The 110610-nt window shown below is 67.3% G+C and carries 119 protein-coding genes, 5 tRNA genes, 1 other RNA gene and 1 pseudogene (2 of these 126 cut by a window edge); 64 read left to right on the forward strand and 62 right to left on the reverse strand.

All coding sequences use genetic code 11. The features are described 5' to 3' along the window. On the reverse strand, positions 1–718 hold the 5' portion of the coding sequence (locus tag EH231_RS21020; protein WP_090430121.1) for a DEDDh family exonuclease. The gene continues 272 nt to the left of window position 1, outside the view; the window shows 718 of its 990 coding nt (coding positions 1–718); it begins with the start codon at positions 716–718; the stop codon falls past the left edge of the window. A 74-nt stretch (positions 719–792) separates the two neighbouring features. Here EH231_RS21020 and EH231_RS21025 point away from each other — a divergent pair, with 74 nt between their 5' ends. Then, positions 793–2013: a Mur ligase family protein gene (locus EH231_RS21025; RefSeq protein ID WP_124713249.1), complete on the forward strand. Its 1221-nt coding sequence runs from the start codon at positions 793–795 to the stop codon at positions 2011–2013. A 35-nt stretch (positions 2014–2048) separates the two neighbouring features. Continuing rightward, positions 2049–2720: a type 1 glutamine amidotransferase gene (locus EH231_RS21030; protein ID WP_234940830.1), complete on the forward strand. Its 672-nt coding sequence runs from the start codon at positions 2049–2051 to the stop codon at positions 2718–2720. Between the two features lie 8 nt (positions 2721–2728). Here the strand turns inward: EH231_RS21030 and EH231_RS21035 are convergent, their stop codons facing one another. The 3 genes from EH231_RS21035 to EH231_RS21045 all read right to left on the reverse strand — a co-directional run bounded on the left by EH231_RS21035 (position 2729) and on the right by EH231_RS21045 (position 4484). After that, complete coding sequence (locus tag EH231_RS21035; protein ID WP_090430117.1) at positions 2729–3442, reverse strand: MBL fold metallo-hydrolase; 714 nt, start codon at positions 3440–3442, stop codon at positions 2729–2731. 97 nt (positions 3443–3539) lie between these two features. Continuing rightward, positions 3540–4151: a recombination mediator RecR gene (recR, locus tag EH231_RS21040; RefSeq protein ID WP_003883644.1), complete on the reverse strand. Its 612-nt coding sequence runs from the start codon at positions 4149–4151 to the stop codon at positions 3540–3542. Beyond that, positions 4152–4484, reverse strand: coding sequence for a YbaB/EbfC family nucleoid-associated protein (locus EH231_RS21045; RefSeq protein WP_044521368.1), 333 nt, complete (start codon positions 4482–4484; stop codon positions 4152–4154). It abuts the gene before it with no gap. A 148-nt stretch (positions 4485–4632) separates the two neighbouring features. On the opposite strand from EH231_RS21045, the gene EH231_RS21050 reads away from it, so the two are divergent. Then, a complete protein-coding gene (locus EH231_RS21050; RefSeq protein ID WP_044521370.1) occupies positions 4633–5361 on the forward strand; it encodes an Rv3717 family N-acetylmuramoyl-L-alanine amidase in 729 nt (242 codons plus the stop codon). Here the strand turns inward: EH231_RS21050 and EH231_RS21055 are convergent. Continuing rightward, positions 5358–5795, reverse strand: coding sequence for an SRPBCC family protein (locus EH231_RS21055; RefSeq protein WP_090430116.1), 438 nt, complete (start codon positions 5793–5795; stop codon positions 5358–5360). The two genes, EH231_RS21050 and EH231_RS21055, sit on opposite strands and share 4 nt — an antisense overlap. A 65-nt stretch (positions 5796–5860) precedes the next feature. Here EH231_RS21055 and EH231_RS21060 point away from each other — a divergent pair, with 65 nt between their 5' ends. From EH231_RS21060 to EH231_RS21075, 4 genes are all read left to right on the forward strand, one after another. Next, positions 5861–7252: an FAD-binding oxidoreductase gene (locus EH231_RS21060; protein ID WP_124713250.1), complete on the forward strand. Its 1392-nt coding sequence runs from the start codon at positions 5861–5863 to the stop codon at positions 7250–7252. 13 nt (positions 7253–7265) lie between these two features. Then, on the forward strand, positions 7266–8579 hold the full coding sequence (locus EH231_RS21065) for a class I SAM-dependent methyltransferase (RefSeq protein WP_090430112.1): 1314 nt from the start codon (positions 7266–7268) through the stop codon (positions 8577–8579). Between the two features lie 87 nt (positions 8580–8666). Then, entirely contained in the window at positions 8667–9407 is a 741-nt protein-coding gene (locus tag EH231_RS21070) for an SDR family oxidoreductase (RefSeq protein WP_090430110.1), read from the forward strand. A 31-nt stretch (positions 9408–9438) separates the two neighbouring features. Continuing rightward, entirely contained in the window at positions 9439–10371 is a 933-nt protein-coding gene (locus EH231_RS21075) for an AraC family transcriptional regulator (RefSeq protein ID WP_124713251.1), read from the forward strand. A 6-nt stretch (positions 10372–10377) separates the two neighbouring features. Here the strand turns inward: EH231_RS21075 and EH231_RS21080 are convergent, their stop codons facing one another. After that, positions 10378–12393 carry a DNA polymerase III subunits gamma/tau gene (locus tag EH231_RS21080; RefSeq protein WP_090430106.1) on the reverse strand — a complete coding sequence of 672 codons (2016 nt, stop codon included), beginning with the start codon at positions 12391–12393 and terminating at the stop codon, positions 10378–10380. Between the two features lie 199 nt (positions 12394–12592). On the opposite strand from EH231_RS21080, the gene EH231_RS21085 reads away from it, so the two are divergent. Beyond that, positions 12593–13489, forward strand: a complete 897-nt coding sequence (locus tag EH231_RS21085; RefSeq protein WP_090430104.1) for a DUF559 domain-containing protein — start codon at positions 12593–12595, stop codon at positions 13487–13489. Between the two features lie 51 nt (positions 13490–13540). Here EH231_RS21085 and EH231_RS21090 read toward each other — a convergent pair whose 3' ends face one another. Both EH231_RS21090 and ffs read right to left on the reverse strand, forming a co-directional pair. Then, positions 13541–14821, reverse strand: a complete 1281-nt coding sequence (locus EH231_RS21090; RefSeq protein WP_090430813.1) for an aspartate aminotransferase type Ic — start codon at positions 14819–14821, stop codon at positions 13541–13543. 35 nt (positions 14822–14856) lie between these two features. Beyond that, positions 14857–14951: signal recognition particle sRNA small type (ffs, locus tag EH231_RS21095), an RNA gene on the reverse strand. 69 nt (positions 14952–15020) lie between these two features. On the opposite strand from ffs, the gene EH231_RS21100 reads away from it, so the two are divergent. From EH231_RS21100 to EH231_RS21130, 7 genes are all read left to right on the forward strand, one after another. Then, positions 15021–15106 (forward strand) — tRNA-Ser (locus EH231_RS21100). Between the two features lie 83 nt (positions 15107–15189). Continuing rightward, entirely contained in the window at positions 15190–15912 is a 723-nt protein-coding gene (gene lucA, locus EH231_RS21105; protein ID WP_124713252.1) for a lipid uptake coordinator LucA, read from the forward strand. A gap of 51 nt (positions 15913–15963) precedes the next feature. Further along, complete coding sequence (locus tag EH231_RS21110) at positions 15964–16986, forward strand: S1C family serine protease (protein WP_124713253.1); 1023 nt, start codon at positions 15964–15966, stop codon at positions 16984–16986. Positions 16987–16989: 3 nt separating this feature from the next. After that, positions 16990–18546 (forward strand): PucR family transcriptional regulator, encoded by a 1557-nt coding sequence (locus EH231_RS21115; protein ID WP_124713254.1) that lies wholly within the window; start codon positions 16990–16992, stop codon positions 18544–18546. A 75-nt stretch (positions 18547–18621) separates the two neighbouring features. After that, positions 18622–19872: an NAD(P)/FAD-dependent oxidoreductase gene (locus EH231_RS21120; RefSeq protein ID WP_124713255.1), complete on the forward strand. Its 1251-nt coding sequence runs from the start codon at positions 18622–18624 to the stop codon at positions 19870–19872. Positions 19873–19969: 97 nt separating this feature from the next. Continuing rightward, positions 19970–20434, forward strand: coding sequence for a GreA/GreB family elongation factor (locus EH231_RS21125; RefSeq protein ID WP_090430094.1), 465 nt, complete (start codon positions 19970–19972; stop codon positions 20432–20434). A 25-nt stretch (positions 20435–20459) separates the two neighbouring features. After that, positions 20460–21026, forward strand: coding sequence for a TetR/AcrR family transcriptional regulator (locus EH231_RS21130; RefSeq protein WP_124713256.1), 567 nt, complete (start codon positions 20460–20462; stop codon positions 21024–21026). Here EH231_RS21130 and EH231_RS21135 read toward each other — a convergent pair. Then, a complete protein-coding gene (locus tag EH231_RS21135) occupies positions 21010–21576 on the reverse strand; it encodes a TetR/AcrR family transcriptional regulator (protein ID WP_124713257.1) in 567 nt (188 codons plus the stop codon). The two genes, EH231_RS21130 and EH231_RS21135, sit on opposite strands and share 17 nt — an antisense overlap. 86 nt (positions 21577–21662) lie before the next feature. On the opposite strand from EH231_RS21135, the gene EH231_RS21140 reads away from it, so the two are divergent. From EH231_RS21140 to EH231_RS21150, 3 genes are read left to right on the forward strand one after another with little or no spacing between them, the layout of a single operon-like run. Next, the gene (locus EH231_RS21140; protein ID WP_124713258.1) at positions 21663–22409 is read left to right on the forward strand and encodes an SDR family NAD(P)-dependent oxidoreductase; all 747 of its coding nucleotides are present in this window, start codon (positions 21663–21665) and stop codon (positions 22407–22409) included. A 45-nt stretch (positions 22410–22454) separates the two neighbouring features. Then, positions 22455–23321 (forward strand): SDR family NAD(P)-dependent oxidoreductase, encoded by an 867-nt coding sequence (locus EH231_RS21145; protein WP_124713259.1) that lies wholly within the window; start codon positions 22455–22457, stop codon positions 23319–23321. Continuing rightward, the gene (locus EH231_RS21150; RefSeq protein WP_124713260.1) at positions 23318–24334 is read left to right on the forward strand and encodes an aldo/keto reductase; all 1017 of its coding nucleotides are present in this window, start codon (positions 23318–23320) and stop codon (positions 24332–24334) included. Before EH231_RS21145 ends, EH231_RS21150 begins: the two co-directional genes overlap by 4 nt. A 13-nt stretch (positions 24335–24347) precedes the next feature. Here EH231_RS21150 and ligD read toward each other — a convergent pair whose 3' ends face one another. Then, a complete protein-coding gene (gene ligD, locus EH231_RS21155; RefSeq protein WP_124713261.1) occupies positions 24348–25397 on the reverse strand; it encodes a non-homologous end-joining DNA ligase in 1050 nt (349 codons plus the stop codon). Position 25398: 1 nt separating this feature from the next. Then, positions 25399–26457 (reverse strand): ATP-dependent DNA ligase, encoded by a 1059-nt coding sequence (locus EH231_RS21160; RefSeq protein ID WP_164480970.1) that lies wholly within the window; start codon positions 26455–26457, stop codon positions 25399–25401. Between the two features lie 230 nt (positions 26458–26687). On the opposite strand from EH231_RS21160, the gene EH231_RS21165 reads away from it, so the two are divergent. Beyond that, positions 26688–27761, forward strand: coding sequence for an ATP-dependent DNA ligase (locus tag EH231_RS21165; RefSeq protein ID WP_124713262.1), 1074 nt, complete (start codon positions 26688–26690; stop codon positions 27759–27761). On the opposite strand, the gene EH231_RS21170 is transcribed toward EH231_RS21165, so the two are convergent. The 3 genes from EH231_RS21170 to EH231_RS21180 are packed head-to-tail and all read right to left on the reverse strand — an operon-like array spanning position 27758 to position 32823. Continuing rightward, complete coding sequence (locus EH231_RS21170; RefSeq protein ID WP_090430081.1) at positions 27758–28612, reverse strand: hypothetical protein; 855 nt, start codon at positions 28610–28612, stop codon at positions 27758–27760. The two genes, EH231_RS21165 and EH231_RS21170, sit on opposite strands and share 4 nt — an antisense overlap. 52 nt (positions 28613–28664) lie before the next feature. Next, positions 28665–31466, reverse strand: coding sequence for a helix-turn-helix transcriptional regulator (locus tag EH231_RS21175; RefSeq protein ID WP_124713263.1), 2802 nt, complete (start codon positions 31464–31466; stop codon positions 28665–28667). Between the two features lie 55 nt (positions 31467–31521). After that, positions 31522–32823: a carboxylesterase family protein gene (locus EH231_RS21180; RefSeq protein ID WP_124713264.1), complete on the reverse strand. Its 1302-nt coding sequence runs from the start codon at positions 32821–32823 to the stop codon at positions 31522–31524. Positions 32824–32893: 70 nt separating this feature from the next. Between EH231_RS21180 and EH231_RS21185 the strand changes: the two genes are divergently transcribed. The 7 genes and pseudogenes from EH231_RS21185 (at position 32894) to EH231_RS21210 (ending at position 39380) form a co-directional block, all read left to right on the forward strand. Continuing rightward, on the forward strand, positions 32894–34066 hold the full coding sequence (locus EH231_RS21185; protein ID WP_124713265.1) for a peptidase MATCAP family protein: 1173 nt from the start codon (positions 32894–32896) through the stop codon (positions 34064–34066). Next, positions 34063–35055, forward strand: coding sequence for an ATP-grasp domain-containing protein (locus EH231_RS21190; protein ID WP_090430076.1), 993 nt, complete (start codon positions 34063–34065; stop codon positions 35053–35055). The genes EH231_RS21185 and EH231_RS21190 overlap by 4 nt, the downstream gene beginning before the upstream one ends. Positions 35056–35097: 42 nt before the next feature. Further along, positions 35098–35466 carry a hypothetical protein gene (locus EH231_RS21195; protein WP_124713266.1) on the forward strand — a complete coding sequence of 123 codons (369 nt, stop codon included), beginning with the start codon at positions 35098–35100 and terminating at the stop codon, positions 35464–35466. Between the two features lie 13 nt (positions 35467–35479). Then, positions 35480–36361 (forward strand): tRNA glutamyl-Q(34) synthetase GluQRS, encoded by an 882-nt coding sequence (gene gluQRS / locus EH231_RS21200; protein WP_124713267.1) that lies wholly within the window; start codon positions 35480–35482, stop codon positions 36359–36361. 155 nt (positions 36362–36516) lie between these two features. Continuing rightward, positions 36517–37110: pseudogene (locus EH231_RS34910) on the forward strand (transporter substrate-binding domain-containing protein); the annotation flags it as partial. A gap of 93 nt (positions 37111–37203) precedes the next feature. Continuing rightward, positions 37204–38607, forward strand: a complete 1404-nt coding sequence (locus EH231_RS21205; protein ID WP_241178191.1) for an ABC transporter permease subunit — start codon at positions 37204–37206, stop codon at positions 38605–38607. Next, positions 38604–39380 (forward strand): amino acid ABC transporter ATP-binding protein, encoded by a 777-nt coding sequence (locus EH231_RS21210; protein ID WP_090430069.1) that lies wholly within the window; start codon positions 38604–38606, stop codon positions 39378–39380. Before EH231_RS21205 ends, EH231_RS21210 begins: the two co-directional genes overlap by 4 nt. Here EH231_RS21210 and EH231_RS21215 read toward each other — a convergent pair. Then, positions 39377–40690: an acetyl-CoA hydrolase/transferase family protein gene (locus tag EH231_RS21215; protein WP_124713269.1), complete on the reverse strand. Its 1314-nt coding sequence runs from the start codon at positions 40688–40690 to the stop codon at positions 39377–39379. The two genes, EH231_RS21210 and EH231_RS21215, sit on opposite strands and share 4 nt — an antisense overlap. Before the next feature lie 73 nt (positions 40691–40763). Here EH231_RS21215 and EH231_RS21220 point away from each other — a divergent pair, with 73 nt between their 5' ends. Continuing rightward, the gene (locus EH231_RS21220; RefSeq protein WP_124713270.1) at positions 40764–41960 is read left to right on the forward strand and encodes an MFS transporter; all 1197 of its coding nucleotides are present in this window, start codon (positions 40764–40766) and stop codon (positions 41958–41960) included. On the opposite strand, the gene EH231_RS21225 is transcribed toward EH231_RS21220, so the two are convergent. The 3 genes from EH231_RS21225 to tgt all read right to left on the reverse strand — a co-directional run bounded on the left by EH231_RS21225 (position 41941) and on the right by tgt (position 45749). Beyond that, on the reverse strand, positions 41941–43152 hold the full coding sequence (locus EH231_RS21225; RefSeq protein WP_124713271.1) for a saccharopine dehydrogenase family protein: 1212 nt from the start codon (positions 43150–43152) through the stop codon (positions 41941–41943). The two genes, EH231_RS21220 and EH231_RS21225, sit on opposite strands and share 20 nt — an antisense overlap. A 76-nt stretch (positions 43153–43228) precedes the next feature. Further along, positions 43229–44470 carry a cytochrome P450 gene (locus tag EH231_RS21230; protein ID WP_090430802.1) on the reverse strand — a complete coding sequence of 414 codons (1242 nt, stop codon included), beginning with the start codon at positions 44468–44470 and terminating at the stop codon, positions 43229–43231. Between the two features lie 34 nt (positions 44471–44504). Next, entirely contained in the window at positions 44505–45749 is a 1245-nt protein-coding gene (tgt, locus tag EH231_RS21235) for a tRNA guanosine(34) transglycosylase Tgt (protein WP_124713272.1), read from the reverse strand. 66 nt (positions 45750–45815) lie between these two features. Between tgt and EH231_RS21240 the strand changes: the two genes are divergently transcribed. Continuing rightward, positions 45816–46265, forward strand: coding sequence for a lipoprotein LpqH (locus tag EH231_RS21240; protein ID WP_090430061.1), 450 nt, complete (start codon positions 45816–45818; stop codon positions 46263–46265). Here the strand turns inward: EH231_RS21240 and EH231_RS21245 are convergent. Then, positions 46252–47175, reverse strand: a complete 924-nt coding sequence (locus EH231_RS21245; RefSeq protein WP_124713273.1) for a haloalkane dehalogenase — start codon at positions 47173–47175, stop codon at positions 46252–46254. The genes EH231_RS21240 and EH231_RS21245 overlap by 14 nt on opposite strands. A 138-nt stretch (positions 47176–47313) precedes the next feature. Between EH231_RS21245 and EH231_RS21250 the strand changes: the two genes are divergently transcribed. The 4 genes from EH231_RS21250 (at position 47314) to EH231_RS21265 (ending at position 51352) form a co-directional block, all read left to right on the forward strand. Next, positions 47314–47814, forward strand: a complete 501-nt coding sequence (locus EH231_RS21250) for a lipoprotein LpqH (RefSeq protein ID WP_090430057.1) — start codon at positions 47314–47316, stop codon at positions 47812–47814. A 105-nt stretch (positions 47815–47919) separates the two neighbouring features. Further along, positions 47920–49260, forward strand: a complete 1341-nt coding sequence (locus tag EH231_RS21255) for a PE-PPE domain-containing protein (protein WP_124713274.1) — start codon at positions 47920–47922, stop codon at positions 49258–49260. Positions 49261–49283: 23 nt separating this feature from the next. Continuing rightward, positions 49284–51050 (forward strand): penicillin-binding transpeptidase domain-containing protein, encoded by a 1767-nt coding sequence (locus tag EH231_RS21260; protein WP_090430052.1) that lies wholly within the window; start codon positions 49284–49286, stop codon positions 51048–51050. 65 nt (positions 51051–51115) lie between these two features. Next, on the forward strand, positions 51116–51352 hold the full coding sequence (locus tag EH231_RS21265; protein WP_090430050.1) for a hypothetical protein: 237 nt from the start codon (positions 51116–51118) through the stop codon (positions 51350–51352). 10 nt (positions 51353–51362) lie between these two features. Here EH231_RS21265 and EH231_RS21270 read toward each other — a convergent pair whose 3' ends face one another. The 4 genes from EH231_RS21270 to EH231_RS21285 form a co-directional block, all read right to left on the reverse strand. Further along, a complete protein-coding gene (locus tag EH231_RS21270) occupies positions 51363–53081 on the reverse strand; it encodes a diol dehydratase reactivase ATPase-like domain-containing protein (protein WP_124713275.1) in 1719 nt (572 codons plus the stop codon). Next, positions 53078–53410 carry a diol dehydratase small subunit gene (locus EH231_RS21275; RefSeq protein WP_090430046.1) on the reverse strand — a complete coding sequence of 111 codons (333 nt, stop codon included), beginning with the start codon at positions 53408–53410 and terminating at the stop codon, positions 53078–53080. The genes EH231_RS21270 and EH231_RS21275 overlap by 4 nt, the downstream gene beginning before the upstream one ends. Next, positions 53407–55626, reverse strand: coding sequence for a propanediol/glycerol family dehydratase large subunit (locus EH231_RS21280; RefSeq protein WP_090430800.1), 2220 nt, complete (start codon positions 55624–55626; stop codon positions 53407–53409). The genes EH231_RS21275 and EH231_RS21280 overlap by 4 nt, the downstream gene beginning before the upstream one ends. 88 nt (positions 55627–55714) lie before the next feature. Beyond that, positions 55715–57070 carry a WS/DGAT/MGAT family O-acyltransferase gene (locus EH231_RS21285; protein ID WP_164480971.1) on the reverse strand — a complete coding sequence of 452 codons (1356 nt, stop codon included), beginning with the start codon at positions 57068–57070 and terminating at the stop codon, positions 55715–55717. 110 nt (positions 57071–57180) lie between these two features. Between EH231_RS21285 and EH231_RS21290 the strand changes: the two genes are divergently transcribed. Genes EH231_RS21290 through EH231_RS21320 form a run of 7 tightly spaced genes read left to right on the forward strand, consistent with a single transcriptional unit; the run spans position 57181 to position 63526 of the window. After that, positions 57181–57576, forward strand: coding sequence for a hypothetical protein (locus tag EH231_RS21290; protein ID WP_241177783.1), 396 nt, complete (start codon positions 57181–57183; stop codon positions 57574–57576). Next, positions 57536–59329 (forward strand): peroxidase family protein, encoded by a 1794-nt coding sequence (locus EH231_RS21295; RefSeq protein WP_124713276.1) that lies wholly within the window; start codon positions 57536–57538, stop codon positions 59327–59329. Before EH231_RS21290 ends, EH231_RS21295 begins: the two co-directional genes overlap by 41 nt. Next, a complete protein-coding gene (locus EH231_RS21300) occupies positions 59326–59796 on the forward strand; it encodes a hypothetical protein (protein ID WP_206429604.1) in 471 nt (156 codons plus the stop codon). The genes EH231_RS21295 and EH231_RS21300 overlap by 4 nt, the downstream gene beginning before the upstream one ends. Positions 59797–59801: 5 nt before the next feature. Then, entirely contained in the window at positions 59802–61163 is a 1362-nt protein-coding gene (locus EH231_RS21305) for a hypothetical protein (RefSeq protein ID WP_124713277.1), read from the forward strand. Next, a complete protein-coding gene (locus tag EH231_RS21310) occupies positions 61148–62563 on the forward strand; it encodes a Dyp-type peroxidase (RefSeq protein ID WP_124713278.1) in 1416 nt (471 codons plus the stop codon). The genes EH231_RS21305 and EH231_RS21310 overlap by 16 nt, the downstream gene beginning before the upstream one ends. Beyond that, entirely contained in the window at positions 62560–63024 is a 465-nt protein-coding gene (locus EH231_RS21315; protein ID WP_124713279.1) for a DoxX family membrane protein, read from the forward strand. The genes EH231_RS21310 and EH231_RS21315 overlap by 4 nt, the downstream gene beginning before the upstream one ends. After that, entirely contained in the window at positions 62981–63526 is a 546-nt protein-coding gene (locus tag EH231_RS21320) for a nitroreductase family deazaflavin-dependent oxidoreductase (protein ID WP_124713280.1), read from the forward strand. The genes EH231_RS21315 and EH231_RS21320 overlap by 44 nt, the downstream gene beginning before the upstream one ends. A gap of 44 nt (positions 63527–63570) precedes the next feature. Here EH231_RS21320 and EH231_RS21325 read toward each other — a convergent pair. From EH231_RS21325 to EH231_RS21335, 3 genes are all read right to left on the reverse strand, one after another. Next, a tRNA-Ser gene (locus EH231_RS21325) sits at positions 63571–63661 on the reverse strand. Positions 63662–63702: 41 nt separating this feature from the next. Then, positions 63703–64155: a nucleoside deaminase gene (locus EH231_RS21330; protein ID WP_090430029.1), complete on the reverse strand. Its 453-nt coding sequence runs from the start codon at positions 64153–64155 to the stop codon at positions 63703–63705. Continuing rightward, complete coding sequence (locus EH231_RS21335) at positions 64152–64658, reverse strand: tRNA adenosine deaminase-associated protein (RefSeq protein WP_090430027.1); 507 nt, start codon at positions 64656–64658, stop codon at positions 64152–64154. Before EH231_RS21335 ends, EH231_RS21330 begins: the two co-directional genes overlap by 4 nt. Positions 64659–64756: 98 nt before the next feature. Between EH231_RS21335 and EH231_RS21340 the strand changes: the two genes are divergently transcribed. Then, complete coding sequence (locus EH231_RS21340) at positions 64757–65701, forward strand: prephenate dehydrogenase (protein WP_090430794.1); 945 nt, start codon at positions 64757–64759, stop codon at positions 65699–65701. Here EH231_RS21340 and EH231_RS21345 read toward each other — a convergent pair. From EH231_RS21345 to EH231_RS21365, 5 genes are read right to left on the reverse strand one after another with little or no spacing between them, the layout of a single operon-like run. Beyond that, positions 65664–66251 (reverse strand): putative glycolipid-binding domain-containing protein, encoded by a 588-nt coding sequence (locus tag EH231_RS21345; RefSeq protein ID WP_090430025.1) that lies wholly within the window; start codon positions 66249–66251, stop codon positions 65664–65666. The genes EH231_RS21340 and EH231_RS21345 overlap by 38 nt on opposite strands. Further along, positions 66248–67042, reverse strand: coding sequence for an ABC transporter permease (locus tag EH231_RS21350; RefSeq protein ID WP_124713281.1), 795 nt, complete (start codon positions 67040–67042; stop codon positions 66248–66250). Before EH231_RS21350 ends, EH231_RS21345 begins: the two co-directional genes overlap by 4 nt. Then, positions 67039–67710 (reverse strand): ABC transporter permease, encoded by a 672-nt coding sequence (locus EH231_RS21355; RefSeq protein ID WP_124713282.1) that lies wholly within the window; start codon positions 67708–67710, stop codon positions 67039–67041. The genes EH231_RS21350 and EH231_RS21355 overlap by 4 nt, the downstream gene beginning before the upstream one ends. A gap of 3 nt (positions 67711–67713) precedes the next feature. After that, complete coding sequence (locus tag EH231_RS21360) at positions 67714–68820, reverse strand: ABC transporter ATP-binding protein (RefSeq protein ID WP_124713283.1); 1107 nt, start codon at positions 68818–68820, stop codon at positions 67714–67716. 28 nt (positions 68821–68848) lie between these two features. Then, complete coding sequence (locus tag EH231_RS21365) at positions 68849–69763, reverse strand: ABC transporter substrate-binding protein (protein WP_090430790.1); 915 nt, start codon at positions 69761–69763, stop codon at positions 68849–68851. A gap of 154 nt (positions 69764–69917) precedes the next feature. On the opposite strand from EH231_RS21365, the gene EH231_RS21370 reads away from it, so the two are divergent. Then, positions 69918–70322, forward strand: a complete 405-nt coding sequence (locus tag EH231_RS21370) for a LapA family protein (RefSeq protein ID WP_124713284.1) — start codon at positions 69918–69920, stop codon at positions 70320–70322. 4 nt (positions 70323–70326) lie between these two features. Here EH231_RS21370 and EH231_RS21375 read toward each other — a convergent pair whose 3' ends face one another. Together EH231_RS21375 and EH231_RS21380 are read right to left on the reverse strand one after the other, a co-directional pair. Continuing rightward, a complete protein-coding gene (locus EH231_RS21375) occupies positions 70327–71355 on the reverse strand; it encodes a phosphotransferase family protein (RefSeq protein ID WP_164480972.1) in 1029 nt (342 codons plus the stop codon). Positions 71356–71358: 3 nt separating this feature from the next. Next, entirely contained in the window at positions 71359–71967 is a 609-nt protein-coding gene (locus EH231_RS21380) for a histidine phosphatase family protein (protein ID WP_124713285.1), read from the reverse strand. A 49-nt stretch (positions 71968–72016) separates the two neighbouring features. Between EH231_RS21380 and EH231_RS21385 the strand changes: the two genes are divergently transcribed. Both EH231_RS21385 and EH231_RS21390 read left to right on the forward strand, forming a co-directional pair. Then, entirely contained in the window at positions 72017–72772 is a 756-nt protein-coding gene (locus tag EH231_RS21385) for an SDR family NAD(P)-dependent oxidoreductase (protein WP_124713286.1), read from the forward strand. Positions 72773–72835: 63 nt separating this feature from the next. Continuing rightward, positions 72836–73576, forward strand: a complete 741-nt coding sequence (locus tag EH231_RS21390; protein ID WP_090430784.1) for a GntR family transcriptional regulator — start codon at positions 72836–72838, stop codon at positions 73574–73576. A gap of 50 nt (positions 73577–73626) precedes the next feature. Here EH231_RS21390 and EH231_RS21395 read toward each other — a convergent pair whose 3' ends face one another. The 6 genes from EH231_RS21395 to EH231_RS21420 form a co-directional block, all read right to left on the reverse strand. After that, on the reverse strand, positions 73627–74961 hold the full coding sequence (locus EH231_RS21395; RefSeq protein WP_124713287.1) for an MFS transporter: 1335 nt from the start codon (positions 74959–74961) through the stop codon (positions 73627–73629). Positions 74962–75149: 188 nt separating this feature from the next. Next, the gene (locus tag EH231_RS21400) at positions 75150–75848 is read right to left on the reverse strand and encodes a phosphonatase-like hydrolase (protein WP_124713288.1); all 699 of its coding nucleotides are present in this window, start codon (positions 75846–75848) and stop codon (positions 75150–75152) included. 26 nt (positions 75849–75874) lie between these two features. After that, positions 75875–77014 (reverse strand): TIGR03364 family FAD-dependent oxidoreductase, encoded by a 1140-nt coding sequence (locus tag EH231_RS21405; RefSeq protein WP_124713289.1) that lies wholly within the window; start codon positions 77012–77014, stop codon positions 75875–75877. 88 nt (positions 77015–77102) lie between these two features. After that, positions 77103–78980: an alkyl/aryl-sulfatase gene (locus EH231_RS21410; RefSeq protein WP_124713290.1), complete on the reverse strand. Its 1878-nt coding sequence runs from the start codon at positions 78978–78980 to the stop codon at positions 77103–77105. Positions 78981–78998: 18 nt separating this feature from the next. After that, positions 78999–79871 carry an NAD(P)-dependent oxidoreductase gene (locus EH231_RS21415; protein WP_090430009.1) on the reverse strand — a complete coding sequence of 291 codons (873 nt, stop codon included), beginning with the start codon at positions 79869–79871 and terminating at the stop codon, positions 78999–79001. Beyond that, positions 79868–80743: an NAD(P)-dependent oxidoreductase gene (locus EH231_RS21420; protein WP_124713291.1), complete on the reverse strand. Its 876-nt coding sequence runs from the start codon at positions 80741–80743 to the stop codon at positions 79868–79870. Before EH231_RS21420 ends, EH231_RS21415 begins: the two co-directional genes overlap by 4 nt. A 103-nt stretch (positions 80744–80846) precedes the next feature. Between EH231_RS21420 and EH231_RS21425 the strand changes: the two genes are divergently transcribed. Next, positions 80847–81185: a winged helix-turn-helix transcriptional regulator gene (locus tag EH231_RS21425; protein WP_164480973.1), complete on the forward strand. Its 339-nt coding sequence runs from the start codon at positions 80847–80849 to the stop codon at positions 81183–81185. On the opposite strand, the gene EH231_RS21430 is transcribed toward EH231_RS21425, so the two are convergent. After that, entirely contained in the window at positions 81182–81679 is a 498-nt protein-coding gene (locus EH231_RS21430; RefSeq protein ID WP_090430004.1) for a metallophosphoesterase family protein, read from the reverse strand. The genes EH231_RS21425 and EH231_RS21430 overlap by 4 nt on opposite strands. A 63-nt stretch (positions 81680–81742) precedes the next feature. Here EH231_RS21430 and EH231_RS21435 point away from each other — a divergent pair, with 63 nt between their 5' ends. Together EH231_RS21435 and EH231_RS21440 are read left to right on the forward strand one after the other, a co-directional pair. Beyond that, a complete protein-coding gene (locus EH231_RS21435; protein ID WP_090430002.1) occupies positions 81743–82099 on the forward strand; it encodes a Fe-S protein in 357 nt (118 codons plus the stop codon). Positions 82100–82200: 101 nt separating this feature from the next. Then, a complete protein-coding gene (locus EH231_RS21440; RefSeq protein ID WP_090430000.1) occupies positions 82201–82614 on the forward strand; it encodes a hypothetical protein in 414 nt (137 codons plus the stop codon). 60 nt (positions 82615–82674) lie between these two features. Here EH231_RS21440 and EH231_RS21445 read toward each other — a convergent pair. Continuing rightward, positions 82675–82747 (reverse strand) — tRNA-Arg (locus tag EH231_RS21445). A gap of 37 nt (positions 82748–82784) precedes the next feature. Beyond that, positions 82785–82876 (reverse strand) — tRNA-Ser (locus tag EH231_RS21450). Between the two features lie 88 nt (positions 82877–82964). Between EH231_RS21450 and hisC the strand changes: the two genes are divergently transcribed. Then, complete coding sequence (hisC, locus tag EH231_RS21455) at positions 82965–84047, forward strand: histidinol-phosphate transaminase (protein WP_090429998.1); 1083 nt, start codon at positions 82965–82967, stop codon at positions 84045–84047. Continuing rightward, the gene (locus EH231_RS21460; protein ID WP_124713292.1) at positions 84044–84505 is read left to right on the forward strand and encodes a DUF4334 domain-containing protein; all 462 of its coding nucleotides are present in this window, start codon (positions 84044–84046) and stop codon (positions 84503–84505) included. The genes hisC and EH231_RS21460 overlap by 4 nt, the downstream gene beginning before the upstream one ends. On the opposite strand, the gene EH231_RS21465 is transcribed toward EH231_RS21460, so the two are convergent. Then, entirely contained in the window at positions 84502–85047 is a 546-nt protein-coding gene (locus EH231_RS21465; RefSeq protein WP_124713293.1) for a TIGR03086 family metal-binding protein, read from the reverse strand. The genes EH231_RS21460 and EH231_RS21465 overlap by 4 nt on opposite strands. Before the next feature lie 19 nt (positions 85048–85066). On the opposite strand from EH231_RS21465, the gene EH231_RS21470 reads away from it, so the two are divergent. After that, a complete protein-coding gene (locus tag EH231_RS21470) occupies positions 85067–85882 on the forward strand; it encodes a crotonase/enoyl-CoA hydratase family protein (protein WP_124713294.1) in 816 nt (271 codons plus the stop codon). Here the strand turns inward: EH231_RS21470 and EH231_RS21475 are convergent. Both EH231_RS21475 and EH231_RS21480 read right to left on the reverse strand, forming a co-directional pair. Further along, positions 85869–86777, reverse strand: a complete 909-nt coding sequence (locus tag EH231_RS21475; RefSeq protein WP_090429990.1) for an NAD-dependent epimerase/dehydratase family protein — start codon at positions 86775–86777, stop codon at positions 85869–85871. The genes EH231_RS21470 and EH231_RS21475 overlap by 14 nt on opposite strands. After that, positions 86778–87200 (reverse strand): hypothetical protein, encoded by a 423-nt coding sequence (locus EH231_RS21480; protein ID WP_090429988.1) that lies wholly within the window; start codon positions 87198–87200, stop codon positions 86778–86780. 46 nt (positions 87201–87246) lie between these two features. Here EH231_RS21480 and pdxR point away from each other — a divergent pair, with 46 nt between their 5' ends. Further along, entirely contained in the window at positions 87247–88650 is a 1404-nt protein-coding gene (gene pdxR, locus EH231_RS21485; RefSeq protein WP_124713295.1) for a MocR-like pyridoxine biosynthesis transcription factor PdxR, read from the forward strand. Positions 88651–88657: 7 nt separating this feature from the next. On the opposite strand, the gene EH231_RS33965 is transcribed toward pdxR, so the two are convergent. From EH231_RS33965 to EH231_RS21495, 3 genes are all read right to left on the reverse strand, one after another. After that, positions 88658–88807 (reverse strand): hypothetical protein, encoded by a 150-nt coding sequence (locus EH231_RS33965; protein ID WP_162563056.1) that lies wholly within the window; start codon positions 88805–88807, stop codon positions 88658–88660. Between the two features lie 60 nt (positions 88808–88867). Beyond that, positions 88868–89593, reverse strand: coding sequence for a cutinase family protein (locus tag EH231_RS21490; RefSeq protein ID WP_090429984.1), 726 nt, complete (start codon positions 89591–89593; stop codon positions 88868–88870). Positions 89594–89730: 137 nt separating this feature from the next. After that, positions 89731–90648, reverse strand: coding sequence for an acyl-ACP desaturase (locus EH231_RS21495; RefSeq protein WP_090429982.1), 918 nt, complete (start codon positions 90646–90648; stop codon positions 89731–89733). Positions 90649–90878: 230 nt separating this feature from the next. Here EH231_RS21495 and EH231_RS21500 point away from each other — a divergent pair, with 230 nt between their 5' ends. Beyond that, positions 90879–91913: a bile salt hydrolase gene (locus EH231_RS21500; protein WP_090429980.1), complete on the forward strand. Its 1035-nt coding sequence runs from the start codon at positions 90879–90881 to the stop codon at positions 91911–91913. On the opposite strand, the gene EH231_RS21505 is transcribed toward EH231_RS21500, so the two are convergent. From EH231_RS21505 to EH231_RS21515, 3 genes are all read right to left on the reverse strand, one after another. Continuing rightward, positions 91895–92728, reverse strand: a complete 834-nt coding sequence (locus tag EH231_RS21505) for a MerR family transcriptional regulator (protein WP_124713296.1) — start codon at positions 92726–92728, stop codon at positions 91895–91897. The genes EH231_RS21500 and EH231_RS21505 overlap by 19 nt on opposite strands. 130 nt (positions 92729–92858) lie before the next feature. Next, complete coding sequence (locus EH231_RS21510) at positions 92859–93449, reverse strand: hypothetical protein (protein ID WP_124713297.1); 591 nt, start codon at positions 93447–93449, stop codon at positions 92859–92861. A gap of 153 nt (positions 93450–93602) precedes the next feature. Beyond that, positions 93603–94619, reverse strand: a complete 1017-nt coding sequence (locus EH231_RS21515; RefSeq protein ID WP_124713298.1) for an AraC family transcriptional regulator — start codon at positions 94617–94619, stop codon at positions 93603–93605. 179 nt (positions 94620–94798) lie between these two features. Here EH231_RS21515 and EH231_RS21520 point away from each other — a divergent pair, with 179 nt between their 5' ends. The 3 genes from EH231_RS21520 (at position 94799) to EH231_RS21530 (ending at position 96333) form a co-directional block, all read left to right on the forward strand. Then, entirely contained in the window at positions 94799–95056 is a 258-nt protein-coding gene (locus tag EH231_RS21520) for a hypothetical protein (RefSeq protein ID WP_090430780.1), read from the forward strand. Positions 95057–95153: 97 nt separating this feature from the next. Next, a complete protein-coding gene (locus EH231_RS21525) occupies positions 95154–95930 on the forward strand; it encodes an SDR family oxidoreductase (protein WP_090430778.1) in 777 nt (258 codons plus the stop codon). Next, on the forward strand, positions 95923–96333 hold the full coding sequence (locus tag EH231_RS21530; protein ID WP_090429973.1) for a GlcG/HbpS family heme-binding protein: 411 nt from the start codon (positions 95923–95925) through the stop codon (positions 96331–96333). Before EH231_RS21525 ends, EH231_RS21530 begins: the two co-directional genes overlap by 8 nt. A gap of 186 nt (positions 96334–96519) precedes the next feature. Here the strand turns inward: EH231_RS21530 and EH231_RS21535 are convergent, their stop codons facing one another. Further along, entirely contained in the window at positions 96520–97089 is a 570-nt protein-coding gene (locus tag EH231_RS21535; protein WP_124713299.1) for a metallophosphoesterase family protein, read from the reverse strand. Between the two features lie 200 nt (positions 97090–97289). Between EH231_RS21535 and EH231_RS21540 the strand changes: the two genes are divergently transcribed. From EH231_RS21540 to EH231_RS21575, 8 genes are all read left to right on the forward strand, one after another. Further along, positions 97290–97598, forward strand: a complete 309-nt coding sequence (locus EH231_RS21540; protein WP_124713300.1) for a hypothetical protein — start codon at positions 97290–97292, stop codon at positions 97596–97598. Positions 97599–97791: 193 nt separating this feature from the next. Beyond that, a complete protein-coding gene (locus EH231_RS21545) occupies positions 97792–98070 on the forward strand; it encodes a hypothetical protein (RefSeq protein ID WP_090429969.1) in 279 nt (92 codons plus the stop codon). Between the two features lie 330 nt (positions 98071–98400). Further along, a complete protein-coding gene (locus EH231_RS21550; RefSeq protein WP_124713301.1) occupies positions 98401–98937 on the forward strand; it encodes a hypothetical protein in 537 nt (178 codons plus the stop codon). Next, positions 98907–99488: a hypothetical protein gene (locus tag EH231_RS21555; protein ID WP_124713302.1), complete on the forward strand. Its 582-nt coding sequence runs from the start codon at positions 98907–98909 to the stop codon at positions 99486–99488. Before EH231_RS21550 ends, EH231_RS21555 begins: the two co-directional genes overlap by 31 nt. A gap of 328 nt (positions 99489–99816) precedes the next feature. Continuing rightward, entirely contained in the window at positions 99817–100089 is a 273-nt protein-coding gene (locus tag EH231_RS21560) for a hypothetical protein (protein ID WP_124713303.1), read from the forward strand. Between the two features lie 176 nt (positions 100090–100265). Further along, positions 100266–100715, forward strand: coding sequence for a hypothetical protein (locus EH231_RS21565; protein ID WP_124713304.1), 450 nt, complete (start codon positions 100266–100268; stop codon positions 100713–100715). Between the two features lie 313 nt (positions 100716–101028). Beyond that, complete coding sequence (locus EH231_RS21570) at positions 101029–101223, forward strand: DUF8686 domain-containing protein (RefSeq protein WP_241177784.1); 195 nt, start codon at positions 101029–101031, stop codon at positions 101221–101223. 520 nt (positions 101224–101743) lie between these two features. After that, positions 101744–102409, forward strand: a complete 666-nt coding sequence (locus EH231_RS21575; RefSeq protein ID WP_234940049.1) for a helix-turn-helix transcriptional regulator — start codon at positions 101744–101746, stop codon at positions 102407–102409. Between the two features lie 355 nt (positions 102410–102764). On the opposite strand, the gene EH231_RS21580 is transcribed toward EH231_RS21575, so the two are convergent. From EH231_RS21580 to EH231_RS21595, 4 genes are read right to left on the reverse strand one after another with little or no spacing between them, the layout of a single operon-like run. Beyond that, a complete protein-coding gene (locus tag EH231_RS21580; RefSeq protein WP_124713307.1) occupies positions 102765–103991 on the reverse strand; it encodes an oxidoreductase in 1227 nt (408 codons plus the stop codon). Positions 103992–103993: 2 nt separating this feature from the next. After that, entirely contained in the window at positions 103994–104758 is a 765-nt protein-coding gene (locus EH231_RS21585; protein ID WP_124713308.1) for an acetoacetate decarboxylase family protein, read from the reverse strand. Further along, complete coding sequence (locus tag EH231_RS21590; RefSeq protein WP_124713309.1) at positions 104755–105555, reverse strand: SDR family NAD(P)-dependent oxidoreductase; 801 nt, start codon at positions 105553–105555, stop codon at positions 104755–104757. The genes EH231_RS21585 and EH231_RS21590 overlap by 4 nt, the downstream gene beginning before the upstream one ends. After that, complete coding sequence (locus tag EH231_RS21595) at positions 105552–106877, reverse strand: flavin-containing monooxygenase (protein ID WP_164480975.1); 1326 nt, start codon at positions 106875–106877, stop codon at positions 105552–105554. The genes EH231_RS21590 and EH231_RS21595 overlap by 4 nt, the downstream gene beginning before the upstream one ends. A gap of 110 nt (positions 106878–106987) precedes the next feature. On the opposite strand from EH231_RS21595, the gene EH231_RS21600 reads away from it, so the two are divergent. Beyond that, complete coding sequence (locus tag EH231_RS21600; RefSeq protein WP_124713310.1) at positions 106988–107626, forward strand: TetR/AcrR family transcriptional regulator; 639 nt, start codon at positions 106988–106990, stop codon at positions 107624–107626. Positions 107627–107977: 351 nt separating this feature from the next. Here the strand turns inward: EH231_RS21600 and EH231_RS21605 are convergent, their stop codons facing one another. From EH231_RS21605 to EH231_RS21620, 4 genes are all read right to left on the reverse strand, one after another. Further along, on the reverse strand, positions 107978–108154 hold the full coding sequence (locus EH231_RS21605; protein WP_241177785.1) for a three-helix bundle dimerization domain-containing protein: 177 nt from the start codon (positions 108152–108154) through the stop codon (positions 107978–107980). A gap of 158 nt (positions 108155–108312) precedes the next feature. Continuing rightward, a complete protein-coding gene (locus EH231_RS21610; protein ID WP_338134342.1) occupies positions 108313–108621 on the reverse strand; it encodes a hypothetical protein in 309 nt (102 codons plus the stop codon). 272 nt (positions 108622–108893) lie between these two features. Next, a complete protein-coding gene (locus EH231_RS21615) occupies positions 108894–109226 on the reverse strand; it encodes a hypothetical protein (protein WP_124713312.1) in 333 nt (110 codons plus the stop codon). Positions 109227–109306: 80 nt separating this feature from the next. Next, the gene (locus tag EH231_RS21620; RefSeq protein WP_124713313.1) at positions 109307–109798 is read right to left on the reverse strand and encodes a hypothetical protein; all 492 of its coding nucleotides are present in this window, start codon (positions 109796–109798) and stop codon (positions 109307–109309) included. Between the two features lie 53 nt (positions 109799–109851). Between EH231_RS21620 and EH231_RS21625 the strand changes: the two genes are divergently transcribed. After that, the gene (locus EH231_RS21625; RefSeq protein WP_124713314.1) at positions 109852–110199 is read left to right on the forward strand and encodes a DUF2200 domain-containing protein; all 348 of its coding nucleotides are present in this window, start codon (positions 109852–109854) and stop codon (positions 110197–110199) included. A gap of 262 nt (positions 110200–110461) precedes the next feature. On the opposite strand, the gene EH231_RS21630 is transcribed toward EH231_RS21625, so the two are convergent. Further along, positions 110462–110551 (reverse strand) — tRNA-Ser (locus EH231_RS21630). 19 nt (positions 110552–110570) lie between these two features. Further along, on the reverse strand, positions 110571–110610 hold the end of the coding sequence (locus EH231_RS21635; RefSeq protein WP_064957336.1) for a MarR family winged helix-turn-helix transcriptional regulator. 473 nt of this gene lie beyond the right edge of the window; the window shows 40 of its 513 coding nt (coding positions 474–513); its start codon lies beyond the right edge, outside the window; it ends in the stop codon at positions 110571–110573.

Consider the following 110610-nt stretch of genomic DNA (forward strand, 5'->3'; position numbering starts at 1 on the left):
ACAGCGCCACCCGCATGCCCTGCACCAACGGCCGTCCCGGCACGAAGGCGCCCGGGTTGGCGTACTCGCACGGCAGGCGCGAGGCCAGCACCTTCAACGGCCGCAGCTCTTCATGGGTGATGTGGCCGTTGGGCCAGCGCCGTCGGGTCACCTCCCGCAGCGGCAGCCAGACCTTGCGGTCGCGGGCCCGGGCCAGGGTCGGCTTCAGGATCTGGGCCAGCACCAACGCGTCGTCGAGAGCATCGTGTGGCTTCATCTGGCTCACGCCCCAGTGCGCTGCCAGCGTCTCCAGGCGCAGGTTCTCGGTGCCCAGCGCCAGCCGGCGGGCCAGCTCGACGGTGCACATGACGCTGTCGATCGGCAGCTCGGCGCCGACCAACTCGGCCTCGGCGGTCAGGAAGCTGTAGTCGAAGCCCACGTTGTGGGCGACCAGCGTGCGTCCGCGCAGGATGTCGCTCAATTCGTCGACGACGTCCCCGAAGGTCGGCTGGCCTTCCAGCATCTCGGTCGTCAGCCCGTGCACATGGGTGGGCCCGGGATCCACACCCGGGTTCAGCAGGGTCGCGACACTGCGCTCGACGTTTCCGTCATCCCCGACCGCGAGGGCGGCCACGCTGACGATGCGTGCCTGCCCCGGCCGGAACCCCGTGGTCTCCACGTCGACGACGGCCCAGCCCGCGCCCGGCTCATCCGCCGGTCTGCCCCACGCGCTGCTCATATTCGCCAGGATGGCACGCGAGTCCGACAACCTCGGGCGGCACGGCAGCGTGTCGTGCCCCTAAAATCGCCGGAATGCTGACCCTTCGCGGGCGCGCCGCCCTGGCCGCCGGATCAACCGCGCGCTGGGCGTCGCGGGTCACCGGCCGCGGCGCCGGTGCGATGATCGGCGGCCTGGTGGCGATGACGCTGGACCGCTCGATCCTGGGCCAACTGGGCCAGGGCCGCCGCAGCGTCGTCGTGACCGGCACCAATGGCAAGTCGACCACCACCCGGATGACCGCGGCCGCCCTGGCCACGCTCGGCCCGGTGGCCAGTAACTCCGAGGGCGCCAACATGGACGCCGGTCTGGTGGCGGCGCTGGCCGGGGCCCGCGATGCCACGCTGGCCGCCCTGGAAGTCGACGAGATGCACGTCCCGCACGTCAGCGATGCGGTGTCGCCGTCGGTCATCGTCTTGCTGAATCTGTCCCGGGACCAGCTGGACCGGGTCGGTGAGATCAACCACATCGAACGCACGCTGCGAGGCGGGCTGGCCCGTCATCCCGACGCGGTGATCGTGGCCAACTGCGACGACGTCTTGATGACCTCGGCCGCATATGACAGCCCCAACGTGGTGTGGGTGGCCGCCGGCGGCAGCTGGGCGGGTGATTCGGTGAGCTGTCCGCGATCCGGCGAGATCATCGAGCGCAACGGGCGCGACTGGTACTCGACCGGCAGCGACTTCAAACGTCCCAGCCCACAGTGGTGGTTCGACGACACCCACATCTACGGTCCGGACGGCCTGGTGCTGCCGATGACCCTGGCCCTGCCCGGCGCGGTCAACCGCGGTAACGCCACCCAAGCCGTCGCGGCCGCCGTGGCGCTGGGTGCCGACCCCGCTGCCGCGGTGGCGGCGGTCTCTGGCGTCGACGAGGTCGCCGGGCGATACCGCACGGTGCGGATCGGCGCACACACCGCGCGGATCCTGCTGGCCAAGAACCCGGCCGGATGGCAGGAGGCCCTGTCCATGGTCGACAAGCACGGCGCCGGAGTCGTCATCTCGGTCAACGGGCAGGTGCCCGACGGCGAGGACCTGTCCTGGCTGTGGGACGTCCGGTTCGAGCACTTCGACGACACCGTCGTCGTCGCCGCAGGCGAACGGGGCACCGATCTCGCGGTGCGCCTCGGCTACGCCGGCGTCGAGCATTCACTGGTGCACGACACCATCGCCGCGATCGACTCCTGCCCGCCCGGGCATGTCGAGGTGATCGCCAATTACACGGCCTTCCTGCAACTGAATCGGCGGATCTCGTGAGTGCGGTGCGGATCGGGCTCGTGCTGCCCGACGTGATGGGAACCTACGGCGACAGCGGCAATGCGGTGGTGCTGCAACAGCGGTTGCGGCTGCGCGGTATCGACGCCGAGATCGTGGAGATCACCCTGGCCGACCCGGTGCCCGACTCGCTGGACCTGTACACCCTCGGTGGCGCGGAGGACTACGCGCAGCGGCTGGCCACCAAGCACCTGATCCGGTACCCCGGTCTGCAGCAAGCGGTTTCGCGTGGCGCACCCGTGCTCGCGATCTGTGCGGCGATCCAGGTCCTCGGCCACTGGTACGAGACCTCGGCCGGTGAGCGGGTGGACGGCGTCGGGCTGCTCGACGTCACCACCTCGCCGCAGGAGGCCCGCACCATCGGCGAGGTGGCGTCCACTCCCCTGCTCGACGGGCTCACCCAGCCGCTGACGGGCTTCGAAAACCACCGTGGCGGAACGGTTCTGGGTCCTGATGCCAGGCCACTGGCCGCGGTCACCAAAGGGGCGGGCAACCGCTTGGGCGACGGCTATGACGGTGCGGTTCAAGGCAGTGTGGTGGCGACCTATCTGCACGGCCCGTGCCTGGCCCGCAATCCGGAACTGGCCGACCATCTGCTGACGCAGGTGGTGGGTGAGCTGCCGCCGCTGGAGCTCCCGGAAGTCGAGCTGCTGCGCCGGGAACGGCTGGCGGCCCCGCGCCGGGTGTAGCCCGCACGTCAGGATGCGAAAACGTCGACCGCCTTTGCGATCTGCGCCGCGGCATCGGTGAGAATGGGCTCACCGTGCCCGAATCCGGCGCGCTGCGCGCCCGTGGCAGCGAGCTTGGACACAGAGTCGGCGAGCTCGGCGCGGTCGGTGTTGAAAACCCCCACGATCACCTGACCGTTGAACTCGGCGACCACATCACCGGTCAGCACGGCGTCGGCGGCCGGCAGATAGAGGGCGATGCCGCCCGGGGTGTGGCCGGGCACGCCGATCACCCGCGCCCCGCCTGCGAAGTCGAGCACGTCACCGTCGCCGACCACCCGGTCCACCCGGCAGGCCGGGCCGTGCGGTGATGCGTCGAAGTCGGGCCGCAGCGTCCGCTCCGAGTCGGTCAGTACGGGCAGTGGCCCGGATTCGTCGCCGCGGATGAACTCGGCGTCACCTTTGCCTGCGATGACCTCCACATCGGACCAGTCCGCGATCTCGGCGGCCGCACCGCAATGGTCCTCGTGGAAATGCGTGAGGACGACGCGCTTGACGTGCAGGCGTCGCATACCGAGCGCGGCCAGCGCCTCGGCGATCAGGCCGGAGCTGTCCGGCCAACCGGTGTCGATGAGCGTGACACCTTCACCGTCCAGCCACAGGTAACTGTTGAGCAGGTGCGCCCGTTCACCGGGGATGCGCAGCCGGTACAACGAGGGCGCCAGCTGTTGGAGATCCGCCATAGACCTGACCGTAGTGACCTTGGCCATTGCGGGTCGAGGTGTTTCGCTGTGGCCGAAATCTGAGCCGCGAATCAGGCCACCGCGGCGGAGCCGCGAATCAGGCCATCGCGCGGCGGCCGGCCAGTGCCCGGCCCAGGGTGAGTTCGTCGGCGAACTCCAAGTCGCCGCCCATCGGAAGGCCCGAGGCGATGCGCGTGACCGTCAGCCCGGGGATGTCGCGCAGCATCCGGACCAGATAGGTGGCCGTGGCCTCACCCTCGGTGTTGGGGTCGGTCGCGATGATCACCTCGGCCACGTCGACGCCGTCGACGCGTTCACCGATCCGGTTGAGCAGCTCACGAATGCGCAGCTGGTCGGGCCCGACGCCCGACAACGGATCCAGCGCCCCGCCCAGCACGTGGTAGCGGCCGCGGAATTCGCGGGTGCGCTCGACGGCCTGCACGTCCTTGGGTTCCTCGACCACGCACACCAGTGAGGCGTCGCGGCGGGGGTCCTTGCAGATCCGGCAGCGTTCCTCGTCGGAGACGTTGCCGCAGACCGCACAGAAGGTGACGCCGTCGCGGATGCGGCCCAGCACCGCGGTCAGCCGATCGATGTCCGGCGGCTCGACGCTCAGCAGGTGAAACGCGATCCGCTGCGCGCTCTTGGGCCCGATGCCGGGCAGCTTGCCCAGCTCGTCGATCAGATCCTGTACTGGGCCTTCGAACACTTACAGCCCCGGAAGTCCGAACCCGCCAAGCCCGCCGGCCAGCGGGCCCAGGCGGCTCTGCGCCAGGGCGGTCACCTGATTGGAGGCATCGGCGAGGGCGCCGACGATGAGGTCCTGCAGGGTCTCGACGTCCTCGGGGTCAACGACCTTGGGATCGATCGCCACCGCGATCACCTCACCGCTGCCCTTGACCGTGACCTGCACCAGCCCGCCGCCGGCCTGGCCGTGCACCTCGGAGTTGGCCAGCGCCTCCTGCGCCTCCATGAGCTGCTGCTGTACCTGCTGCGCCTGCGCCAGCAGGGCCGACATGTCGGGCGTGCCTCCGGGTTGCATGCGTGGTCCCCTTGCCGTGTTGATTGCGTCTTGGTCTCGACTTGGTTGCTCTCGCCTGTCGGCGGCGATTCGGACTTTCAGCCTAGTCGGCGTGCGGGCTAGCGTGGCGCCCGTGCGAGTCCCAGCCTGCGTGCGTGTCGGCACCGCGATGGTCAGCAGCGTCATAGTCGCCGCGGCCGTCCCGGCCGTCATCGATGCTCCCCACGCCAACGCCGCTCCCTCGAACATCGCCGGCATGATCGTTTTCCTCGATCCCGGCCACAACGGCGCGAACGACGCATCGATCAGCCGCCAGGTACCCACCGGCCGCGGCGGCACCAAGGACTGCCAGGCCAGCGGCACCTCCACTACCGACGGCTACCCCGAACACACCTTCACCTGGGACACCACCCTGCGCGTACGCGCCATCCTGAACCAGATGGGTGTGCGCACCGCGATGTCACGCGGCAACGACAACGCGCTGGGACCGTGTGTCGACGAACGGGCCTCGATGGCCAATGCGCTGCGACCGAACGCCATCGTGTCCATCCACGCCGACGGCGGCCCGCCCAACGGCCGCGGCTTCCACGTGCTCTACTCGTCGCCGCCGTTGAACAATGTGCAGGCCGGGCCGTCTGTGCAGTTCGCCCAGACCATGCGCGATCAGCTGTCCGCGTCGGGCATCCCGCCGGCCACCTACATCGGTTCCGGTGGCCTGGACGCCCGCTCGGACATCGCCGGGCTCAACCTGGCGCAGTTCCCGTCGATCCTCGTCGAGTGCGGCAACATGAAGAACCCGGTCGACTCAGCGCTGATGAAAACCCCGGACGGCCAGCAGAAGTATGCCGAGGCGATCGCCCGGGGTGTCGCCGCCTACCTGGGTTCGCAGGCGCGCTAGCTTTCCACTTCCTTCTTCAGGTTGGCCAGCACCTCGTCCTGGATCTTGCGCAGGCCCAGCGGCGCGAATGTCTTCTCGAAGAAGCCCTTGACCCCGCCGGCACCGGTCCAGGTGGTCTTGAGATTGACCGACGATCCGGCGCCCGCCGGGGCGACGGTCCAGTTGGTCACCAGGCTGGAGTTCGCGTCCTTCTCGATCACCGTGTGGCCGGCAGCGTCCACCGACGCCTTGATGTCACGCACCCGGGACTCGGTCGCCTGCAGCTTCCAGCTGGCCACCGTGCCCGCTCCCTGACCACCCTCGAGGACCTGGTAGTCGCGGTAGTGCGAGGAGAGGATCTTCGGGCGGACGGTCTGGTAGTCCGCGATCGCGGCGAACACAGCGGCCGGCTCGGCGTTGATCAGAACCGTGCTGACCGCACTGACCTGTCCCATGACTGAAACTCCTTTTACTCGTGTCTGCGGTCGCATCGTTGGCAACCTCCGACTAGCGTATATGTGTGTCTGTTGTTACGACTGACGCACAAGCTGCCCATGCCCTCGGCGTGCAGCGCCTCATGGACAGTTACCGCGCCATACCGCCGAATTCGACGATCCGGCTTGCCAAACCCACGTCGAACCTATTTCGCGCGCGAGATCGCAGCGAAGTCAAAGGTTTGGACGTATCGGGGCTGACCGATGTGATCGCCGTGGACGCCGAAGCCCGCACCGCCGACGTGGCCGGCATGTGCACCTACGAGCATCTGGTGGCCGCGACGCTGCCCCACGGCCTGGCGCCGCTGGTGGTGCCGCAGCTCAAGACCATCACGCTGGGCGGCGCTGTCACCGGTCTGGGCATCGAGTCGACGTCATTCCGCAACGGACTGCCGCACGAATCGGTGCTGGAGATGGACATTCTCACCGGGGCAGGCGAAATCGTCACCGCATCACCCGAACAGCATCCCGACCTGTTTCGGACGTTCCCCAATTCATATGGCACGCTCGGATATTCGACCCGGCTTCGAATCGAGCTGGAACCCGTCAGCCCCTTTGTCGCATTGCGCCACCTTCGGTTTCACTCGCTGGCCGACCTCGTCGCGGCGATGGACCGGATCATCGAGACCGGCGGGCTGGACGGCGAACCGGTCGATTACCTCGACGGCGTGGTGTTCAGTGCCGACGAGAGCTACCTGTGCGTCGGTTTCAAGACGACGACACCCGGCCCGGTCAGCGACTACACCGGCCAGGACATCTACTACCGCTCGATCCAGCACGCGCAAGATGAGAAGCACGACCGGCTGACGATTCATGACTACCTGTGGCGGTGGGACACCGACTGGTTCTGGTGCTCACGGGCATTCGGCGCGCAGAACCCCACGATCCGGCGGTTCTGGCCGCGCCGGCTGCGGCGCAGCAGCTTCTACTGGAAACTGATCGGCTACGACCAGCGGTTCAACATCGCCGACCGCATCGAGAAGCGCAACGGGCGCCCGCCCCGCGAGCGGGTGGTGCAGGACATCGAGGTGCCCATAGAGAACTGTGAGCGGTTCCTCTCGTGGTTCCTGGAGAACGTGCCGATCGAACCGATCTGGCTGTGCCCACTGCGGTTGCGCGATGACGACCGCCATGGGGCGGGCTGGCCCCTGTATCCCCTGCGCGCCCACCACACCTACGTCAACGTCGGGTTCTGGTCCTCGGTACCGGTCGGCCCCGTGGAAGGCCACACCAACAAGCTGATCGAGACCAAGGTCAGCGAGCTCGACGGACACAAGTCCCTGTATTCCGATTCCTACTATCCGCGTGAGGATTTCGACGAGCTCTACGGCGGTGAGACCTACAAGGCCGTCAAGAAGTCCTACGACCCCGATTCACGCCTGTTTGACCTGTACTCGAAAGCCGTCTTGCGCCGATGAACGGAGAACAGCGATGACCACCTTCAAAGAACACTCGACGCACGCAACCGATCACAAGCTCAGCCTTGCCGAGATCCTGGAGATCTTCGCATCCGGCTCGCAGCCACTGAAGTTCACCGCGTACGACGGAAGCACCTCGGGGCCCACGGACGCCACGCTCGGCCTGGACCTCAAGACTCCGCGCGGCACCACCTATCTCGCGACCGCTCCCGGGGATCTGGGTCTGGCCCGCGCCTACGTGTCCGGCGACCTGGAGCTGTACGGAGTCCATCCCGGCGACCCGTACCCGCTGTTGTGCGCGCTGGCCGAGAAGATGGCGTTCAAGCGCCCGCCCGCCCGGGTGCTGGCCAACATCGTGCGGTCCATCGGCATCGAGCACCTCAAGCCCATCGCGCCGCCTCCACAGGAGGCACTGCCGCGGTGGCGCCGGGTGGTAGAGGGGTTGCGACACAGCAAGACCCGCGACGCCGAGGCGATCCACCACCACTACGACGTGTCGAACACGTTCTACGAGTGGGTGCTCGGGCCGTCGATGACCTACACCTGCGCGTGCTACCCGGATGCCGATGCCGGCCTGGAGGAGGCGCAGGACAACAAGTACCGCCTGGTGTTCGAGAAGCTACGGCTGCAGCCCGGTGACCGCTTGCTCGACGTCGGCTGCGGCTGGGGCGGCATGGTGCGTTACGCCGCACGCCACGGGGTCAAGGCGCTCGGGGTGACGCTGTCCAAGGAACAGGCACGGTGGGCGCAGGAGGCCATCGCCAAGGAGGGTCTCGGGGACCTTGCCGAGGTGCGCCACGGCGACTACCGCGACATCACCGAGACCGGGTTCGACGCCGTCTCCTCGATCGGCCTGACCGAGCACATCGGCGTGCACAACTATCCGGCGTACTTCGGCTTCCTCAAGTCGAAGATGCGTACCGGTGCGCTGCTGCTCAACCACTGCATCACCCGCCACGACAACCGAAGCGGAGCGGCCGCCGGAGGTTTCATCGACCGCTACGTGTTCCCGGACGGCGAGCTGACCGGCTCGGGACGCATCATCACCGAGGTGCAGGACGTCGGCCTGGAGGTCATGCACGAGGAGAACCTTCGCAACCACTACGCGATGACGCTGCGCGACTGGTGTGCCAACCTCGTCGAACACTGGGACGAGGCCGTCGCCGAGGTCGGGCTGCCCACCGCCAAGGTGTGGGGCCTGTACATGGCGGGCTCCCGGCTCGGCTTCGAGACGAATGTCGTCCAGCTTCACCAGGTTCTGGCCGTCAAGCTCGATGACCGCGGCAACGACGGCGGCCTGCCGCTGCGGCCGTGGTGGACGCCCTAGAACCCCAACGATAGGCAAGACGATCGGTAACGTTTTCCAGACCGTTCGTTATTGATCGTCTTGAGTGAGCCTCATACCGTTTGAGCCATGAAAACGGTTCTCATCACGGGTTGTTCATCTGGGTACGGACTCGAAACCGCCCGCCACTTCCACGCCAACGGTTGGAACGTGATCGCCACCATGCGCACGCCGCGCACCGGGCTGCTGCCGGATTCGGACCGAATCCAATTGGTGGCGTTGGACGTCACCGACCTCGACAGCATCTCGGCGGCGATCGAGGCCACTGGCCCGATCGACGTGCTGGTCAACAATGCGGGCATCGGCGTCGTCGGCGCCTTCGAGCCCATGGCGATGGACACGATCCGGGAAGTGTTCGAGACCAACACATTCGGCGTGATGGCCATGACCCAGGCTGTGCTGCCGCAGATGCGAACACGCGGATCCGGGGTGGTGGTCAACGTGACATCGAGCGTGACTCTGACGGCGATGCCGTTGGCCGCGGTGTACACCGCCAGCAAGATGGCGATCGAAGGATTCACCGCGTCGCTGGCACTCGAACTCGAGGCGGTGAACGTGACGGCGAAACTTGTCGAACCGGGCTACGGGCCGACCACGAGCTTCACCAGTAACGGCGCGACGCGGATGGACGGACTGATTCCCGAGCCGTATCAGGCGTTCGCCGGACCGATCCTGGCATCGTTCGGCCAGGCCACCGTCTTCACGACCGAGGCCGACGTCGCCGAGACCGTCTACCAGGCCGCGACCGACACGTCCGGCCGGCTGCGGTTCCCGGCCGGCGCAGACGCGGTGGCGCTCGCAGGCCAGTAGACCGGCATGGCGGAGGCGCTATCTTGTCGGCATGCCCCCGGCAGGTGTCGCCTCCGTGGCCGATCCGCTCGAAACGGTCATTCCGTTGCTGCGTCCCCAGGTCGTGCTGTCGAAGGTCGTCAGTGGAGCCGGCGACTGGAGTATCCGCAAGCCGCGCTACGCCGACCCCTCGTTCTGTTTGATGCTGGCGGGCAACTGCTGGCTCAGCCCGGACGGTATCGATCCCGTCGAACTCTTCGCGGGCGACTTCCTGTTACTGCCCGAGACACCGAGTTTCGTGATGGCCAGCGACCCCTCGTTGGCGCCGACCGACGTAGAGCTCCATCCGTCCGCCGATTCCCACTACGGACCGGTGGACGGACCGGAGCCGATGCGGATGCTCGGTGGATACTTCCGCTTCGACCGTGCCAACGCCAGGCTGCTGGTGAAGCTGCTTCCGCCAACGATTCTCATCCGCCACGACGAATCCGGCTCGGCCCGCCTGAACCGGATCGTCGAGCTCATCACCGACGAGGCGATCGCGCAACGTCCGTGCCGCGAACCGATTCTCGAGCGGCTCGTCGAGGTGCTGCTGATCGAGGCCTGCCGGTTCCGAACCGAACGCCCGACCGTAGGCGAGAACGGCCTGATCGCCGGGCTTTCCGACCCGCAGCTCGCCGGTGCCCTGCGAGAGATTCACGACGGCGTCGCCGAGCACTGGACGGTCGAGAAGCTGGCCCGCACCGCGAACATGTCCCGCGCCGTGTTCGCGGAACGCTTCGCGAACACGATCGGGATGCCACCGATGCAGTACGTGCTGGAGTGGCGGGTAGCGCTGGCCAAGGACATGCTGCAATCCGAGCAACTCTCGATAGGCGAGATCGCGGCCAGGACCGGCTACCAGTCGGCCAGTGCGTTCACCACCGCGTTCACCCGAGTGACCGGACGCTCGCCACGCGCATACGCCCGCGGCAGCGGGGACTGAACAGCGTCAGCTCTCGATCTTTCGCGCACCCAGTTCGTTCTGAAGCAGTTCCAGCGCGACCTCTTCGGGGTCGCGACGCGGCCCGGCCTCGCTCTGCGAAGCCTCGGCGAGCATTTCTGCCTCCTCCTCCTCAGGGGACGATGGCGGTTCGGGATCCGGCACCGGCTCGGGTTCGGGAATGACACGGCCCGGCCGGGCCGGGACCCGCGGCGGGGGTTTGGCGGCCTTCGGTGGAGGCGGCGGGGCTGCCTCCGCAGTCCCGACCTCGCAGCGGATCTGCCAGTCCACCCCGAGCGCATCCTTGAGCGCATCCCGGATCACATCGGCATTGCGCGACTCGGTGAGCCGCTTCGCCAGCGGCGGTGATTCATGCGACAGCACAAGGGTTTTGTCCTCGACCGCCCGCACGATCGCCCCCGACAGCATGACCTCGGTGGTGCGGCTGCGTTCACGCACCTTCTCCCGCACCGTCGTCCACATCGAACGCACGGCGGCTGCGTTGGGCTCGCCACCGGGGGTCACCGCTGCCGGCGCCGGCGGGGCTTCTGGCTCCGGTTCGGGGGCGGGCTCGGGCTCGAAGTCGGGCTCCGGCGGGAGCGGCGGCTCGGGCTCGGGTTCCGGAGCAGGTGCTGGCGGCGGTGGTGGCGGTGCCGAGACCGGTTCGGGGGCGGCAACCGGTTCCGGAGCCGCGACCGGTTCGGGGGCGGCGATCGGTTCGGGAGCGGGCGGCGGCGTCGGGGCGGGAGCGTCGGCAGGGGCCTCGACCGGCGCCGCCTGGCTGCGCCGGGTGAAGGTCTTGGTGGGCTCGGCGGCGGGACGGGCGGCCGATGCCGCGGCCTCACCAGCAGGGATCGACAGGTCCAGCCGGGTCTCGATGCGTTCGATGCGCTGCAGCAGCGCCGACTCGGTGTCATGCGCCGAGGGCAGCAGGAGCCGGGCACACACCACCTCCAGCAGCAGCCGCGGCGCGGTCGCGCCACGCATCTCCCCGAGGCCCGCGTGCACCACCTCGGCATAACGGGCCAGCGTGGCCGCACCCAGCTTGTCGGCCTGCTCCCGCATCCGCTCCAGCACGTCGGCCGGTGCGTCCACGACACCGCGGGTGACCGCGTCGGGCACGGCCTGCAGCACGATCAGATCCCGGAAGCGTTCCAGCAGATCGGTGGCAAAGCGCCGTGGATCGTGTCCGGCGTCGATCACCGCCTCCACGGCACCGAACAATGCGGCCGCATCGCCGGCGGCCAGGGCCTCGACCGCTTCGTCGATGAGCGCCATGTCCGTGGCACCGAGTAGGGCCAGCGCCCGCTGATAGGTGATGTGGTTGCCGGTGGCGCCCTGCTCGGAGCCCGCCAGCAACTGATCGAGCACCGAGAGCGTGTCGCGCGGGGAGCCGCCGCCGGCGCGGATGACCAGCGGGTACACCGCGTCGTCGACGTTGACGTTCTCCTCGGCGCAGATGCGCTCGAGTAACGGGCGCATGGTGCGCGGGGCCAGCAGCCGGAACGGGTAGTGGTGGGTACGCGACCGGATGGTCGGCAGCACCTTCTCCGGTTCGGTGGTGGCGAACACGAAGATCAGGTGCTCCGGCGGCTCCTCGACGATCTTGAGGAGCGCGTTGAAACCGGCCGTGGTGACCATGTGCGCTTCGTCGATGATGAAGATGCGGTAGCGGGATTGTGCAGGGGTGAAGAATGCGCGATCACGCAGTTCTCGGGTGTCGTCGACGCCACCGTGGCTGGCCGCGTCGAGTTCGGTGACGTCGAGGTTGCCCGGGCCGTTGGGGGCCAGCGCGACGCACGAATCGCAGACCCCGCAGGGTGTGGGCGTGGGGCCCTGCTCGCAGTTGAGCGAGCGGGCCAGGATGCGCGCCGAGGACGTCTTGCCGCAGCCGCGCGGCCCGGAGAACAGGTAGGCGTGGTTGATCCGGCCCGCGGTCAGTGCAGTAGATAGCGGCTCGGTGACATGTTCCTGGCCAACGACTTCCGCGAAGGTTGCCGGCCGGTATTTGCGGTAGAGAGCCACGGAAGAAGGCTACCGACTGCGTCCGACGCCGCGCCGGTGCCCGTTGACTTTGCAACCGCGCACACGGCTATCCGCACAAATGCAGCGTCAACTCCAAGTCAACACAGAGTTCTGCACACAGCGCCATTCATCCACAGGACGGCGACGCCGAGACCGGCACACACCCATCTTTGTCCCCGCCACCGGCGACTCTCGCCGAATGAGTGAGCCCTTCATCGGCACCGAAGCCCTGGCGGCCGGCGTCGTCAACCGCTACCAGCTCAGCCGCTACCACCGCACGGTCTTGCCGAACATCTACGTGGACAAGCGAACTGCTTTGTCGCTGCGACAACGCAGTGCGGCGGCATGGTTGTGGTCGGGTCGCAACGCAGTGATCGCGGGTGCCGCCGCATCGGCGCTCCATGGCGCGAAGTGGGTGACCGACGACGTTCCGATCGAGTTGATCAGCGCCAAGACCAAGCCGCCCGAGAAGGTGATCACCCGACAGGACCTGATCTGCGACGGGGAGGTCGCGCGCATCGGCGGTCTGTCGGTCACGAGCGTCGAGCGCACTGCTTTTGACCTTGGGCGCCGCGGGTTGATCGGTGCGGCCGTCGCACGGCTCGACGCACTTGCTCGAGCCACCGGATTGAAGGCGGACGACGTGCTGACGCTGGCCGCAGGCCACCGGCATGCCCGTGGCCTGCGGCAACTCGAACGGGCGCTGAACCTGTTCGACCCCGGCGGCCAGTCCCCGAAAGAAACCTGGCTGCGGTTGATGCTCATCGACGCAGGTTTTCCGCGGCCGCAAACACAGATACCGGTGCTGGGGCCCGACGGCTACCCGAGGTACTTCCTCGACATGGGTTGGGAGGAACTGATGCTGGCGGTCGAATACGAGGGTGTGCAGCACGCCGATCAGCTCGGCTATGACATCACGCGTGCCGACTACATCACGCGAGCCGGCTGGACCCACGTGAGAGTGGCCTCGGGACACCGACGGCCCGCCATCATCGCCCGGGTGGAACGCGAATGGGATCGGCTTTGGCGACCAGAGCTCGGGATCACGCCGCGCCGGCCGCCGCTGGCCGGTCCCCCACTGGAACTCGGCTGTTGACTTTGACACCACGCACACCGCTACTCGCACCGATGCGGCGTCAGTTCTAGGTCAACGCAAAAGATGCTCGGTCGCCGCGAGCAGGGCGCAGGTGGCCAGGCCGTCGATCGCCTCACGCACATCGGACAGCGACGGGAACGTCGGCGCGATGCGGATGTTCTTGTCCTCGGGGTCCTTGCGGTACGGGAACGACGCACCCGCCTCGGTCACCGCGATCCCGGCGTCCTTGGCCAGGGAAACGGTGCGTTTGGCGGTGCCGGGCCACACGTCGAGGCTGACGAAGTAGCCGCCCTTGGGATCGGTCCACGACGCGATCTTCGACTCCCCCAGCCGGTCCTCGAGGATCTCGGCGACCAAGGCGAACTTGGGAGCGATCAGCTGCCGGTGGCGCTGCATCTGCAGCCGCACGCCGTCGGCGTCGCCGAAGTAGCGACTGTGGCGCAGCTGGTTGATCTTGTCCGGCCCGATCGTCTTCTTGCCCGCGTGCTGCAGGTACCAGGCGATGTTTCCCAGCGAGCCGCCCAGGAAGCTCACCCCTGCCCCGGCGAAGGTGATCTTGGAGGTCGAGGCGAACACCAGCGGACGGTTCGGGTTACCTGCGGCCTCGGCCAGACCCAGCACGTCGACCTGGCGGATGAACTCGTCGGTCAGGGTGTGGACCGCGTAGGCGTTGTCCCACATCAACCGGAAATCGTTTGCCGCCGTGCGCATCTGGACGAGACGTCGGACGACTTCCCAGGAGTAGGTGACGCCGGTCGGGTTGCCGTACACCGGAACGCACCACATGCCCTTGATCGCCGGATCGGCCGCGACGAGTTCCTCGATCAGGTCGACGTCCGGCCCGTCCTCGCGCATCGGCACCGCGATCATCTCGATTCCGAACGACTCGGTGATGGCGAAGTGCCGGTCATAGCCGGGCGCGGGGCAGAGGAACTTTACGACAGGCTCTTGGCCCCAGGGCCGCACCGAGTCCACACCGCCGTGCAGCAGCGAGAACACGATGACGTCGTGCATCATCTCCAGGCTCGCGTTGTTGCCCGCGATCAGGTTCTGCACCGGGATGCCGAGCAGCTCGCCGAAGATCTCCCGCAGTTCGGGCAGCCCGTGCAGGCCGCCGTAGTTGCGGGTGTCGGTGCCTTCGCGGTCGCGGAAGGAGTCTTTTTCGGAACCGGGGAGCGACAGCAGCGCGTTGGAAAGATCCAACTGCTCGGGAGCGGGCTTACCCCGGGTCAGGTCCAGGCTCAGCTTCTTGGCCTGCAGCTCTGCGTAGTTGCGCTGTTGGACTTCGTGCTGCGCGAGCAGATCGTCGCGGCCGAGAGACTGGAACGACACCGCGCGCCTTTCACAGATGGTGAATGAGCTGAACATAAAGGGGACCCCGCGCACCCGCCAGAGCCCGTTGACCCTTGCTGCCTTCCGGCCCTGGGGGAGTTCACAGGATGGACGCCGCGCGGGGTCCACAGCGAGTGTAATACCCGCCCCTTCCCCGGCGTTTACGGGACTGGTTCGAGCGTCGGCTACGATTGCCGACGGAGGATTCGCCTAGTGGCCTATGGCGCTCGCCTGGAACGCGGGTTGGGTTAACAGCCCTCAGGGGTTCAAATCCCCTATCCTCCGCGCTCGGGTCCGGGGTGCGACCTGCTGAATCAACCCTGATCAGCAGTTCGCACCCCGGCCCAATTAGGTACCCGAGGAGGAGTATGGGCCGCACCGTCGCGGTGATCTGGCACGTGTCGTTTTCGATCGTGGCCGCCGGCCTCTTCTTCTTTTTCGTTCTTCCTCGATGGCCCGAACTCATGGGCCAGACCTCGCCGACGCTCGGGCTGATCCTGCGCATCGTCACCGGTGTGCTGATCGGTCTGGCGGCCCTGCCGGTGGTGTTCACCCTGCAGCGGACCAAGCGTCCCGAGCTGGCCACCCCGGAGCTGGCGCTGCGGTTGCGGACCGCCTCGATCTCCCTGCACGTGCTGGCAGCGGTGCTGATCGTCGTCACCGCGGTCTCCGAGATCTGGTTGTCACTGGACAGCTTGGGGCCGTGGCTGTTCGGGATCTACGGCGCCGCCGCCGCAATCGCACTCCTCGGCATCTTCGCCTTCTACCTGGCCTTTGTCGCCGAACTGCCGCCCCCGCCGCCGAAGCCGGTCAAGACCCGCGAGAAGGCCGAGCGCCGCGGACGCAAGAAGGCCGACGCGGAAGAGACCGCGGAGACCGACGCGGAAGAGACCGAGGTCGAGGAGACCGAAGCCGAGGCCGAGGCCGAGGCCGAGAAGGCTGACGAAGACGAGGCTTCCGAAGAGTCCGAAGAGGCCACCGAGGACGAGGAACCGGCCGGCGCGTCTCTGCGTAACCGGCGGCCGTCCAGCAAGACCGGCACCAAGCGCAGGGGCCGGCGTGCGCGCGGCGACGTCGCCACCGAAGACTGACGCAACGCCGATCGCGTCGACATCGGGTTCTTGCCCAGCCAAGATGGGTACATGAGCAAAGTGGGCTCACATCCGTTCAAAGTGATTCTCGCGGCGGTACTGACCGCCGCGGCTGCCGTCGTCGTCCCGTCGGCACCTGCCGGCGCCGCACCTGGTGACCCGGAGGCGGTGGCAACCCAGGTCGAACCATCGGTGGCGCGCATCGACACCCGGGTGGATTACCAGCAGGCCTATGGCATCGGCACCGGCATCGTGCTCTCCCCGAGCGGTGAGGTGCTGACCAACTATCACGTCGTCCAAGGGGCCAACTCGATCAGTGCCACCGTCGGCGGCCAGAGATTCCCCGCCGACCTGGTCGGATACGACCGTCAAAACGACATCGCGGTGCTGCAACTGCACGGTGCAGCCGGCCTGCCGCCGGCACCGATCGGCGATTCGGCGGCGCTGGCACCGGGTCAGCCGGTGGTCGCGCTGGGCAATGCCGGAGGCAGCGGTGCACCGCTGACCCGCGAGATCGGCACCGTCAGCGCCTTCAACCGCACCGTAAACGCCGAAGACGAACTGACCGGCACCAGCGATGAGATCAACGGCCTGTTCGAGTTCGCCGCGCCGGTCCGTGCCGGCGATTCCGGGGGGCCGGTGGTCAACGATGCGGGCCAGGTCGTCGGGATGACGACAGCAGCGTCGGTGAACTTCCGGATGGGCCCCGGCGGCAAGGGATTCGCGATCCCGATCAACGACGCGATGGGCATCGCCGGCCAGATCCGCGCCCGCACCCCGTCACCCTCGGTGCACATCGGACCGCCGACCATGCTCGGCGTCGGAGTGCGCACCGCGCAGCGCCAGAACGGCGGCGTGATCGTCCAGGACGTCATTTCCGGCGGACCGGCAGAAGCGGCCGGCCTGATTCCGGGCGATCTGCTCACGAGCATCGAGGGCACCCGACTGGATTCGGCCCGCACCCTGACGCTGGTTCTGGATCAGCATTACCCCGGCGATGTCGTGGGCCTGACCTGGCTGGACCAGGGGGGCCAACAACGCACCGGCAAGGCCACGCTGGCTGCCGGGCCGTAACTCGTGGTCACGCTGGACCGCCTGATCAACGTCCTGGGCGGCTACGGGGTGCGGCTGCGCACCCCGGCGAATGGACCCTGTCCGGCGCCACGCTCGACCGAGCTGCGCAGCGTCGTGATGCACGAACCCGGGCAGGTCATCGGTGACGTCCTGCTGGCAGTCGGGGCCACCTCGGTCGCCGAGGCTGTTCAGTGGGCGGCCGCCGCGCGTGCCGTGGTGGTGCTGGTCCGCGGCCCCGACAGGCCCGCCGGCGATGACGAGCCAGTGGCCGACGACCGTATCGCGGTGATGACCGTCGACCCCGAAGTCTCCTGGAGCGAGCTGGCGGCCGTGGTCTACGGCGTCGTGCTGGAGGGGCGGGAAACCGAATCCGGGCGTGGCCCAACCGATTTGTTCGCCCTGGCCGACAGTCTGGCCGACGCCGTGGGCGGCTCGGTCACGATCGAGGACCGGCGCAGTTCGGTGCTGGCCTACTCGCGGCTGCAGCAGCATGCGGACCCGGCCCGCGCCGAGACGATCTTGAGCCGCCGGGCACCGCAACAGCTGCGGGCCTTGTTCGAAGCCCGCGGGGTGTTCCGGCATCTGGCCGAATCCGACGAGCCGATGTTCGTCGGCGGTGACGACGAACGCGGCCTCACCGGGCGGATGGTGGTGGCCGCCCGGGCCGGGCGCGAACTGCTCGGGTCGATCTGGGTGACATGTGCCGAGCCATTGCCCGACGCGCGCCGGGCCGCGCTGGCCGACGGCGCCCGCATGGTCGCCCTGCACCTGCTGCGCTCACGCGCCAGCGCCGATCTGGAACGCCAGGTGGAGTCCGAGCTCGTCATCCGTCTGCTCGAGGGCGCTGCCGACGCCACCACGGCGGCCAGCCGGCTCGGGCTCCCGCAGACGCCGCTGCGGGTGATCGCGCTGCGGGCCCAGACCGCCGACGAGCGGCACGCCGCTCTGCTGTTGGCGTTCGAGCGGGCGACGGCAGGCTTCGGCTGGTCGCGACCCGGACGCAGCGCCCTGGCCGGCAACACCGTCTACACCGTGCTGCCCGGCGCCGAGGCCCAGGCCGCGAGCGGCTGGGTGGCGGGGTTGCGCGCCGCGCTGCCCGAGCCAGTGACCGTGCTGGCCGGGATCAGCGGCCCGGCCACCGCCGCCGAACTGGCGCTGGCTCGCAGTGAGGCCGACGAGTGCCTGGCCCTGCACGAGGTGCGCCACGGCGACGCCAAGAACCTGGACGAGCAGGTGCCCGTCTACGACGAGGCCTGGGACGAGATCCTGCTGCAACGCCTGCGCATCGCGGCCCGTGCCGGGCGTGCCCCGCAGCGCGGACCGGTCGCCGAACTACGCGCCCATGATCAGGCCCACGGCACGCAGTACGCGGGGACGCTACGGGCCTGGTTGGAGGCCCAGGGCGATCTGGCCGGGGCCGGGCGGGCGCTGGGCGTGCACGAGAACACCGTGCGCTACCGGCTGCGCAAGATGGTCGAGTTGACCCAGCTCGACCTGGACGATGCGCGCAAGCGGGTGGCGATGATGATCGAGCTCGCGGCGACAGAAGAGTTGTCGTAACTCGACAATCTCGCGCCTCCTGCTTGTCGAGATCCTGCAAACAAAGTACGCCTGGTCAGCCCCACCATGGGGAGCATGAATGGGGTCGAGCGCATTGACGGCGGACCGCGGTCAGCGGTGGTCGTGGGTGCAGGCATTGTCGGCCTGTCCACGGCATGGTTTCTCCAAGAGCGCGGGGTCGAGGTCACTGTCGTCGACCGCCGCGGAGTGGCCGCGGGTGCGTCCTGGGGCAACGCCGGCTGGATCTCGCCGACGCTGACGATCCCGCTCAACGACCCCGCGGTGCTGCGCTACGGGCTGCGGTCGCTGTTCGACCCGGCCGCTCCCCTGCACATCCCACTGAACTCGGGACCCCGCGTACTGGCGTTCCTGACCCGGTTCGCCATGAACTGCAGGCTCTCGACGTGGACCCGGGCTGCCAAGGCCAACGTCCCGTTCAACGAGGAATGCCTCGAGGCCTACGACGTCCTGACCGCCAACGGAGTGTCGGTACCCACCACCGACGGACCGATCACGGCGCTGTTCGAAACGCAGCGGCAGGCCGAACATCTGATGACCGAACTGCGCCGGATGGCCGCGGTCGGTCAGACCGTGACGGTGACCGGCCTGTCCGGTGAAACACTGCGCGACCATGTGCCGCTGGCGTCGGCGGCGATCACCGCGGGCATCAGCGTGGAGGGTCAACGATTCGTGGATCCGGGCCGGTTCGTCCAGGCGCTCGGTGATGCCGTCATGGCCAGAGGCGCGGAGCTGGTCATCGGTGAGGTCACCGACGTTCGGGCCGAGGGTGCCACCGTCACCGTGGATCTGGCGGACGGCTCGCTGAGCGCCGACACCGCGGTGATCGCCACCGGGGCGTGGCTGTCGAAGCTCGCCAAGCCGTGGGTCCGCACGCCGGTGCAGGCCGGACGCGGTTACTCGTTCACCGTGCCGGTGCACCGACCGATTCTCGGCCCCATCTACCTGCCCGATGCCCGCGTCGCCTGCACGCCGTACCAGGGCGGGCTGCGGGTGGCCGGGACCATGGAGTTCCGCTCCCCCGACGATCCGCTGCAACCCCGGCGAGTCGACGCGATCATCGCCTCGGCCGCCCCACTGCTCGACGGTGTCGACTGGGATGCCCGCACCGACGTGTGGGTGGGCGGCCGTCCGGTCACGCCGGACGGGCGCCCACTGATCGGTGAAGTGGCACAAGGCATCTACATGGCAGGCGGCCACGGCATGTGGGGCCTGGCCCACGGCCCCGTCACTGGGCGGCTGCTCGCCGAGTACATCACCACCGGAAAGCAACCCGAAGTCCTGAGGGAATTCGACCCGCGCCGCTGACGATTCACGACTTTGCCCTAACGGGCCAACAAGCCGTCAGGGGCGGCGCGCGAACCCGCCCCTGACGGCATCTCCGCATCATCGGAAGGAAACCACAATGACTGTCAGCCAACGCATTTGGTTGTCACCACAGGCGTACGACCGACTCCAGACCGAGTTGTCGACTCTGCGCGACCTGATCTCGGGCGAAGCCGCATCGGATTCCGACGAGAACGAGGTGGCGATCCAGCGGGCCCGCCAGACCCGCATCCAGCAGATCCACGACCTGCTGCTCAACGCCGTCGTCGGTGAAGATCCGCCCGACGACGGGGTGGCCGAGCCGGGCATGGTGCTGACCGTGCGCTACGACCAGACCGGCGAGGTCGAGACGTTCCTGCTGGGCATCCGCGGCGCCGAATACGGCGACCTGGAGGTCTATTCGGTGAACTCCCCGCTGGGCGAGGCCATCGTCGGCGCGCGTCCCGGCGAACAGCGGCAGTATCCGGTGCCCAGCGGAGAGGCCGTGCCCGTCACCTTGATCAGCGCGGTGCCGTTCGGGATGCACCTGCCAACCGCGGGATAGGGCGCGCGCGTCTTACTCTGTCCGAATGGCAGGCGAACGCAAGGGCACGCCCGGCAGCTTGACCGCCGATGACTGGGTGCAGGCCGGGTACACCCTGCTGGCCTCCGACGGGATGCGGGCGCTGAAAATCGAGCGGCTCTGCGAACAGATCGGCGCCACCCGGGGCAGCTTCTACTGGCACTTCACCGACATGAAGGGCTACCGGGCCGCCCTGGTGGCGTCGTGGAATGCCTTCCTGGAACAGGACCGCCGCGCGCTGGCCGAACTCGAGGACCTGCCGCCACGCGAACGGCTGTCGCAGATGATGAGGCAGCTGCTGAGCCCGCGGCACTGGACGCTGGAGCGCGCGATGCGGGAGTGGGCCAGATCCGACGACATCGCCGCGGCCAACGTGCGGGCGGCCGATCACCGGGTGCTGGTCGCCGTCACCAAGGCCTACCTCGACTACGGGTTCAGCCCCGAGGACGCGGGCCTGCGCGGCCAGGCCACCTTCGCCACCGGTATCGGGGCCCTGCACCTCATGGACTCGGCCGACGCGCTCACCGCCGCCGACCGCTATGAGCGCTTTCTGGACCTCATGCTGGCTCGATGATCGCGGAGAACACGCGCTCGAACAGGTCGGTCAGCTGATCGGTGTCCGCGTCGGTCAAGCCCGGGCTCCTGATCACCCGGCGCATCAGTAGGACACCGCTCATCACCGACAGCATGGCATCGGTGCGGAGCTGCCGGCCGGCCTCCGGGAGCTGCCGGGCCAACCGCTGACCGACGTGGCGCGCGATCGCGTCGCGGACGATGTTCACCGCAGCCGGATTCGAGATGGACCGGAGCATGATCAGGAACGGCTCCAGCGGGTCGGCGTCCGGGTCGGAGCGTTCGACCAGTGCAGTGGCGGCATCGCGGGCCAGGGCGTCTGGTTCCTCGGCGACGATCGTCGGAGGCGCGAACGAGGTCTCGACCGCCTCGGCGAACAGCTGCTCCTTGGACCCGAAGTAGCGGTTCACCAGCATCGCGGTGACCCCGGCGTCTCGCGCGATCTCACGAACGCCGACACCGTCGTACCCGGACAGCGCAAAGTGGCGGATCGCCGATTGCAGGATCGCCTCGCGGGTGGCAGCGGCATTGCGTGGTCGGGAGGAACCCATACCGAGAACGCTAGGGAATATTGCGCCGCAAGTCTACGTATGTATACCTACCGGATGTATACGAGCGTAGACATAGGAGCGTGGTCATGGATCTGGGTCTGTCCGGCAAGCGCGCACTGGTCACCGGATCGAGCACCGGACTCGGTCAGGCCATCGCTGAAACGCTTGCCGCGGAGGGTGCTTCCGTCGTGGTCCACGGGCGCGACGCATCACGCGCGAAGGCCGTCGCCGAGCACATTCGTGCCGGCGGCGGCGACGCGGTATCCGTCACCGGCGACCTGACCACCGACGCAGGTGCCGACGCCGTAGCCGCGACCGCGGGCGACATCGACATCCTCGTCAACAATGCCGGGCAGTACGACGGGCTCGGTTGGTCAGAACTCACGGCCGAGCGATGGGCGCAGATCTATCAGGTCAATGTCGTATCCGGGGTGCGAATGATCGAGCGCCTCGTACCGGGGATGCGGCGGCGCGGCTGGGGCCGTGTCATTCAGATCGGCGGCGGGCTGGCGATCCAACCGGTCGCCATGCAGCCGCACTACAACGCAACCCTCGCCGCCCGACACAACCTCACCGTGTCGCTGGCCCGGGAGCTCGCCGGTACGGGCATCACATCCAACACCGTCGCGCCAGGGGTCATCCTGACCGAACCCGTGCGCGACATGGCCATCAGCGCCGCAGCAGCGACCGAGTGGTTTCCCAACGACATCGGCCGCTTCGGCAGGCCAGACGAAATCGCCTACGCGGTCGCATTTTTGGCCAGCACGCAGGCCGGCTACATCAGCGGTGCCGATCTGCGCGTCGACGGCGGAACCGTCCGCAGCGTCGCCTGAATCGCTACTCCACCCAGATATGTCAACCGAAAGCAGGTAACCGCAATGTCGTACGTATTTCTGGTGTCTGGCGCATCCCGTGGTCTGGGCCGCGCCATCGTAGAAGCCGCATTGGGCGCGGGACACCGCGTCGTCGCCGGTGTCCGCTCCCCTGACGCCCTGGCCGACCTTGCCGCCGGGGAACCGGACCGCCTCGCCGTTGTCCAACTCGACGTGACCGATGACGACCAGGTGCGCGCGGCAGTGGCCACCGCGGTCGAGCGGTTCGGCCGGCTCGATGTGTTGGTCAACAACGCGGGCTACGCGAACATGGCCGCCATCGAAGACTTCGACTTCGACGACTTCCGCACCCAGATCGACGCCAACTTCCTCGGCGTCGTACGGCTCTCCCAAGCCGCACTCCCCGTCATGCGTGCCCAGCGGGCCGGTCACATCGTCCAGATCTCGTCGGTGGGCGGGCGACTCGTGCGCGCCGGCCTGGGTGCATACCAGTCGGCCAAGTGGGCTGTCACCGGATTCTCCGGCGTGCTCGCCAAGGAGGTCGCACCTCTCGGAATCAAGGTCACGGTCCTGGAACCCGGTGGTATGCGCACTGATTGGGCAGGGTCGTCGATGCGGGTCGACACTGTCCGCGAGGAGTACGCCACCACCGTCGGCGCGTCGATCGCCCAAAGCACTCCGGAGAACCTCGGGGCCAGCGACCCCACCAAGGTGGCCGAACTCGTCGTCACCATCGCCGAGATGGGCGATCCCCCGGCGAGGTTGCTCGTGGGCCCCGATGCCTACTGCTACGCGACCGCCGCCGGGCGCGACCTGCTGGCCGACGACGAGAAGTGGGAGGCCCTCAGCCTTTCCACCGCGGCCGATGACGTCACCGCCGATCAGGTCGACCCGCTGGGAGCCGCCAAATGAGGACAACCCTCGGGCACTCGGAGTTGACGGTGCGCCCGATCGGTCTGGGCTGCATGGGAATGTCGCAGTCCTACGGCGACGCCGACGACAGCGAGTCGGCGGCCACCATCCGCACCGCACTCGAACTCGGGGTGGACTTCCTCGACACCTCCGATGTCTACGGCGCGTCCGACATCACCTTCGGTGTGCCGATCCGCGGCTTCGGCCACAACGAGCGACTGATCGGCGGCGCGATCGCCGGACGCCGGGACGAGATCGTGCTGGCGACCAAGTTCGCGGCGAAGATCAACGACTCCGAGAACGGAATCGCGATCGACGGCAGGCCCGAGTACGTGCGAACCGCATGTGAGGCAAGCCTGCGGCGCTTGGGAACCGACGTCATCGACTTGTACTACTACCACCGCCTCGACCCGAGCGTGCCGATCGAGGAAACCGTGGGAGCGATGGCCGAACTGGTCGCGGCAGGCAAAGTCCGTGCCATCGGGCTCAGCGAGGTCGGCCCGGACCAACTCCGCCGCGCACACGCCACGCACCCGATCACCGCACTGCAATCCGAGTACTCACTGTGGGAACGGCACGTCGAGGAGGGCATCACATCGACGTGCCGGGAATTGGGCATCACCCTCGTGCCCTACAGCCCGCTGGGCCGCTCGGCGCTCACCGGATCAGTGACGGCCGGTAGCACCTTCGCCGCGGGCGACTTCCGGGCCACGAACCCGAGGTTCTCGGCGGAGAACCTCGCGGTCAACCTCGAGCCGGTAGAGCAACTTCGAGCCATCGCGGCGGAGAAGGGTTGCAGCCCAGGACAGCTGGCGTTGGCCTGGTTGCTCGCGCAGCCGCTCGATGTGGTGCCGATTCCCGGGACCAAGCGGATCCCGTTCGTCCGGGAGAACATCGCAGCCACCGACGTTGCGATCAGTGCCGATGAAGTGGCCCTTCTGGCCGGGATATTCGCACCGGGCCGCGTCGCGGGCGAGCGCTACGCCCCGGTTCACGCCCGGACAATCCGGTGAGGCGCGGTGGCGGCTAATCCTGGCGGCGGTTGCCTTCCTCGTCCCAATTGGCCGCCACCTTCTTGCTCGGCTGCACCCGGGGCGGCTCTCCCGGCATCTTCGGATAGCTCGGCGGGTACGGCAGATCCCCCAGGCCGCGTTCCTCATCGGCGGCTACCAGGTCCAGCAGCGGCTGCAGGGACTGCTTCTTCTCGTCGATGCCGGCCCATGGATCTTCCCGTCCGGCAAGGAAATCCGGCACGGTGGCGATCGTGTAGTCGTCGGGGTTGGCGTCGCGGAGCTCGGCCCAGGACAACGGTGTCGACACGGTCGCGATCGGGGTCTTGCGGGCCGAGTAGGCCGAGGCGAACGTGCGGTCGCGGGCGTTCTGGTTGTAGTCGATGAACAGCCGCTCTCCCCGCTCCTCCTTCCACCACGACGTGGTCACCGCATCGGGGGCGCGCCGCTCCACCTCGCGGGCCAGGGCGATCCCGGCCCGGCGCACCGCGATGAAATCCCAGTCGGTCAAGATCGGCAGGAAGATGTGCACGCCGCGGCCGCCGGAGGTTTTCGGATAGCCGACCAGGCCCAGCTCGTCGAGAAGCGGCTTGAGCACATCGCAGGCGACCGCCGCGGCCTCAGCGAACCCGGTGCCCGGCTGCGGGTCCAGGTCGATACGCAGCTCGTCGGGGTGTTCGGTGTCCGGGCACCGAACCTGCCAGGGGTGCAAGGTGATCGTGCCCATCTGCGCGGCCCAAGCGATGGCCGCCGGGTGCGTCACCTTGAGGGCGTCCGCGGTTCGGCCGGACGGGAAGGTGACGACGCAGGTCTCCAGGTAGTCGGGATGCTTCTGTGGGACCCGCTTCTGGTAGATCTCCTCACCCTCGATGCCGTCGGGGAACCGCTGCAGATGGGTGGGCCGATCTTTCAACAGCGCGACCATGCGGTCGGCGACGCTGAGGTAGTACTCCATCAGCTTGCCCTTGGTGCCGTCCTTGCCGAGCTTCGGGTAGTACACCTTATCCGGGTTGGTGAACCGGACCTTGATCCCGTCGACATCGAGTTCGGTTGCCGGGGTTGCCATTTCAGCTGTCTCCCTCGAGAACGTCGTACAGGTCGTAGTTCAGCGGGACGTCGAGCTGGTCGAACGTGCAGCTCGACGGTTCCCGGTCCGGGCGCCAACGCATGAACTTCACGGCGTGCCGGAAGCGTTGCCCGTGAACGGTGTTGCCTTCCATCTGGTCATAGGCCACCTCGCACACACGCTCGGGGCGCACCGGAATCCAGCGCTTGTCCGCGGCCGAATTCCAGCGGCTGGGGTCACCCTCGCGGACTTCATCGCCCTCCCGCAGCGGCTCCAGATCGGCCAGCAGCTTGACTCGGTCCTTGACGCTGAACGAGGCTGCACCACCGACCATCTGCAGTTCACCGTCGGGGCGGTAGAGGCCGAGCAGGATCGAGCCGACACCCTCGCCGCTCTTGTGGATGCGGTAACCGATAGCCACGCAATCGGCGTCGCGGTGGTGCTTGACCTTCACCATCTCCCGCTTGCCCGGCAGGTAGGGCCCGTCGAGCTTCTTGGCGATCACCCCGTCGAGCCCGGCCCCCTCGAAGGTCTGCAACCACTGAGCACCGAGTTCGGGATCGGTGGTGGTCCGGGTGACATGACACCACTGCTTGGCGTTGACGGCGTCGATCAGCGCCTCACGGCGCACCCGGAACGGCTCGGCGAGCAGCGACCGGTCACCGGTGGCCAGAGCGTCGAATCCGATGAAATGCGCCGGGGTCTGTTCGGCGAGCATCCGCACCCTCGACTCGGCCGGATGGATGCGCTGCGACAACGACTCCCAGTCCAGACGGACCCGGCCGTCGATCTCTCGGGGCACCACCACCTCACCATCGAGGACACAGCGCTCGGCGAGTTCGGCACGCAGCGCGTCGAGCAGTTCGGGGAAGTAGCGGCCGAGTTCCTTCCCGCTGCGGGACTGCAGCACCACCTCGTCGCCGTCCCGGAAGGCCAGCGCACGGAAGCCGTCCCATTTCGGCTCGTAGGACCACACCCCGCCCTCGTCGGGCACCTTCACCTGGGCTTTGGCGAGCATCGGTTCGATCGGCGGCACTACGGGTAGGTCCACGGGCTCCATCCTGGTTCATCGGGGTGTCCTGGATCTAGACCGCCGCGCCGCCGCCAACTCATCGCACGGATTCGAGGAACAGCCCGGCGGCGGTTGGGACCAGTCACGCTCTGCTTGACGCATACCCGAAGGGGCCGCCTGAAACCCGGTACTCCCGCTCTTGCCTCGCGACTTGGCCGGACTGCGTAGCGCATACTGAGTAACCGCAAACTGAGAACTTCACACCCAGATCCGGATCCATGCTGCTTCCCGTGATGCCGCCCGTCTCGCCGATGCTGGCCAAGCCGGCAACAGTGATTCCACCGGATGCGTCCTACGAACCGAAGTGGGACGGCTTCCGGGCGTTGGTGTTCCGAGACGGTGACGAAGTCGAGTTGGGCAGCCGCAACGAGCGGCCGATGACCCGGTATTTCCCCGAACTCGTCGAGGCAGCCAAGGCCGAACTCCCGCCGCGATGTGTTGTCGACGGCGAGATCGTCCTACCCACCGACGGCGGCCTGGACTTCGAGGCATTGCAACTGCGTCTGCACCCGGCTGCCTCCCGGGTACGCCTGCTGGCCGAACAGACACCGGCCCGCTTCATCGCCTTCGACCTGCTCGCGCTGGGTGACGACGACCTCACGGGCCGGCCGTTCGTGCAACGTCGCGCCGCCCTGGTCGACGCGCTGGGTTCGGGTCCGTCATTCCATGTCACCCCGGCCACCACCGATCTGCCGACCGCGCGGCGCTGGTTCGACGAGTTCGAGGGAGCCGGGCTCGACGGGCTGATCGCCAAACCGCTCACGCTCACCTATCAGCCCGACAAACGGGTCATGGTGAAGATCAAGCATCAGCGGACCGCCGACTGCGTGGTCGCCGGCTATCGGCTCCACAAATCGGGCCCGGATGCGGTCGGCTCGCTGCTGCTCGGGCTCTACACCGATGACGGCGAGCTGGCATCCGTCGGCGTCATCGGCGCCTTCCCGATGGAACGACGCCGGGCCCTCTTCACCGAATTGCAGTCCCTGGTCACCGACTTCGAGAATCACCCCTGGAACTGGGCCGCTCAGGTGGCCGCCGACCCGGACCTCGCGCGCAGGTACGGCGGCGGCTCACGCTGGAACGCCGGCAAGGACCTGTCCTTCGTGCCGTTGCGACCCGACCGCGTCGTCGAGGTCCGCTATGACCACATGGAGGGCAGGCGGTTTCGTCACACCGCCCAGTTCAACCGCTGGCGACCCGACCGCGACCCGCGGTCGTGCACCTACGCCCAGCTGGACCAGCCCGTCACCTTCCGGCTCAACGACATCGTCCCGGGCCTGCTTCCCCACTAGTGGTGATCCGGTGGCTGCAGCCAGGTCGCGAGGTTGCGGACGTAATCCTTGAACACCCCGAGAAGCGACGGATCGGCCCTGATCTGCGAGCCGGGCCGATCGGTGACGAACGACGGCGCCCCGCGGTCCAGATCCCAGTTGTAATCGGCGAAATGGTGGAAGGTCGACTCCGCCACAGCCCGGCCCATCGGCCTGCCCTCCGGCGTGCGCTCACCGTCGAGTGCCACCGCGAGGTTGAACTGTCTGCCGGTCGCGGTGCTGCGTCCCCGGGCCACCACCGTCGCGAACGGCACGTGGGCCGAGACCGAACCCTCATGGGGGTGGGCCGGGAACCACTCGATGCGGCCGCTGGCGGTCCGGGCGGTGCGCAGCAGCTGGTGCACCGGCTGCTCGGCCAGCACCGGCTGATAGTCACCGTTGGAGCCCGAGTGGTAGTTGGGCCACGAGATGTCCGGGTTGTCCTGGTCGTCGCAGCGGGACGCCGGGTCCAGGCTGGCGTCGTGGAATTCGTTGACCTGCCCCAACGACCCCAGCCCCCGCAGGCAGCTGCCGAGGTTCTGGTGATCGCGCGCGGTCAGCACCGCGCCGCCGAGTCCGCGGAACCTGCCGATCGCCGCGCATTCGTCGGGCGTGAGACCGTTGCCGACGTCGACGGCCATCAGCCACAGCTGGTCGAACCCGAGCTCGTCGAGGTTGCGGAGCACCGGATCCTGCGCGACGTGATCGGCCCGATTGCGGGCCAGCACATCGTGCCCGTCGGCACGTAGCTCGGCGGCCAGCATCGAGAATCGGCTGACATCCCAGTCGTCGGGATTCGCTGTGATCGTGGTTTGCAGCAGGATCGTCGCCATTCGATGAGCCTGGCTGCTGCAATGGCGCTTGGGACCCTTGAAAACCCGTGGTTCAACCGGTCCAAGACACGGATCGCAGCTGCCTGCGTGACCGGACACCGAGCTTGACGAAGACCTTGCGCAGGTGCCATTCGACGGTGTGGGTGCTGATGAACAGCTGCGCCCCGATCTCCTGATTGGTCAGCCCGTCGCGGGCCAACTGCGCGATCTGCGCCTCCTGCGCGGTCAACTCGTCGCCCGAGAGCAACGGCTGTTTGCGCACTTTCTCCCCGGTGGCGGTCAGCTCGCGGCGGGCTCGTTCGGCGAAGCCCGTGGCGCCCATCTTGGTGAACATGTCGTACGCGGCGTTGAGGTGTTCACGTGCGCTGGTGCGCCGCTTCTGGCGACGCAGCCACTCCCCGTAGCGCAGGTGGGTCCGGGCCAACTGCACCCCGATCCGGGTGCGGCGGAGCCGTTCGACGGCCTCGTTGAACAACGCATCGGCTTCAGCGTCACCAGCTACCAGGGCCCGCGCACCGGCCAAGGCTCCTATGCCCCAGTCGGTTTCACTGGCACCCGCACAACGCTCCAGCCGGCGCACCGCGTCCTCGGCGACCTCCCGCTCACCTACGCGCACAGCGGCCTCGGCCAGCTCGAGCAGGGTCCAACTGTAGAACCCGAGGTTGTTGTACTCGCAGGCTTTCTGGGCCGCCGCCAACGCCTCCTGGTACCGGCCCAGCCCGTTGTAGAGCACCGCGGCCGCATACCCGGCGACGCCCAGCAGCCGACCCTCACCCTTGGCGATTCCCTCCGCCGTGCCCGCCTCGATCAGGGCGCCGGCCTCGGTGAGGTCTCCACGCCAGGCCGCCAGCTCCACCTTGTGGTACTTCATCGGGTGATGGCCGATGGCCGCCGAGATCGAATCAGCCTCCTCCATAAGCCGTGCCGCCGTGACGAATTCGCCATGGTGCACGTGCGCTCCGGCTTGGTAGGCGATCGCCGCAGGCAAAATGGCCAGCGCTCCCGTAGCGCGGGCGTAGCCGACCATGTCAGTGGCGAGTCGGTCGATCAACTCGTCGTCCCATATCTCGTGAGCGGCCGATTCCTGGACGATCGGGAAGGCCAAAGTCAACCAGCCCAGGGCCCGGCCATCGTGCCGTCGGGCGTGTTCGCACCACAGCTCCAGTGCGGAACGCAGGTCATCGGCTGCTGCCTGCAGACCTTCGGTGACCAACTTCGCCATGCCGATGAGCAGGACGTCGATGGGCCGAGACGGCGCCACGACGCCCTCGACCGCCGCACGCGCCGCCTCTGCGGCCGAGATCAGCGCCTCGGGCTGACTGCGCGAGGCGAACATCGCGGCGGCCATCGCCTCGATATACGTCTCCCGGGCCAGCTCGTCGTCGAGGTGCTCCAGCTGCCTGGCGGCATCCAGCAGCAGCGCGGCCGCATGGCGGACCGCTGGCGCCCCCGGCAGACCGCCCCGGCTGCGGGTGAACTCCATCTGTGCGCGCAGCCGTCCCACCTGGGCTCGCTGCAGGTCGGTCAGCGGATTCAGTTCAGCCAGGGACAGCAGTTCATAGGCGGCTTCAGGAGCCGCTGCCTCACGTTTGGCTCCGGCCGCCGCGATCGCGCGGGCGGCGCGCAGGGCCGGATCGGCGGACAGGATCGCCGCCCGCTCAAGAAATGTGGCCGCGGCGGCGATCCCGCCTCGGCTCTGGGCGCGCCATGCCGAGGCTTCCAGTTCGGCGGCCACGACGTCGTCGGGACCGGTCGCGGCGTTGGCGGCGTGCCAGGCCCGGCGATCGGGATCCTGCTCGGGATCGGAGGCACTCGCCAGCGCCCGGTGCACCGCCCGGCGGTCGGCCACGTCTGCCGCCCGGTAGGCCGCCGACCGGACCAGCGGGTGGTGAAACCGCATGCGGGGGCCGAACTCGATCACCCCGGCGGCCTCGGCCGGCGCCAGCGCTTCCAAGCCGATCCCCAAATACTCTGCGGCACGCGAGAACACCACCGGATCACCGACCGGATCCGCCGCCGCGAGCAGCGCCAACTGACGAGTATCCGCGGGCAGTGACTGGATTCGGCGGACAAAGGCCTCCTCGACCTGCCCGACCGACGGCCGCGTCCCCGCGATCCAAAAGCCACCGGCACGCTCCGCAGCCGGGACATTACGCGGCACTTCCAGCAGGGCCAGCGGATTACCGCGGCTTTCGGCGATGAGCCGGTCACGGACCCGCTCGTCGAGCCGCCCCAGAACCACCGAGTCCAGCAGGTCCCTGGCATCGCTGTCCGACAGACCTTCGAGCCGCAGCTCGGGCAGGCCAGGCAGGACGTCGACGGCGGCGCCGTCGCGATCGTCGCGGACCCCGAACACCAGTACCACCGGCTCGGCCAGCAGCCGCCGCGCGACGAACCCAAGGGTCTGAACCGACACCTGATCGAGCCACTGGGCGTCGTCGATCACACACAGCAGCGGCTGATCGTCGGCGGCGGCAGCCAGCAGGCTCAGCACCGCCAGGCCGACCAGAAAGCGATCGGGCACTGTGCCTACGCCACGACCGAAAGCCACCGAGAGCGCATCGCGCTGCGGTTCGGGGAGCTCGTCGAGGTGATCCAGCAGCGGTGCGCACAGCTGATGCAATCCGGCGAAGGCCAGCTCCATGTCGGACTCGACCCCGGCCACCTGGGTCACCCGGAACCCCGGCGCGTGTTCGATGGCGTAGTCGAGCAGCGCCGTCTTGCCGACGCCGGCCTCGCCGCGCACCACCAGCACCGCGCTGCCGCCCGAACGGCTACGCGATACCAGGTCTCGAAGTGCCGCGCATTCGCTGACGCGGCCACGCAGAGACGGGACTGCGCCCATAATCGCCATCACACCACCGCGTCCGAATTTTGCCGAAACCCTACCAAGGGAGGTCTGTTCTGGCTCAGCCGAACCGCAGTGCCGGCGCGGGCAGCGATTCGACGCCGCGGTGGGCGAATTGTGTCCAGCGAGTGCGCATCTCGGCCGAGAGCTGACTGTCGATGGCCCGCTGCGGGCCGAGCATCGGGGCATCCGCCCAGGTCTGCGGTGTGCCGAACAGGAACGGCAACTCCATGCAGTGGCAGGCGCCCAACGGAGCGTTGACCGGTGTCCAGTCGAAGCGATAGGTGCCCACCCGGCCGCCGTGGGTGCGCCAGGCCGCGGCCAGGCGTTCGGCCGGGCCGGCGAACGCCTGTTTGGTGATCGTCGCCGACCCGGCCCGGACGGCGAGCCGCCCGAGGACGGGCACCCGGTTGAGCCTGGCCACCCGAGGGTCCATCGCCACGAACGGCGCGGCGTCGTCCTTGGTGTATCCGATCAGCAGCTCGATGCGCCCCGCCGCGTCGGCGATGGCATCGGGTACGTCCGCGGGTGCCGGCAGCGGCGCCCGGCCGAGCCGGGGCGCGAACGCGAGTCCGCCGAGGAGACCGAAACCCTGCGCGGCGGCCACCGCGGCGCCTTCCGCTGCGAGCAGCTGGTCGACACTCGCCTCGGCCGGATCGGAGCCGGCGAGGGTGGTGGCCATCGCCGAGCCCATGACCTGCGCCATCTCGTCGCGCCCGTCGTCCAACTCGAGCGGAGCGCTCTGCAGGATCGCGCGGTGGAACAGCCCGACCGCGTCCTGGCACAGCATCAGCGACATGACCGAATGCGCACCGGCCGATTGGCCGAATGCGGTGACATTGGCCGCGTCGCCACCGAACGCGGCGATGTTGTCGTGCACCCAGCGCAGCGCCAGGATTTGGTCACGCAGTCCCAGGTTGTCCTCGCCGGTCCCGGGTGGCGCCAGATACCCGAAGATGCCGAGCCGGTAGCTCACGTTGACCACCACCACGTTGCCTGCCCGGGCCAGGGCACTCGGGTCGTACTTGGCAGACTCCCCGCTGCCCGCGACGTACGCACCGCCGTGGAACCACACCATGACCGGAAGCCGGCGCGCATCGACGGGGGCCGTGACGGTCAGCACGAGGCAGTCCTCGTTCGTCGACAAGCCGGCCAGTGCGTCGCCGGTGACCCAGCCCAGACGTGACGGCCGCTGCGGGCAGGCGGGACCTGATTGGGTCGCATCGCGAACACCCGACCAGGCCGCGGGCGGTTCGGCAGCCCCGAATCGCCTGGCGGTGCCGTAGCGCACACCTCGCGCCTGCACCAGTCCGTCTCGATGGTCAACCCGGATCGTGCCGCCGGCGATTCTCCGCTCTGCCATTTCCTGAACGTTAGCGGGCACAACTTCGAACAACGGATTGACCACGTCGACAATTGGGTATCGATAGCAAGTGGGTCGAACTTCGCCCCTTGCGCAGGAATCCTTGGACGTCGATGCGCGTCTGACGGAGATCGAGCGCGAGCTCAACCTCCTGCTCTACGTCACTCCGACCAATGGAGCCGAGGCGTGGCGGGATTTCGCGCGCTCGGGGTTCGAGTCAGTACCCACCCTGCAGTCGAGACCGCTGGACTTCGACCCGGATATGGTCAGGCGCGACCTCTACGACGTCGAGATCGAGCGAGTGGAGAACCCTGCGCTCAACTCTCTCTTCCGCGGAAAACGCGACGAGATCGCCCGGCAGATCACGTTGCTCGAGGACCGAGGCACATCGCGGTTCAGGTATGGCGCGCTGCAACTCTATGGAGATCCGGGCCACTCGCTGTGCGCAACGGCCCGCTCACTGCTCGATCTCATCGACCCGCAACCGATCAGCCCGACCAGCGTCACCGCCATGGAATTCGCGGAGGCGGCACGCGCGGAGCTGGAGTCGGCCTACCCGGATTTTCCCGTAGCGGTCGAGGTGCGCGACGACGTCGCCGATCTGATGGTGCTGTTCGGCAGGCTCTACATCCCTGCCACCGCCGTCTTCCGCAAGGATCGAGTGCAGCCACTGATCCAGCACGAGGTCGGAACCCACGTGCTGACCTATCGCAACGGCGAGGCGCAGCCGTTGAGCCTGCTGGCCGTCGGGCTGCCGTCTTACGAGGAGACGCAGGAAGGTCTGGCGGTGCTGGCCGAGTACGTCGTTGGGGGGCTCGATCCCCGGCGCATACGCGTGCTCGCCGCGCGGGTCGTTGCCGCATCGATGATGTTGGCCCACGCGGAGTTCGTCGAGATCTTCAATCACCTGACCGACGCCCATGGCTTCGCGCCGCGCACCGCGTGGTCGGTGACGAGCCGCGCAACATTCGGCGGAGGTTCGACCAAGGACATCATCTATCTGCGCGGTATCGAACGAGTCCTCGGGTACTTCGCCGAAGGACGCAGCATCGAACCCCTTCTCGCCGGCAAGCTCGCCCTCGACCATGCGCCGCTCGTGGAGGAGTTGATCCAGCAAGGGGTTCTCGAACCGCCGCGAGCGCGCCCACGCTGGCTGTCAGCGCCCGGGGCGCAAGTGCGGATCGACCGTATGCGCGGCGGCATGAGCCCCGCAGACCTACTTGAAATGGATGTGGCCGCATGAGGATTGCATTTCTGGTCAATCGCGCGGAGACCGAGGTCGACGAGTACGCGACCACCCGCCTCGCGAAGGCGGCTGCCCTGATGGGCCACGAGGTCTGGTACGTCGGGCTGAGCGACGTCAGTATCGGCGAGCCCGACGGTCAGATCGGGGCGCACGCACGTCCCGGCATCGCCCGGGGTGAGGACACGCTGACCTCGTTCGTCGATCGCATGAAGGAGAGTTCGCCCGAGCGCATACGCATGGACGAGCTCGACGCCGTGTTTCTGAGGAACGACTCGGTCGAGGATCGGCAGGATCGGCCGTGGGCCAGCAGCTTGGGTTCCATGTTCGGTCAGCTGCTCGTGGCGCACGGCGTCACCGTGGTCAACGACCCCGCGGTGCTCATGCGTGCGGCGTTGAAGGTATACCTCGACGAGTTTCCGGCGCAGATCCGCCAGCGATCCCTGGTGACGCAAAACGTGGACGACGTCCGGAGCTTCATCTCGTCCGTGGGACGCTCCATCATCAAACCGCTGTGCGGCGCGCAGGGCCGCAACGTGTTCATGATCGTCAGCGATGACGAGCCCAACTTGAATCAGATGATGGAGTCTGTGCTGGAAGACGGCTACATCTACGCCCAGGCATACGTCGAGGGCGCCGAGGACGGCGACATGCGGATCTTCCTGCTCGACGGAGAGCTCATCGAGGTCGACGGACATCCCGCAGCTTTCCGGCGGGTACCAGAGGGGAACGACCCGCGAGCCAACATCTGCAAGGGCGGCACAGTTCAACCCGAAGAGGTCACCGAGAAGCAGCGCGCGGTGATCGAGGCGATGCACGACAAACTCGCGCAAGATGGGATGTTCTTCGTCGGCATCGACATGATCGGCGACAAAGTCATCGAGATCAACGCCGAGAGTCCGGGCGGTCTGCAGGCGATGGAGCATCTGTACGGAGTCGACATCTGCCCGGCCGTGATCGAAGCGCTGGAGCGCCGGACTAGTGCGTGAGTGGCGGGTTTACCGCCGGCCCGGTTCGGGCACGTCATCAATATGTCCGTAACAGCATTCCAGGACCTGCCACTGGCTGACCGGGACCGCGAGTGGGACGGCGACGCCGCCGAAAAGCGCGTCCGCAAGTGGGCCGATGCGCAGGACGAACCCAACCAGAAATACCGCGATGCCCACGTCTGGTACGACAAGGACGAGAAGGACAACTTCACCGCCTACAAGCTGCTGATCGCCGATGTGATCGGCGGCAAGCTCGAAGCGGTGCCGCGCGGCGTGATGGCTGCGGGCGCGGTCATGAACGGCGCACGAGGCGGTGTCGACCTGCCCGAGGACGACATCGACCGGGTGAAGAGCCACCTGGCCAAGTACTACAAGAAGATGGGCGAGACAGCGCCCTGGGAGCGTCGTTAGCTAGATTGCGGGCGTGAGCCTCACCCCCGCCGGGCGGTTCGCGCCGAGTCCGTCGGCCGACCTGCACATCGGCAACCTGCGCACCGCGGTGCTGGCCTGGTTGTTCGCCCGGTCCACCGGGCGGCGGTTCCTGCTGCGGGTCGAAGATCTCGATGACCGCACATTCGCCGAGATCGGCACGCGTCAAGTCTCCGACCTGGCTGCGATCGGATTGACCTGGGATGAGCCGGTGGAATGGCAGACGGGTCACCAGGACCGCTACGACGCCGTGATCGAGCAATTGAGTTCCGACGGCGGGTTGTACGAATGCTATTGCAGCCGAAGGGATATCGCCCAGGCACCGCGGGCTCCACATGCCCCGGAAGGCGCGTACCCGGGCACGTGCCGGGACCTGACCGAGGCCGAGCGTGCACAGCGCCGCGCCGAAACCGGCCGCCCGCCCGCGCTGCGGCTGCGCACGGACACCTTCGTCGGCACAGTCACCGACCTGCTGCACGGCAGCTATACGGGGATCATCGACGACTTCGTGGTGCGCCGCGGTGACGGTGTGCCCGCCTACAACCTGGCCGTCGTGGTCGACGATGCCGCCTCCGGTGTCGACCAGGTGGTGCGCGGCGACGACCTGTTGAGCTCGTCCCCGCGCCAGGCGTATCTGGCCCGGGTGCTGGACTATCCGGAACCCATCTACGCCCACGTTCCGCTGGTGCTCAACGAGGACGGTGCCCGGCTGGCCAAACGCGACGGCGTGGTCACCCTGACCGAGATCGGCGTCGAGCGGGCGCTGGAGCAGATCAGCGCGTCGCTGGGCTGGCCGGCACTGGATCTCGACGGCATGCTGGACCGGTTCGACCCGGCGGCGCTGCCCAGGCACCCGTGGATATACCTGCCGTCCTGAGCAGAACCCTTCGCGGCGGGCCGACTCGTTGCTAGGTTGCGCCGGTGCACTACTACCTGAGACGGGCTGTGCTCGCCGTCATACTGCTCGCAGCGTTGCTGGCCACCGCATGCGGTACTTCCGGTAAGAGTGAAGACCCGATCAAGTCTGCCGGCGTGCTCCGTGTCGGCACCGAGGGCGTCTACTCGCCATTCAGCTACCACGACCCGAAGACCGGTGAACTCGTCGGCTACGACGTCGACGTCGCCAAGGCGGTCGGCGAAAAGCTGGGCGTGAAGGTCGAATTCGTCGAGACCCCGTGGGACTCCATCTTCGCCGCGCTCGAGGCGGATCGGTTCGACGTGGTGGCCAACCAGGTGACCATCAATCCGGAACGCCAGGGCAAGTACGACCTGTCACAGCCCTACACGGTCGGCGAAGGTGTCATCGTCACCCGGGCGAACGACAACTCGATCAAGTCGCTGGCCGACATCAGGGGCAAGACCGCAGCGGAGAACGCCACCAGCAACTGGTCGGAGGTCGCACGCAAGGCCGGCGCCAAGGTCGAGTCCGTCGAGGGTTTCACCCAGGCCATCACCCTGCTCAACCAGGGCCGGGTCGACGTCGTCGTCAATGACAGCATCGCCGTCTACGCCTACCTCGCGGAGACCGGCGACACGAGCGTCAAGATCGCCGGCACCGTCGGCGAGAAGAGTGAGCAGGGTTTCGCGGCCCGCAAGGACAGCGGGTACCTGCCCGAGCTCGACAAGGCACTGAGCGAGCTGCGTGCCGACGGCACGCTGTCCCAGATCTCGCAGAAGTACCTCAAGGCCGACGCCACCGGTGCACCAGCGGACACCCCGATCCGGGCCGCGGGGGTGCTACGGGTCGGCACCGAGGGCACCTACTCGCCATTCAGCTATCACGACCCTGCGACGGGCCAGCTCGCCGGGTATGACGTCGATGTCGCCAGGGCCGTTGGCGAGAAGCTCGGTGTGCCGGTCGAATTCGTCGAGACCCCATGGGACTCCATCTTCGCCGCGCTCGAGGCGAATCGCTTCGACGTCGTCGCCAACCAGGTGACCATAACCCCGGAGCGCCAGGCCAAATACGATCTGTCCCAACCGTATTCCGTCGGCGAAGGTGTGATCGTCACCAGGGCCGACGATGACTCGATCAAGTCGCTGGCCGACCTGAAGGGCAAGACCACCGCGCAGTCGATCACCAGTAACTGGGCGCAGGTGGCCCGGGATGCCGGCGCCACCGTCCAATCGGTGGAGGGTTTCGCGCAGGCGATCACGCTGCTCAACCAGGGCCGCATCGATGCCACCGTGAACGACAGCATCGCCGTCTACGCCTACCTCGCCGAAACCGGTGACACCTCGGTGAAGATCGCCGCCCAGACCGGAGAGCGGAGCGATCAGGGTTTCGCCGCACGGAAGAACAGCGGCCTGCTGCCCGAGCTCAACGGTGCGCTCCAGGAACTGCACGCCAACGGGACACTCGCCAGGATCTCGCAGAAGTATCTCAAGGCCGACGCCACCGGTGCCGCGCCGGAGGGCACTCAGGGTGCGCCGGGATCGCAGCAGGAACCGCCCCAGGTTCGTTCGGCGTTCCAGTTGGTCCTCGACAACCTGTGGCCGCTCGCGAAAGCCGCGCTCACGATGACGATCCCGCTGACCATCATCAGCTTCATCATCGGATTGGTGATCGCGCTGGGCGTGGCATTGGCCCGGCTGTCGTCCAACGTGGTGCTGAGCAACATTGCGCGCTTCTACATTTCGATCATCCGCGGTACGCCACTGCTGGTGCAGTTGTTCATCGTGTTCTACGCACTGCCGGAGTTCGGGGTGAAGATCGACCCGTTCCCCGCCGCGGTGATCGCCTTCAGCCTCAACGTCGGTGGCTATGCGGCCGAGATCATCCGCTCGGCGATTCAGAGTGTCCCGAAAGGCCAGTGGGAAGCCGCCGAGACCATCGGCTACAACTACGCGGGCGCGCTGCGGCGGATCATCCTGCCGCAGGCCACCCGCGTTGCGGTACCGCCGCTGTCGAATACCTTGATCTCGCTGGTCAAGGACACGTCATTGGCGTCAACGATTCTGGTCACCGAACTGCTGCGGCAGGCGCAGATCGTCGCGGCGCCGACGTTCGAGTTCTTTGCGCTGTACGGCACGGCGGCCATCTACTACTGGGTCATCTGCCTGGTGCTGTCGTTCGGGCAGGCCCGGGTGGAACGCCGATTGGAAAGGTATGTGGCGCGATGAACGAACCGAACGGAAGCGCGATCGAGTACCGCGTCGAAGCCGAGGGTGTCGAGAAGGCCTTCGGTGACAACAAGGTGCTCAGAGGCGTGTCCTTCAAGGTGGCTCGTGGGACTGCCACCACCATCATCGGTCCGTCGGGATCGGGTAAGACGACACTGCTGCGCACGTTGAACGCGCTCGACCGGGCCGATGCCGGCGTGATCCGGGTGGACGATGTCGAGATCGACTTCTCCACGCCGACAACGAAACCCGAGGTGCGCCGGTTCCAGTCGCGCAGCGGTTTCGTGTTCCAGAGCCACAACCTGTTCCCGCACAAGACGGTGCTGGAGAACGTGATCGAGGGCCCGGTGATCGTGCAGAAGCGACCGAAGGAGGAGGTCGTCGCCGAGGCCACAGAGTTGCTGGAGCAGGTCGGGCTGTCCGACAAACGCGACCAGTACCCGTTCCAGCTGTCGGGCGGGCAGCAGCAGCGGGTGGGCATCGCGCGGGCGTTGGCGCTGAAACCCAAGCTGGTCCTGTTCGACGAGCCGACGTCGGCCCTCGACCCGGAGCTGGTCGGCGAAGTGCTGTCGGTCATCAAGGACCTTGCCGTCGAGGGCTGGACGCTGGTGATCGTCACACACGAAATCCAGTTCGCCCGACAGGTTTCCAACCAGGTGCTGTTCACCGACCAGGGCATCATCCTGGAACGTGGCACTCCCGACGAGGTCATCGGCGATCCCAAGGAGGAGCGCACCCGCCAGTTCCTCCAGCGGATCCTCAACCCGCTCTAGCCGGCGGGCGGACGTCCCTGCGCCGCCCGCTGCGCGGCCGCCAGAAGCGCGTCGCGGAACTGCGGATGTGCGATCGCGGCCAGTGCCTCGCCGCGCTCACGAACCGTCCGTCCCTCCAATTCGGCTGCGCCGTACTCGGTGACGATCACGTCGACCTGGTGGCGCGGCGTCGTGATCACGGCGCCGGGGCCGAACCACGGCACGATCCGCGACTGGAGCACGCCGTCCTTCTCGAACGTCGAAGGCAGGCAGATCAACGAGCGGTCCGACAGCTCAAGGCCTGCGCCGGCCACGAAATCCTCGGCACCGCCGATTCCGCTGAACTGGTCGCCGGCGATGGTGTCGGCGACGACCTGGCCGTGGACGTCGACCCCGAGCGCGCCGTTGATCGTGACCATGTCGTTGTTGGCACCGATCACCTCCGGCGCGTTGACGATCTCGACCGGGAGGAACGCGACGTCGGAGTTGCCGTCCAGCCACGCGTAGAGCTCGGCCGAGCCGAACGCGAAGGTCGTCACGCTCACCCCGTCGTACAGCCCCTTGCCTGCGTTGGTGACCTTGCCGGCACGGTGCAACTGCATGCACCCATCGGTGAACATCTCGCTGTGCAGGCCGTACCCATGCCCATCGCCCTCGGCGAGCAGCGCGGCGATCTGGCTGGGAATCGACCCGATGCCCGTCTGCAGCGTCGCGCCGGACGGTATGTACTCGACGGCGTGCTTCGCGATCGCCCTGTCGACGTCGGTGGGCGACGCCGCGGGCAGCGCGAGCGGTGCGTCGGACGAGGGCACGAGGATGTCGATCTCGTCGACATGCAACGCATGGCGGTAGTCGTCCAGCCCGAATGTTCGCGGAAAGGCATCCGATGCCTCGACGACGAGCAGCCGCTGCGGATCGGCGCCCGCGCGGCGCAATTCCCCGACTGTGGCACCCGCGTGCAGGGACAGGGAGCACCAGCCGTCCGCGTCGGGTGCCGCCGCGACGGTCGTCATCACGCGCGGGGCCTGGCGCTCGAGCAACGGGGCGAACCGACGGAAGTCCGCTGGCGCGAACTCGACGTCGGCGCCCATGTCCCGCAACATCCGCTCGAAGGGACCGTAGAAGCCGGAGCGATAGCGGACGCCCTGCCGGGTGAACAGTTCGGTGCCGACCGCGAGTAGCGCGCCGTAGACGCGCAGGTCCGTCCAATCCGTGCGATCGCCCAGCGCTCGCAGGAACGCCGGAGGCTGGCCGGGTCCCAGCGGAATCCCGAGCGTGTCGGCGGTCGCCAGGCGCGCAGCGGCCTGTTGGGCGGTGAGCTCTTCCGGCATGGCGTCACTCTTCCACACCGCATGGTCCGATTTCCGCCAGCACGCCGGCGCGGGCGCTCATACCGTCACACACATGACACCGCAGCCTGAAATGCGCCGAATCACCGTGTGGTTCATGGCGATTGCCGCAGCCCTCGGCACCGCCGCCATCTACCCACTGCAACCGGCCATATCCGATGTCGCTGACAGTCTTGACATCTCGGTTGCCCACGTCGGATTGGCACTGGCATGCGGACCCGTCGGCTACCTGCTGGGGCTCGCGATACTGGTACCGCTCGTCGACCGGTTTCCGCCGAATCACGTCCTCGCAGGGCAGTTCGGCGCGTTGGCGGTGGCCTTGGCGGCCAATGCCGCCGCCGGCTCGCTGTGGATCCTGGGGCTCACCGTCGGAGTGATCGGCGCCTGTTCCACCGTCGGCGCGCAGTTGAGTTCGGCCACCGCGCGCTTCGTCCCGGACGGCCGCCGGGCAACCGCGCTGGGAATGGTGACAGCGGGCATTTCCGCCGGGATCATCGGCGGCCGGACCGCCGGTGGCTGGCTGACGGACGTGGCGGGATGGCGGGGCGGCTTGCTCGTGTTCGCCCTCGCCTGCGCCATCGCCGCGCTCGTCTCACTACGGGCCCTGCCCGCCACACCCGGATCGGCCACCAGCGGCTATCTGGCGACACTCCGCGGTCTGCCCGGCCTGTACCTGCGATTCCCGACGTTGCGCATCGCATCGCTCCGCGGCGCGCTCTGGTTCTTCGCGTTCTGCGCGGTGTGGGCCGGCCTCGCCGTCGCGCTGGCACAGCCGCCGTTCTCGTACTCAGCCGAGCGGATCGGCCTGTACGCCCTCGCCGGTCTCCTTGGCATCGTCGCCACCCGCATCGCCGGGGTATGGACCGACCGCGTGGGCGCACGACGAGTCATGATGATCGGACTGGTGATCGCCGCCTTGGGCGCGGTCACCCTCGGCGGGTCTCTGTCCAATCCCGCGGCCACCCTCGTCTGCCTGGCTGTGTTCGACGCGGGGCTGTTCGCTGCCCAAGTAGCCAATCAGAGCACGGTTTTGGCGATCGACCCGGCCGCGCCCGCGCGGTTCAACAGCGCCTACATGGTGGTGTACTTCGTGGGCGGCAGCCTGGGAACCGCGTTCGGCGCGGCCGCCGTCGGATGGCTGGGCTGGCCGGTGACCGCCGCCGTCACCGCCGCGGCGATCGTTCTTGCGATACTGCTCACCGCCACCGACCGTCACGAAGTGAGCCGGCAGGCTACGGTGCGAGTTCCTTGATGCCCCACGGCGAACCGTAGTCCTTCAACAGATCCAGGAACGGCACCGCGTCGAACGCCTCAGGGCCCAGCACGCCGGCGCCGCTCCAGGTTCCGTTGGCCAGAAGTTCCAGCGCCACAACAGGATTGATCGCCGTCTGCCACACCACGCACTGATGGCCGTACTCGGCCATCGACCATTGGTTGTCGACGACGTGGTACAGGTACGTCGAACGCGGGTTACCGTCCTTGCCGGTACCGGTCACCCACAACCCCGCGCAGGTCTTGCCGTGCATCTGTGGGCCGAGCGTCGCCGGGTTGGGCAGGCACGCCGCGACCACATCGCGGGGGCTGACCTGGACCGGGCCGACCGTGACCTTGTCGGTGCGGTCCAGCCCCACCTTGTGCAGGGCCTTGAGCACATCGATGAACTCGGCGCCGAGACCGTACTTGAACGTCGCACGCTTGCAGTCCACCCAGCGCGGCATCAACAGCACCTCCTCGTGCTCGACGTTGACGCATTCGACCGGGCCGATGCCCTCGGGGAAGTCGAAAACCTCTGGCTCACTGAATGGTTCGGTGACGAACCAGCCGCGCCCGGCCTCCCAGATCACCGGCGGGTTCAGGCATTCCTCGATCGTGGTCCAGATCGAGAACGACGGCGCGAAGTCGTATCCGTCGACGGTGAGGTTGGACCCGTCGCGGGTGCCGAGTTCGTCGATCTCGGAGAACAGGTGATCGGCGGCGTAGCGCGCGAACACATCCGAGAGGCCGGGCTCCACTCCGATGCCGACCAGGGCCAGCCTGCCTGCGGCCTGCCAATCGCCCTCGACCGCGAACTGCTCGTCACCGAGCTTGACCCCGGTGAGCTCGTAGGGCTTGTCGGGATGACGATGCGACAGGCTCATCGCCATGTCGAGATAGTCGGCTCCACCGGCCAGGGCACCGTTGAAGATCGGCATCACGAATCGGGGATCGACGGCGTTCATCACGTGGGTGATGCCGTGTTGCCGCACCAGTTCGGCGACGGCGGCGGCCGACCCGGCGTCGACCTGGGCGGCGCTGAACCGGGGGTCGCCGACCTCCGCGACCGCCGCGGCGGCCCGAGCCTCGTCGTAGTCGCACACCACGATCTGCTCGAAGAAATCACGTCGTGCCGCGATCGCACAGAACGCCGAGCCGACGCCGCCCGCGCCCACCAACAGAATCCGCATGCGGAAGAACCGTACCTGCAGATTGCGATTTTCGTCGAGGTTAGCGGCTATTGATGCTGATTCCGCAACAGATGGCCTAAATCGCCACGGATAGCGTCGACATCCCTCGCAGGGTCAGGTTCGCCTTGTACACCGGGTCGGCAGCCAGACGGGCGTTCGGGAACCGTGCGGTGACCGCCGACAGCGCCACCGAGGCCTCCAACCGGGCCAACGGTGCGCCGAGGCAGAAATGTGCACCCTTGCCGAACCCGATGTGCCGGATGCTCTCGCGGGCCGGGTCGAACTCCTCGGGCCGCTCATTGGCCGCCGGGTCGCGGTGTGCGGCGGCCAGCAGCAACAGCATGGTGTCCCCGGCGGGGATCGTGATGTCACCAATGGTCATGTCTTCACCGGCAATTCGGCCCACCAATTGCACCGGCGGGTCGTACCGCATGGTCTCTTCGATGATGGCGGCGACCCGCGAGGCGTCCGCACCGAGCCTGGCCCACTGGGACGGATGGCGCAGCATCGCCAGCGTCGCGTTGGCGATCAGGTTGACCGTCGTCTCGTGTCCGGCGATGAGCAGCAGATTGCAGGTCGCGACGATCTCGTCCTCGGTGAGCTGGTCCCCGGATTCCTCGACCGCGATCAGCGCCGACATCAGGTCCGCACCGGGGGCAGTGCGGCGGGCGTCGATCAGGTCGCGCAAGTAGTCGTTCAGCCATATCCCGGCCTTCATCTGCTCATCGAACAGATCCGAGGTGTGGCCGGTCAGGGCCAGGAACGGGTCCAGCGATGCGGCCAGCAGGCCCGAGGCGTGACTGAACTTCGGCTCGTCCTCGACCGGCACGCCGAGCAGTCGGCAGATCACCGCCACGGGAAGCGGATAGGCCAGGTCGGCGATGACATCAACGGACCCCGAAGCTCCCGCCTTCTCCATGTCGTCCAGCAATCCGTCCACCAGCGCGGCGATGTCGGGTTCGAGGGCCTTGACCACCTTCGGCACGAAGGCCTTGCTGACCAGCCTGCGCAGCCGGGTGTGGTCGGGCGGGTCGAGGAACAGGAAGCTCGCCGGGCCGCGGGGCCGGGGGCCGGACTCGGCCTCGAGCTGCCGCTGCGTGATGGTGGAGTTGGTCCGGTCGCTGCGGGTCGACGGATGCCGCAGCACCTCGTCGCAGTCGGCGAACGACGAGAACACCGTGAGGTTCGACTCGGGCAGGTGCAGCGGCCCGAGCTCGCGGATCCGGTTGTACGACGGGTAGGGATCGGCCCGGCAGGCCGGGTCGAGCAGCTGCATCAGCAGGGCCTGCGGGGCCTGATCGTCGGTGACGGTCGCCATCTTCTTATTGTGCACGCGTAGAAGAAGCGGCAGTTCAACTGATGGGCACTCCGTAGTACCGCCCCAGCACGTGCGCCCGCAGCTCATCGAACTCACCGGCCACGATCGAGGCCCGGATCTGGTCGACCAGCCGGATCACGAACCGCTCGTTGTGGATCGTGCACAACGTCGCCGACAGCATCTCCTTGGCCTTGAACAGATGCCGGATGTAGGCGCGTGAGTAATTGGCGCAGGTGTAGCAGTCGCATTCGGCATCGATCGGGGTGAAATCCCGCTTGTACCGCGCCCCGGTGATGTTGAACCGCCCGGTCGCCGAGTACACCGCCGCGTTGCGCGCCACCCGCGACGGCGATACGCAGTCGAAGGTGTCGGCCCCGGCGGCCACCGCGTCGAACAGGTCATCGGGCTCGCTGATCCCGAGCAGGTGCCGGGGCTTGTCCGCGGGCAGTTCACTGCTGACCCAGCCGACGATGGTGGCCAGGTTCTGCTTCTCCAGCGCACCGCCGATGCCGTAGCCGTCGAAGCTCAGCCCCTCGGCCGGTCCGGCCTGCTGCCCGATCGAGGCCAGCCCGCTCGCGGCCTGCCGGCGCAGGTCCTCGTACTGGGCGCCCTGCACCACGCCGAACAGCGCCTGCCGCGGCCGCTCGGGTGACAAACCCTGCAATCGGTGATGCTCTGCCAGGCACCGCACCGCCCACTCGTGCGTGCGCTGCACCGAGCTCTCCTGGTAGGCGCGGGTGTTGACCAGCGTGGTGAGCTCGTCGAACGCGAAGATGATGTCGGCGCCGAGCTTGTTCTGGATGCCGATCGACACCTCCGGGGTGAACCGGTGTTTCGAACCGTCCAGATGCGATCGGAACGTGACGCCGTCGTCGTCCACGACGGCCAGCCGTTCCTTGCCCTTGGCGATGATGTCGTCTTTCTGCAGCCGCTCGGTGTCCATGGCCAGGACCTTCTTGAACCCGACACCCAGCGACATCACCTGGAAGCCGCCGCTGTCGGTGAAGGTCGGGCCGGGCCAGTTCATGAACGCCCCCAGCCCGCCGGCCTCGGCCACGACATCCGGGCCCGGCTGCAGGTACAGGTGGTAGGCGTTGGCCAGGACCGCTTGGGCGCCAAGCTCTTTCATGGCCTCGGGAAGCACCGATTTCACGGTGGCCGCGGTACCGACCGCGATGAACGCCGGGGTGTGGATATCGCCGTGCGGAGTGTGAATGGTCCCGACCCGGCCGAGTCGGCCGGGCAACTCGGCCTCCACGGTGAAATACGGCTGGTCCACATCACGTATTCAACCGGATGCGCGTCCGATTTCCGTCACGGGGGCGGACGCGACCATACTGCGGACGTGAATTTGGTCATGCGCCGCCCCATTGTCATTGCCACCGGATTTGCCATGTGTCTGGCCGCAGTCGCCGGATGCTCGTCGCAGGATTCGGGTTCGCCCACGAAGTCCGGCCAGGGCCGGGTCACCTTCGGTCCCAATGACGCCGGTCCGGTCAGCAGCGTCAGCTGCGAGACCAAGGACGGGCTGACCACGATCGGCATCAAGGGCAAGATGCCGGCCTCCGTTGTGCTGACCGACGGCGAGGCCCCGGTGGTGCAATCGGTGAACATCGGCGACGTGAACGGCGAGGGTGCGTCTCTGACCTATCTCTCCGGCCTGTCGGGCGTCCCGGTGGTGGCCGCGCGCGACGGCAAGGGTTACACCGTCACGGGCACCGGCATGGGCATCGACCCCAACGAACCGACCGCACCGGTCGACATGCCGTTCGACATCGCGGTCACCTGCCCGTAGGCGGACGGTCGGCGAGGAACTCGACGATTGCCACGGCCAGTTCCTCGCCGGCATCCTCTTGCAGGAAATGACCGGCATCGCGGATCACCGGATGGTCGATCCCCTGCGCGCCGCGCATCTCCCGCTTGAAGATGGGCGCCATGCCGCCGGTAATCGGATCACTGTCACCGAATGCCACCAGCATCGGAGTCTTGCTGGCCGACAACACCTTCCACGCTGAACGGTTGGCAGCCGAGGCCGGGTCGTCGGGGGTGGTGGGCACCAGGCCCGGCATCGCCCGGGGGCCCGCACAGTAGGAGTCGTCAGGGAACGGCGCATCGTAGGCCGCGCGGACCTCATCGCTGACCGGGCGGCGGCAACCCGCGGCGACGAACCTGCCGACGTCGATCGTGGGCAGGTTCTGGATGGCCGTGCGGAACTGCCACCAGATCTCAGGCATCGGAATATCACCGGTCGGCAGCCCTGTGTTCGCCACGACGATGCCGGCGAACCGGTCCGGGTGCTCGGCCGCCAGACGCAACCCGATCAGGCCGCCCCAGTCCTGACCGACCAGCGTCACCCGCCGCAGATCGAGGACGTCGAAGGCGAGTGCGCGCATCCACTCGACGTGCCGCGCGTAACTGTGGTCCTCGATGCGGGTGGGTTTGTCCGACCGGCCGAAGCCGACCAGGTCCGGACAGACGACGCGGTGCCCCGCCGCGGTCAGGATCGGAATCAGCCGCCGGTAGAGAAACGACCAGGATGGTTCCCCATGCAACAACAGGATCGGGTCGGCATCCGGCGGCCCGGCCTGCACCCAGGCCACCCGGAGCCGGCCACCGTCGCCGTCGTCGACATCGGAATACTCTGGCGAGTAAGGGAATTCAGGTAACCCACCGAAACGGGCATCGGGCGTACGCAGTATCTGCATGGCGCCGAATTTACGAGCGCACGCTCGCGGCTACGGACAATTCACCCAAATCCACGCCCACGACCTGCACGAACCCGAATACTTCTGCCTGACAGTCCGCCACTTGCGACGGGCTGCACAACCGTGAGGAGAGCACTGGTGAAGCGTGAGTTCCTGGTAGCCGTCGGCGGCGCCGCGATCGTCGTCGCCGGCCTGTCTGGCTGTTCGTCGAGCGACAAGAAAGACACCTCCAGCGAGACGAAGGCCACGGCAACGGCGTCGGCAAAATCTTCGGCCGAGGCCGGAGGTGCCCAGGCGACAACCGGCTCGGGCACCGCCCGCGTCAGCATCGACGGCAAGGATCACAAGGTCGAGGGCACGGTCGTGTGCGCCACGGTCGCGGGCAATGTCAGCCTGACCGTCGGCCAGGGGATGAGCGCTGTCACCGCGACGCTGAGCGAGGGCGACACGCCGTCGGTGAGCGCGGTGGCACTGGGCAATGTCGACGGCATCACCCTCGCCTACTCGCCTGGCATGCCCGGCGGCAGCGCGGAAGCCACCAAGGATGGCAACAAGTACACGATCAAGGGCGACGCCACCGGTATGGACGGAATGAACCAAGTGACCAAGCCTTTCGAGCTCGAAGTGGCCTGTCCATAACAAAACACTCACATCTAGCAAACATCTGACATAGTGTGGGCCCGGACTGACCCGGGCCCACACTCCGTTCTCAGTCGCTTCACCCGCACGACTCGGAGGTGCACCGTGGCCAATCACCGAAAGCACGCGCGTTCGTCCGCTGCCGCGGTGGCCGGAGCCACGGCAGGCATGGCCGTGGTACTCACCTTCGGGCATGTCGCCGACGCGCTGGCCGCCACCCTGCCGGGCAGCGTCGCGGTGGTCGGTGTGGGCGGGAAAGACGACACCTTGGGTGCGCGGATCCCGAACAAATTCGGCGGCGATTACGTGCCGTACAACGGCGGGTTCGCCGGGCCGGCAGACGGTCGGTACTACCCGGTCCACTATTCGGCCACGCTGCCGATCGACACGAGCGTGGCCGACGGTCGCGAACCGCTGATCGACCAGGTGGATACCGCCCGTACCGGGGTCGGTCCCGACGGGACGATCTACATCGTCAGTTACTCCGAGGGAACCATCGTCGCCGAGAAGTACAAGCGCGAACTCGACGCCAACGGCAGCCCCGGCACCGGCACGTTGAAGTTCGTCTACATCGCGTCGCCGACGGTTCCCAACGGCGGCATCTACGCCCGCTTCCCGGATCTGGGACCGCTCGGCCTCCTCGGGTTCACCAGCACCGGCGCGGCCGAACAGTCGCCGTACGACGAAACCTTCATCACCATCGAGTACGACCCCGTCGGTGACTTCCCGGCTTATGCCAACCCGTTGTCACTGGCCAATGCCGCCGCCGGGTTCGTCTACCTGCACGGCGATCCGACCCCGGATGCCGCGGACCTCAACGATCCGGACGCGATCATCGTGACACCGGTCAGCACGCCGGGTGGCGGCACGGACACCTACATCCTGGTCAAGACCGAACACCTGCCGCTGCTGCAGCCGTTCCGCAACTTCTCCACCGCTCTCAACGCCACGGCGTTCACCGAACCGGTGCTCGGCGCGATCGAGCCGACCCTGAAGCTCGCCGTCGACATGGGCTACACCGACCGGGACTACTCCGATCCCGCCACGCCGACCCGCTTCTCGTTGATCACCCCGCCGAAACGCATCATCGAAACCGTGAACGCGCTTCCCGGCGCCATCCAGGAAGGTGCCGACAACTTCAAGGACGGATTGCCTTCCACCGCAGCACCTTCGACGACCTCGGGGCCCACCGACCGCGCCGCGGTGAAGAAGGACATCCCCAAGGCCGCCCCCAAGGTGGTCGAACCGCAAGGCGAGACGAACGACGAGGCCGACGTTCCCGACAAGCCGGTCAAGCGCACCCCGGCACAACGTCGCGACGACGTACGCAGCGCTGTGTCGGACGTGGCGAAGAACGTCAAGGACGCGTTCAAGCCGAAGCCCAAGCGCGAGGCCAAGCCCAAACACGAGTCAGAGCAAGGTTCGGACGCCGACAAGGCCGCCTGACTCGCTGATGTCATGCTGGGAGCATGACTCAATGGCGCGCCTTGCTCTTGCTGCTGTGCCTGTTTCTCCCGATCGTGGGATGTTCCTCGGCTCCCGACCCGGCTGACCGCTTCGCCGCCTTCGCCGATGCCCTGCAGCGCAAAGACGCCAGCGGAGCAGCCGCACAGACCACCGACCCTGCCGCCGCCGAGCCTGCGATCAAGTCGATGTTCGACGGCATGGGCGATGCCGCCTCGGTCAAGGTCGGCGCCGAACCAGAGGACGGCGACGAGTCCGGCGCGACACTGAAGTATCAGTGGTCCTGGGGTGAGGGCCACGACTTCGCCTACGACGCCACCGGCACCGCGACCAAGACCGGCGACGACTGGCGCATCTCCTGGGCGCCGACGCTGTTGCACCCGGATCTGCGGGACGGCTTGAGGTTTCAGTACAGCACCGACAGCGATCTGCAGACCCCGGTGCTGGACCGGACCGGTCAGCCGTTGATGACGTGGCAGACCGTGGGCGTGATCTCCCTGGACCGCGCGCACCTGGATTCGGCCGCCCCGCTGGCCGCGCTGCTGGCCCCTTTCGACGCCACCACCACCGCCGAATCCATCGGCGCACAGTTCGCGTCGAACTCCGATGACCGGGTGACGGTGATGAAACTGCGCGAGGACGACCTCGCATCGGTGCGCGACCAATTGACCCAGGTTCCAGGCGTGACGGTGGCCGAGCAGGGTGAGCTGCTGACGACCGACCGCCAGTTGTCCTCACCCGCCATCAGCGGTTTGGCCCAGCTGTGGCACGACCGGATCACCAAAGCCGCCGGGTGGTCGGTCTATCTGGTCGACGGGAAGGGCGCAGCCGCTCAGCGGCTGACCGCGCAACCACCCGCGCCGACAGACCCGATGCGCACCACGCTGGACCTGCGGCTGCAACTGCTGGCGCAACAGGCGGTCGCCCAAGAGGCCCGGCCCGCCGTCGTGGTCGCGATCTCCGGGTCGACGGGCGGCATCCTGGCCGCCGCGCAGAACACCGCCGCAGATCCCCAAGGCGCCATTGCCTTTTCGGGCCTCTATCCGCCGGGATCGACGTTCAAGACCATCACCACCGCAGCCGCGCTGGAGGCCGACCTGGCGACCCCGGACACTCCGGTGGCCTGCCCCGGACGGTTGACGATCGAGAACCGCACCATTCCCAACGACGACGACTTCGATCTGGGGACAGTTCCGTTGGCGTCGGCGTTCTCCCATTCGTGCAACACCAGCATGGCGGCGCTGTCGGACAAACTGCCCGCCGATGCGCTGACCAAGACCGCCCGTGCGTTCGGCATCGGAGTCGACTTCACCATTCCAGGGCTCACCACGGTGACCGGCCGGGTTCCCAACGCGGACACCGCGGCCCAGCGGGTGGAGAACGGAATCGGCCAGGGCACCGTGACGGTCAGCCCGTTCGGTCTCGCGGTCGCCGAGGCCAGCCTGGCGCACGGGTCGACGATCCTGCCCACCCTGGTCGACGGCGACAAGGTGACCGCCGACAGCCCCTCGCAGACACTGCCGGCCGGCGTCACCGGGGCGCTGCGGGACATGATGCGCAAGACCGTGACCGAGGGCACCGCAAGCCAATTGAGCGATATCCCCGATCTCGGCGGCAAGACCGGAACCGCCGAGTTCGGCGACAACACGCACTCGCACGGATGGTTCGCCGGGATCGCCGGTGACATCGCTTTCGCCACCCTGGTGGTGGGCGGTGACTCGTCGACGCCCGCGGTGAAGATCTCCGGAGACTTCCTGCGGACTACCGGCTAGCCCTACCTGCGAGATGGGTGTCAGCAGCGACGACACCGAGGTGCCCGGAGCGCCAGGATTGGTGCATGAAGAAGCCGATGAAGTTCGTCGCCACCGCACTGGCCGCCGCCGCGATCGGCGGGGCGGTCGCCATGGCGCCGATCGCCGCAGCCGCACCCACACCTCCACCCACGCCGATGAGCGGCACCGATCCCCTGGTCCCCTACGGCACCAATCCCTACCTGCCCTACCCCCAGGGCTACGTCGATTCCAACCATGACGAGGTCTACACCACGAATGGCAGTGTGGAACTTCCGTTCTGAGGCCGTTGTGTCAGCTCCGCGAAGCGGTGGCGCACAGGTGCACCAGCCCGGACGCCACCGCGAACCGCGGGCCGTGCACACCGTCGATGTTGGCCCGCCCCACCACGACTCCGACGCCGCGAAGAGATTCGCCGACGGTGCGCAGCAGTTCGTCGTCGAGCGCTCCGCCGCCGGCCAGCACCAGGGCGGTCGGGGGTTTCTCGAACGCGGCCAGGCAGCGGGCGATGTTCGCCGCGACGGTCTCCTGCTTGATCGCAAGCCGTAGGCTGCGCCATTCCTCCGCAGCCAGTTTGGTGGAGAACGGCACCAACCCGACAGTGCCGCGGGTGCACAGTCTGCCGATCGCGTCGGCCGGGGCGGGCGCGTCGAGGAACAACCGCCGCCCGTCCTCCTCGTGGGCGACGTGCGGGCCTTCGACCCGGATCGCCGGAGTGCGCTTCACCCGCTCGGCCAGTGCCCGCGGGATGTTCAACATGCGCGCCACCGCGACGGTGATGGTCTCCCCCGCGCCCGCCGCCGTGACCGTACGATCCTGACCGATCAGATCTATGGTGCCGCCGCCGATATCGCATACCACCGAATCCGGCGGCAGCCCCGGCGTGGTCCGTGCACCCCGTGCTGCGGCCTCCGGCTCCCCTGCGATCGTGCGAGCCGGGCGCCCGGTCAGCTCGGAAAGTGTCGTCGCGGCATCCTCGACATGATCGGCCGCCAGCAAGGCCACCACCGTGCCACGCGCATCGGCCACGCCACGGCGCAACCACGTTCCGCTGTCCAGTGCGGCCAGGTCGGTGAAAAAGGCGTCGTCGACGGCGATCTCACGATCGGCGGTCGGGATGGAACGCAACCGGATCCGCACCACGCTGCCCGGTGGTTCGCGACGCAGGATGGCGTGGGCCTGAGCGGGTGAGTACCTTACGAGCGTTCCGTCGATGCTGAACTCGATGTAATCGTCGTCCACCGCGGGCGGTTCCGGCGCCTCGGTACGCGCCGTCACGGCGATGGCCGGGGAATCCGCCAGCTCCCTGGTGAATTCGGCGACGTCGTGGATCTGCTCGTGACCGAGCTCCAATGCCGCACACAGCGCGATCGGATCCGCCAGCGCCCGGTACGCGCGCCCCTCGGCCACCACCTCCACCGCGACGAGCACACCGGAGGGCAACCCGTCGAGGACCACCTCGTCGACCACGGGAATGTCGAGCGGAATCCGGTTGCGGATCAACACCGCATCGTCCTGGGCGGCCAGTACGCCCTCAATGGTCCAGCCCCGGGACACCGCATCGGTGATCGCAGCCGCGGCGACCTCGAAATCGGTGTCGCCGTCGACCGAGACGATCACCGGGCCGGCCTGCGGTTCCGACACCAGGTCCCCCAGCGGCACGTGCCGGCCGACGGCGTACCCGGTACCGGCCGGGGTGCTGGCATCGGACTTGCGCAAGCTGCGCACCGGTGAGCGCGGCGACGGGGCCGGGGCCAGCGGCGCGGTTTCGGTGTCGACCGGACGGATCGCCGAGAGCGCCAACTCATCGGCGCTTACCTGAGCGTCGACCTCGATGCGGTGCAGCAGCGCCGCCGCCCCTTCCAGCGAGTCCCGGGATCCCTTGCGGCCCCGGGTCGGTGCCTGGCCGTGGCTCAGCGGTTGCACCTCGCCGTTGTCCACGCGGGCCAGGACGATCTCGGTGGTGTGGTTACCGACGTCGATCCCGGCGACAATACGGCCGCGGGGGGTCACCGCAACAAGCCCCGCCGGGCGTACACCGTGGCGGCCTGCCGCACCAGTTCCGCACAGCGCGAGGCTCCGCGGGTTTCCAGGGACGCCTGCAACGCGTCGAGTTCGGCGGCCGTGGAGCGGTGCGGGCGCAGCGCCTCGTACAGGCCCATCACCTCTTCGTCGCCGATTGTGGCCAATTCGGCTGCGCGCAGGAAGTTCTCGGCGAGCTGGGGGTTCCCGTTCTCCTCGGCGACCACCGCCTGGTGTGCCAGCGCCGCCGGGTTCATCCGCAGATCCGACAGGTCGAGTTTGCCGTCGACCGCGGCCTCGACGGTGAACTTCTCGCTCATGCTCGCGTCACCTCCACTGTGACGGGTGCCTGGCCCGGCTCGCTGGCCTCACGTTCCAATGCGACCAGGGCCACCGCGCGGGCGTGGTAGCGCGCCGAGATCGATTCGTCGGTGCCCCCGGTCAGGATCGGCACCGGAGCCATGCCCTTGGCGTGGCGGGCCGCGTTGCGGCCCAGTTCCCGATAGTTACGCGCCGTCAACAGCGGGGCCACGCTGAACAGCTCCAGGTTGGCCAGCGGCGCCAGATCGCGACGGTGGATGAGCGCAGTGCCCTTGCCCTGCAGTCCGATTCCGATCCCCGACCCGGACAGTTTGGCCGCGGTCAGTCCGATCAGGCCCACATCGATGGTCGAGCGCACTCGGACGAACCGCGGCACGCAACCCTCCTCCTCCAGCCCGGCGGACAGTTGGCGGATCACCTCACCGATCGGCAGGCCGCACAGGCTCAGCCACACACTGCGACCCAGTGCCGGGGACAGCCCGATGACCACCTCGCGCGGATCGCTGCCCTGCCGGGCCGGTTCGAGATCGGTGACGCTGATGTGGCCGGCATGCTCGGCCTGGTCGGCGGTGAGCTCGGTGCCGTTGCGCTGCTGGCGGATGTTGTCGATCTCGGCGCGGCGCTCGTCGGTCAGCGTGTAACCCGTTCCGGGACCGGTGTAATCGTTCGGGTCGGTGATCTTGGACAGCACCCGGAACTGCTCGTCGAAGATCGCCGAGGTCTGCAACTGGTCGCCGCGCAGGCGTTCGGCCGTGAGCCGCATGATGGCCTCGGCCTCGTCGTCGTAACCGGTGCGCTTCAGCGAGGCGATCACGTCGAACACCGTGAGCTGCTTGGCCTCGATGGCGTTGGCCGCCTCCGCGACGGCCTTCGGATCGCCGGGCGGCAGATCGCGTGACCCGTTGGCGACCACCACCTCCTCGATGTGACTGTCGTCGAAGTCCGCCAGGCCCAGGTCGCGGTACACCGCCTGCACGGCCGTCGCCGCCCTTCGACGGACTGCGGCCAGGTGCTCGGCCGACACCGTCCGCAGGCCGCCGTCGGCACCCCAATCCCGTTGCAGGACCAGGAAATCGTCCATGTCGTCGGAGTTGAAGTTGGACAGCGCGAAGGCGTTGTCGTAGCGCGGGATCGAGCCGAACCCGGAGAAGATGAAGTCCGCGCCGGCCAACAACACCGGCAGGGTGTGCGCGCTGCGGCGGATGTCGGATTCGGAGATCAGGTTGTCATTGCCCGCGCACGACTCCAGGTCCCGCATCATCACCATCAGGTTCTCGGCGAGCAGCTCCTTCATGCCCTCGGGCACCGAGGCCACCACACCGACCCCGTCGATGCCGCCGTTCTGCACACCCTGCGAACCCAGCGCCCGGGCCAGCGACACGCAGCGCGATTCCAGGTACAGGATCGAGCACTTCTCGGCCGCGCCCATCAGCACCTCGGCGCCGCCGCCGCTGGTGACCCGCATCTTGAGCCCGCGCGACGCGTAGGCGCTCGTCAGGATCGCCTTCGAGAACGGGGTGTCGTCGCCGTCGACGAACACCTGCTCGGTGCCGTAGATGGAGATGGTCTCGGCATAGCTGGTCAGTCCGCGCATCCCGAGCCGCAACTCCAGCGCCTCCTCGATGGCGCACTGCGCCATCGCTCCCGGTGTCCCCACCTGCGAACCGATCAGCAGCGCAACGGCATTCGAGGACGCATCGCCGAGCACCGGCACCGTCGTCTCGACCTCGCGGAACCCGTAGGCCACCGCGCTGGCCGCATCGGCGGCGATCAGCATGGGATCGTCGAGCTGGTTGGTGACGTGGGCCTGGTTGCTCGGGGTACGCCGGACCCGCATCTTGGCCATCGCCATCTGCATCTCGACCGGCGTCAGTACCGCGATGACCCTCGCGAGTTTGGCCGGTGTCGTGCCGCCGATCAGCCGGACCACCTCGGCGCGCGGCACGTTGAGGTCGACGGTCTTGCGGGCCAGTTCGGCGTCGGACATCGCCATGGCCTCGGGCGCGACGCCGAGGTCGAGACCGTAGCGGGCGATGAACTCGTCGATCACGTCGAAGTCCGCGGCAGCCTTGCCGTCCATCTCGATGACCTGGCCGTCACGCAGCACCAGCGACGGTTCCGGATCATGCGGGCTGCGCATCGCGACCAGGCCCAGATCCGGATTGGTCACGCTGAACCCGTCGAGATTCACCGGTTTCGCATCGAGGACCCGCATCCTGCCGAGGTAGGCACCGCCGTCATCTGCCACGCCGACCATTTTGCGTGACGAACCCTATTTGGTCTACCCATTACGCCTTTTGGTGTCAGACCCCGGACGCGACCTCCAGCGCCTTGAGCGAGTCCTCCAGATGGCTGAGCATCCGCTGCAGATGCGGCACACTGCGCCGGCAGCCGACCAGCCCGAAATCCAGGTTGTCAGCGTTGTTGGCCAGGGTGATGTTCATCGCCTGCCCGTCCAGCGCGATCGACAGCGGATAGTTGCCGTCGAGCCGAGCCCCCTTCCAGTACAACGGATGTCGCGGTCCGGGCACATTGGAGATGACCAGGTTGAACGGCGGCGAGGTGGCCCCGACGAAACCGGGCACCGCGGCCAGGCCGAGCGGGGCGATCATCATCGCCGACAGCGCCAGGGCCTGAACCCGCGGCAACTCCGAGAACACCTTCTTGTTGCCCCGCATCGACTCACCGACGACTGCCAGCCGCTCCGCGGGATCTTCCAGATCGGTTCCGAGATTGCACAGGACCGAGCCGACCAGGTTGCCGCCGGCGTCGGCCTCGTGCTCGGCGCGCAGGCTCACCGGCACCATCGCGATCAGCGGCCGGTCCGGCAGCGCGTCCTGCTCGACCAGGTACGCACGCAAGGCGCCCGCACACACCGCCAGCACCACATCGTTGACCGTGAACCCGGCGGCCTGCGAGATCCGCTTGAACCGCTCCAGCGGCCAGGACTGCGCCGCGACTCGACGAGCGCCACCGATCTTCACGTTGAACATGGTCTTAGGAGCCGAAAACGGCAACGTGAGCTGTTGCTCCAGCAGCGCCGAACGGGCCAGCCGCAGCGTCGACGGACCCAGTCCCGCGACAGATCCGGCCGCATCGGTGACCGTCCGCAGCAGCGATGAACCCTGATGCGGGCGCTTCCTGCGCGGCAGCGCCCACGGCACCCGCACCTCGGTATCACCGGGATCCTCGGAAAGCGTGCGCATCAACAGTTTGAGCGCCGACACCCCGTCGATCAGCGAATGGTGCATCTTCGTGTAGACCGCGAACCGGCCGTCGGCCAGCCCCTCGATCAGGTGCGCCTCCCACAGTGGACGGTGCCGATCGAGCAGGCTGCCGTGCAGGCGCGAGGTCAGCTCGAGCAGATCACGGACCCGGCCCGGAGACGGCAGGCCCGAGCGGCGCAGGTGGTAGTCCAGGTCGATGTCGTTGTCGTAGGTCCAGCCGACGTTCGCGATGCCGCCAAGGATGGTCGCCGGGTGCTTCCGGAACACGGGCTCGACCTCGGTGTGGGCAACCATCTGCTCGTACAACTCACGCACGAAGTCGCGGTCCGCACCGGCGGGGGGCTCGTAGAGCGCGAGGCCGCCGACATGAAACGGATGCTCCCGTGTCTCGGCGATCAGAAACATCGAGTCGGTCGGCGACATCAGCTCCATGGACACATTCAACGCTGCTGCGCCAGACCTCGACGAAAACCCGGCAAAACAAGTAGCCCACTACGCGTTCCCCCGCGCCGCTGAGCCCGCAAGATCTGTGCATGACGAACGTGGCGCGCAAGGTGCTGGCGCTGATCAGAATTTTCAACGGGCTGGCCGGACTTCTCGCACCCGAGAAGCTGCTGGGCCGCCTCGGTGTCGACACGGCTCAGGACCGGTCCGGCACCTATCCCTTCCGGATGTTCGGCATCCGAACCGTCATCATCGGGCTCGAACTGCTCCTGCTGCGCGGCGAAGAACTGCGTCGCGCCGAAAAACTCGCGGTGCTCATCCACGCCACCGACACCGCGTCCGCCGCCGTCACCGCCGCCCGCGGCGATCTGCCACGCAAACAGGGCCTGGTGGCCATCGTCATCTCCGCAATCAACACCGCACTAGCCATCACCGCATGGAAAGGAGGCCAGGATGCCATCCCTGCTGACAAGGTGGTTCATCAAAGCCACTGAGGTTGTCGACCGACGGATCGGCTGGGACAAGCTCCCACCGTGGATCGGGCTCGGCGTCCTGATCGGGGTTCGCGACGCGCTGCGCGAGCACAATCTCTACGACTCCTACCGGGGCAATCCCCCGGCGGCACCGGCACACACCCCTGCCGAATATCTCACCATCAGGACCGTCGACGGCTCCTACAACGATCTGTCGGCACCGTCGATGGGTATGGCCCACACCCGGTTCGGGCGCAACGTGCCGCTGGACGGGGGACATGCCGAGCAGCCGCCGCACCTGATGGACCCCAACCCACGGGCGATCAGCAACGAACTGCTGCGCCGCGACACGTTCAAACCGGCCACCACCCTCAACATCCTGGCGGCAGCCTGGCTGCAGTTCGAGACCCGCGACTGGTTCAGCCACGACACCGACCCCAGCCGGATGATCGAGATTCCGGTGCCCGATGACGACGAATGGGACGAGTCCACCATCCGGATCCCGTCGACACCGGCGGACCCGAACCCGACGCCGGGCGACTCGACGTTCATCAACACCGAGACCCACTGGTGGGATGCCTCGCAGATCTACGGCAGCAACCAGCTGTTCCAGGATGCGATCCGCACGAAGGACAAGAAGGACGGCAAGGTTCGCATCGACGCCGACGGTTTCATCGACCTCGATCCGTCGTTGCTCGGTGCCTCCGGCGGCGCGGACGGCTGGTGGCTCGGCCTGGAGCTGATGGGCACGATCTTCCTGCGCGAGCACAACGCCATCTGTGACCGGCTGGAAGCCGCCTACCCGACCTGGTCCCCCGATCAGATCTTCCACAAGGCGCGCATGATCAACGCCGCCCTGATCGCCAAGATCCACACCATCGAATGGACGCCGGCGATCCTGGGGCACCCGACGCTGCAGATCGGGATGCGGGCCAACTGGTTCGGCCTGGCCGGCGAACGCGTCAAGCAGCTGTTCGGACGGATCAGCTCCAGCGAGGCGATCAGTGGCGTCGTCGGGTCGGCGACCGATCACCACACCGCGCCGTACTCCATCACCGAGGACTTCGTCACCGTCTATCGCATGCACCCGCTGGTGCCGGACGACTACGAGTTCCTCAACCTGGCCGGAAAGGCCGAGCCGCAGCAGCTTCCCTTCGACAGCATCCACGGCGGCGCCAACTCGCGCGGCGTGCTCAAGAGCGTGGGGATCTCGAACTGCATCTACTCGCTGGGCGTCGCGCACCCCGGCGCGGTCACCCTGCACAACAGTCCCAACTTCATGCGCCGCTTCGACCGCACCGACGGCCACGTCATCGACATGATCTCGACGGACATCATCCGGTCCCGCGAGCGAGGGGTGCCGCGCTACAACGACTTCCGCCGCCAGCTGCGGTTGAAGCCGGCGACATCGTTCGACGAGATCAGCGGCGGGGACCGCGACACTGCACTCAAGATGAGCGAGATCTACGGCGGTGACATCGAGAAGGTCGACGCCATGGTCGGCATGTTCGGCGAGAAGCTACCCGAGAAGTTCGGGTTCAGCGATACGGCGTTCCGCATCTTCGTGCTGATGGCGACCCGCCGGCTCAAGAGCGACCGGTTCTTCACGGTCGACTTCACGCCGCGGATCTACACCCCGGAGGGGATCGCCTGGATCGCCGACAACGACATGTGCTCGGTGCTCATTCGGCACTACCCCGAGCTCGAACCCGTTCTGCGCGGCCACAGCAACGCGTTCGCGCCGTGGCCCCGACTCGGTCAGGAACCGCGATGACAAGCCCCGAGCCGGAGCTGACCCGGCGGATGGCCCTGGACGAGTCGCTGTTGCTCGGCTACCCCAACAGCGCGTTGGACCTGCTGTTCCGGCAGTCCGAGGCCGGGCCCATCCCCGACGGGGACACCCGGGGCACGCTGCTGGCCTGGCCCGGGACGTGGCTGGCCAAGCCGCTCGCCCTGCTGGTCCGCGTGATCATCTGGCAGGGCAAGGTGCTCGACCGTCGCGAGGGCGTGCTGCGCAACAAGGTGACCCCGTTCGGTATTCGGCTCGTCAAAGCCCGGCTCTCGATCGCATCGAGCTGGGTGGACGACGGTGACTGCGTGCTCATCGACTACTCCACGACGTCGTTCCTCGCGCGCATGGTGCGCGATGAGATCCGCCAGGTCGGCCCCGGCCTCTACCTCGGAGTCGTATGGCTGTGGCGGAAACGCGTCGGGTGGTTCACCATTCGCTCGACGGGGTGACCGCGATGCCACACCAGGAAGCGTTCACCGTGCTCGCCGAGGTCAGCCGGGATCAACTGGCCGCGCTTCGAGAACTACTGGGGCGTATCCCGGACCACGTCGAGCGCTGGGACGTGATGCCCTTCGAGAAGCTGAGCGGACTGCACTTCGCCAGGCTCGTGCTGTTCGAACCCGCCGAGGATCTCGACGGGCGCCCGGTGCCCGCTCAACTCGCATTGCTGACCGACGTCGACGCACCGCTGCGCGGGCATGTCGATGAGTTGGCGACGATCTGCGGCCCGGGCCTCGACGCGGTGTTCTCCCACTGCGTCGGCTACCCGGACACGGCGTCCGTGCCGGACCGGCGGGCGTTCCTGCGGGCCCATCAGGTCAAAGTCGCTGCGGCACACATCAACCGGCGTGGCCGTTCGGTCGGCCAGATCCGGCAGGAGGATCTGCTGCAGCGCGAGATCAACAGGTTCCTGGACGCGGGCGACCTCGGGTCGCTGGATCCGGGGAAGATCAAGAGCGCGGTCGTGGACTTCGTGCGCGACCGCGAGGACCTGGCGTGGGCTCTGAAACAGGCGGAGGGGCCGTCGTTGGCGTGGCGGGCCAAAGAGGCTTTGCACAAGTACTTCTGGATCGCCGCGCTGGCCGTGGTGACGGTGCTGTTCCTGCCGCTCGTGGTGCTCGGCCTCGGGTTGTTCACGCTCGTACTCCGCTACCACGAGAAGCGCGACGTGCCCGACACCCGCGGCGCCGCACCCGATGTGGTCCGGGCCTACCGCGACGACGAGGACTTTTGGGCGCACAACCAGATCGTGGCCGTCGGATTCCTCAAGCCCGGGCCGTTCCGCCGGCTGACGACGACGGCGATCTTGTTCCTGACCGACTACGCGACCCGCCACATCTACAACCGCGGAACCCTGTCCGGGCTCAACACCATTCATTTCGCCCGGTGGGTGCGGATGAACGGAAACCGCGGCCTGTTCTTCTCCAGTAACTACGACGGCAGCCTGGAGAGCTACATGAACGACTTCATCGACAAGGCGTTCTGGGGGCTCAACGCCATCTTCAGCAACGGCGACGGCTTCCCGCGCACGCGCTTCCTGTTCTTCGGCGGCATCACCGACGAGAAAGCCTACAAGAAGTTGCTGCCCACCCGCCAAGCCCCGAGCAATGTCTGGTACAGCGCCTACCCGCATCTGACGACCAAGAACATCGCCAACAACGAAGCCATCCGCCAGGGTCTCTCGGACAAGATGAACGATGCCCAGACGCGGCGCTGGCTGCGCCGATTCGGTTGCGGCAACGACCTTCCCGAATCCAATTGGGCGGCCCGAAAGCTCGACAGCATTCCCTGGGACAGGCTATGGCTCTCCAACTAGACGACATCCAGGGCGTCATCCTGCACGGCTACGGCGCGCTGGAGGACGCGGCGTTCCTGCTGCTGACGATCGACGACGTCGCGGCGGCCAAGCGATGGCTGTCGCGGCTTCCCCTGCGCGACAGCACAGTCCGGCCCGAGGCCACCGACACCTGCACCAACATCGCCTTCACACCGTCGGGCCTGGTGCGGTTGGGGCTGCCACCCGAGCACCTCGGCATGCTGGCCGGCGAGTTCCGCGAGGGGATGTCCGGCACCGAGCATCGCCGCCGCATCCTCGGCGACCACGGTGATAGTTCGCCGTCGAGCTGGCGATGGAACGGCGACGACATCCACGCGCTGCTGCTGCTCTACGCGCGTGACGCTGACGCGGTCACCGAGTTGGAGAACAGTCACGACCTGCCCGGCTCCGGTATGCGCGTCGTCAGGCGGCTCGATTCGCTGACGCTCCCGGGACGCAAGGAGCACTTCGGTTTTCGCGACGGTATCTCGCAACCACTGATCGACGGCTACGACGAGAGCGGACCGGCGGGCAACACCGTGGCCCCGGGCGAGTTCGTGCTCGGCTATCCCAACGCCTACGGGCAGTACACCGACCGGCCGCTGGTGGACGCGTCCGCCGACCCGCGAAACCTGTTGTCCGCGGCGGCCGATGCGCCGGCGCTGCGTGACCTCGGCAAGGACGGCAGCTACCTCGTCTTCCGGCAGCTCAAGCAGGATGTGGCGGGGTTCTGGAACAGCCTGGCCGAGCGTTCCGCCGATGTGCTCGACCGGGTGCCGGCATGCATCGGGCTGGCGGCCAAGATGGTCGGTCGCTGGCCCAGCGGTGCGCCGCTGGTGAAAGCGCCGACCGCCGACGATCCCGCACTCGCCGACGACAACGACTTCATGTACTTCCGGTCCGAGGATGCCGACGGTCTGAAATGCCCGATCGGCTCGCACCTGCGGCGGTCCAATCCACGCGATGCGCTCGACCCGGTTCCCGGATCGGACCGGTCGATCGATGTGGGCAAGCGCCACCGCATCATTCGCCGCGGCCGGGCCTATGGTCCGCCCCTGGCGCCATCCATGGACCCCGCCGACATGATCGGGGCGCGCGACGACGGCGCCGAGCGCGGTCTGCACTTCATCTGCTTCAACACCCAACTCGGCCGGCAGTTCGAGTTCATCCAGCACACCTGGGTCAACAGCACCAAGTTCGACGGCGGCTATGCCGAGGACGATCCGATCGCCGGCGCCCGCGGCAATGGAAACGGCAACGGGACAGGGACTTTCACGGTTCAGCAGGAACCGGTCCGCCGGCGCGTCACCGGGCTGCCCCGCTTCGTCCACACCGTCGGGGGCGCGTACTTCTTCATGCCAGGTGTGGCCGCCACGCGTTATCTCGCGGCCCTGCCATGACGGCCTGGCGGGAGTGGGCTCCGCTGCCGTTGCGCCTGTTCCTCGGCGGCGGGCTGATCCTGCACGGCGGCATCAAACTGTTCGCAACCGGCGGCCACGCCAACATCGCCCATCTGGTCGGGCAGCTCGGCGTGCCGTTCGCCGACGCGGTGGGCTGGCTGGTCGGGGTGGTCGAGTTCGGCGGCGGACTCGGCATCCTGCTCGGCGTCTTCTTCCGGCTCGCCACGGTGGTCAATGCGCTCAACGTCGCCGGCCTTCTGGTGCTCGGCTTCGTCGCGGGCGGCATCCCCGCGCCGCTGCCCGGCGGTGATCCGCTGCCCGGTTTCCGGGAGGCACTGCTGATCTTGGCGGGCGTGGTCAGCCTGCTGCTCAGCGGACCCGGCCGGCTCGCGCTGGCCGGAACGTTAGGAGGTCACCATGCGCAGCGACAGCCTGAGTGGGATACCTCGGGTCGAGCTTGACTCCCGGCCCCGGTGGAAGCGGCAGTTGTTCTGGTTGATCGGCGGCAAGTTGTTCACCACCGAACGGGCCGCGGGATTCTGGCGGCGACGGATCGCTCCGCTGGAGGCCCCGGTGATGAAGGCGACCCGTGGGCGGGCACGGCTGAGTTTCAGCATCCCAGTATTGGTGCTGACCTCGACCGGCGCCCGCAGCGGCAAGCGGTACGAGACCCCGCTGGCCTACTTCACCGACGGTGACGACGTGGTGCTGATCGCCTCCAACTACGGGCGTGACCGCCACCCGAGCTGGTATCACAACCTGCTCGCGCATCCGGACTGCGAGTTGCACATCGGGTCGCGCGGCGGACGGTTCGTCGCACACGAGGCCACCGGAGCCGACCGTGACCGGCTCTACGCGCTGGCCGCCGACCGGCTCAACAAGGGTTGGAACGTGTACGAACAGCGCACCGACGGGATCAGAACCATCCCGGTGCTGCGGCTGTCGCCCGACAGCCGGGCATGAGAACCAAAAACCCGCCGCCTGCGATCACAGGTAGCGGGTTTTTATGGCGGTGGCGGAGGGATTTGAACCCTCGGACGGGGGTTACCCGTCACACGCTTTCGAGGCGTGCTCCTTAGGCCGCTCGGACACGCCACCGTGTGGCAGCTTACCGGGCGAGCGCCGCAAGCCCTAATCACTCACCGCTGGGCGGCGAAGAACTCCTCCAGCAGGGCCGCGCACTCGTCAGCCAGGACTCCACCGACCACCTCGGGGCGGTGGTTGAGCCGGCGATCACGCACCACGTCCCACAGCGAGCCGACCGCCCCGGTCTTGGGTTCCCACGCACCGAACACCACCCGTGCCACCCGGGCCAGCACGAGTGCACCCGCACACATCGTGCACGGCTCGACGGTCACGGCCAGCGTCGCGCCTTCGAGCCGCCAGCCGTCGCCGAGCACCCGGGCGGCCTCGCGCATCGCCACGATCTCGGCATGCCCCGCAGGGTCCCCGGTGGCCTCGCGGACATTGGCCGCGCGGGCCAGCTCGGTGCCGTCGGCCGCGAACACGACCGCGCCGATCGGCACATCGCGAGGACCGGCCGTCCGGGCAGCCTCCAGGGCAGCGCGGATCAGGGCTTCGTCAGAGGTCACCGACCGAGCCGGTCGAGCACCGCCGACAGCTCGTCGGCGAAGCCCATCTCGCGGGCGATACGCCCGATCTGCTCATCGGCGTACAGGTCGGTTTCGGACAGGATCACGCCGAGCACGTCCTCGTGCAGACCGATATCCGACAGCACCGAGAGATCGCCCTCCTCGAAGGGATCCGAATCTTCGAGATCCTCTTCTTCCAGGTCAGCGTCCAAATTCTCCAGCGCCTCGGCGGCGATGTCGTAGTCCAGCGCAGCGGTGGCATCCGACAGCAGCAACCGGGTTCCCGCCGGTGCCGGTCGCACGATAACGAAAAACTCGTCGTCCACATCGAGCAGCCCGAAGACCGCCCCGGCGCTGCGCAGCTCACGAAGCTCGGTCTCCGCCGCGGTCAAACTCTTCAACGAGGACGACCGCATGGGGGCGCACCGCCACTTGCCGTCCTCTCGGACAACCGCCACCCCAAAGCCATCAGGCAGGTCTGCCGGCGCACGCTGTGCCTCCATGCCCGCCTACGGTAGTCGCCGACCAGCAATTTTGACAGGGATCACCCTCGGCCCCGGTGCGGTCGGTATGCCAATCTTGAACCGTGACGAACACACCGGTGTGCGTGCTGGGCCTTGGCCTGATCGGTGGCTCGCTGATGCGTGCCGCTGCCGGGGCCGGCCGCGAGGTCTTCGGCTACAACCGGTCGATGGAGGCCGTCGCGGCCGCAAAGTTCGACGGGTTCGACGCCACCGAGAATCTCGACGAGGCGCTGGGCCGCGCTGCCGACCGCGATGCGCTGATCGTGCTGGCGGTGCCGATGCCGGCCCTGCCACAGCTGCTCGACCACATCCGGGACACCGCGCCCAGGTGCGCGCTGACCGATGTCACCAGCGTCAAAGGCGCGGTGCTCGACGAGGTGGGCAAATTCGGGTTGCTACAGAACTTCGTCGGTGGCCATCCGATGGCAGGCACCGCCCACTCGGGCTGGTCGGCCGGCGACGCCGGACTGTTCACCGGCGCCCCCTGGGTGGTGAGCGTGGACGATCACGTCGACGCTCAGGTGTGGTCCCAGGTCACGCAGCTGGCCCTGGACTGCCGCGCGGTGGTGGTGCCGGCCCGCTCCGATGAGCACGACGCCGCCGCAGCCGCCATCTCGCACCTGCCGCACCTGTTCGCCGAGACCCTGGCCGTCATCGCCGGCGAGGTCCCGCTGGCCTTCGCCCTGGCCGCCGGATCCTTCCGCGACGGCACCCGGGTGGCAGCCAGCGCCCCGGACCTGGTGCGGGCCATGTGTGAGGCCAACTCCGAACAGCTGCTGCCCGCGCTCGAGCAGGGCATCGAACTGCTGACGCGCGCCAAGGAAACTCTGGCCGCCACGGGTTCGGTCGCCGACCTGGTCGAGACGGGTCACGCCGCGCGGATGCGCTACGACAGCTTCAGCCGCCCCGAGATCATCACCACGGTGGTGGGCACGGACAACTGGCGGGCCGAGCTCGCCGCAGCCGGACGTGCCGGCGGGGTGATCAGATCCGCTCTGCCAGTCCTGGGTAATCAAGGATGAAGCCGTCGGAATCCACCGTGATGGTGGTGTCGGCGACCGGCGAGCGCAGCTTCACCGGGGCTCCGGGACCGGAACTGGTGTAGGTGATGTTGGCGGTATCCACCGAGAAGTCCGGCAACCGTACATAGACCACCGGCAACGTCACCGACTCAGCCCGCTGATGCAGGCCGGTCCGCCGGATCGGCAGAGCATTGAAGAACGGGCTGAACACCACGTCGACATCGAGCGCGCCGCCGAAGTCCGAGCGCTTGGTCTGCGTGTGGTCCTGCACCAGCCACATGTTCTCCTCGTCGCGGGCGATGGAGAGCTGGCGTTCCCGCTCGGCCAGGGTGACGGTGAGCGACAGCCGCTTGGTGGCGCCCGTCTCGTCGGTGACCAGGTCATAGGAGGCCGAGAACGCCGGGTGGGATTCGGTGGCGGCGGCCACAATCCGGCCGTAGGCCTTGATCCGGTTGCCCGACAGCTGAACCCGCACGGACTCCATCCGGGGTTCATCGTGCGCCCGCCAGGTCAACACCGCCGGCCAGGCACGGTCCTTCTCGTCGCTCACCCTTCTACCGTATGCGACGAGACTCGGCCTTCGTAGCCGAGTCCGGAACTCCCCCGCGTGCTCCCCCGGGCAGGTGACTCGAGGGCCACCTCGTCGTCGAGCAACGGCTGCGGAATCCGGCGCTGACGTCCCAACCGGCCACTACCGGGCACCGACAACCACACCGCGAACGCCATCGCGGCATCGAGAATCAAGGCCAGCGCCGTGACCATGAGCGCACCCACCAGCGCGATGTGGAACTGACGCACCTTGATGCCGTCGATCAGATACCGGCCCAGCCCGCCGAGGCTGGCATAGGCCGCGACCGTCGCCGTCGCCACGATCTGAAGCGTCGCGGTGCGCAGCCCGCCCACGATCAACGGCAGCGCGTTGGGCACCTCCACCCCGAACAGCACGCGCCGCTCGGTCATGCCCATCGAACGGGCCGCGTCCACGACGGCAGGGTCCACGTTCGCGATGCCCGCATAGGTCCCGGCCAGCAACGGTGGGATGCCCAGCAGCATCAGCGCGACCGTCGGCGGTACCAGGCCCAGCCCCCACAACAGCACCCCGAGCAGCAGCACGCCGAGTGTGGGCAGCGCGCGCAATGCGTTGACCCCGGTTACGACCAGGAAGGTGCCCCGCCCGGTGTGCCCGATGAGCAGGCCCACCGGGATCGCGATCACCGCCGAGGCCACCACGGCGACTGCGGTGTACTGCAGGTGTTCGACTATGCGGGCTGCCAAGCCGGCGGGCCCGCCCCAATTGGCTGCGGTGAAGATGAAGTCCAGTGCCTGCTGCAGGAAGTTCATGCGGCCCCCTTGACGCGCGCCGCCCGGGGCTTGCGGGCCACCCGAGTCCACGGCGTGATCGCCCTGCCGGCCAACATGATCAGGCTGTCGATGACGACGGCCAGCACGAAGATCGCGATGATCCCGGCGATGATCTGGTCGCTCTTGTTGGATTGATAGCCCTCGGTGAACCAGGTACCCAGGCCGCCGATACCGATCACCGAGCCCACCGACACCATCGAGATGTTGGTGACCGCCACCACGCGCACACCCGCCACCAGCACCGGGATGGCCAGCGGAAGTTCCACCTTGAGCATCCGCACCAGCGGCCGGTAGCCGATCGCGGTCGCAGCGTCCCGCACCTGTTCGGGCACCGCGTCGAGCGCTTCGGGCACCGCCCGCACCAACAGTGCGGTGGTGTAAAGGGTCAGCGCCACAATGACATTGGCCTCATCCAGGATGCGGGTCGGGATGATCAGCGGCAGCACCACGAACAGCGCCAGCGACGGGATGGTGAAGATGATGCTCGCCGTGAGGGTGGTCATCCGCCGCAGTGCGGTGGTGCGCTGAACCGCCGCTCCCAGCGGGACGGCGATCAGCAGCCCCAGCACGATCGGCACCAACGACAACCGCAGGTGCACGACGGTCAGCACCCACAGGTCGTCGAGATGGTTGAGCAGATATCGCATGAGCTACCCCAGCTCCGGGACGCGGCGCTGCTCCTTGAGTGCCTCGAGCACATCGTCGGCGCGGACACCCCCGACGAGCTTGCCGTCTTCGTCGACCGCCACACCGAGGCCGCTCGGTGAGGACAGCGCGGAGTCCAGCGCCTGCCGCAGGTTGCCGTCGGGCGGAAAGAACGACCCACCCCCGATGGTGCTGTCGTAGAGCGCATTGCCCTTGCGGTGGACCTCGACACCCTCGGCATTGATCCAGGCGAACGGCGTGCCGGATTTGATGACCAGCCGCCACTCCCCCGGGCTGAGGTTCAGCGCGTCGATGTCGTCCTCGTCGACGTGCTCGATCTCGTGCAGGGGCAGGCCGCTGGCGTGAAAGAACTGCAGCCCGCGGTAACCGCGGTCGGCGCCGACGAACCCCGATACCAGTTCGTTGGCCGGATTCGACAGGACAAAGGCGGGATCGGCGTATTGCAGGAGGGCCCCGCCGCGGCCGAACACCGCGACCTTGTCCCCGAGCTTGACCGCCTCGTCGATGTCGTGCGTGACGAAGACGATGGTCTTGCGCAATTCGCTTTGCAATCGCAGGATTTCGGCCTGCAGATCTTCGCGCACCACCGGGTCGACCGCGCTGAAGGGCTCATCCATCAACAGGATCGGCGGGTCCGCGGCCAGTGCGCGGGCCACCCCGACGCGCTGCTGTTGCCCGCCCGACAGCTGGGCCGGGTAGCGGTCGGCCAGCTTCGGGTCGAGCCCCACCCGTTCCATCACCCCGATCGCGGCCTTGCGGGCACTGCGCCGGGATTCGCCCCGCAACACCGGCACGGTCGCGACGTTGTCGACCACCCGCAGATGCGGCATCAGCCCGGCGCTCTGGATGACGTAGCCGATGCCGAGCCGCAACTTGACCGGGTCGACGGTGCTGATGTCCTCCCCGTTGACGGTGAGGGTGCCCGAGGTGGGATCGATCATCCGGTTGATCATCCGCATCGAGGTGGTCTTGCCGCAGCCCGACGGACCGACGAACACCGTCAGCGTGCCCTGCGGCACTTCCAGATTGAGGTTGTCGACGGCGACCGTGCCGTCGGGATACTGCTTGGTGACGTTCTCGAAGGTGATCATCGCGGCCCTCTGCTCTTCGCGCAAGCGCTCATCGCGTCACCGGCTTGTCGAATCCGTTGTCCCTGATCCACTTTTCGGCCGCCTCGTCGGGGTCGACGCCGGCATTGCCCTCCACCGCGGTGTTCAACTCGATCAGCGCGTCGGTGGTGAGTTTGGCCGACACCGCGTCGAGCACGGTCTTGAGTTGATCGGACATCTTCTGCGAGGCAACCAGCGGAACGACATTGGCGGCCAGGAAGACGTTCTTGGGATCCTCCAGCGGCACCAGGTGGTGCTGCCCGATCGCCGGTGAGGTGCTGAAGATGTTCGCGGCCGTGACGGCGCCGCTGTTCAGCGCTTGAACGGTGGCCGGCCCGCCACCGTCGCTGATGGCGACGAAATTGACCGGGGCGATATCCAGGCCGTACCGGGACTTCAGGCCGACCAGACCCGTCTGGCGGGTCTGGAACTCCGATGGTGCACCGACTTTCACCTCGGCCGAATGCGCGGCCAGATCCGCGATGGTCTTCAGGTTCCAGCGCTGGGCGGTCTCGGCGGTGACCGCGAGGGTGTCCTTGTCCTCAGCCGGTGAGGGATAGAGGATCGACAGGTCCCCGGGCAGGGCCTTCAGCAGCGCGATCAACACCTCGTCCGATGTCGTGGCGGTCGCCTCCGCGTCGAAGTACTGCAGGAGATTTCCGGTGTACTCCGGGATCAGATCGATCGAGTGGTCCTGCACCGCAGGCACATACGTCTCGCGGCTGCCGATACCGAACTGCCTGCGGATCTGAAAGTCATTGGCCTCCAGAGCCTGGGCATAGATCTCGGCGATGATCTTGGACTCCGGGAAGTCAGCGGATCCGACCGTGATCGATTTCAGGTCACCCGAGATGGGTCCACCGCCCAGCGGATTGGAGCTTCCGCAGGCCACCGCCAGCGGAACGATCAGGGCGAGCAGGGTCATCGTGATTGCCAGGGTTTTGCGCTGCACAGGCGCATCCTTTCGGCGACGGCGGCGGGACGATCAGCCTCTGACGACCCTAACGGCACACCCGACATGCCGCCGCGCTTTACCTCATGGTGTTTGCTTTGCCGCCATGACGGGCAAAGATGTCAGTATGACCAGCGATCCGTCTGCATCGCCCGATTTGCCTGAGCCGACGCCGAATGTGCCGGTGCCACCGTCTCCCGACCCAGGCAAAGTCCCCGATGCCGGCAAGCCCCCCGCCAAGTCGGGTAAGTCGGGTAAGGCCACCGAGCCCAAACTGACCCGCGCCGGAGCGCTGTGGTCAGCATTGATCCTGGGTTTCCTGGTGCTGATCGTGCTGCTGATCTTCATCGCGCAGAACACCGCCGCGGTCCCGCTCACCTTCCTGGGCTGGCACTGGTCGTTGCCGACGGGCGTGGCCATCCTGGGTGCCGCGGTGGCCGGCGGCCTGCTGACCGTCGCCGCCGGGTCGGCACGGATCTTCCAGTTGCGCCGCGCGGCCAAGAAGAACTTCAAGGCCGCCCAGCGCGACTGACACGTCAGCCCAGGGCGCGCAGTCCCGAGGCGATCGCCGGGGCCACCGCCGCGCCGACGCTCGAACTGCCCGGCGCCTCCGAGCCCTGGCGCGCCCGGAAGTCGATGCCGGCGGCGATGATGGCTGCCTTGAAGTAGGCCAGCGCCATGTAGAAATCCCAGTGCGCCAGCTCCTGGCCGGACTGCACCGAATACCGGTTGGCCAGATCGTCGGCCGACGGCATCCGCGGTGAACTCCACGCCGCTTCCATGCTCAGGATCAGGTTGAACATCGGGTCGCGGTACACGCACATCAGCGCGGCGTCACTCAACGGGTCACCCAGGGTGGACAGCTCCCAGTCCAGCACCGCGAGGACCTTCGTCGGGTCCTGCGCGTCCAGGATGGTGTTGTCGATGCGGTAGTCGCCGTGGACGATCGAGTTGCGGCTCTGCGCCGGAACCGAATCCGCCAGGGCCTGATGCAGGCGCTTGACGTCGTCGTCGCGCGGATCGTCGGGCAGGCGGACCAGGTCCCACTGCGAACCCCAGCGGCGCACCTGGCGTTCCAGATAGCCCGCGGGCTTGCCGAAGTCACCGAGACCGACAGCGTCGGGGTCGACCGCGTGCAGGTCGGCCAGCACCCGGATCAGTGCGTCGACGCTGCTGCTGATCACCTGCTCATCACCGAGTGCGGCGAGCTCGTCCGCGCTGCGGACCACCTGGCCCGCGACATTCTCGACCATCTGGAACGGCGCCCCCAGCACGGAGTCGTCGTTGCTCATCGTCACCGCACGGGCGACCGGCACCGCGGTGCCTGCCAGGGCCGCCACCACCTTGTACTCGCGCGCCATGTCGTGCGCGGACGGGGTCAGACCGTGCAGCGGCGGACGCCGCAGCACCCACGCCGAGACGTCGTCATGCACCCGGAAGGTCAGGTTGGAGCGGCCACCGGCGATCAGTTCGGCGCGAAGCTCACCGCTGCGGGCAATGCCCTCGGAACGCAGGTGCCGGTCCAGCGCGGCGAGGTCGAGGCCCTCCAGATTCGTCACGGTCATTGTTTACCACCGCACGTTTCGCGGCAGCAGGTCCCATACGTGCTCGGTGCCGTTCACCGAGGCGACGGCCAGCTTGCCCGAGCGGGACGACAGCAGCCGGGTGACCGAGGCGTAGTCGACGTGGAAGGACAGCAGCCGCTCGGTGCCCAGGATCTGGTGCAGCAGCACGTTGATCACGCCGCCGTGGCTGAACACCGCGACGGTGCCGTCATGGTCACCGACGGCCACCAGGTCCTCGACAGCCGCATTGATGCGCGTCATGAAGGCGTTCTCGTCCACGCTGCTGGGCAGGTGCCCGCTCACCAGCCGGGCCAGCTCTTCGGGGTTCTCCTTCGCGATCTCCTCGATCGGCACGTAGTGCGACATGTCGCGGTCGTACTCGGCGAGCCGTTCGTCGACCTCGACCTGCAGTCCCAGCTCGGCGGCGAGCGGTCCCGCGGTCTGGATCGCTCGCCGCTGCGGGCTGCTGACGAGCCGGCTGACGGGGAACCGGGACAGGGCGGCGGGCAGGCGCTCCGCCTGCGCGATGCCTTCCTCGGACAGGTCGGGATCAGACCCTTGACCGGGCTCGCTGCGCAGCGGTAAAGCATGTCGGACCAGAAGCAGTTGCACCGTGCCACCATAGGGCCGCGGTGCTGGACGGCCGGAGAGGGTCATCGCCATGGGATATGCCGACGAGTTGTTCGACCTCACCGACCGGGTGGTGCTGGTCACCGGCGGCAGCCGAGGGCTGGGCCGCGAGATCGCGCTCGGGGCGGCGCGGTGCGGTGCCGACGTGGTGATCGCCAGCCGCAACCTGGATTCCTGCGTGGCCGCGGCCGAGGAGATCACCGCGGCCACCGGTCGCGCCGCTCTGCCGTATGAGGTGCACGTGGGCCGGTGGGGTCAGCTCGACGGTCTGGTCGACGCGACCTACGAGCGGTTCGGGAAGGTCGATGTGCTGGTCAACAACGCCGGCATGTCACCGCTGTACGAATCGCTCAGCTCGGTCACCGAGAAACTGTTCGACTCTGTCTTCAACCTGAATCTCAAAGGGCCGTTCCGGCTTTCGGCCCTGCTCGGGGAGCGCATGGCTGCCGACGGCGGCGGCGCGATCATCAACGTCAGCTCGTCCGGATCGCTGCGCCCCGACCAGTACATGCTGCCCTACGCCGCGGCCAAGGCCGGGCTCAACGCCATGACCGAAGGCCTGGCCAAGGCGTTCGGGCCGACCGTGCGGGTCAACACCCTGATGGCCGGGCCGTTTCTCACCGATGTCAGCAAGGCCTGGGACATGGCCGGCGACCCGTTCGGCCACCTCGCCCTGGGACGGGCCGGCAATCCGCCCGAGATCGTCGGCGCCGCACTGTTTCTGATGTCGGACGCGTCGAGCTTCACCACCGGCTCCATCCTGCGGGTGGACGGCGGCCTGCCCTGAGCCGGGCGCGGTACTGTAGCTGTAGCAAACTTGTCATGACAACCTGACCGAAAGGTGATGCGGATGGCGGGGCCCCGTTCGCGCCACGAGCACGTCGCCGCCGAACTGCGCCAGCGCATCACGCGTGGGGACTACGCCATCGGGCAGCCACTGCCCACCGAAAGTGCACTGTGCACGGAGTTCGACGTGTCCCGCGGGCCGGTACGCCAGGCCCTGGCCACGCTGAAGAACGAAGGCCTCATCCGGGTCTCGCGTGGCAAGCCCGCGGTGGTCCGCAGCCATGACGCCACGCAGACGCTGGACACGTTCACGCCGTTTACCCAGTGGGCCGAGCGCGTCGGCCGTACCGCGGGCAACCGCACCATCGAGGTGGCGCGTCGCCGCGCTTCCGAAACCGCCATCGAGGCATTGGGTTTGACGGCCGATGATTTCGTGGTCGAGGTACTGCGCGTACGCCTGCTCGACGGCGAACCGGCGATGATCGAGCGCAGCACGTTCATCGAATCCGTGGGTTCCCTGCTGTTCGAGTTCGACACCGACTCGGGCTCGATGACCGATTACCTCGCCAGCCGCGGCGTCTACTTCGACTCGATGGAGCACGTGCTCGACGCGGTCGCGGCCGGGCCGGACGACGCCGCGAATCTCGGTATCGCGCCGGGCAGCCCACTGTTGCGGGAGCGACGCGTTTCGCGCGATCAGCACGGCGTGGTGTTCGAGTGCGCTGATGACCGCTACCGGCCCGACGTGGTCACGTTCAGCATCGTCAACGCCCGCACCAAGTTTTCCTCCGCCGAGCAGACATGAAACTGCCCCTTTTCGCGTGAAAAGGGGCAGTTTCATGTCTGGTCGCGGGATCAGTCCGCGGCAGGCATCCGGTTCCAGTGCGGGATGAGCAGCAACATGGACAGCAATGCGGCACCGGCGAATCCGTAGAACAGCGCCGACGTGCCCAGATAGCCGGGCAGCAGTCCGCCGAGGATCGCACCGACCGAACCGCAGCAGTTGATGAAGCCGGCCGCGGTACCGGCGTGCTTGGAAGTACCGAAGTCCACCGCGGCGACACAGGAGATCATCGCGTCGGCGCCGTACACACTCAGCCCGACCAGACCGAGCACCACCACCATCACCCAGGCACTGCCGGTCGTAGTGAGCGGACCGAACAATGCGAGCACCGCAACCAGGATCGCCAGGCTGATCACACAGGCCGGCACCCGTCGCGCGTTGAAGACCCGGTCCGAGATCCGGCCGAGCAGGATCGGGGCGATCACACCTGCGACGCCGAATGCCACCGGGATCGTCACGGCCTGGAACTTGTCCCCGTCCGCCAGCCGTTCGGCGACGATCACCGGGCCCCACAGCAGGATCGCGTAGCGGGCCGGCTTGAGCAGGAAGTACGACGCGCCAAGGGTTCTCACCATGCTGTCACTCAGCACCACCTTCAGCGATTCCCGCCACGACGGGGTCGGTTCGGCGACCGCCTCGGCCTCGGGCGACTCATCGAGTTCGACACCTTCGCGGGCGTCCTGCGATGCCCGGTACTCCTCGATCGGCGGCAACCCGACGTCCTGCGGGCGGTTGCGCTGGAACAACAGCACCAGCACGAACACCCCGACCACGATGGCGGCCCCGGTGAAGAACGCCGCCCGCCACGAGCCGAACACGTCGTAGGCGGCCCAGCCCAGAATCGGTGCGGCCACCAGGCCGCCGAATGCGTAGTTGGTGCTCCACAATCCGAGGACGCGACCACGTTCTCCGATCGAGAAGAACTGGGCCATGTTGCTCAACGTCGGGGACCAGCCGGTGGACTGGGCCAGGCCCTGCACGATCATCAGCGGCAGCAGGAACACCAGCGCGGGTAGCAACCCCATGAAGACGGTGGCGATCGCCGATATCGCCAGCCCGCCGAGAATGACCACGCGCGGGCCGAAGCGGTCGGAAACCTGCCCCCAGACGAATTGCCCCGCGGCATAGGCGGCGAGATAGGCCGCATCGAGGTTGGCCAAGGTGCTCTTGGTCAGGTGGGTGCTCAGGATCGGGTCTTCGAGGATGCCGAGCTTGGCGACGGAGAAAGCCTGGCGGGTGAAATAGAAACCGGCATAGGCGATCCAGGTGACGGCGAAGATCTGGACGCGCCAGCGCTTGTAGCGCGGAATGGTCGATGGCGTGGTGGGAATCGCGGTTTGGGTCATGAGAATGCACCTCTGGTGGGCGTGCTGCAGGCAGGCGGTGTGCTGACGGGCCGGGGGCAGATTGCCGAGCGAGTGTGGCCGAACGTCAAAGGCAGGTTTCTCTTGCGAGAACGGTGCAGAGAGGAAGTGCGGCGGTCGGGAGGAGCGGCCTACGACCGACCGCCGCAGGGCTGTGGTGGTGGAGTGAACTATCGGAGGGCTGCCACCAGAGCGGGGAGATCGGCGACGCTGTCGAGGATGTGGGTGGCGCCTGCGTCGGACAGCTGACCCCGGTTGTGGGCTCCGGTCAGCACGCCGATCGAAGCCCGCGCGCCGGCGCGCAGCCCGCTGATGACGTCCGAGGACGAGTCGCCCAGCACGATCATCGAACGCACCGAGTCGGTTTCGGTCTGCATCAGCGCGGTCAGCGCCATGTCCGGATAGGGCCTGCCCCGCACGCCCGGCGACGGGCACAACACCAGGTCGGCGAGGTTGTGCCAGCCCAGTGCGTCGATGATGGCCGCCTGGGTCTCCCGGGCGAATCCGGTGGTCAGCGCGGTCTTGATGCCACTGGAACGCAAAGATGTAATGACATCTTCAGCGCCCGGGATGGGGCTGCAGTTGCCCTCCGAGACCAGCTGGGCGTAGCAGCGTTCGAACTCCTTGTTCGCGGCCTGCGCCTGCTCCTCATTGCCCTCGGCCAGGTGCCGGAAGACCACGATCTTGGACTGCCCCATGGTGTCGGAGACGTAGCGCAGCATCTCCTCGCGGTCGGCGTCGGTCTTCGACAGACCCGCGTGATTGTCGGCGGCCAGGAAGGACTGCTGGACCAGCCCGCTGTCCTCGACGGTGGTTCCGGCCATGTCGAACACGACGAGGCTGATCGGATCAGTTGCTTTGGTGCCCATTGGTTTATCCCTTCGAGTTGGATCGTTCAGACGGTGGCGACGAGTCGGTCCAGCGCGTTGCCGACGCTGGCGTGGGCGAGGCCCATGCTGGTGGTCATGCCGATTCCGGTGGTGACGGTGACGACGTGGGTGCCCTCGACGGGCTGTTCGATCAGGAATTCCTGACCGGGAGCAGAGGTGTACACGCCCTGCCAGCGTTCGCTGACCTCGATGTCATTGACCCCGAACAGTTTCCGGGCCTCCTCGAGGAGGACGGCGAAGCCCTCTTCGGGCTGGAACGGCGGCGCGGAGATGTCGCGGTAGTGGGTGTCGCCGATCAGCAGTGAGCCGTCGGGCTGCGGGGTGTACATCTGGTGCAGGTCGATCGCGACGTAATCGGGGTGTTCGGCGCGCAACCGGTCGGCCACCGCATCGGTACTCGGCAGCCCCTCGAATCCCGAATACCTCAGCAGCGACCAACCGGTGAACAGCGGCGCGGGCAGGGCGAAGGCCAACGGCAACCGGGCCCGCAGCATGTGCAGCCGGCACCGCAGCAGACCGTCGCGCTCGGCCAGCGCCGGGAAGAGTCGGTCGACGTCGTAGTTGACCGTGACGAACGTCGTACCCGCGCGCAGCGCTCCGCGCGAGGTGTGCACCACCCCCGGCTTGAAGCCGGAAGCCGCGGTACGCCAATGGAAGTCGACACCTTCACCGGCGAGCCACCGTGCGATCGACGGAGCGGCAGTGCGCGGATCGACCTGCAGGTCGTTCGGCAGGTACATGCCGCCGGCGACTCCGGACGACACCACGGGGATCTGCTCGAGGATCTGCTCACGGCTCAGCAGCCGAACCTCATCGTCCCCGCGCATGGCGGCGAACTCGCCCATCACGGCGAGTTCGTCGTCGTGGCGGGCGACGCAGAAGGTCCCCGACTCAGCCGACCAGAACCCAGCCTTGCGAGACAGGTCGAGCCAGTGCTGACGCCCATTGCGGGCGTAGTCCCGCGCGACGCCGGACTGCGCCGTGATGCAGGCGTGGCCGAAGTTCTGGACCGACGCGCCGACGACACCGTCGGCGTGATCGACAACGGCGACGCTCAGTCCCCGCTGATGCGCGTGATAGGCGTGCGCCAGGCCGACGATGCCTGCGCCGACCACGACGACGTCGTAGCTGTGGTGATTTCCCATGCGGATACTGTGGTCCGCATCACCACAACTTGTCAATACAAGTTTGGAATTTTTACCTGGTGTCTATATATGTAAAGTTCCGTTCACCTCACGGCGTGACGATGTCGAAGTTCGGATCGGGCCGGTCCAGCGCCGCCAACAGCGACGGCAGGGCCTCGGCGTCGCCGGTGACCTCCAGGCCGGGTGAGGTCGCATCGCCCGCGGCGAAGGCCAGCAGCCGCAGCTTGTTCGCGAGCTTCACGGTGGCCTGCGCACTCGCCTCGTCGGCATCGGCCTCGCGATAGACCAGCACCCCGTTGCGCACGGTGACCCGGTAGTTGACCGCCACATCGAGGAACGTCACGTCGATGGCCAGGTCGAGATCCCAGGCCCGCGGCCCGTTCACGTTGATCGCGAAGGTGTCGAAGATCTGGTCGGGGGTGAGCTGTCCAATCAGCGACGGCGATGCCGAAGAAGTCGGGGTTCCGAAGTTCCCCCGCCGCAGTTCGGTGGCGCCGCTCAGGAAGAAATTGCGCCACGTGGCGTTCTCCGCGCCGTAGGCCAGCTGCTCAAGCACGTCGGCGTACAGTTCGCGGGCTCGCGCGTGGTTTTCATCGGTGAAGATGACGTGGTCGAGAAGTGTTGCCGCCCAGCGGAAATCACCGTCTTCGAAGGCCTTCCCGGCCAGCTCGACCACCCGGTCGGCACCGCCCATGGCCTCGACGTAGCGGGGGCCGAGCGCCTCGGGCGGGTGCGGCCACAACCGGGCCGGGTTGCCGTCGAACCAGCCCATGTAGCGCTGGTAGACCGCCTTGACGTTGTGGCTCACCGAACCGTAGTAGCCGTGGGCATGCCAGGCTTTCTCCAGGGCCGGCGGCAGCTGGAAGGTCTCCGCGATCTCGACCCCGGTGTAGCCCTGGTTGAGCTGACGCAACGTCTGGTCATGCAGGTAGGCATACAGATCCCGTTGCAGCGAAAGGAATTCGACGATCCGTTCGCGGCCCCAGGTGGGCCAGTGGTGCGAGGCGAACACCACGTCGGCGCGGTCGGAGAAGGTGTCGATGGCCTCGGTCAGATAGCCCGCCCAACCGTGCGGATCACGTACCAACGCACCGCGCAGGGTCAGCAGGTTGTGCAGATTGTGGGTGGCGTTCTCGGCCATGCACAGCGCCCGGAGCTTCGGGAAGTAGAAGTGCATCTCGGCGGGCGCCTCGGTGCCCGGCGCCATCTGGAACTCGATCTCGACACCGTCGATGGTGTGGGTCTCCCCGGTTTCGCGAATGTCGAGGGTCGGCACGATCAGCGCCACCTCGCCCGTCGAGCCGACCTGCCCCAACCCGCAGCCGACCTGACCCTGCGGGCTACGGTCCAGCGCCGCGCCGTACATGTAACCGGCGCGGCGCGCCATCGCGGTGCCGGCATAGACGTTCTCCTGCACGGCATGCTCGGTGAAGTGTTCCGGCGCGATGACGACGACCTTGCCCGCGTCGACATCGGCCTGGTTGGTCACCCCCAGCACGCCGCCGAAATGGTCGGCGTGGCTGTGGGTGTAAATGACTGCGGTGACGGCACGATCTCCCCGGTGCGCCCGGTACAGCGCCAGCGCGGCGGCCGCGGTCTCGGTGGATATCAGCGGATCGATGACGATGACGCCGGTATCGCCCTCGATGAAGCTGATGTTCGACAGGTCCAGGCCACGCACCTGGTAGATGCCCTCGACCACCTCGTAGAGGCCCTGCTTGGCGCACAGTTGCGACTGGCGCCACAGGCTGGGATGCACCGATGGGGGCGCATCGCCGGTCAGGAAGTCGTAGGCGTCGTTGTCCCACACCACCCTTCCGTCGGCGGCCTTCACCACACAGGGTTCGAGCGCGGCGATGAAGCCCCGGTCAGCGTCCTCGAAATCCCTGGTGTCCTCGAACGGCAGGTTCGTCAGATGCGCGCGGTTGGCTGCCTCGATGACTGCGGTGGGTGGCTTCTGCTCCATACCGAATAGCGTGCCACCTCAGGGTGTCGGCACGGTCACGGCTGCCGGAATGATCCGGCTGATCTCGTCAGCGCCGTGCCCGGCGGCAACCGCGGCATCCACGTAACCCCGGAACACCTCCAGGGCACCGGCATCCAGACCCGCCGAAGCCGAGGCCGCGATCAGATGCCGGACCGAGGCGGCCACCGACGACACCGAGGCACTGGCGTCGCTGTGACGGTCGGCTTCGACGCGTTCGGCGATCTCGCCGAAGACGGGTGGCAGGATCGCGGCGATGTTGCCCGCATGCGGCAACAGCTCGGTGGGGGCGATGTCATGCGCACCGGCCATCGCGAGGGCGTGCACGAATCCACTGACCGAGGTCCAGAACACATCGAGCAGCGCCATGTCGAAAGCCGCGGCGCGGCCGGTTTCCGCGCCGACCCAGCTGACCGTCGCGAGCACGTCGAACACGGCCCGGTGGGCGTCGAAGAGATCGCGCGGCCCGGCGAAAAGAATACTGGCACCAGGGGTTCCGATGGTGCCGGTCGGCGTCATGATGGCCCCGTCGAGGTAGCGCCCGCCGCGTGCGGTCACCAATTCCTCCGTACGGTGCGCCGAATCGGGGACGTCTGAGGACAACCCCACGACCACCCGGCCCGCGATCGCGTCACCCGCGGCGCCCAGCACCGCGTCCGCGGCCGCCTGATCGACGACGTTGACCAGGATGAGGTCACTGGCCGCCACTGCGTCGGCGGGCGAATCGGCCCACACCGCACCGCGGGCACGCAACGCGTCGGCTTTGGCAGGTGTCCGATTCCAGACGGTGGTGCGATGTTTCGCCGCCACCAACGCCCCGGCGAGGGCCTGTCCCATCGGCCCGAGGCCGAGCACGCTCACCGTCACGGTCATGCGGCCGCCCCCTTCTTGATGCTCTCGATGACGCGCGCGAAGCCGTCATTGCCGTGCCCCGCATCGATCTGCCGGTGGATGAGCCGCTGCACCACGTCGACGACCTCGGTGCTGATCCCCTGGTCCCGGCTGGCGTTGACGATGTCACTGATGTCGGAGAAGTGCAGGCTCTGCTGGCCGGGGACGGCGTAGTCCCCGCCGTCGATGACGGCGGCGTATTCGGCGATCGAGGGCATCAGTGCCGGCAGCCACGCGGCGGTGCGGGCGGCGAATTCCTTCGCGGGCACTCCGGCCGCCCCGACCATCGCCGCGCCGTGGAAGAAGCCGGCGAACATCACGTACATGGCCGACAGGAGTGCCAGGTCGTACAGCGATGCCATGCCGGCATCGTCGCCGAAGTACTCAGCGCCACCCCAGATCTCGAAAAACGTCCGATGGTCCTCGAACAACGTGGCCGAGCCGCTGTAGAGGATCGCCGACTGCGGCGTCGCGATCATCTCCGGCGTCGCCATGATGCCGCCGTCGAGATAGTCGGCCCCGTGCCCGGCCGCCCACCGGGCCAGCTCGCGTGCCCCCTCCGGTGACGTCGTGGTCAGGTTCACCAGCCGGCGCCCGGCCAGCAGGTGCGCCACCGGGTCGAGGACCTCGTGCACCGACGCCTGGTCGAACAGGCAGACCACGATGAGGTCCGCGTCGAGAGCCCCGACCGCATCGGCCGCTGCGGTGGCGCCCTCGTCGACGAGCGCTGCGGCCCGGGCGGCGGTGCGGTTCCAGACGATGGTCGGGTGCCCCGCCCTGAGGGCTGTGCGGGCCAGCTCCGAACCCATCTCGCCCAGACCGAGAAAACTGACCGAATGGCGTGTGGTTGTCATGCCACCATCGTTGGAGAGACACTGACTACAGGACATGTACCCACTAAAAAGTGGGATACTTACTTTTTTGAAACTATTGGCCCTGAACTGCAAGGATCCTGCAATGAGCCAGCTGGGCAAGTACACCTGCGGACTCGATGCGGCGTTCGCCGTGGTCGACGGAAAGTGGAAACCGCTCATCCTCTGGGAGCTTCAGACCGGACCGAAGCGCTTCAACGCACTGCACCGCAGCCTGCCCGGGGTGTCCCAGAAGATGCTGACCCAGCACCTCAAGGAGCTCCAGCGTCATGGCGTGGTGCACCGGGAGAGCTATCACGAGGTGCCGCCTCGGGTGGAGTACTCCATGACTCCCGCGGGTCAGGAGCTACTCGAATCCCTTGAACCGCTGGGCGATTGGGCCACCAAGCACATCGGGCTGATATGCCAGGAGGAAGCCGGCTAGCCGCCGAGCGTGTGCAGGCTGACGTCCGACAGCACCCCCGAGGCGATGCGCGCCGTCATGTAGGTGCAGTGCGGCTGGCGCCGACGGTCGGTCGGTGACCCCGGATTCAGCAGGCGCAGACCGGTTCTCGCGGTGGTATCCCACGGGATGTGGCTGTGCCCGAAGACCAGGACATCGGTTCCGGGGTAGTCCCTGGCCATTCGGGCCTCCCGCCCGGTGGCCGCACCGGTCTCGTGCACGACGGTGAATCGCAGACCGTCCAGTGTCACGTCGGCGCGCTCGGGCAGTCGCCTGCGCAGTTCGGCCCCGTCGTTGTTGCCCCAGCAGCCGATCAGGTGCGCCGCACGTGAGCTGAGCGCGTCGAGCAGTGCGGGGTCGACCCAATCACCGGCGTGGACAACGACATCCGCCTGGTCCACCTCGTCCCACACCTGAGCCGGGAGGTCCTTGGCGCGCTTGGGTACGTGGGTATCGGCGATAAGCAGCAGCCGCATCCAGCCGAGCCTAGTTGACCGATGCCGACGAGCCGGGGATCTCGCGCCGCCTACACTCCGACCATGGATCTACTACGCAACGTAGTTGTTTATGCGCATCTCATCGGTTTCGCGGTCATGGTCGGCGCCTGGATCGCCGAGGCCGCGGCCCGACGCTTCCTGATCACCCCGGTGATGACCTACGGCATGGCGCTGTCTCTCGTCACCGGCCTGGCCCTGGCCGCACCCTGGCCGGCCGGCATCGTCCTGAACTATCCCAAGATCGGCACCAAGCTGATCCTCCTGGTGGCGCTCGGCGCGGTGCTGGGCATCGGCACCGCGCGCCAGCGTCGCGCGGGCGGCCAACCGGTCATGGGCCTGTTCATCGCCGCCGGCGTGTTGCCCCTGCTCGCGTCGGCCATCGCGGTGCTGTGGAACTGAGGCCCCGGCCGAACCTGAGCTGAACCTGAGACGTTCCCGTAAAGTTAACTGGCAAACAACAATTGTCGGCAGGTACGGGAACGATGAGTCACAGACACGCCATGGCAACCGCCAAGGTCATGCGCACGGCGGCATTCACCGGATGCGATTCACCGCAGGGTGACATCCGCATGCGGGCGAGGACGCGCCCTGCGGCTCCCGCGCGTCAAACCGACCACGGCGTGTTCGAGCAGCCGCGGCGGCGCCGCTACGTCGGACAGTTGAAGACCTCGACATCCACGGTGGCCGGCCGGTCGCCGTGGATGAACGATCGCGTCACCGTGCTGCGCGGGTTCCTGGCCGATCTGCACGGCCTGCACCTTCCGCCGGACCTGGCCCGCATCCAGGTGGCCGGCCACATCGAGCTCCTGGTCTCCGTGCTGCGGCTGAACCGCCAGACCGCGCGTCAGTTCGTGACCGACGACGTACTGCGCGAGATGGCCGTCGACATCGCGACAGCCGTCGCTTCCGAGTAACGCCCCCAACCGAAAAAAATCGAGGCGCGGTCTGCTGACCGCGCCTCGATTTTTCTAGAGTGCGCCCGAAGGGATTCGAACCCCTAACCTTCTGATCCGTAGTCAGATGCTCTATCCGTTGAGCTACGGGCGCCTAGCGTTATTCAGTTGTGCGGTTGACGAGTCAACCTTGGCGGAGGCGAGAGGATTTGAACCTCCGGTCCCCTGTAAGGGGGACAACTCATTAGCAGTGAGTCCCATTCGGCCGCTCTGGCACGCCTCCTTTGAACTTCTGTGAGGGTACCGGACTCCGTCCTGTCGCCCGAAACCGCCGAGGGCACACAGTACACAGCCTCCCCTATCCTGGCCAAGTGAGTATCCGTTTGCGCCCCGAAATGGCCGACCTTCCGGCGTACGCACCAGGCAAAACAGTTCCCGGCGCAATCAAGATCGCGAGCAACGAAACCGTGTTCCCGCCGCTGCCCAGCGTGCGTGAAGCGATCCTGCGAGCCACCGAGAACATCAACCGCTACCCCGACAACGGGTACCTTGACCTGCGCGAACACCTGGCCAAGCACGTCGGCTTCGCGCCGGAGAACATCGCCGTCGGCTGCGGTTCGGTGAGCCTGTGCCAGCAGTTGATACAAATCACATCCGCTCCCGGCGACGAAGTCGTGTACGGATGGCGCAGTTTCGAGATCTATCCGCTGCAGATCCGCACCGCCGGCGCGACCGGCGTCCCGGTGCCCCTGCGTGACGAGACTCACGATCTCGACGCCATGCTCGCGGCGATCACCGACCGCACCCGGCTGATCTTCGTCTGCAACCCGAACAACCCGACCAGCACCGTGGTCGAGCCAGAGGCTCTGGCCCGGTTCGTGGCGGCGGTGCCCTCGGACATCCTGATCGTGCTCGACGAGGCCTACGTGGAGTACATCCGCGACGGGTTGGTGCCCGACAGCCTCGGATTGGTCCGGGCCCACCGCAATGTGGTTGTTCTGCGCACCTTCTCGAAGGCCTACGGGCTGGCCGGCCTGCGGGTCGGGTACGCCGTCGCCGACCCGGAGATCGTGACCGCACTGGGCAAGGTCTACGTGCCCTTCAGCGCGACGAGCGTGTCCCAGGCCGCAGCGATCGCCAGCCTGGAGGCCGCCGACGAACTGCTGGCCCGCACAGACGCCGTCGTGGCCGAACGCATCCGCGTCTGCGCGGCGCTGCGCGAGGCGGGATACGAACTCCCGCCCACGCAGGCCAACTTCGTCTGGCTGCCGTTGGCCGAACGCACCCTGGACTTCGTAGCCAGGGCCGCCGACAGCCGCATCATCGTGCGCCCGTACGGTGAGGACGGCGTGCGAGTCACCATCGGGGCACCGCACGAGAACGACGCCTTTCTGGAGTTCGCCCAACGCTGGATCGCGGGTGACGCCGGGACTCGGACAGGAGAGACCAAGTGAGCGACGCGCGCGGCACGTTCGACGGATTCGTCAGCCGCGAGGGTCAGATCCCCGACGCCGAACTCGACGCGTTCTGGGCGCTGCTCCGGCCCGCCAGCATCGACTTCATGCTCGGCGAGTGGAAGGGCGGCGAATTCCAGACCGGGCACAAGGCCAACGGATTCATGAAGCGGCTCAACTGGTTCGGCAAGACGTTCCGCTCTGCCGCCGAAGCGCAGCCGCTGGTGTGCCTGGACGGCGACGGCAACAAGTTCTCCAACACCGAGGCCATGAACGGCGAGGCCAGCCTGTGGCTGGAGGAGTTCCGCGGCGAGGTGACCGCGACCATGGTCTACGACGGCCGTCCCGTGCACGACCACTTCAAGGTGGTCGACGACAACACCGTGGTGGGCATCATGAACGGCAAGGGCGCGGTTGTTGACGGCCGCTACCTGTACTTCTACCTGCAGCGCGTCTAGCCCGTCGGCCGGCGGCCGGTGAAGGCCAGTAGCCGGTCCAGCGATCGCGCGCCCGCACCGATCTCGACGGGGTCGTCGAAACCAGCACGCACACGTCCGTCGGGCGTGATGATCTCCCGCGCCCAGCCCAGGACGCACTCCGGTTGCTCATCCGGCACGTCGACCGTCTGTCCGGTTGCAGCGGCGTAATCCCAAGCGTGCACGAGGAATTCCAGCGACAGGATCCGGGCCATCATCTGTGCCGGCGCCTCGCCCTGCCCGAACGGCACCGTGCCGTCGACCCCGCGCCCTCGCCACGCCGCCACGGCGGGCCGCGCCGCGCTGAGCACCTGATCCTCCACCGAGGTGGCGGGATCGCGTTCGGGAATCTGCGCCCCGGCCGCCGAGCCGATCAGGGTGATCGAGTTCAGGAGATGTTCCGTCAGCCCCGCCACGTCGAACTCGCGACAGGGTGTCGAGCGGGACAGATCGTCCGCGGTGATGCCGTGCAGCACGCGTTGCAGCACGTCGAGCGTGGCCTCGGCGCCTTCGAGTTCATCCATACTCGGTAGTGTCCACTCCATGTCTGACACGTACGAGTCCGTTTCCGTCGAGATCAAGGACCACGTCGCCCAGGTGACGCTGCTTGGTCCCGGCAAGGGCAACGCGATGGGTCCGGCGTTCTGGGCCGAGATGCCTGACGTGTTCGGCGCCCTCGACGCGGACCCGGACGTTCGCGCGATCGTACTGACCGGCTCGGGCAAGAACTTCAGCTACGGCCTCGACCTACCCGCGATGGGTGCGACGCTGCCCGGCCTGGACGCCGGCGCGAAGGCCCGGGCCGACTTCCACACCACGCTGCGGAAGATGCAGGGCGCCATCACGGCCGTCGCGGACTGCCGCACCCCGACCATCGCCTCGATCCACGGCTGGTGCATCGGCGGCGGTGTCGATCTGATCAGCGCAGTGGACATCCGCTACGCCAGCACCGACGCCAAGTTCTCGGTGCGCGAGACCAAGCTGGCCATTGTCGCCGACGTGGGCAGCCTGGCCCGGCTCCCGCTGATCGTGTCCGACGGGCATCTGCGTGAGCTCGTCCTGACGGGCAAGGACGTCGACGCCGCGCATGCCGCGCGCATCAACCTCGTCAACGAAGTCCACCCCGACGCCGATGCCTCGCTGGCGGCCGCACACGCCACGGCCGCTGAGATCGCCGCCAACCCGCCGCTGACCGTCGCCGGGGTGAAGGACGTGCTCGACCAGCAGCGCACCGCCAGGGTGGCCGAGAGCCTGCGCTACGTCGCCGCGTGGAATTCGGCCTTCCTGCCGTCCAAGGATCTGGCCGAGGCCGTCACGGCGATGTTCCAGAAGCGCCCGCCCCAGTTCACCGGGGAATAGGCGTCCAGCCGAGTTCTGCTTTGGCCTTCGCGTTCGACAGGGGCAGCCAGGCCGTGCCGAATGCGGTGGCCGGGTACGGGGCCACGAGACCGACGAGCCGATGCGAGATCGGCCACGGCCGCGGCCGGCCCAGCTTCGCGTTCAGTTCCCGGACGTAGTCGCCGAAAGACTGCGGCCGGTCGTCGACGATGTTGTAGACCTGTCCGCCCCGTCCCTTGTCGAGTGCGTCGGCCGTGGCCCGGGCGACGTCATCGATATGCACCCACGACAGCACCCCGGTGCCGGTCATCGCAGGCACGGCCCACCACTTGGCCAGCCGGCGGAAAAGATCATCGTGGGTGACTCCGGGACCGTAGAAAACGCCGTAGCGCAACACGATTCCCTCGGTGGCGCTGCGCTCCCCCGACGTCAGCACGTCGCGTTCCATGCCCCGCAACGCGGCCAGCATCTGCTCGCCGCCGCGAGGTGGAGGACCGGGGTACGGATCGGTCTCGTCTATCAGTTGAGGCCCGGTCGATCCGTACCCATAAGCGAAGATCACCGATTCCGCGACGACGCGACGGACCCCGGCCCGTTGCGCGGCGGCCACCAGATTGCCGGCACCGCGGCTCCACAGTTCCTTGGCCGGCTCGAAATCCTTCATCCGCTTCGGCCCCAGCTTGGGCAGCGTCGTCAGCAGGCTCACCACCGCCTCGGGTGCGAATTCGGCCAGCACGGAATCGATCTGGCCCGCATCGAGCACGTCGGCCACCACCGGCTTGGCCCCGGCCGCCGAGATCTGGGCCGTCTTTGCCGATGAGCGGGTCACCCCGATGACCTCGTGACCGCGGCTGTTGAGCTCACGCAACAACGGGATTCCGGGGACACTGGTCGCACCGGCCACCAGGACACGCATCTATGGTTCTCCTGCCTTGTCGTCGGACATGCTGATCCGCAATGCGATTGCCAACAGGACCGTGGTCACCACCAGGCCCGCGGCTTCCAGCCAACCGACCCAGCTGCCTGCCGCGTGGTTGGTGTCGATCAGGTGGCTCAACGAATGCAGGGCCCAATGCAGGGTGGCGAACGCCAGCGCGGGCACTCGCCACCGCGGCCACTTGAGAGCCGCCAGCATCATCAATCCGAGCGGCAGCTCGAAGGACGCGTTGTCGAGGATGTAGTGATCGTTGCGCACGCCGAAGGCGCCGAGCGTGTCGTAGAACGCGCCCGCCGCCAGCAGCATGAACAGACCGAGCAGCACCGAGTAGACGCCGAACACGGCGAGGACCACTTCGGGGTAGCGCCGGGTTCGCGTCACCGGGCCCGCAGCGTTGGCCATGTCATCACGCTAACGCCACAGTGGTCTCCGAGTAGGCTCCAATTCCATGGCAACTTCGGGTACCAGTTCGGCCCCGGAACTGCTGGTCGAATTGGACCGGGACAGCAAGCGGCCGTTGCATCGCCAACTCGCCGACGGACTGCGCGACACCATCCGGTCCGGACGGTTGACCCCGGGCTCGCGCATGCCGTCCACCCGCGTGCTGTCCGCCGACCTCGGGGTGTCGCGCCGGCTGGTGGTCGAGGCCTACGGCCAATTGACCGCCGAGGGCTTCCTGCACAGCAGCCAAGGCGGCTGCACCCGCGTCGCAGCCGTCGACGCCGTTCCCTCAAGCCGCGTCCGTTCCGACCGTGCCCGGCCCCGCTTCGACATCGACTTCGCCCCTGGCTCACCGGATCTCACCAGTTTCCCGCGTCAGGCTTGGCTGCGGGCCATGCGCCAGGGCCTGGCCGAGATCGAGTCCAGCGCGTTCGGTTACGCGGCCCCGCACGGTCTGCCGGCCGCGCGCGCCGCGGTGGCCGAGTACCTGCGTCGCACCCGCGGCGTGGTGGCCGACCCACGTCTCATCGTGTTGTGCTCGGGCGCAACGCAAGCCGTCGCGCTGCTGGCCCGATGCCTCGACGGCCCGGTGGCGACGGAGGATCCGGGATTCTGGCTGCACCGGATGGTTCTGCGGCACAACGGTATCGATCCGCTGCCGGTCCCCGTGGACGGCAACGGCATCGACGTCGGCGCGTTGACCGCGAGTCGTGCGACCACCGTGCTGACCACCCCGGCCCATCAGTCGCCGACCGGCGTGGTGCTCTCGGCGGCCCGGCGCACCGAACTCCTGGAATGGGCCCAGCCCGGACGGTTGATCGTCGAGGACGACTACGACGCCGAGTACCGCTACGACCGGGCCCCCGTGGGTGCACTGCAGGGGGTGGCACCCGACCGGGTGGTGTACCTCGGCTCGACCAGCAAGACCCTGGCGCCCGGACTGCGGATCGGATGGATGGTCGTGCCCGCCCACCTGATCGACCGAGTGAGAACCGCCAAAAGCCTTGCCGACACCGGTAGTTCGGTGATGGACCAGATCGCTTTCAGCCAGTTCCTGACCTCGGGCGGCTACGACCGGCACCTGCGGCAGATGCGCCGCCGCTACCCGGCCCGGCGCGCGGCCCTGCTGGCCGCACTGTCGCAGCACCTTCCGCAGGCAGAGGTTCTGGGCGCGGCCGCCGGCGTGCACCTGACCGTCCGGTTCCCGGCCGGCTTCCCCATCGAGGAACTCACCCGCCAAGGCACCGAGTCACGCATCCGACTGGAGGCCCTGGCACCGTGTTACGCCGATCCGGCGGCCGCGCCACCCGGGCTGATCCTGGGCTACGCCAACCTCACCGAATCCCAGATCGCCACGGGCGTGGAGATACTCGGCCAGGCCGCGCGCCAATTGGGTGCGGCCTGGCCGTAGAGCTTCGTCAGCCCGCTTCTTTGGCCGACTTCCGCTCCGCCAGCTTGTACTTCACAAGAGCGACCAGCGCCTTCGGGTTACGCGCGAACGCGCCTGCGGCCTGAAGGTACAGCTTGGCCTTCTGCCCAAACGTCAGCTGCTGCTCTTGTTCCGTCACTGACCCACCCCTGTCCGAGAAAACGTGCTCGAACAATAGCGCGCGGTGCCGTGAGGGTTCCTACCGCCCGGAGGCCTGGTCGACGCTGCGGTCCGGCCGCTGACCGTTCAGCCGCGCCACCACGTAGTCGGCTGCCTGATCCGTCAGCCCGTTGGCGGCGTACAGGTTGTGCGCGTTGTTGTCGCTACCCGTCGGCGAGCACACCGGATCCTCCGGGATGCACAGATCATCGGTCTTGGCAGCGTACCGGGTGCCGACCGTGATCGGCGGTGCTCCGGTGTAGATCATCTGCAGGAAGCCGCTCGACGGCTTGCCGAACAACGCCACCGCGGCGACATGGTCTGCCACCCCCGCGGGCAGCGGGCCGGTGATGCTCGGCGGAAGCGCGAAGCCCTGCGGCACGGCATCCTCGGTGAGGTAGGCGGCCACCGCCGCACCCTGCGAGAAGCCACCCAGCACGATCTTGCTGTCAGGGCAGGCCGCGACCGTGGCCTGGACCTTGTTGCTCGCGTCGGCGACGCCGTCGGCGGCAGTCGCGAAATCAAGGGACGCCGGGTAGTTCACCGCGTAGACGTCGACGGACTTTCCACCCGCCTTGGCCCTCAGCGCATCCGTGAACGCCTCCCCGACGCCACCCACGCCCGGCGGCTCGAACGTGCCCCGCGCGAAGACCACCTGCACGTCCGCACAGGAGTCCGCAGATGCCTGACCGGCAGCGGCTATGCAGCCACCCGCCACGAACACCGCCGACCCGACCGCACCCAACCAACGACCAATCCGGTTCATTCTCGACCCCACTCGTTCCGACCCGCTACAACTTCTCGTGCCAACTACTCCTCGATACCCAAGATCAATAGTGGGCGAATCTCTCCAGGGGTGTGATGTACGACACGTTCGTTCGGCGGAGCGGGGGCTGCGATTTGCTACGAGGCGGCCCCGACGCGCTGGCGCTCGCGTTTCTCCTCGTAGAACCGGGCCCGCTCATCGACTGCAGCCAGGAACTGGGCTAGCTCCTCGCGAGCCTTTTCGCCCTCGGGCCCGAAATCGGTTCGATCGAAGATCCGCCAGAAGCGCAGCACCGGCTGCACCACGTCGTCGTGATGGACGCGTAGGTCGTAGATACCCGCTTTGGCGATGGTGATCGCGTTCTGAGCGAAGTCGGCCATTCCGAGACCCGGCATCGCGAAGTTCACCACCTCGTCGCGGATGGCCATCATCGAGGCGTCGGGCGCGATGTCCAATGCCGCTGCCATCAGATTGCGGTAGAACACCATGTGCAGGTTCTCGTCGGCGGCGATCCGCGCGAGCAGCTGGTCGGCGATGGGGCAACCGGATGCCCGCCCGGTGTTGCGATGAGATACCCGGGTAGCCAGCTCCTGGAACGACACATAGGCCATCGCCGCAAGCGGCGTCTTGTCACCGGAGTCGTACCCGGCCACAGTATGGGCCATGCGAAGACGTTCCAGCGCAACGGGATCCACTCCGCGCGTGACGACGAGATAGTCGCGCAACGCAATGCTGTGGCGGCCCTCTTCCGCCGTCCACTGCCCCACCCAGGTGCCCCACGCGCCATCGCGGGAGAACCGCGTGGCGATCTCGCGGTGATAGGACGGCAGATTGTCCTCGGTCAGCAGGTTGACCGTCATGGCCACCTTGGCGACATGGCTCAACGGCGAGTCCTCGGGCTGCCAGTCCTCCCCGTCCAGGAAGGCGAAGTCGCGCCCCCTGCTCCACGGGACGTAGTCGTGCGGAAACCACTCCCGCGCCATCGACAGATGACGGTCGAGATTGCTCGCGACAACTGGTTCGAGTTCGTGCAGCACTCCGTTTTGGGCGTCCATGGGTGTCCTCCCAACATCTTCGGCAGGCGTCGACGTCAGCGTGCCGTTCACAACCTACGGTAGCGTAGGTTACGGAACCGTAGGTTAATTTTCGGTAAGAATGATCCTTACGTTGCGGCCACCGGACGAATCGAGCGATGTCTGCGACGCGGCAAGCGAAAATGCTTTCCACACTTAATGTTTCGTCGACAACACCCTGATGGCAGAGGCCCGACACTAGGCTCGCGGACATGTGCACGCGAGTTATGTGGCCCGAAGCGGGCGATGCGGTTCTGGTCGGCAGAAACATGGACTTCCACAAGGACCTGATGACCAACCTGTGGACACAGCCCCGCGGCATCGAACGCGACGACGCGGTTTCGGGCAAGCTCACCTGGACCTCGAAGTACGGCAGCGTGGTCGCCGCCGCCTTCGACATCATCTCCGTGGACGGCATGAACGAGGCCGGCCTGGCGGGGCACATCCTGTGGCTGGCCGAATCCACCTACGGCGAGCCCGACGACTCCCGCACCCAGCTCGGCCAGGCCATCTGGCTGCAGTACTTCCTGGACAACTTCGCCACCGTCGCCGAGGCGACCGCGTGGATCGCGGAGACCGACGTGCAGGTGGTGCAGATGGACGACCCCACCGGCGGTGTCCGCCCCGGACTGCACCTGGCCCTCGACGACGCGACCGGGGACTCGGCGATCATCGAATACGTCGACGGCCACGCCCGGGTGTATCACTCGAAGGACTACACCGTGATGACCAATTCACCCACCTACGACGAGCAGCTGGAGCTGGTGAAGTCGTTCACCGGGCTCGGCGGCGACCAGCCGATCCCGGGCTCGACCCTCGCCAGCGACCGCTTCGCCCGGGCGAGCTACTACGCCGGCCGGCTGCCCAAGCCGTCCAGCCAGGTGGAGGCCATCGCGGGCATGTTCTCGGTGATCCGCAACGCCGCCCAGCCCTTCCGGATCCCCGACCCGGGCAAGCCCGATGCCTCGCAGACCATCTGGCAGGTGGTCCTCGACCTCACCAACAAGCGGTACGTCTACGAGTCCACCACCCGCCCCAACATCGTGTGGGTCGACCTGACGGATCTCGATTTCTCCGAGGGCAGCCCGCAGCTCAAGCTCGACCTGATCGGCAAGCTCGCGGTGCAGGGCGGAATCGCCGGCAACGTGGCCGACAAGTTCGAGGACAAGGGCCCCATGACCTTCCTGTCCATGAAGATCATGGCGGCCCTGGAGGCAGCCGAGAAGGGTCAGGCCACCGGCACGTAGACCTTCGTCCGCAGCCGGTCCTCGGGCACCTCGCGCGGGTCGTCGAGGTACACGTTGAAGTGGTGCGTCGTGACATCGTCGACGGTGCGCGTCAGGGTCAGCCCGCGCTCGGTCACGTAGGCGCCGATGAGTTCGTGCGCCCGCGGGATCGCCTCGGCGTAAGGGCCGGTGACGGTGGCCACCACGGCCCGTCGAGCAGGCGCGACGAGCACTCCGAGCGGAGCCCGGGCGGTGCAGTCGGCGGGAACCTCGAGGAACACCGACTCGTCGACATCGGATTCGCGGAACTCGTCATCGTGTTCGATGCAGCCGCCGAACTGCCCGGGCGTGATGCCCTGCTCCTGCAGGGCGGGCATGAACCGCTCCCACAGCTGCCCCTCGGCGGCGTAATTCGGCATGGTGTCGCGCAGGTAGACGGCGGTCAGGGCGGGGACGGTCTCTTCGGTGACAGTGTCAGTCATGGTGAGCTCCTTCTCGGCAAGTAGGTGGTCGATGAGCTGGAGCCGCGCGTTCGCCTCTTCCGCCGCCGCGACGAGCTCGATGCGTTGGGCCGCGAGGGCTGCATCGAACGCCGGGGTACCTCGGACAGCGAGCAGGGCTCCGATGGCGGACACGCCGAATCCGATGTCGCGAAGCCGCCGGATCGCGGCGGCGTCGGCCAGCTGCGCCGCGGCGTACCTGCGGTAGCCGCTGGCCGCGTCCACCCGCGCGGGCACCAGGACACCGTGCTTGTCGTAGTGGCGCAGCATGCGAACGGAGATACGGCTCAGCGAGGAGAACCTGCCGATCGATATCAGGGACGGGGTGTCGGTCACGGACAAGAGCCTGCCGTCTAACACGGTGTGAGAGTCAAACCTCGCGATCTGCCGCACACCGCGGGCTGACCTGCCTTGTTTCCGTTTGGGGAAGAAAGTGCCGGTGCGGCAACATGTTTCGTCTGTCTCCTCAGCACCAGCAGCCGCCGAACACCGAGGTGTGTTCGTCGGTCTCGATTGATTCCTCACGCACCACCGTGGAGCCGCTCCGCGGATCGAAGTGCAACACCGAGCTCACCGGGTCGTGCCGGATCCACACGGCCACCGACAACGGATGCCCCTGCTCGATCTCGTAGGAGACCAGTTCGATTTCACCGGGCTTCCCGAGGCCGCGCACATCGGAGACCACCGCCCGTACCCGCTGCCCCGACAGATCCGCCGCGGTGAACGCCGTCTCGCCCGCGTGCAGGTCGGCAATCGAGTCCATGTCCTCCACCTCGCCGTCGCGCACCCAGTAGTCGTGCAGCTGACCGTCGGCGGCGACTGCCTCGACCGAGACCAGATTGGAGGTCACCGTCACGCGTCGCAACGCCAGGTCGCCGAGCCGCGTGCGCACCAAGTCCAGTTCCGAGTCCAGCCGCTGCGAGGAGAACAGGTCCTCGCGCGCGACGCCGCCCACAGCACGAATGACCCGGCCGGGCACATCGCCGACGACCACGACCACCGCGGCGACGGCGACGACGACCGAGACGACGATGGCAGCGACGTACTTCATCCTCATGGACGGATGGTTCCACAGCAGGAACCCACGAGTGCTGCTCCTGCTCGCCGCGCCAGACGTGGCGTCTGGCAGCATCCGACGACATGGGCGCATGAGAGGACCGCTAGCGAGCGCGGATCGACGAGGTTTGGCGCCGGTTGTGTCAGAACTGTGTCAACCCTCCGATGCGGCGGCCGCCTTCATGCCGAGGCGGGTTGCGTCGGGTGTGGTACCGGTCCATCCGCGGTAGGCGCGGTAGAAGGAGCTGGTGTCCTTGTAGCCGAGCAGCAGGGCGATCTGGGCGACGCTGGTGTCTCCGGTGGTCAGGTAATGACGGGCGAGGCTTTCCCGGGTGCGGCTCAGTGCGGCTTGGAAGCTGGCGCCCTCTGCTTGAAGTTGGCGCTGCAGCGTGCGTGGACTCACCGCCAGCCTGCGGGACACGCTGTCGATGTCTGCCTGCCCGGCCGGCAGGGCTTCGAGGAGCACGGTGCGCACGCGTTGGGCCATCGACGAGGACCGGGGTAGCTCGGATAGCCGGGCGTGCAGTTGCGGCGAGAAGTAGGACCACATCTGAGCGTTCTCGGTGACGAATGGAAGGTCGGCGTCCTCGTTGCTGAACACGACCGCATCGGTTGGGCCGGCCTCGATGTCCACACCGAGGTAGCCGCGAATCGTCGCGCTCGGCGGTGGGGGTTGAGTGGCCTGAACCCGCAGCGGTTCCACGGGTCGGCGGGTGCCCAGCCGGGTCAGAGCTACCCAGAACAGCAACTCGACGGCGGTAAGCACGGCTGGGGGCTTCGTCTCCGTCTGCCACGTGTAGCTCACCGCCGTGCCGTCACCAGTTCGGCCGACAGTGATGGCGATCGGGCCGATCAGGGGTTTGAACTGCGCGATGCGCTGGGCGGCGGTCATCAGGTTCGGGCTACACAGGGCGGCGAAGATCGGCGGGTCGAAGCTCTCGGCGCTCAACGCCCCCGCCACGGCCACAGGTAGCGCATCCCGGTCGCTCTCCCGTTCGAGGGCACTCCAGAAGGCGAAGTACTGTGCGCTGCTGAGTTGTCCGGTTCCGCGGGAGAAGAAATCGGTCGGGAGTTGGGCGCGCCGCAGGACCGCATCGACCGAGACATCTAGGTCGGTCAGCAGTGACCGCACCGCCGGGGTCAACACGAACATGCCCGAACTGGCTTCCATCCCGGCGAGTGTACGAGAGGTCTCACCGCTTCGATATGGCGTGATCAGCTACCGATTTGACGTGTTCTGTTAGTGACGGTCCCCCGGGAGCGCGCCTAGCATTTCGACCGGTCGGATACCGCTGGACCGTGTCCATCACTCGCTTGGAAGAGGGCTTCGTGAGCAAACGCTCGGCGCGCATCGTTGGGATTGTCATATTCGGTTCCGCGCTCACCTTTGGCATCGGTGTGGCACACGCCGATGACGTCGTCGTCCGAGACACCAACGGCGTCCCGTGGAGCTGGCCGACCGAAGCGTCCTGCATCAAGGACGGACCCGACCAGCACCTCCAGAACAGCGATGACGACTCCTTCCTCAAGTACTGGTACTGCCTGAAGCACGATGACGGCCTGTGGTACCTGCACAACACGGACAGCTCGACCGAACGGGTCGGGTAACGCTGATCGAGCGCAGTTCCGTTCGTGCGCAGGCAGGTTCGGCGCACGAACGCCCGCAACAACCACACCCGTCCACTACCAACACCTTTAGGAAATGATGTCGAAGAAAATTCTGATCACCGGGGCAAGTTCGGGATTCGGTCGCGGAGCGGCGATCGAACTCGCCCGCCGCGGCCACGAAGTCGTCGCGACCGCCGAGGCGTGGCCACTGGTCCGCAGCCTTCGGGCCGATGCTGCCGCCGCCGGGGTTGAGCTTGAGGTGATCAAGCTCAACCTGCTCGATGAGACCGACATCGAGCACGCAGGCACCTTCGATCCCGACGTGCTCGTCCTCAACGCCGGGGTGATGGAAAGTGGATCGGTCGTCGACATTCCGCTGCAGCGGGTACGGGAGTCGTTCGAGGTCAACGTCTTCGGGCACATCGCGCTGGCGCAGAAGATCGTGCCAAAGATGGTCGCGCGCAGGTCCGGCAAGGTGGTGTGGACCTCATCGATGGGCGGGATCCTGGTGATCCCCTTCGTCGGGGTGTACTGCGCCACCAAGCACGCCGTCGAGGGGATCGCCGGTTCCATGCGTGCGGAGTTGGCGCCCCACGGCGTCAAGGTGGCCACGGTCAACCCCGGGGTGTTCGGCACCGGGTTCAACGACACCGGCGCCGAAAGCCACGTGCAGTGGTACGACCCTGAGAAGGCCGTGGTTCCGATGCCGGACTTCAGTGACAGTCTCGCCGACCAGTACGACCCGCAGGAAATGATCGACGCGATGGTCGAGATCATCCCCGCCGAGGACCACCTGTACCGCACCATGCGTCCACTGGCCACGATCGACACCGCGAAGCACTGGCAGGAGTCGGAGTGGACCCAGAATGCCTGAGCTCACACTCGAATATGCGCATCGACTGATCGCCCGGGGCGGCAGCGCCGCGCAGTCCGAAGGCATGCAGGCGGTGTTCGCCGTCCTCGACAAGGGAGCGAACCTGGTGGCCTTCTCCCGGATGGACGGCGCGTGGCTGGCGTCCAACGAGCTGGCCATCGCCAAGGCACGTACCGCGGTGATGTTCCAGGCACCCACCGACACCCTCAACGCCCCACTGCAACTCGGAGTGCCGCATCTGCACTTCGACCATATCCACCACGGAGGGCTGCTGCTGGTCGGCGGCGGTGTACCTCTGTTTGACGGGACCGGCGAACTGATCGGCGGGCTGGGTGTCTCCGGCGGCACACCGGAGCAAGACGCCGCCCTGGCCCTCACGACCGCGGACGGCGCAACCCCATGAAGCAGCCCCGGCCTGGGGGGTCCGGAGCTGCCCACCGGCGTCTTCCGTCGGGAAGGCGTCCTCACCACATCCGCGCTCGGGCCACCGATTTCGAAGCGCGGGATCACTTGGCTCAGAACAGACTTCGTGAACCCACCTTCTGCTTCACCTGCCCCACAACGAGGTGAGGGTCGATGCGCTCGAGCCCTAAAGCAGCTGCATCTCCGCAGCGATCTCCTCGGCCGACACCGGCCGCAGCGCCCACGCCTCCAGCGACACACAGATCGACCGCTTCCCCGACCGTCTCACAGCGCTGTGGGTGTGGCCGTGGATCAGCCACTGGCCCATATCCGGCAACTGGTACTGGTCGAAGTTCCTGCGCGAGAAGCGGTCTGGCGTACCGGCGTACGGGAAGTGGCTGAGCATCACCCCCTCGCCGCCGACCTTCGTCCGCGCCACCTGTTGGATACTCGCGAAAACCGCCGCGTAGTCCGCGAAGTGCTTCTGCCCGCCGCGGTACATCGGGTGCACCGGGTCGTGGTTCCCCGTCACCAGGTGCATCGGCACCCGCAGGGTGCTGAGATGCTCCAGCGCCGACTCCATGGATGCCACCCCGCCCGCACAGATGTCGCCGAGCACCCACAGCGTGTCCTGTTCCGGGACGAGCTGGTACAGCTCCGCCATCACCGCGGCGTCGTGCGCGGCGACGGTGTCGAACCCGCGCAGGCCCGCCAGCTTCGGGTGCGCGAGATGCAAGTCAGCCGTGAAGAAGTCCACCGCGCGACGGTACGCGGGCACAGGGACAGGCGAAATCGAGTTTCTGTCCCCGCGGCGTCCTACGTTCTCTCCACGGTAGCCGGAGGTGGCGCCGGAGCGGTGCGAGCCGACCAGATCGAGCTGCGGAGGGTGCGGGACCGGCCGCGATTCGCGTAGTTCTACTGATCCGGTAGGCCTGCCGCGCGGCCCACGATGGAGCCATGAGTCCCGAACTGCGCCGCAACCCTGGACTGTCGATGATCGGCATCGTGGCGATGGTCATCGCATACGTACTGGCGTTCACCGTGCTCTCCGATACCGACATGGCGTCGAAGTTCGAGAACGGTGTCGCACCGCCCGGAACCGATGTGGCCGGCCTCCGTGTCGCTGCCGTCGGGAGCATCGTGGCCGCCGGAGGCGCATGGGTGTCCGTGGTCGCAGGCCGCGCGATCATCCCGATCGTGCTGGTGCTCGTGGCCTCTGCGCCGTTCGCGCTGCTGTCGCTCTTCACGTTGCAGCTTGCGTTCTGATCGACGGGTGCGCACCCGCAGCGGGCACTCGGGCTCCGACACGCGGCGCGGCGTTCCAGCAACAAACTGAGGATCCCGCTCGGGTTACAGAAGTCGCGGGACAGCGCCCAGCAGTGAGACAGGAATGTGGACAGCAAACGTTGCAGTTCCCCTCGTCGTGCACTCCTACGTGCACGGACATACACTTCTATCTATGTTCAGCAAGCGACAGATCTTCCGGGACTCGTCAGTCGAGTTGACCTCCGCGCAGGAGTCCTCGGCCAGGAACGCGGCCCAGCGAGCGGCGCGGGAGGCTCGGCGTTCGCTGCGCACTGCGCGTGGGCAGTACCGGCGCTACCGCGCGGTCGCGGGAGCCGTTTACCTGGACTGGCCCCGGTGGCACGGGGAGTATCTCAACGAGTACCACGGTGGCGGCGGGATCAACGAGGGTGGCCTTCAGGTCGGCACCAACGTTCCCGGCGACGCGATCTGACTGCCGCCTGAGCGCGCCGACACTGAGCAGTTACCCGCTATTGTTCAACAACATGCGTCCCACGACGTCATTTAGGCCGCCTCTCGCCCTTGCGGCAAAGCTGCGTGCAGCCATCGCAGCGATCACCGCCGCGATCGTCGCAGGCTCCGCCCTACCCGTTGCCGCTCTGGCCGGCGCTGAACCGATGACGGTGTGCCCTCCGAACCAGCCGTCTTACTGGAACGGGCAGCCGTGCTTCCCGCAGCCGTGTGTGCCGCCGTACGCGCCCGGGATCCCGCCGTGCTTCATGCCACCGCCGCAGATCGGTCCGAACGGGCTACCGGTGATCGGGTGAAACCTGTCGAGCTCTCCGGGAGGCGATTCGTCACCGCGAGAGTCGCCCGCATCGTTGGTGACTCGTCGTGGTGGGTGTTCGTCGTCGCGCGGTTGATGGCCGAGATGAACTCGTTCGGTATACCGCGCCGCTACGCCGACTACGACGAAGCGATCTTCGGAGTCGGCTTGGGCCACAGCGACTTCGGCTGGACCGCATATGAGCCGCTGACCGACCAGGCCCCGTCGCCGGCGACCGACTTCTTCTACAGCGTGAACCTAGTGTCGTCCGTCGCGGTCTTCGCCTTGGTCGTGACCGTGATCGTCGCGGTGGTCGAAGCCGTCGCGGTCGGCAGGTGGCCGGCCGGGGTCGCAACGATTCTCACCCCGGTCGCGGGTGCGGGCGTCATCCTCACCGCGCTCTACTACCGGAGCGGGTTGGCAGGCGGCCCGCAGCCGAGCCCCACCGTGGTGTTCGTGCTGGTGCTTCTCGGCGTGGCGATCCGCGAGACGTGGAGTCGCGTGTGGGCGCCCCGCTGGACGCGCAAGCCGTGAACCGCCTACCGCACCGAACCGCGGGCGCGTGGATCCTCGGCGGCATCGACATCGTGTTCGTCGCGGCGGCGGCCTACCTCTGCTGGACGCTGGTGTGGTGCGGCGGCCCGTTTGAGCGCATGGGCTGGATCTTCCCCGCGTTCTTCGTCGGACCACCGCTGCTAATGGTCGGTGCCGCCTACTTCGGGGTGTGCGCCGCGCGCGGCCGGCGAGTGGCGGTGCCCGTCGCGGCGATCGCCGCGGTGTTCGCCCTGTCGGTGCTCCTGATCGGGACCGGCGTGCTGCAGAAGGTGCGGTGGGCTCATGCGCGTACCGAGGTGCTCGCGGTGGCGGATCATCCGCCGGCACACGGCGAGACCCAGCACCGCTGGATCGGCAGCTACCCCGCCACTGTGCATACCAACTCGAGCGGCACCGTGCTGATCAAGTTTGAGAACAGCTGGGACGGGCTGCTCTACGTGCCCGCCGGGATGCCCGACCCGGACCGCAACGGCGACCTTCGGATCGGCCCCGAGGTGATGCCGCGCTGGTGGTTCTACGACACCGACTGATCCAGCACGTCGCTCTTCCGGGACGAAAACGCTTGTTCCTGAATGCGTCTCGTGCTGAGCACACAACCTACAGGCTCGATGACAGTGGGAAAGGAAAGTCTGGTCGGTCACCGCACAAAACCGGATGTGACTGTGTGCCACTGCGGCGCAAGGCGATTCGACTTGGGGAAACGTACAGGTGGACCTGCCGCGACACACACGACGCGGCCGCTAGCCGTTTTTCCTAAAGTCTGTGAGTTTTTTGGAAGGTTCACCGGGCGTTCGCTCGGTAGGTTCCACGTGGTTTGCTCGGGGCTTCCGGTCCCGGCCCGAGTGTGAGGAGAACCCCGTGCTGAAGCAGTTTGCCGCCGTCGGCGCGCTGGCGCTGGGCGCGATGCTGTCCGCCGCCGTCGTCGCACACGCCGATGACGTCGTCGTGCGGGATGCCAACGGCATCCCGTGGAGCTGGCCGACCGAGGCGTCCTGCATCAAGGACGGCCCCGATCAGCACCTGCAGAACAGCGACGACGATTCGTTCCTCAAGTACTGGTACTGCCTCAAGCACGACGACGGCCTCTGGTACCTCCACAACACCGACAGCCCGACCGAGCGAGTCAACTAGCGCCTGGGCTCCCCCGGGAACCGAGACTTGCCAACGCCCCTGAACTGACCGGCGGGCCGCGGCGTCGCAGCAGCCCCGGCCGGGGGTTCCGGGGCTGCTGGGTCGGCGATCTCGCGCCGGTGCACGTTCCGCATCGCCGGCCGGTGTTCGATGGCGCGACAAGTGAGGAGTACGCGATGAACGTTCGTGGCCGGGCGCTGATCGGCGCCGCAGCGGCGGGTGCGATTCTCGGCGGGGCGCTGACAGCACCGGGTGTCGCCGCAGCTGACGAGATTCAGCCGACGGGGCCGAACGGGATCAGCTACATCAGGACCGAGTCAGGTCGCACGCTGTGCGGCATCGAGGGCGACCGCGTGAATTGCACCGTACAGTTCGTCAATCCGCCGCTGGCCAGCACGGGCAGCATCGCGAACTCGGTGTCGCTCAACCAGAACGGAACCTTCACCTACCTGGCCGCCGACCTGGGAGTGATCGACCCACCGCACCTGATCCGCTACGACCAGACCTATACCACCAACGGCTGGGCGGTCGAGGCGTTCAACGACGGAACCCGCTTCATGAACACCCGGACCAACGAGGGCTTCTGGGTGAGCGCCACCGAGGTCAACTCGCTTGGGCAGATGTGAGCACGCGAGAATCCCTGCGGGACAGCGATAGCGCTGCCGAAGCTGCGGAATCGGAAGCGGAATCGGCCCCCCGCCCGATCCCGGCGGCTGGGCCTGCGCGGGGCGGTGGCCGTCGCCGTTGCGCTGAGCCTGGTGATCGCGGCGAGCATGGGAATGTACCTGCTGCACCGTAATTCGAACTACACCGAAGAGTTCGGATCCCTCGACACACCCGACCGGGTGAGCGTCCAGGTCTGGATCAACCGGGTCGACACCACCAGCGAGACACTCGAAGTCGAGATCGCCTCCGTGACACCGCCCCGCCTGCTCGATGATGGCGGCTCTGCTCTTCGCGCTGATCCCGTTCCGCAACGCGGTCCCCGACAACCCGCCGATCGGTTCCGTGATCGACTTCGCCTCGTTCTTCATCGCCGAGACCGTCATCTCGATCGCGCTGATCGCGTCGGTGGTGATCGGCTACCGCTTCGAGATGGCTAACGAGACGGCGCGGCCTGACACGACAACGTAGACGCGTCAGGCGGGCCGGGGATCCCTGCAGGGAAATTCAATGGCACGTTGCTGGCGATGGAAGATCCGGTTGCCGGTGAGTCGTTTCCCGGCAACCGGATCGCACGTCCACGACGCCTATTCGTATGACGCGGAGCGACAATATGCGTTCAGCACTCCTGAGCGCTTTCGAAATCCTCCGACAGACTTTCCGAAAACCTGTACCGCGCCACCACCCGAGCTCCTAGAACAGCAGCGTTGCGGGAGCTTGACGCACCGTGGATGGTGGCGTGGCCGGGGCAAGCTTCGCCACACATCAGGTGTCGAGTGCAGCGAAGTGAGCGATAATGCCGACGATGGCTTTGCCGGTGTGGGACGGAACGCGGGAACGCAGTCCGCGCACGATGCTGTCCAACGTCACCACTTCCGCGCAGGGGATCGAATTCCGGTTCGTCTCCGAGCAGATCACCACACCGACAGATTGGTGCTTCGAAGAAGCCCACCATGTCGTGGTCGTACACCGTGGGGGGCGGCTGCATTCCATGGAGATCGAGTTCGACCGCGGTCCCAGCGGCCCTCATATTCCCCGGGTCGGGGATATATGGGTCATACCCGCAGAGCACAGGTACGCCGCACTTGCTCACGGAAACACCGTGCAGTTCTGCGAACTGAGTATCCCCACAGCCACACTCGCCGACCGCGACCTCTCGCCGCGGACCAGACATCGTGATCCGCTCGTGCACCAGTTGATCGAACGCATGAGCACCATCTCCGATCGCAACGATGTCAGTGCGCGACTGCTCACCGAGTCGCTGGCCGAAACGGTGCGTCTGCACCTCGTCGATCAGTTCGGCGATGGCGCTGCCCGCGCCCCGCGTAGCCGCGGCTTCGGCAGGCTCACCCGTGCCAAGTTGATGGAATACCTGGAGCACAGCCTCGATTCGGACATCTCCCTTGCGGCCCTCGCCGGGCTCACCGAGATGACTATTGCCGAGTTTTCGGCCGCCTTCACCGCTACTTTTGGTACCACGCCGTATCAGTTCGTCCTAGACCGCCGAATACACCGTGCGAAGAAACTACTGGCCACAACGGCGATGTCGATTACGGATATCGGCATGAACGTAGGATTCTCCACACCCAGCCACTTCGCCACCACCTTCAAGAACCGCGTCGGTATGTCACCGAGCGCCTACCGCCGCCACGAATGACCGCGCGACGCGAAGTGGTCGGCTCAGACAAGGGCTGATCGCCGGTGAGGCGACCAATGCCGGCGGCGAGCAAGGCGATGACGACCAGCGTCAATGCGGCAGCCAAACCACAGTGTCGATGTCGCGCTTCGGGTCGGACTACTGCCACCGAGCGGCGAGTAGTTGGACGCGACGGTCACATCGATTGGCGAAGCCAGAGCGCAGTAGTCGGCGCAACTTGCAGTGGTGCCGGGAGACCGGCCTCGTCATCGACGTCGATCCCGCCACGCGCCCGGCCTCGGACCCCGCTCCGGGACAAGCGGCCAGGTCCGCCCCGTAGGTCAGTGTTACCGCCGGGCTAGCGAGAGTCCCAAGGTCAGCGGGGAATGACCGCCTGCTTTCCAGCTGCGATGGAGATGCGCGTGATGGCGCGGCCGATGGTGTGCAGGCCGGGGGTGCGTTGGGGTGTCTTGCCCGCGGCGATTCGGTGCAATTGGTTGTTGTGCCAGGCGAGTTCGAGGTACCCGTCGGCGGGGCGGTATCCGAGGCGCGGCGCGCTCTTGGGCAGCGTGGGGGTGTGTCCGGCAAGGATCTGCCGCGGGTAGTCGGGGACGAAGGTCAGCGGGCGTCCGATCCCGATCATGTCGACGGTGCCATCCTCGACGATCGACTCCATCGCGCGGGGTACACGCAGTCCTCCGGTGAGGATGAGAGGAACAGTGGAGTGTCCGCGGATCTGGCGGGCGAAGTCGATGAAGTAGCCGTCTCCCGACTCATCGGATGCTTGGCCCACGGCGACGCCGGTCATAGCGGGCTGTTCGTAGCCGCCGCCGCTGATCTCGAGCAGGTCGATCCCGGCGTCAGCAAGGGCCAGAGCAACGTTGAGGGCCTGCTCATTGGTGAATCCACCACGCAGGAAGTCCGTGGAGTTCAGCTTGACGGCGACGGGGACCTCGTCGCCGACGGTCTCACGGACCGCCGCGACCGTCTCGAGCAGCAGTTTCATCCGGCGCTGTTCGTCGCCTCCCCACTCATCGTCGCGGAGGTTCGAAAGCGGCGAGAGGAACTGGGAGAGCAGGTACCCGTGGGCGGCGTGCACCTGAACCCCGTCGAAGCCTCCGGCGACGGCGAGTCCGGCGGTGCGCGCGAACTTGCGGATCAGCCGGTCGATGTCGGCGCCGGTCAACTCGCGTGGTTTGCGGATGTTGTAGCCGGGCACAGGGCTACGGCGTGCCGACGGTGCGACCGGCCGGCGGTTGAACGGTGAGACCGCGACCTTGCCGGGGTGGTTGATCTGCGCCCACATCTTGGCGGCGGTACCCGCAGTCGAACCGGTCCAGGCCCGGATGGCGTCGAGGTCGCGGGCGTCGTCGAGGATGACGTTGCCGGGTTCGGTGAGTGCGTCCCGGTCGATCATGATGTTCCCCGACAGCAACAGCCCGGCTCCGCCGCTGGCCCACACGGCGTAGAGCCGGCGGAGTTTGTCGCTTGCGGTGCCGTCGCGGTGGGCGAGTTGTTCACTCATCGCGGCCTTGGCGATCCGGTTCGGCAGGATCTGGCCGCAGGGCAGCCGGAAGGGTTCGGTGAGAATGGATTCGGTCATGATCACAGCACTCTCGGTCGAAGTCGGGTCAGGGAGAACAGCGGGGTCAGAGGGCGACGTGGGATCGGTGGCCTGCCAGCGGAGAGATTGACGCGGTGCAGCCGGGCCTCGAGAACGGAGCCGAGGCCCATCAGGTGGATCGGGTCGCGATCGGATCCGGCGAGCGAGAACTCGTCGAGGTGTACCCGTCGCGTTTCGATCGGATGCTCGCTGGGGGTGAATCCGACGATCCGTGGCAGGGCGAACCCGAGCGTGCCGGTCACGTTGCGGTGCGGCCGCCCGAGGATCGGCGGTGCGTCGGGGAGCGCTTCACCGAGAGTTCCGCGCATGGTTAGGAGATCGTGCCCGCGGCGGCTGGCTGTTGCCGCGATCGTGTCGCCGTCGCCGCTCCACTCGATCTCGCCGAGCTTCTTGGGGTAGCCGAGCAGTTCCCGTCCGAGGATCAGCGCGACGTCGTCGTCGAGAATCATCCACGGGCAGTGGATCCCGGTTCGTCGGCCGGCCTTGATGTGGACGAAGATTCCCGCCTCGTGATAGACCGACCCGTAGGAGCAGTCCGGGAACCACGCGGTGAACACGTCCGCTCGTCCGGGTGTGGCCGGACGTACGCCCGGTGGCAGCCAGCGACGCATCGTCGCGGTGTTGACTTCGACGGTGGCGGTGAAATAGTGGGCGTCGCGGTAGAGCAACCCACATGGTGGGCCCAGGCGCAGTGCTTGTTTGATGCTGCCCCGCAGTCCGTAGTCCTTGATGGCGGTGTCGGTCATCGGAGATCCCCGTACACCTTGCGCAGGATCGGGTTGAGGATCGAGCGCGGGGTGTACTTGCCGCCCACGTCCTGCAGCTTCGCGGTCGCGCCCGGTACGACTCGACGCTTGCCCGACTCGAGTCCGCGCACCGCGGCCTCAGCGGCCTGTTCCGCAGTCACCCACGCGAAGCCGGGCAGCCTCTTTTCGATCGCGCCGAGATCAGCGACCGCTCCGAACTCCGTCCGCACCGGTCCCGGAGCGAGCAGCGTGCACGTGACGCCGGTGCCGGCGAGCTCACCGTGGAGGGACTCGGACAAGGTGTTGGCGAACGCCTTGGTAGCGGCGTAGGTCGCATTGTTGGGGCTGGGCTGGTTCCCCGCGGTGGAGCCGGTGATGAGAATCCCTCCCGAGGATCGGCCGAGCATGCGCGGTAGGAGTGCCACCACGAAGTCGTGGACCGCAACGACGTTGAGCTCGACTTCCTCGTGCTCCCGGATGGCGTCGAGGTCGGCGATCGCTCCGTAGGTGGCGAAGCCGGCGTTCAGACAGGCCACCGAGATATCGCGATCGAGCAAGCGGCCGAGAAGAAGAGTCCGCGCAGAAGCGTCAGCGAGATCGCAGGCGTCGACATCGACGTCGACGATGTACCGAGTCTTCAACGTCTCGGCCAACGCGTGGAGGCGGTCCTCCCGTCGAGCGATGAGGATCAGCGAATGTCCGCGTCTGGCAAAAGATTCGGCGAGCGCTTCGCCGATTCCGCTGGATGCGCCGGTGATCACGACCCGGGAATCAGGGGTGGGAAGGGGGATGGTCATTGCGGTGTCAGCTCCTTGACAGAGGCGGCGAGAAGCGGGTTCGAGCGAGGGAATAGGACCGCGCGCACCTGGAGCAGTCGCAGTGCCTGACGGAGCAGCCTGATGTGGCTGAGGACTTCGGCCGAGCCGGCGAGCATCGTCGATCGGGCGGGGACCCACCGCGCGACGACATCGGCCAACGGCTCATCGAATCGGTCCTGCGCGGGAATCGCCTCGGCGAGAAAGGCCGCCCCCTGGGAGATGATCCGGCCCGCACCCGAACGCGGTGCGACGAGCCCCCACAGGTACAGGCTCGCGTAACGAGGCACCAGCACATGCTCGATCAGCAGCGGTTCCCCGTTCTCCCAGACGAACATCGACTCATCGAGCATCGGGAACCTGGTGCGGAAACCGGTCGCCCACACCACGGTGTCGTAGTCCGCGTGCGATCCGTCCTTGAAATGAACTGTGGCACCGTCGAACCGGTCGATCTCCGGGCGGGTGCGCACCTTGCCGTGTTGCAGCGCGTACATCAGCGAGGTGTTGACCGTGACGTCGCGGGTGAACAGCTTGTGGTCCGGGTGGCGTAGGCCGTACCGGCGGTAGTCGCCGTAGCTCAGCCGCAGCATCTGTTTGAACACCGCACGTTGCAGCGGCATCGGCCACCAGATGCGGTCGTACTCCGACGACGGAATCCCGAACATAGTCTTCGGGATGAACCAGTAGCCGCGCCGCATCGAGATGTCAGCGGTCCCGAAGGTGGCAGAGGCCTCGACGGCGATGTCGCTTGCGGAGTTTCCGGCGCCGACGACCAGCACCCTGCCCCCAGGGCCGAAGTCTTCGGGGCGCTTGTAGTCCTTGGAGTGCAGCACCGTCCCGGTGAACTCGCCCGGGTAGTCAGGGATGTTGCGTTGCCAGTAGTGGCCGTTCGCGATCGCCACAGCGCGATACCGTCGGACCTCACCCGAAGCCAGCTCGACGTACCAGCCGCTCGACCCGTTCGCGTCGACGGGCCGAACGCGCACGACTTCGGTGTCGAACTCGATGTTGTCGACCAACCCGAAATGCTCGACGTAGGACTGCAGGTAGGCCAGCATCTGCGCGCCGCTCGGGAAAGTCGGATAGTCCTCTGGCATCGGAAACTCGACATACTGCGTGGACTTCTTCGAACTGATCAGGTGGGTGGAGTCATACACCCCGTGCGACCAGTTGCCGCCCACCCGGTCGGTGGCCTCCAGCTGGTCATAGGCGATTCCCGCGCGCTTGAGCGCGAACGCCAGGCCGTTTCCTGCGTATCCCGCGCCGATCAGACACACACGATCCTGTCGGTCCTCGATGCTCACACTCACCCCGTCTCGGCTCTCCCCGGCCGCAGTTTGTTACACACGCTGTAGCTACAGTCGATGTAACATGCCGGACGGGAGCGCTCCCGTCAACACGATCGGATAGAGGCGTGACGATAGACACAACCCCACAGGCGGCTCGGCGTCCCTACGCCCCGCGCATGGCACCGGCGCAGCGGCGCGAACACCTACTCGACGCCGCGCTCCGCGTGATCGCCGAACACGGCGTGGGCAAGGTATCGATGGACTCGGTCGCCAAGCAGGCAGGCGTCACGCGCCCGGTCGTCTACAAGCATTTCGACGATACGAACGCACTCCTGCGCGCGTCACTGGTCCGCGAAGAGCAGCGTGCCGTGGCCCAGTACCGGGACGCCTTTCCCCCGGCGTCGTCGCAGATGGCCCTCACCGAGCGGCTGCGGACGCTCTACGCGAACCTGCTGAAGATGTTCGAGGCCTCCCCCGACTTGTGGCGGGCGATCCTTGTGCTGGCCGATAGCACCACGTCGGCGTTCCGAACCCGCCTCGAGCAAGGCCGCGAACTCGCCGCGAACAGCATTGAGGCGTTGCTCACCGCCCAGGCCGACGGTGACAGCCTGCCCCCAGACACCGATGTCGAACTACTGGCCCGCATGATGCTGTCGCTGATCCTGGAGTCGGGAAGGCTACTGCTGACCGACCCCGACAACTACCCACGCGAACGCCTCCTGGCCGGAGCCGACACCGCCGTCACGAGCCTGATCCGACCCTAGATTCCCATACAGTCCGGCACCGCCCCTTCACGGTCGTCTCGGTGATCACCCTGCACGACGCGTTCTTGTAGTCCGGGCCGTTGTCGCCGCACAAAAACCGGATGTGACTGTACCCCGGTGCCGCGCAAGACGATTCGACTTGGGGAAGCGTACAGGTGGGCCTGGGCCAGCGACGGGGTGGAGGCCTGAGGCCGCTGCTCCGCTGGGCTTTCCAGACCGAGTTGAGCTGCGGGTTCAGCGCATCAGGAGAGCCGCGAACTCATCCGAGAAGTAGGACCCAAGTGACGTACCCGATGAAGGGGCGTCGCCCCCAGCCTCGATTCGGCAGGGGGCGACTCAATCAAGTCAGGTTTAGGCGCTGGCAGGCAGGTATTGCTGCGCCAGTTGATGACGTGCGCGCTTCTCGACGAACAACGGGACGAAATCACGTATCGGGCGGAGCTCGAACCGGACATGGGCCGCGGCGACCGCGGTGTCGACATCGGTGGGCGCGACCCCCGGAAACTCCTGGATTAGTCTGCGCTTCACCTCTGCCAGAGCTGTTTGCTCAGTAATCTCAGCCATCGAGTACCAGCATCCGCGCCGTCCTGTCGCCCGTCAACCAACGAGTCGATGAACAGTCGGACGGGTGCACTCCGTCGAGCTTGGACCTGCCGTCTGGACCGTCCTGCACCGCCGACGTCGGATTAGCCGCCGGCCTGCTGGTCTTCCGAAGTTTCGCCGACGGTTGAGTCGCCGCTTCCGGCCACGATGTCAGCGTCATCGACGAAGACGAGGTTCCCGGTGTCGAGGGATACGGCCCAGCGGCGTGCAGCATCAGCGATGCGCTCGTCACCAATGTCAACAGGCAGACCGGCGTCGGTACCGAAATCCTCGACGACCACCCCGGCTTGTTCCTCGGCGGTACCCGGGTATATCCGTGCCCGGTCACCAACGCCCAACCCCACGTCGTCAGCAACCTGATTGGGCTTGCCAGACTCGTCCTCATTTTCCACGCCGAGAAACCTACTCTGTTGACGACACAGTTTGCAGGACGCGAACACCTCGGCACCGGAAGCGATACCCGACCAACGTCTCCTGTCGAGGGAAGTCGTTAGCTGCGGCCGAAGCAGGATGGGTAGCGCTCCGCACGACGACTACGCCGCGTGCGCCCTCAGCGCCCCTTGGCCTGGTGGAGTCTGAGGCCCCACCCATTGCCGGGTGACGGGGGCGAGACTGAGAGGCGCGAAGTGCACACCTGCCCCGGCACAAGCCAGGGCGGGCACGGTCACGCGTGAGGGGTGGAGTCGTCCTCGACCTCGTCAGGGGACATTTCCTCGCGGTACCACTCATGTTCGGGAGAGGGCCGGAACGCCAACCAGCCAACAGGGAGATCGGCCAACTCACGCAGCGACGGGTCGGCACCGACCACGCACCCCATGCACGCGAGCTTGATCTCCCGGACCGGGTCCGGAGTCTCACACACGAACTGCCATTCACCTTGGTGATCGTGGAACACAGTCAGGACCGGTAGGCCGTCCTCGAGGACCTGACGGGTGGTGAAGGCCGCGATGTTGACCGGAGTAGCAAAGGGCCAGTCGGATTCATCCACGCATGCCATAACGTGAATCGTAATCTCAGCAAACTCCACGTGCGCGTCGAACGGCCAGCGCGGGGTCAATCGCCGCCGGGCTCGCCCCGTCAGGCGATGAGGCTCTCGAGTGCGGGATCGGCGAACAGCGCCGTCGGGATCCCGAGAACCTGCTTGGGGCGGACTCGCAGCACGATCAGCGCACCGGCCGGGCGGACCGAGATGATGTTGCTGCGGTCGATGACCAGAGTGGACGCCGGGGTGTCGATACGGATTCGGGATTCATCGCCGCCGGCGGCCCACCGTGAGCCGGTGCGCAGAACTCGCCGGTTCGGGACGTAGGCGCACACCAGACTCGTCACGACAGCGAACGCCGCGTAAACCACAGCCGCCGCCGCGACTATCACGGACCCGACCAGCCACCCGCTGCCGTTGACTACGCACACCCCGGCGACGATCGCCGCGACCACCGTCGTGAATGTCAGCAGCCGTTTCCACAGCGCGGGTTGCCGCAGAATCGACAACGTCGCCCGGCGCGCGTCGCCGGGCCGAGCGGTCCACTCCGTGGTGGCCTTGGGGATCTGATCCACGCTGCCGGTCACGAACGCAGTCTGACACGGCGGTCGGGGACACCACCACGCCGTAGCCTCGATGCATGGAGCACCGGATCTTCGGCACCGCCGTCGCCGCGGTGTACCCGCACTATCTGGCGAAGATGCAGCGCAAGGGCCGCACCCAGGCCGAACTCGACGAGGCGATCTGCTGGCTGACCGGGTTCGACGAGACGGCGCTGCGGGGCCACCTCGATGACGAGACCACGTTCTCGGAGTTCTTCGCCGACGCCTCGCTGAACCCGAACGCCTCGCTGATTACCGGCGTCGTGTGCGGGGTGAAGGTGCAGGAAGTCGAGGATCCGCTGATGCGGAAGATCCGCTACCTGGACAAGCTCGTCGACGAACTCGCCCGCGGCAAGCCGATGAGCAAGGTGCTGCGCACGGCGTAGTCGGGATCCCCCAAGCGACCTATTTCCGGCCCCGCTGCCACCGACAGACCACGTGGTCGAGGTCGGTCGCGCTTGCTTCGCAGCGGGTGAGGTAGCTGGGGAACCGTGCCATGTGTCGGTCCCATCGTGCGTTCGGGTAATGACCCAGTTCGCGGGACGACACTCCGACTCCTCGCCGCGGGGATTCCACGGCGGTTGTGTCGAAAAGAGTCAGCTTTCAGTAGTGCCTGGCGTCCGGCCCAACGCCGGAAACCACCACTGATGGCGGTGGCGGAGGGATTTGAACCCCCGGACGGTGTTAGCCGTCTCTCGCTTTCAAGGCGAGTGCATTAGGCCGCTCTGCCACGCCACCGCCGACAAGAGTACGGGTTTCACACCCGACCGATGTGGGCGGGAGGCGATCCGTTCTTC

The organism is Mycolicibacterium nivoides (genome assembly GCF_003855255.1).
Taxonomy (GTDB): Bacteria; Actinomycetota; Actinomycetes; order Mycobacteriales; family Mycobacteriaceae; genus Mycobacterium; species Mycobacterium nivoides.

Excerpts from the sequence above, each read along its gene's own strand:
- EH231_RS21025 (WP_124713249.1), top strand. The coding sequence starts at position 793 with ATGCTGACCCTTCGCGGGCGCGCCGCCCTGGCCGCCGGATCAACCGCG.
- EH231_RS21030 (WP_234940830.1), top strand. The coding sequence starts at position 2,049 with ATGGGAACCTACGGCGACAGCGGCAATGCGGTGGTGCTGCAACAGCGG.
- EH231_RS21035 (WP_090430117.1), bottom strand. The coding sequence starts at position 3,442 with ATGGCGGATCTCCAACAGCTGGCGCCCTCGTTGTACCGGCTGCGCATC.
- EH231_RS21045 (WP_044521368.1), bottom strand. The coding sequence starts at position 4,484 with ATGCAACCCGGAGGCACGCCCGACATGTCGGCCCTGCTGGCGCAGGCG.
- EH231_RS21050 (WP_044521370.1), top strand. The coding sequence starts at position 4,633 with ATGGTCAGCAGCGTCATAGTCGCCGCGGCCGTCCCGGCCGTCATCGAT.
- EH231_RS21055 (WP_090430116.1), bottom strand. The coding sequence starts at position 5,795 with ATGGGACAGGTCAGTGCGGTCAGCACGGTTCTGATCAACGCCGAGCCG.
- EH231_RS21065 (WP_090430112.1), top strand. The coding sequence starts at position 7,266 with ATGACCACCTTCAAAGAACACTCGACGCACGCAACCGATCACAAGCTC.
- EH231_RS21070 (WP_090430110.1), top strand. The coding sequence starts at position 8,667 with ATGAAAACGGTTCTCATCACGGGTTGTTCATCTGGGTACGGACTCGAA.
- EH231_RS21075 (WP_124713251.1), top strand. The coding sequence starts at position 9,439 with ATGCCCCCGGCAGGTGTCGCCTCCGTGGCCGATCCGCTCGAAACGGTC.
- EH231_RS21085 (WP_090430104.1), top strand. The coding sequence starts at position 12,593 with ATGAGTGAGCCCTTCATCGGCACCGAAGCCCTGGCGGCCGGCGTCGTC.
- lucA (WP_124713252.1), top strand. The coding sequence starts at position 15,190 with ATGGGCCGCACCGTCGCGGTGATCTGGCACGTGTCGTTTTCGATCGTG.
- EH231_RS21110 (WP_124713253.1), top strand. The coding sequence starts at position 15,964 with ATGAGCAAAGTGGGCTCACATCCGTTCAAAGTGATTCTCGCGGCGGTA.
- EH231_RS21120 (WP_124713255.1), top strand. The coding sequence starts at position 18,622 with ATGAATGGGGTCGAGCGCATTGACGGCGGACCGCGGTCAGCGGTGGTC.
- EH231_RS21125 (WP_090430094.1), top strand. The coding sequence starts at position 19,970 with ATGACTGTCAGCCAACGCATTTGGTTGTCACCACAGGCGTACGACCGA.
- EH231_RS21130 (WP_124713256.1), top strand. The coding sequence starts at position 20,460 with ATGGCAGGCGAACGCAAGGGCACGCCCGGCAGCTTGACCGCCGATGAC.
- EH231_RS21135 (WP_124713257.1), bottom strand. The coding sequence starts at position 21,576 with ATGGGTTCCTCCCGACCACGCAATGCCGCTGCCACCCGCGAGGCGATC.
- EH231_RS21140 (WP_124713258.1), top strand. The coding sequence starts at position 21,663 with ATGGATCTGGGTCTGTCCGGCAAGCGCGCACTGGTCACCGGATCGAGC.
- EH231_RS21145 (WP_124713259.1), top strand. The coding sequence starts at position 22,455 with ATGTCGTACGTATTTCTGGTGTCTGGCGCATCCCGTGGTCTGGGCCGC.
- EH231_RS21150 (WP_124713260.1), top strand. The coding sequence starts at position 23,318 with ATGAGGACAACCCTCGGGCACTCGGAGTTGACGGTGCGCCCGATCGGT.
- ligD (WP_124713261.1), bottom strand. The coding sequence starts at position 25,397 with ATGGCAACCCCGGCAACCGAACTCGATGTCGACGGGATCAAGGTCCGG.
- EH231_RS21160 (WP_164480970.1), bottom strand. The coding sequence starts at position 26,457 with ATGGAGCCCGTGGACCTACCCGTAGTGCCGCCGATCGAACCGATGCTC.
- EH231_RS21165 (WP_124713262.1), top strand. The coding sequence starts at position 26,688 with ATGCTGCTTCCCGTGATGCCGCCCGTCTCGCCGATGCTGGCCAAGCCG.
- EH231_RS21170 (WP_090430081.1), bottom strand. The coding sequence starts at position 28,612 with ATGGCGACGATCCTGCTGCAAACCACGATCACAGCGAATCCCGACGAC.
- EH231_RS21175 (WP_124713263.1), bottom strand. The coding sequence starts at position 31,466 with ATGGCGATTATGGGCGCAGTCCCGTCTCTGCGTGGCCGCGTCAGCGAA.
- EH231_RS21180 (WP_124713264.1), bottom strand. The coding sequence starts at position 32,823 with ATGGCAGAGCGGAGAATCGCCGGCGGCACGATCCGGGTTGACCATCGA.
- EH231_RS21190 (WP_090430076.1), top strand. The coding sequence starts at position 34,063 with ATGAGGATTGCATTTCTGGTCAATCGCGCGGAGACCGAGGTCGACGAG.
- EH231_RS21195 (WP_124713266.1), top strand. The coding sequence starts at position 35,098 with ATGTCCGTAACAGCATTCCAGGACCTGCCACTGGCTGACCGGGACCGC.
- EH231_RS21210 (WP_090430069.1), top strand. The coding sequence starts at position 38,604 with ATGAACGAACCGAACGGAAGCGCGATCGAGTACCGCGTCGAAGCCGAG.
- EH231_RS21215 (WP_124713269.1), bottom strand. The coding sequence starts at position 40,690 with ATGCCGGAAGAGCTCACCGCCCAACAGGCCGCTGCGCGCCTGGCGACC.
- EH231_RS21220 (WP_124713270.1), top strand. The coding sequence starts at position 40,764 with ATGACACCGCAGCCTGAAATGCGCCGAATCACCGTGTGGTTCATGGCG.
- EH231_RS21225 (WP_124713271.1), bottom strand. The coding sequence starts at position 43,152 with ATGCGGATTCTGTTGGTGGGCGCGGGCGGCGTCGGCTCGGCGTTCTGT.
- EH231_RS21230 (WP_090430802.1), bottom strand. The coding sequence starts at position 44,470 with ATGGCGACCGTCACCGACGATCAGGCCCCGCAGGCCCTGCTGATGCAG.
- EH231_RS21245 (WP_124713273.1), bottom strand. The coding sequence starts at position 47,175 with ATGCAGATACTGCGTACGCCCGATGCCCGTTTCGGTGGGTTACCTGAA.
- EH231_RS21260 (WP_090430052.1), top strand. The coding sequence starts at position 49,284 with ATGACTCAATGGCGCGCCTTGCTCTTGCTGCTGTGCCTGTTTCTCCCG.
- EH231_RS21265 (WP_090430050.1), top strand. The coding sequence starts at position 51,116 with ATGAAGAAGCCGATGAAGTTCGTCGCCACCGCACTGGCCGCCGCCGCG.
- EH231_RS21275 (WP_090430046.1), bottom strand. The coding sequence starts at position 53,410 with ATGAGCGAGAAGTTCACCGTCGAGGCCGCGGTCGACGGCAAACTCGAC.
- EH231_RS21280 (WP_090430800.1), bottom strand. The coding sequence starts at position 55,626 with ATGCGGGTCCTCGATGCGAAACCGGTGAATCTCGACGGGTTCAGCGTG.
- EH231_RS21285 (WP_164480971.1), bottom strand. The coding sequence starts at position 57,070 with ATGGAGCTGATGTCGCCGACCGACTCGATGTTTCTGATCGCCGAGACA.
- EH231_RS21295 (WP_124713276.1), top strand. The coding sequence starts at position 57,536 with ATGCCATCCCTGCTGACAAGGTGGTTCATCAAAGCCACTGAGGTTGTC.
- EH231_RS21300 (WP_206429604.1), top strand. The coding sequence starts at position 59,326 with ATGACAAGCCCCGAGCCGGAGCTGACCCGGCGGATGGCCCTGGACGAG.
- EH231_RS21305 (WP_124713277.1), top strand. The coding sequence starts at position 59,802 with ATGCCACACCAGGAAGCGTTCACCGTGCTCGCCGAGGTCAGCCGGGAT.
- EH231_RS21310 (WP_124713278.1), top strand. The coding sequence starts at position 61,148 with ATGGCTCTCCAACTAGACGACATCCAGGGCGTCATCCTGCACGGCTAC.
- EH231_RS21315 (WP_124713279.1), top strand. The coding sequence starts at position 62,560 with ATGACGGCCTGGCGGGAGTGGGCTCCGCTGCCGTTGCGCCTGTTCCTC.
- EH231_RS21320 (WP_124713280.1), top strand. The coding sequence starts at position 62,981 with ATGCGCAGCGACAGCCTGAGTGGGATACCTCGGGTCGAGCTTGACTCC.
- EH231_RS21335 (WP_090430027.1), bottom strand. The coding sequence starts at position 64,658 with ATGGAGGCACAGCGTGCGCCGGCAGACCTGCCTGATGGCTTTGGGGTG.
- EH231_RS21350 (WP_124713281.1), bottom strand. The coding sequence starts at position 67,042 with ATGAACTTCCTGCAGCAGGCACTGGACTTCATCTTCACCGCAGCCAAT.
- EH231_RS21355 (WP_124713282.1), bottom strand. The coding sequence starts at position 67,710 with ATGCGATATCTGCTCAACCATCTCGACGACCTGTGGGTGCTGACCGTC.
- EH231_RS21360 (WP_124713283.1), bottom strand. The coding sequence starts at position 68,820 with ATGATCACCTTCGAGAACGTCACCAAGCAGTATCCCGACGGCACGGTC.
- EH231_RS21365 (WP_090430790.1), bottom strand. The coding sequence starts at position 69,763 with ATGACCCTGCTCGCCCTGATCGTTCCGCTGGCGGTGGCCTGCGGAAGC.
- EH231_RS21370 (WP_124713284.1), top strand. The coding sequence starts at position 69,918 with ATGACCAGCGATCCGTCTGCATCGCCCGATTTGCCTGAGCCGACGCCG.
- EH231_RS21375 (WP_164480972.1), bottom strand. The coding sequence starts at position 71,355 with ATGACCGTGACGAATCTGGAGGGCCTCGACCTCGCCGCGCTGGACCGG.
- EH231_RS21385 (WP_124713286.1), top strand. The coding sequence starts at position 72,017 with ATGGGATATGCCGACGAGTTGTTCGACCTCACCGACCGGGTGGTGCTG.
- EH231_RS21390 (WP_090430784.1), top strand. The coding sequence starts at position 72,836 with ATGGCGGGGCCCCGTTCGCGCCACGAGCACGTCGCCGCCGAACTGCGC.
- EH231_RS21395 (WP_124713287.1), bottom strand. The coding sequence starts at position 74,961 with ATGACCCAAACCGCGATTCCCACCACGCCATCGACCATTCCGCGCTAC.
- EH231_RS21400 (WP_124713288.1), bottom strand. The coding sequence starts at position 75,848 with ATGGGCACCAAAGCAACTGATCCGATCAGCCTCGTCGTGTTCGACATG.
- EH231_RS21405 (WP_124713289.1), bottom strand. The coding sequence starts at position 77,014 with ATGGGAAATCACCACAGCTACGACGTCGTCGTGGTCGGCGCAGGCATC.
- EH231_RS21410 (WP_124713290.1), bottom strand. The coding sequence starts at position 78,980 with ATGGAGCAGAAGCCACCCACCGCAGTCATCGAGGCAGCCAACCGCGCG.
- EH231_RS21415 (WP_090430009.1), bottom strand. The coding sequence starts at position 79,871 with ATGACCGTGACGGTGAGCGTGCTCGGCCTCGGGCCGATGGGACAGGCC.
- EH231_RS21420 (WP_124713291.1), bottom strand. The coding sequence starts at position 80,743 with ATGACAACCACACGCCATTCGGTCAGTTTTCTCGGTCTGGGCGAGATG.
- EH231_RS21425 (WP_164480973.1), top strand. The coding sequence starts at position 80,847 with ATGAGCCAGCTGGGCAAGTACACCTGCGGACTCGATGCGGCGTTCGCC.
- EH231_RS21430 (WP_090430004.1), bottom strand. The coding sequence starts at position 81,679 with ATGCGGCTGCTGCTTATCGCCGATACCCACGTACCCAAGCGCGCCAAG.
- EH231_RS21435 (WP_090430002.1), top strand. The coding sequence starts at position 81,743 with ATGGATCTACTACGCAACGTAGTTGTTTATGCGCATCTCATCGGTTTC.
- EH231_RS21440 (WP_090430000.1), top strand. The coding sequence starts at position 82,201 with ATGGCAACCGCCAAGGTCATGCGCACGGCGGCATTCACCGGATGCGAT.
- EH231_RS21465 (WP_124713293.1), bottom strand. The coding sequence starts at position 85,047 with ATGGATGAACTCGAAGGCGCCGAGGCCACGCTCGACGTGCTGCAACGC.
- EH231_RS21470 (WP_124713294.1), top strand. The coding sequence starts at position 85,067 with ATGTCTGACACGTACGAGTCCGTTTCCGTCGAGATCAAGGACCACGTC.
- EH231_RS21475 (WP_090429990.1), bottom strand. The coding sequence starts at position 86,777 with ATGCGTGTCCTGGTGGCCGGTGCGACCAGTGTCCCCGGAATCCCGTTG.
- EH231_RS21480 (WP_090429988.1), bottom strand. The coding sequence starts at position 87,200 with ATGGCCAACGCTGCGGGCCCGGTGACGCGAACCCGGCGCTACCCCGAA.
- pdxR (WP_124713295.1), top strand. The coding sequence starts at position 87,247 with ATGGCAACTTCGGGTACCAGTTCGGCCCCGGAACTGCTGGTCGAATTG.
- EH231_RS21490 (WP_090429984.1), bottom strand. The coding sequence starts at position 89,593 with ATGAACCGGATTGGTCGTTGGTTGGGTGCGGTCGGGTCGGCGGTGTTC.
- EH231_RS21495 (WP_090429982.1), bottom strand. The coding sequence starts at position 90,648 with ATGGACGCCCAAAACGGAGTGCTGCACGAACTCGAACCAGTTGTCGCG.
- EH231_RS21500 (WP_090429980.1), top strand. The coding sequence starts at position 90,879 with ATGTGCACGCGAGTTATGTGGCCCGAAGCGGGCGATGCGGTTCTGGTC.
- EH231_RS21510 (WP_124713297.1), bottom strand. The coding sequence starts at position 93,449 with ATGAGGATGAAGTACGTCGCTGCCATCGTCGTCTCGGTCGTCGTCGCC.
- EH231_RS21515 (WP_124713298.1), bottom strand. The coding sequence starts at position 94,619 with ATGGAAGCCAGTTCGGGCATGTTCGTGTTGACCCCGGCGGTGCGGTCA.
- EH231_RS21525 (WP_090430778.1), top strand. The coding sequence starts at position 95,154 with ATGTCGAAGAAAATTCTGATCACCGGGGCAAGTTCGGGATTCGGTCGC.
- EH231_RS21530 (WP_090429973.1), top strand. The coding sequence starts at position 95,923 with ATGCCTGAGCTCACACTCGAATATGCGCATCGACTGATCGCCCGGGGC.
- EH231_RS21540 (WP_124713300.1), top strand. The coding sequence starts at position 97,290 with ATGAGTCCCGAACTGCGCCGCAACCCTGGACTGTCGATGATCGGCATC.
- EH231_RS21545 (WP_090429969.1), top strand. The coding sequence starts at position 97,792 with ATGTTCAGCAAGCGACAGATCTTCCGGGACTCGTCAGTCGAGTTGACC.
- EH231_RS21565 (WP_124713304.1), top strand. The coding sequence starts at position 100,266 with ATGAACGTTCGTGGCCGGGCGCTGATCGGCGCCGCAGCGGCGGGTGCG.
- EH231_RS21570 (WP_241177784.1), top strand. The coding sequence starts at position 101,029 with ATGGCGGCTCTGCTCTTCGCGCTGATCCCGTTCCGCAACGCGGTCCCC.
- EH231_RS21575 (WP_234940049.1), top strand. The coding sequence starts at position 101,744 with ATGGAGATCGAGTTCGACCGCGGTCCCAGCGGCCCTCATATTCCCCGG.
- EH231_RS21580 (WP_124713307.1), bottom strand. The coding sequence starts at position 103,991 with ATGACCGAATCCATTCTCACCGAACCCTTCCGGCTGCCCTGCGGCCAG.
- EH231_RS21585 (WP_124713308.1), bottom strand. The coding sequence starts at position 104,758 with ATGACCGACACCGCCATCAAGGACTACGGACTGCGGGGCAGCATCAAA.
- EH231_RS21590 (WP_124713309.1), bottom strand. The coding sequence starts at position 105,555 with ATGACCATCCCCCTTCCCACCCCTGATTCCCGGGTCGTGATCACCGGC.
- EH231_RS21615 (WP_124713312.1), bottom strand. The coding sequence starts at position 109,226 with ATGGCATGCGTGGATGAATCCGACTGGCCCTTTGCTACTCCGGTCAAC.
- EH231_RS21625 (WP_124713314.1), top strand. The coding sequence starts at position 109,852 with ATGGAGCACCGGATCTTCGGCACCGCCGTCGCCGCGGTGTACCCGCAC.